Here is a 100,554-nt window from a genome sequence, read left to right on the forward strand (position 1 = left end):
ACTTCTTGTTTTGCTTTCTCTTCTTTTTCTTCAGGTGTCAAAGAGGTTATTTCAAGGTCAAGCTTTTGAAGTTCCTTGTCAAATTTTTCGTCAATTTTTGATTGTCTCTTAAACCATCTTACTAAACCAATTATTGTTGAAGTTAATCCGAGTAAAAAGAACGAAAGTGAAACCCAAGGGATAAAGATTTGAAACTTGATAACCTGATTTTGTTTCTCTGTTATCAATTCCTTTATTGGTTCTTGCATTTGGTCAATTTTGGATTGTTCGATATAAAGTCCAAAATCTTCTTTCAAATACAGATATGGAGTCAAGACAGCCAATGCAATCAAAACTAGTCCGATTGACACTAAAAACTTGTTTATATCTCCGTAATCTATTTTCTGCATTCAGTTTGTTTTAATGCTGCACAACATCCGAATAAACGAACATTCGTTTATCGGGGCTATACGTTATACTAAAAGTTCGTTTATTGGTCATCATATCTGAGTTATAGATACAAAGCAATCTTTGTGATTCGTCTTTCAGCGCCAGTTAGCATGACCTGTTTTTTTATCAGACGGCCACTAATGTGGCGTAGTTGGCGTATCTGACGCGTTTGACACTTTATGACGCATCTGACGCATTTGCCAATAAACCATCACCACAGCACCAGCCTGATGCCCACGCCCACTGAAAATTATATCCACCCAGCCAACCCGTGACATTAACCGCCTCGCCGATAAAGTACAGCGAAGGTTGTTTGTGGCACGCGAAGTTTTTGGATGACAATTCATGCGTTAGCACCCCGCCGAGGCTGACTTCGGCTTTTTTCATGCCTTCTGTACCTGCTGGATGCATTGGCCAATGATGCAGATGTTCAGCAATATGCGCAAGCTGCTTATGGCTAAGCTGCTGCAAGGTAATACCCGATGCCATCACTTCGGTCTGGGCTGTCGTGTCTGTGATTGCTGGCATGGGTTGTGGCATGGGTTGCGATATGAGCTGCGGCATGATTTTTGATATAAGTTGCTCGGTGAGTTGCTGGGTTAGTTTTTTAGAGAAAACACCCGTCAGGACTTGCACCAGTGTTTTGTTAGGTGATTGTTTTTTGGCGTCCAGCAACCTGGGTAACAAAGCGGTCTCGGGTGAAAAGTCAATCTCGATTGGATGGCCCTTTTGCCAATAGGACGAGATTTGTAAAATAGCAGGCCCGCTCAATCCTCGGTGGGTAAATAATAGATTTTCGTCAAATGCTTGTGTTGTGTTTTGTGCGGTCGTGCTTTGTGTGGTCGTTTGTACGCGCACAAACTGCGAAACACCAGCAAGCGCCGCATAGGTCTTGAGGTCGTTAGCCGATAGCGTCAACGGGACTAACGCGGGGGAAAACGGCTGATTGTCGATGTGAAACTGTTTGGCAATTCGCAGGGCGATATCTTCGCCACCAATTTTGGGGATAGAGGGACCACCAGTGGCAACCACCAGTTGTTTACCGTAAAACTGCCCGTAATCCGTGTCTAGGGTATAGCGATTATCGTAATTAATCTGGCTCACCGTAACACCATATCGACTCTCCACGCCGTGTTGCGACGCTTCGCTGACGAGCATATCAATAATGGCTTGGGATTTTTGGTCACAAAACAACTGCCCTAACGTTTTTTCGTGATACGTCAGCCCATAACGCGACATCAATTCGATAAAATGCCACGGCGTATAGCGTGCGAGTGCGGACTTGCTAAAATGTGGATTATCAGATAAATAGGCTAAATGACTGGTGTGTATATTCGTAAAATTACAACGCCCACCGCCTGAAATACGGATTTTATTGCCTGCTTGTTGTTTTTTTTCAATGAGCAATACCGCCAGACCGCGCTCAGCCGCACGAATGGCGCACATTAGCCCTGCTGCGCCAGCACCGAGTATTATGACATCGTAGCAGCGTTCTTTATTCACACCGATTTAGATTTGCCTAGCATGGGTTTTAAAAACTGGCCTGTGTAGCTGCGTTTGCTTTTGGCGACCTGTTCAGGCGTACCTGCAGCCACGATTTCACCCCCAGCACTCCCGCCCTCTGGCCCCAAATCAATCACCCAATCGGCCGTTTTGATGACATCCAAATTATGCTCGATGACGATCAAAGTATTGCCTTGGTCGCGTAGGCGATGCAATACAGACAACAGTTGTTTGACGTCATGAAAATGCAGCCCTGTTGTTGGCTCATCCAAAATATATAGCGTGCTACCCGTATCGCGTTTGGATAGCTCTTTGGCGAGTTTAACCCGTTGTGCCTCACCGCCCGATAGCGTAATGGCATTTTGCCCCAAGGTAATATAGGACAGACCAACATCCATCAGGGTTTGTAGTTTGCGCTTAATCACAGGAATAGCGTGGAAAAAATCCAGCGCGTCTTCTACCGTCATTTGTAAAATTTCGTAGATATTTTTGCCTTTGTATTGGACGCTTAGTGTTTCGCGGTTATATTTTTTGCCACGACAGACATCACAGGAAACATAAACATCAGGCAAAAAGTGCATTTCTACCTTGATAACGCCATCCCCTTGGCAAGCTTCGCAGCGCCCGCCTTTGACGTTAAAGCTAAAACGTCCGACCGTATAACCGCGTGAACGTGATTCTTCAGTCCCTGCGAATAATTCACGAATGGGGGTAAAAATCCCCGTGTAAGTCGCGGGGTTAGAGCGCGGTGTGCGCCCAATTGGGCTTTGGTCAATGTTGATGATTTTATCAAAATGCTCGTGTCCTGTTAGCGTCTCGAATGGTGCTGGCTCTTCGGTGACACGCTCTAGGGCTTCGTACATGGCTTTTGATAGCGTCTCATTAATCAGCGTGGATTTCCCCGACCCCGACACACCCGTGACGCAAGTCATCAACCCAACAGGCACACTGGCGGTCACTGATTTCAGATTATTACCGCGAGCATGCGTCACAGTCAACCATTTTTCTGTTGGTGTCACGCGTTTTACTGGTACCGCAATACTGGCTTTGCCACTTAAATATTGCCCCGTCAATGAGTGTTGTTGTGCCATCACGGTTGCTAAATCACCCGCCACGACAATCTCGCCACCATGCACACCTGCGCCAGGCCCGATATCGACAATATAATCTGCAGCGCGAATTGCATCCTCGTCGTGTTCCACGACAATAACCGTGTTACCCAAATCACGCAAATGAAACAGTGACGCCAATAGGCGATCGTTATCGCGTTGGTGCAAGCCAATCGACGGCTCGTCTAGCACATACATGACACCGACTAAGCCAGCGCCAATTTGTGACGCCAAGCGAATACGCTGGGCTTCACCGCCTGATAGCGTTTCGGCACTGCGTGATAAACTCAGATAATCCAACCCAACGTTAATTAAAAACAATAGCCGTTGGTTGATTTCTTTGAGGATTTTATCGGCAATCGTGGCTTTGGCACCCTGTAGTGTGAGCTGGTTAAAAAACGTATGGCAAGCGCCAATAGACATCCCCGTAATTTCTGGTAGGGTTTTATCGCCAATAAACACATGCCGCGCGGTTTCGTTAAGGCGTGTGCCATGACAGTGATGGCATACTTGATTGTGCTGATATTTGGCTAACTCTTCGCGGACAAAATTAGACTCCGTTTCACGATAGCGTCGTTCGATATTCGGGATAACGCCTTCAAATGGTTCGACGCTGTGAAATTCCCTACCCTTTTCGGTCACATAATGAAACTCAATATCCGTGTTACCCGAGCCAAATAAAATAATCTGTTGATGTGCCTCGGATAACGTTTCAAACGGTTCATCCAGCGAAAATTGATAATGCGCGGCTAGGGCTTGCATTTTTTTAAAATAAAACCGTGCGTTTTGATCCCAGCCGCGAATCGCGCCAGCCGCAATCGATAGATAAGCTTGTGCGACAATTTTTTTGGGGTCAAAACGAGCCTCAACGCCTAATCCATCGCACGTCGGACAAGCACCATTGGGACTATTAAACGAGAACATGCGTGGTGCAAGCTCTTCGACAGAGTAGCCACACTGATTACAAGCAAACTTAGACGAAAACTGCATCGGTTCAATTTTGCCATCACTGCTATCACTGTCATCCATCGGCTCAACACGCACAAGCGAATTAAACGTCAACGCCGTTTCAAACGACTCTGCTAAACGCTGGGCAATGTCATCGCGTACTTTAAACCGATCAACGACGACCTCAATCGTGTGTTTTTTGTTTTTATCTAGTGGTGGGGTTTCTTCGATATCAACGATTTGACCGTTGATTCGCAGGCGCACAAAGCCTTGGCGCTTAATGTCTTCGATTAATTTAACTTGCTCGCCTTTGCGGTTATCGACGACAGGCGCTAACAGCATGAGCTTTGATCCCTGCGGCCATGTCATCACCGTATCGACCATTTGCGAAATGGTTTGTGCATCTAGCACCGTATCGTGTTCTGGACATCTGGGCGTGCCAACCCGCGCAAAGAGCAAGCGCAAATAATCATAGATTTCGGTAATCGTGCCGACCGTAGAGCGCGGATTATGCGAGGTGGATTTTTGTTCGATAGAAATGGCAGGCGATAACCCCTCGATATGATCGACGTCTGGCTTATCCATCGTCGATAAAAACTGTCTGGCGTAAGCGGATAACGATTCGACGTATCGGCGCTGCCCCTCTGCATAAATGGTATCAAATGCGAGTGATGATTTGCCCGAGCCTGACAGCCCAGTAATGACAATGAGTTTGTCGCGCGGAAGCTCGATGTCAAACCCTTTTAAATTATGTGTTCTAGCGCCTTGGATACGTATCATGAATAGGTTTTATGTGTGGTTTATGTGGGTTTCTGGGAGTTTATAGGGGTTGATGAGGTTTAAATGGTTTTACATGTAGCGAAATGCGACGAAATGTCACGAAATGCGACGAAATACAACGAAACGTCACCTTGCAAACGATAAATCCAAGCAAGCTAATCGAAGTCAAGCTAAGCCAAGCTAATCTAAGCATTATACTCGACCAATCCGCAAGCAACAATCCGCAAGCAACAATCCGCAAGCAACAATCCGCAAGCAACAATCCGCAAGCAACAATCCGCAAGCAACAATCCACCTAGCTGAAAAGTCCTAACAGGGGATTGTATTTTGTTAGGCAGGCGCTAATTCAACCGTTTTATCAACGTGGGGAACTTTTGCGATTTGAGGGTGGCCTCTATGGTCTGGGCTTTTTGTTTGCCAGCAAAAGGCCCCGCTTGCGTAAGGTACTTAGTCCCACGCTTGACGACGCGGGCAGGCAACCCCAGCCTCTCGACTTGGGCTTTGACTTTATCGGCATCGCTTTGCTGATTAAATGCCCCTACTTGCACCACATAACGATACTTATCATCAGACTGACTCTCGCTGGTTTGATTGACAGGAGTAGTCTCTGATGCGGTATTTTCTTGGGCCTGTTGGGCACGCTCTAGTTCGACTTTGCGCGCTTTTAACGCTTGATAAAAGCTATATTTGGGTGGTTCATCGTCCGTACGGCGCTGATTGGTGTTATGTTGCGTCATCTCAACACGTGATTGGCCAATAAAATCTAGCTGCCCGGCAATCGATAACAAGACACCAGCCATTGTCAAGACCAGCGTAAACATGCCCAAAAATTTAATTCGTGCGTGTTTTTTCACATGACCTCTGGTGCATCCACACCGCATAATTGTAATCCATTAGATAGCACTTGACGGGTTGCATCGAGTAGCGCCAAACGTGACGCTTGCAATGGATCTGCCTGCAAAAATTTTATATTGCCGGCATCGTAATAGCTATGTAATGCCGTGGCGAGATCTTTTAAGTAATTGGTCAGGTAATGCGGGGCAAAGTCTTTTGCCGCTAACCCCAATACGCTGGCGTATTTTTCTAACTCACGTAGCAGATTTTGTTCGTATTCATTGGTTAATTGGTCGATTTGTTTCGTTGCCGTCTTAATCGATAGGTTTGGCTGCTCTGGGCGCGCTTTGTCCAGTACCCGACAAATACGGGCGTGCGCATATTGCACGTAGTAAAGCGGATTGTCTTTGTTGTTTTTAACCGCCAAATCCAAATCAAAATCCATATGCTGCTGAGGCTTACGGATAACATAAAAATAACGCGCTGCCGCACTGCCGATTAAATCTCGCAAATCACGCAGTGTGACATACTGCCCCGAACGCGTTGACATTTGCATTTTTTTGCCATCCTTGTAAAGCACGGCAAACTGGACCAAATCGACACGCAAGCGATCAGCATCATGCCCCAATGCCAACAAGGCGGCTCTGACCCTAGCGGTATAGCCGTGGTGATCAGCGCCTAAAATATCAATGGCCAAATCATAATTGCGCTGCATTTTTTCGTGGTGATAAGCAATATCTGCTGCAAAATAGGTATAAAGGCCATTTTCGCGTTGAATCACGCGGTCTTTGTCGTCACCAAATGCGGATGAGGCAAACCATAATGCGCCGTTTTGTTCGTATAGGTGCCCATTGGCTTGTAATTGATTGATTGCTTTTTCAATTTTACCTGAGGCGTGCAAGGTTTTTTCGGAATACCAATGGTCAAATGTCACCCCAAATTCGCGCAAGTCGGCTTCAATATCGTCACGAATGGCCGTGAGTGCGGCATCAAAAAAGTGCCCGTAGTTTTTCTCACCCAATTGCGTTTTTAGGCAGTGAATCAGGGCATCTAAATGCTGTTCGCTTTGCTGTTTTAATGCATCCAATGTCGATTTAAGCACAGGAATTTGTGCTTTGTCGTCTGCTGTTAAGCGTGCTTCGCATGCCGCTAGCGAGTATTTGGTGGTCTGCTGTTCGTCGACAAACGCGGTATAGTCGCTTATCGGCAATTGGTTAAATGCAATATCCACCACCAAGTCTTTGCCGTATTTGGTGTAAACCCCATCAGCGATATGATTAACGTAACTTGCCTGATAGGCATTAATAGGGAAATCAACCGCAATATCACAACGTTGTAGATAGCGCAGATAGACACTGGTCGCCAAAATATCCATTTGTCGGCCTGCATCGTTGACGTAGTACTCTTTGTCAACGCGATGCCCCGCTGCACGTAAAATATTAGCCAGCGTTGCGCCATAAGCAGCGCCACGACCATGCCCAACGTGCAAAGGCCCAGTCGGATTCGCTGATACAAACTCGAGTAATATTTTTTGGCTATGCGCATTTGACATTACCGTCCCAAACTGTTGCCCTGTCGCTAATACCTGTTGGATTAAGGTATTGTAGCGAGCCAACGATAAAGTAAAATTGATAAAGCCAGGCCCCGCAATCGTGACACTATCTAGCCACGGCGCTTGTGCCGACTGGGCTTGCTGCATGTTATCAACTAGCAAAGTCGCAATATCACGTGGCTTAAGCCGCAGTTTTCCCGCCAATTGCATAGCAATGTTGCAGGCAAAATCGCCATGTGTCGCATCTTTGGCGCGTTCAATCTGAACGGCACTGTCTTTGGCCTGCGCCTCGAGCTTGCCATCAACGACTAGGGTGTTAATCGCCGACTGAACGAATGCCTCAAGATTGGCTTGAATGTCTGAATGAGTATCTGAATGAGTATTTGATTGCATAAACAAAGGAATAAAATTAAGTTAACCCACGCAGCAAACGCAGGCGAAATACTTGCCCGTAACTTATCCGTAACTTGCCCGTACTATATAAAGCTGGTTATTATACGCCAAATAGTCATATTGCACCAAGCAATTGCAACGAATTACCCTAGGAATTAAGCCAAAATGACCAGTCAACAAGCAATCATGCCTACAACTGGTCATACGACTTAGCTCAAACAAACGTGCAATGATAGTTATATCGAGATGATGCTATATCGCAATAACACTATATCGCAATAATACCACGTAGCCCTGTCGTTTCAGGAAGCCCAAAGCAGAGATTCATACACTGAATTGCTTGTCCAGCGGCGCCTTTAACCAAATTATCAATCACAACCAATAGGGTCACATAGTCCGTGTTAGGTGGGTAAGCCACTGCAATTTGTACTTGATTCGTGCCCCGCACTGCTCGGGTCTCAGGGTGATGTCCGATTGGCAGCACACTGACAAACGGCTCATGCGCATAAGCCTGCGATAGCACATTATGAATGTCTTCGGGTGCTTTTTGATATTGTGCATACAGGGTGGCATGGATACCGCGGTGTATAGGCAGCAAATGCGGCGTAAAAATTACCGAGACAGGCTTATCAGGCTGCCCCGCCATGATACTTAGCTGCTGCTCAATCTCAGGTAAGTGGCGATGCCCATTGGCAGCGTAGGCTGAGAAATTTTCGCTGCGCTCAGCCATCAGCATCGCGGTATTGGCTGAGCGTCCTGCGCCGCTGACGCCTGATTTTGCGTCAATAATGATCGGGGTTTGCAACAGGCGATTGGTTTTGAGCAGTGGCATCAATCCAAGCTGTATGGCCGTTGGATAGCAACCCGGGCACGCAATTAATGTGGCGGTTTTGAGCGCCTCGCGGTTTAGCTCAGGCAAGCCATAGACGGCTTGGGCGATTAACTCAGGCGCTGTGTGTGTTTCTTTGTACCAATGCGCCCATTGCGATTGATTTTTTAGGCGAAAATCCGCCGACAAATCAATCACCTTAATGCCTTTATCCAATAATGTCTGGGCTTGACGCATGGCAACGCCGTGTGGTGTCGCAAAAAAACAAACATCAACACCCGCCCAATCAACCGCCTCCATCGCGGAAAAACACAGCGGCTGTCCATCATGGTCGATTAACTGGTCATAAAACTGCGGAAAAACTGCACTAATCGGTTTGCCTGCTTCGCGTCTTGATACAACAGAGACAATCTGTACCTGCGCATGTTGCGATAGTAATCGCAATAATTCGACCCCACCGTAGCCATTGGCACCGATAATAACAGCTCGTATAGGCTGCGTATTCGATGTGGTCGATTTCCTCGATGTCGTCGATGTGGTATTTAATGAATTCATGTTAAGCACCCTATTTGACGTGTCGTATTAATTGATCCCATTGCGTGATAAATGCTGTGATAAATGCTTAAATGCTACCTAGGGTAGCTAATCGCGAAGGTTGTCGGCAATCCGATTGGCGAGCGCTCGTAGTTCATCTTCGTCGGCAGGTTTTGTCGCATGACGGGCAAAGGGCTGCCCTGTATAGGCGGGGATAACATGCATATGATAATGAAACACCGTTTGCCCTGCGGCCTTGCCGTTATACTGCACAATCTTAATGCCATCCGCTGCCAAAGCCGCCTTGGCAGCAACTGCTAGGCGTTGGCTTAGCGCCATGACAGCCGTTAATAAAGCGCTGGGCATTGTCAACAAATCATCATAATGCGCCTTAGGAATGATGAGTAAATGCCCCTTTGACTCGGGGAAAATATCCATAATCACCATGACGTTATCGTCTTCATATACCTTAATTGGTGCAATGTCACCCTGCACCATTTTACAAAATAAACAATCCGCAACAGAGACTTGAACAGACACTTGGACACCTCGCTTTGATGGCAATTAATAAAGCCTCAGCGTACTGGATTTACACACCAGATGCAAGCCTTTGCATCCCAACAGTGCATAGAATGCGTATCTTGTGTAGAACCGTTTTGCGAATAAAGATGGCTACATTCGTGTTAGAATAGAAAAAACACAGACGACAGCGTCACCACATGACAAATCACGGACACACCAATTATCATCAGCAACCATTTGACCGTATTGAAAACGAAATACCGTCTTTTTTGCGACACCTAACCGCCGAGCGCCAGCTATCAGCGCTTACCGTCTCTAGCTATGCGCGCGATTTAAATCAATTTATTGGGTGGCTTAGTCGCGCGGAATTGCCGACAGTTGATGCGCGTACCATTCAGTATTATCTGGCCTATTTATCACGTAAAAATATGGCACCCAGCAGCATTGCGAGACAATTGTCATCGCTTAGACAATATTTTAACTATCTGGTGCAATTGAAATTTATCGCGGTAAACCCTGTCAGCGACATTCGCCCACCGAAACAAGTCAAAAAACTCCCCAATGCACTCAGCGTTGATAAACTCAGTCAATTGCTTGATACCGCCCATGCTTCGATAGACATGACTTCACCACTAAGTATCAGGGATATGGCGATGATTGAATTATTATACAGCTCAGGGATTCGTGTTGCCGAATTGGCTGGCTTAAACCTGAGCGATATTGACTTGACCGACAATCAGATGCGCGTACTCGGCAAAGGCAACAAACCGCGTATTGCATTAATTGGGCAGTTAGCGAAAATCGCGCTGACAAACTGGCTAGCGATTCGCAAGCAGTGGTTACAACAAGACTCAAAGCAGCCCACTGAGCCCACTCAATTAAGCGATGCCCTATTTATCTCTGATAAAGGGTCGCGCTTGAGTATACGTAGTATCCAGCTACGCATCAAAGCGTGGGGTAAAGCGCTAGACGCCAATCTGGATTTGCACCCGCATTTATTTCGCCATAGTTTTGCTAGCCATTTACTGCAATCTAGCGGCGACCTGCGTGCCGTCCAAGAACTCTTGGGGCATAGCGATATTAGCAGTACACAGGTCTACACGCACCTTGATTTTCAACACCTTGCCAGTGTCTATGACAAGGCACACCCACGCGCTAAGAAAAATATAGACAAGGCAGACAAAGCAGAAAAGGCAGACAGGGCAGACTGAAAAGCAATAGGTCAATAGGCTACGCTAAAAACTCGAATCAGGTTGTGTGAGGAATGCGTGTTCTTCTTGGGTGGTTTGTCGGCCAAGTATTGCATTACGGTGCGGATAACGCCCAAACCGATCAATAATCGCCTTGTGCTTTAGCTCAAAGGCTATATTCTCTGGGTTGCCCAGCGATTCGTATAGCTCAAGGGCTGTTGCATGAATAACCGATGATTCGCTGTGCATGAAGGGCAAATACATAAAACCGCGCTGATTTTGCGGTAGTGCTTGGTCAAAGCCTTTGGCAATCGCCTGTTGTGATAACGCCAATGCTAAGGCATCACTGGCAAACGCCAAAGCGGTATCGCGATACATATGACGAGAAAATTGATCCAGCACAATAATTTCAGCCAAACTACCCAACGCATTATCACGCCAAGCAAATAATTCATTGGCATTGGCTTTTTTATGTAGGTCGCCGAATCGCTTACGAATGACGGAATCAAACTGTACGTCCTTGATCCACCATTGCTTGGAATCTATTTCATGAAACCAAAAGGCAATTACGTCATGATACGTCATATTTTTTCAACCCGCTTGTGCAGCACACTCAGCTAGACGTTAAATTGCGTCTTAATCCCGATATAATGCAAAAATTCTTTGCGTGTGGTAGAGTCGGTTTTGAATCGTCCACCCAGCTCTGCGGTGACAGTTGAGCTTTCGATATCACGAATCCCCCGTGAATTAACACAAAGGTGTTTGGCATCAATAACACAGGCCACATCATCAGTGCCTAAGGCTTCTTGCATGGTTTTGACGATTTGCATAGTCAGGCGTTCTTGTACTTGTGGGCGTTTAGCAAAATAATCGACGATACGGTTCATTTTAGATAAGCCAATCACACGGCCGTTAGAGATATAACCAATATGCGCACGTCCAACAATCGGTAAGAAATGGTGTTCGCAAGTCGAATAGACCGTAATGTCTTTTTCTACTAGCATTTGATTGTATTTGTATTTGTTATCAAATGTCGACATTTTAGGGGCGCGTTCAGGGTGGAGACCACCAAACGTCTCGCTGACAAACATTTTCGCAACACGTTTTGGTGTGCCACGTAAACTGTCATCGGTCATATCTAAGCCTAAAATTTCCATAATATCGGAAAACTTAGCTTGGATTTGGGCGATTTTTTCATCGTCCGACAAATCAAACGCATCCGCGCGAAGTGGTGTATCCACTGAGCCAGGGATATGGTCTTCGCCCATCTCATCGATTAATTCATTTTGGTCAATATTACTCATAACGGCTTCTCGTCATCGAAAAAAATAAGTGCTCACTATAACGACTTCAACGGCATTTGTCATGCGAAAAATCGTCTTTAATTAAAGAAAAAATCCTGAATTTGCTGGGCAATGTGCGTTTCATCAAGACCAAATCCTGCCAATACTTCATCGCGCTTACCGTGCGGGACAAATTCGTCAGTAATCCCCAAACGCTTGACTCGTGTTGCGGCGTTGCATTGATGAACAAAGTCAGCGACTTCTGCGCCGACACCGCCGATGAGGCTTCCCTCCTCAAGAATGACAACATGCGTGTGCCCAAGAGTTGCGATGAGTTGCTCAATTCGTGCTTGGTCAAATGGTTTGGCAAACCGCATATCAATCAGTGTTGCATCGAGTGTCGCGGCAATGGTGTGGCACCGCGCGAGCAACGTGCCAAAGACCAAAATCGCCAATTTGTTTACCTGTGATGGTGCTAAGCTGCTTTGTCGCACTAATTTGGATTGACCAACGGCGATTTCTGCCTGTGGTGTTTGTGGCAACTGCTGCAAATCGCCTTTGCCCTTGGGATAGCGAACCAAGGCAGGCCCGTTATACGCATAACCCGTTTGTAATAACGCCAACATTTCTAATTCGTCTGACGGGGTCATCACGATCAAATTAGGGATCAAACAGCTATAGGCAATATCAAACACACCCGCATGCGTAGCGCCATCTTCACCGACAACGCCAGCACGGTCTAAGGCAAATAATACATCCAAATTTTGTAGCGCAACATCATGAATTAACTGATCATACGCACGCTGCAAAAAAGTCGAATAAATGGCGACCACGGGTTTTAAGCCTTTACAAGCCATACCTGCGGCAAGCGTGACCGCGTGTTGTTCAGCAATGGCAACATCGTAATAACGATTTGGAAATTGCTGACTAAATTCGACCAAGCCTGAGCCTTCACGCATTGCGGGTGTAATGGCGACTAAACGGCTGTCTTGTTGCGCCTGATGATTAATCCATGCTGAAAATACTTGGGTAAACGTTGGGGCATTTGAGGGCTGACTCGGCACCAAACCCTTATTAACATCAAAGCCCGAGACGCCATGATAGTCAATCGGTGCTGCCTCTGCTCGACAATAGCCTTTGCCCTTGACGGTTTTAACGTGTAATAATTTTGGCCCTGATTGCGTTTTGAGGCGTTTTAGCGTGGCAACTAACGCCAATACGTCATGACCATCCTGCGGCCCCGTATAATCAAAGCCTAAATCTTCAAACAGGTTATTGGCACTCGCAATATCTTTGGCGCGTTCTTCCACAAATTTAGCCAAACCATCCAGCGGAGGAATATGCTTTAAAACTGCTTTGCCCTTTTGCCGAACGTCTTGGTACAATTCGCTGCCAAGGACTTCGGATAAATACGACGACATCGCACCGACATTGGGCGAAATGGACATATCGTTGTCGTTTAAAATAACCAGTAAATCTGCCGACAAACTCGCGGCATGATGTAGCGCTTCAAACGCCATCCCAGCGGTCATCGCGCCATCGCCAATAACCGCAATGTGGCTATGTCGTTTGCCATTTAATTGATCGGCAATCGCCATCCCCAGCGCCGCCGAAATCGAAGTCGATGAGTGCCCAACACCAAAATCATCGTAACGGCTTTCATCGCGCTTTGGAAACCCTGACAACCCATGCTGTCGTTTAAGCGTTGGCATCTGCGCACGCCGTCCAGTTAGAATTTTGTGCGGATAAGCTTGGTGCCCAACATCCCACACCAAACTATCATGCGGTGTGTCAAAAACGTAATGAATGGCAACCGTCAACTCAACAACCCCTAATCCTGATGCCAAATGTCCGCCTGTTTGTGAGACAGTTTGCAACAGGCAAGCCCGTAACTCGCGGCAAAGCTGTGGCAATTGCCCTAGTGCCAAGTGGCGCAATTCATCTGGCGTGTTAACAGTATCGAGTAACGGGGTGTCAGTCATGGTTTATTCAAATAAAGACAAAAATAAAGACAAAAATAAAGACAAAGGATACTAAAGTGGATACGAAAAATGACGCCAACACTGACGCTAACACTGCCAATAACAGCGACAGCAAAGGCGACAGTAACAGCGATGCGATAGGCAACCGACGATAGATAATGGGGTAAATCAATATGATTCATCAACAAAACCCCGTACCATTATACGTGACTGACGGCATTTAGCCAGTCACGCAAGCAATTTTCATCAAAGGGATACGCGAGGGTTTCGCCGTGTTCATTCCTCACCACGGGCACTTTATCCCAATAAGTATCGCGTAGTATTTCATCGCTAAAAATATCAACTTCTTCAATGAACACCGTCTCACCTGCAACCTGTAACAGGTGTTGATATGCCGCTTGACACAGGTGGCAACCGATGGTCATGTATAGCACCCAGGTGCGGGGATTGCTAGAGTTGGAATTGCCAGAATTGAGATTATCATGGTTAGAATTATCATGATTAGCATTGGCGGCATCGTTTTGATGATCACTGTTTTGATGGCCATTGTTCTGATGGTTGATTTTATTGCTCATCATATGCTAATTGAATGCGGATTCTATTTCGTCAAGCGCTTGATAAAACGCGACTTCGTCCATCACAGCAATGCCGAGCGAGCTGGCTTTAGTCAGTTTGCTGCCCGCTTTTTCACCAGCGACCAAAATATCCGTCTGTGATGACACGCTAGACTGGACTTTAGCGCCCAGTGCTTTTAGTTTGGCTTTGGCTTGGTCTCGACTCATGCGCGCTAATGTCCCCGTGACGACCACTTTTTTGCCCATGAAATGGTTTCCTGCTTGGGTGATAGGTGTGCTAGGCTGGCTGTTTTTTGGGTTGACACCCAGCGCAATTAAGGCATCAATGACTTCTCGGTTATGGGGTTGCTGGAAAAAGGTGTGAATAAACGTCGCCATTTTAGGACCAATGCCATCAATCGTTTGTAATGCTTCGACATCAGCCGTGTATAATACAGCAAAATCCACAAATTCATTGGCCAGCGTTTCGGCCATGACCTCACCCACCTCACGAATGCCTAGGGCATATAGCAGCCTTGCAAACGTTGTTTGCTTGCTGTCTTCGATTGCCTGGATTAAATTAGCCGCCGATTTATCACCTAATCGCTCTAAATTGACCAGCGCATCATGCGTTAATCGATAAATATCAGCAGGGGTCCTAACTAATTCGTTTTCAATGAGTTGCGCAATCACTTTGTCACCCAAGCCTTCGATATCCATGGCTTTGCGCGAAACAAAATGAATCAACGATTGCGTCAATTGTGCGCGACAAAACAAGCCACCCATACACCGCGTCACGGCTTCTTCGTCGAGTTTTAGTGCCTCACTGCCACACACAGGGCATGCAGTCGGCATGCGATACGGCAATGCATTGGGTTGTCGATAGGTGGGGATATAGCGAACCACCTCTGGGATAACATCGCCAGCACGGCGGATAATCACCGTGTCTCCGACGCGAATATCCTTACGCGCAAGCTCATCGGCATTGTGTAACGTTGCATTGGTTACCATCACACCACCAACGGATACTGGTGCTAGCCGCGCAACGGGTGTTAATGCACCTGTGCGCCCGACTTGGATATCGATGGCTTGTACCGTGGTCGTCTTTTCCTCGGCTGGAAATTTATACGCAATCGCCCAGCGTGGCGCGCGGCTCACAAAACCCAGTTGCTGCTGAAGCGCCGTTTCATTGACTTTAAAAACGACACCATCGATATCATAGTCTAGCGATTGCCGTACGTTAAGTAACCGACGATGATAATCAATTAAGGCATCCACACCGCGACAGACCTCAAACAACGGGCACGTAGGTAGGCCCAGTGTATTTAGGCGGTCAATGGTTGCGTCATAAGAAGGTAAAACCACATCGGATGATTTCTCGCCTACGCCATAGGCATAAAATGCCAATGGTCGCTTGGCGGTAATGGCCGCGTTTAATTGGCGCAAGCTACCAGCTGCTGCATTTCTTGGGTTAGCGAAGGGTTTTTCACCCGCGGCTTGTTGCGCCTCGTTTAGTGCATTAAAACCCGATTTCGGCATAAATACTTCACCGCGCACTTCGATCAATTGTGGGTACGGCGCACGAAGCTTGAGAGGAATGGCGCGGATTGTTTTCACGTTTTCCAGCACATTTTCCCCAACACGACCGTCCCCACGGGTAAGGGCTTGGACTAGCTGTCCATTTTCATACCGCAACGCAATGGCTAAACCATCGATTTTGGGCTCTGCTGCATAAGTAATATTTTGTGGAGAATCTGGGCTAGACCACTCTAGGCGAGATAACACCCGCTGATTAAACTCCGTTAACGCTTGCGGCGTAAAAACATTATCCAACGATAGCATCGGAATAGCATGTGCAATGGCTTCGAATTGTGAGGCCAAACCGCCCCCAACACGTTGCGTGGGTGAATCCGCTGCTTGGATTGCTGGGTCGGCTTTTTCTAACTGCAGAATACGTTGGATAACGGCGTCGTAATCTTCATCCGAAATAATCGGGTCATCTAGTACATAGTAGTGATAATCATACTGATGAATTTGCGCCACAAGGGCTTGGTATTCAGTGATTATGTCGTTGTTGATAGTCATTCTGAAGCATCGCCGCACAGCTCATTTCAAAAGATTCAATCGCTTGCTGTATCTCGTGAAGTTTTTGATTTTTTAGCAAATTACGGTTTTCATCGCATAATTGCGCGCCTAGATTTTCGCGTAATTCATCCAATACAGAAAGCATTAAATAAAAATACTCAGACTGTCGATAACCATCTAAAATAGGTAGTTGCATCACCGCCTTAACCCCATCCGTTGGGCGCATTGCGGCGGGATTTTCATCAAACGTATAAGGGGGTTTTGTGTTAATAATGGTAAAAGCAATATGCTTGCCATCTGCTAAAAAGTACTCAAATACACCATGCTCTGAGTACACAAACCCTAGCTCATCGAGCAGGTTAATCAGCTGATGGTTATCAAAAAACCGTCCTGGCTTGGCCATCACCGTAATAACAACGTGTTTTTCGGGTAATTTAACGTCTTTGGGGGGCTCGTACGCTGGCGTAGGCGGCACATTAACCACCCGTTCGCGCCGCATAAAAGCCCACACGACATAGGCGATGACGCCTGACAGCAAAATAAATACCAGCCGTGTTATCCAAATTAACGTTGCTTGTTCAACATCCACAAAAGACTACCGAGTGAAAAATAGGTCAATATTCTAGCACGCAACGGTCAGTTGTCACGGCAAAACATATTAAAAACATTCCATCGCTTTACGCCAGCGATAAAAAACCGCCACGCTACTCGTTATTTTTTTAATAACCGCGTGGCATTTAATCGCAGAACAATTAGGCTAACTGGCGCAAGACATAGTGTAGTATGCCACCATTCTCATAATAATCCCATTCTTTGGGAGTGTCGATACGAACATCAACGGTCACCGTTTTTGACTGACCGGCTTTTTCTAAGATTAAGGTCACGGTTTTGGCACCTCTAACCAAGCCTGAAACGCTAATCTCTTCATCCCCTGTAATGCCTAATGATTCATGGCTGTCCCCTGCTTTGAACTGCAGCGGCAATACACCCATGCCAATTAAGTTGGAGCGATGAATGCGTTCATAACTTTCGGTGACAACGGCTTTGACCCCAAGCAAATTCGTGCCCTTGGCAGCCCAATCGCGCGAGGAACCAGCGCCGTATTCTTTACCCGCAAAGACCACAAGCGGTACTTTTTCATCTTGGTAACGCATGGCCGCATCAAAGACGGTCATGACTTCACCACTAGGATAATGCGTGGTCCAACCGCCCTCTGTGCCAGGCGCTAATTGATTACGCAAGCGAATATTGGCAAAAGTCCCACGCATCATTACTTGGTGGTTACCCCGCCGAGAGCCATACGAATTAAAGTCATTGTCGGCGACGCCATGTTCGCGTAAATATTTCGCAGCAGGTGAATCAGGCGCAATGCTGCCTGCTGGCGAGATATGGTCGGTGGTTACCATGTCGCCGAGTTTTAAAAGCACTTTGGCCTGTTGAATTTCGGGGATACCTGGGGCTTGTTTGGTCATCCCATCAAAATACGGCGGATTTTGAATATAGGTTGAGGCACTATCCCAATTAAATGTTTTAGATTCCGTGACTGCTACCGATTGCCAGCGGGCATCGCCTGCATAAACATTTTTATAGTTATCGATAAACATTTCGCGGGAAATGGTCTGCTTGACGGTATCGTTGATACTCTGTTGCGATGGCCAAATATCAGCCAAATAAACATCGTTTCCTGCTTGATCTTGTCCTAATGGCTCTGCTTTGAAATCAATTTTAGTAGTACCTGCCAGTGCATAAGCCACAACCAGCGGTGGCGATGCCAAGAAGTTCATCTTAACCTGCGCGTGGATACGTCCTTCAAAGTTGCGATTGCCAGATAGTACAGAGCTGACGTTCATGTCATTTGCCGAAATCGCCGACTCTACCGCAGGTGGGAGCGGCCCACTATTGCCGATACAAGTCGTGCAACCATAGCCGACCACATCAAATCCTAAGTCTTCGAGATAAGTCAGCAACCCTGCTGATCTGAGATAATCGGTAACCACCATCGAGCCTGGCGCCAATGATGTTTTGACCCAAGGCTTACTGACGAGTCCTTTTTCGGCGGCATTTTTAGCGAGCAACCCTGCCCCCATAATGACCGAAGGGTTTGAGGTGTTCGTACACGAGGTAATAGCCGCGACAACCACATCACCGTCGTTTAAGGTCACGTCCTGCCCGTTAATATGGATATCAACGGCCTTGTCGGCCTTTGCTTCGTCGAGTAATCGAGTGACTGTTTCTGGCACTTGGTCTAAGAACAAGTAATCTTGAGGGCGTTTGGGCCCAGCTAGTGCTGGCACTACCGTCGCTAAATCCAAGGTTAATTTATCCGAGTAATCCGCCGTCACACCGACATCACGGTACATTGTTTGCGCTTTGGCATAGGCTTCAATCAAGTCAATATGGGCTGCTTCACGCCCTGATAGACGCAGATATTCTAGTGTTTCTTGGTCGATTGGGAAAATACCACACGTCGCGCCATACTCGGGCGCCATATTGGCAATGGTCGCTCGATCTGCGAGTGGCAAATGGTCTAGCCCTTCCCCAAAAAATTCGACAAACTTGCCAACAACACCCAAATCTCTCAGCATTTTAACCACTTTTAACACGAGGTCTGTTGCAGTCGCCCCTGGCGCGAGTTTACCTGTTAGCTCAAAACCAACGACTTCTGGAATCAGCATGGTAATTGGCTGGCCTAGCATGGCCGCCTCGGCTTCGATGCCACCAACCCCCCAGCCCAATACGCCAATACCATTAATCATGGTGGTATGCGAGTCAGTACCAACGACCGTATCAGGGTAGGCAACTGGTTCGCCTTGGGCATTTTGATCAAAAATAACGCGGGCTAAATATTCTAAGTTGACCTGATGCACAATGCCTGTATTGGGTGGCACGACTTTGAAATTATCAAACGCTGACTGACCCCAACGCAAAAAACCGTAGCGTTCTTTATTGCGGTTAAATTCAAGCTTTGTATTTAAGTCTAACGCTTGGTCAGAGCCGAAGTGGTCAACCATAACCGAGTGGTCAATAACCAATTCAGCAGGTGATAGCGGGTTAATCTTATCAACATCGCCACCTAAATTGGCCATTGCATCGCGCATCGCAGCCAAGTCAACGACCGCAGGGACACCCGTAAAATCCTGCAACACCACGCGGCTGGGGGTAAACGCGATTTCTGTACTGGGGGCGGCGTTTGCATCCCAATTAACAACCGCATCAATATGCGATTGTGTGATATTTTCGCCGTCATAGTGGCGTATCAAATTTTCGAGTAAAATTTTTAAGCTAAACGGCAATCGTGCCAATTGCGCTGGACTAGCGACTGAAGTTAAATCATAATACTGAAATGTACTGTTATTAACCGTTAACTGCTTGCGGTGTGTTTCAAGTCCCATATCATCCCCTAGGTGAAATTAAATTACTTTTACTTATCTATTCTATGCTAAAATGGGCTAAATTTATAGGGGTTTGCGAACAATTAATACACATTCAACGGGACTACGTTGTGTGGGTTGTTTGAATAAATTTAATCGCGCTTATCATCGCCTTGTCATCGCGCTTAATCTAGCAAGGATAACGCCTCAATAAATCTGGCTAATAGTTTATAGTAGTCTAGGAAAACAAACGCTGGGGAAACAAACGCTAGCCAAACAAGGCAAACAAGGCAAACACACAACAAAACATAATAAAAATTATAAAACACAAGTATAACCACAAATATAAACTACCATGCGTTTGATGCCTCATAAACAATCCAGCCTATTAGTCGAGCATTACAGCGAGCATTACAGCAAAAATCACAGCAAAAATCACAGCAAAAATCACAGCAAAAATCACAGCAAAAATCACCGCATCAGCGTTACCGCAAAAGACGACGGCAAATCACCTGCTGTGCGTGATATTAGGAAGTTCCGATGCATCGTTTAGCCCTTCGCCTAATTCATTGGTTGCCGTTTTTTCTATGGTTATCCAAAGTCACACCCAAAACCGCTAAACTCGATTTAACTGCTGCAATAACCAGTGCGATATTTGCCCTACCACAGGGACTCGCTTTTGCCTTGATTGCAGGGTTGCCCCCCGAATTTGGTCTATATGCCGCGATGATTGCGCCGCTGGTAACCGCGCTATTTGGCTGTTCTTGGCATACCGTCTCGGGACCAACCGTCCCCACATCCATTGTCATTATCAGCATACTAAGTGGCTTTGCTGTGCCAGCCAGCCCGCAGTTTATCGGCTTGGCTTTATTGTTAACGTTGCTCGCGGGTATTATTCAGTTTACATTGGGCGTATTTCGCTTGGGGCACTTGGTTAATTTTATCTCACACACCGTGATACTCGGGTTTTCTTCTGGCGCAGCGATTTTGATTATCGTGAGCCAATTAGGGACTTTTTTTGGTATTGATATTGCACGTCAAGACAACATTGCCATGACATTGCAATTGTTATTTCAACGCTTTCACCAAATCGATTTAGCGACCACCAGTTTATCCGTTACCACACTCGTTGTTGCATTACTGTGCGCCAAATACTACAAAAAACTCCCCAATTTATTAATTGCCATGGCCGCTGGCACGATTTTAGCGTTCATTATGACGGTGTTGTTTAACGTCGAACAAATCACGATGGTTGGCGCCTTACCCAGCGGATTACCGCAGATTACTATCCCAAATTTATCGTGGTTTCAGGCCAGTGAATTATTTGCCTCAGCGATTGCCTTGGCAACGTTAGGGCTGATACAGTCAGTCTCTATTGCCAAAACAGTCTCAAATAAGACGGGACAACCAATCAATGCCAACCAAGAATTTGTCGCACAGGGGTTGAGTAATATGGCGTGCAGCTTTACCAGTGGTTTTTTCTCATCCTGCTCGTTTACTCGAACAGGCGTTAACTACGCAGCTGGCGCGGTGACGCCACTGTCTAGTATTTTTGCCTCAGGATTTATTTTGTTAGTCTTGATTTTTGCAGCAGGTATCACCGCCTATTTACCGCTGGCAAGCATGTCAGCAATCATTATTATTGCAGGTTATAAATTGATTGATTTTGCCCATATCAAAAAAATCATCCAAACCAGCCACGCAGAGACGGCTATTTATGTTTTGACGCTACTGGCGACGTTATTCCTCAGTCTTGAATTTGCGATATACAGCGGTATGTTTTTAGCACTTATTCTGTACCTACAAAAAACCTCTCAACCCAAAGTGGTCAGCTTGACGGTTGATCAATATGATCCCTATCATCGCTTGATTGAGCTTCCCAGCACAGGCAGCGAGCACCCTAAGCTCGCCATTATTCGCGTTGACGGTTCGCTGTTTTTTGGCTCGATTGACCATATCTACCAAGTCATCAACCAATCTCAAGCGCAACAAGCCAGCTACATCTTGTTAATCGGAGACGGCGTTAATTTAATTGATATCTCAGGGGCAGAATTACTGCTAAGGCTAAAGCAATACACGCGCCGTAAAGGGGGCGATTTGTATTTATCTGGATTAACACCTGCGGTGCGAAAGTATTTGAGCAACAGTCCTTACTGGGATAAATTGGGCGGTCGCAGCAATATCTATAACTATCAAGCAGAGGCGATTAACCAGATTAATCAATTGCTTGATGCAAGCAATGCAGATGATGCCGACCCCGCTTCGGATAATACCGATAACGCCCAACCTGCAGAAACTGCAGAAAACGCAGAGAATAAAGAAAATGCCGCGCCAAGGACAACCGACACGACAACCGACACGACAACCGACAGTGTAGCCTCAGATGAGCCACTCAATCAAACATTGCCGCGCACAAAAGACCCAAAAAAAATCCTAGAATAACGCAAAATCACCACAAAATAACGACAAAATAATCACAAAAACTTATCGGAAACAAAGCATGCGTCAATCAGCCATCATATTCAAAAACAACCTACCCAACTTTAAAATTCTCAAAATCGAAACGGCAGATATTGAGGCGATTCAATCGGCACTAAAAGATAAAACTCGCCAAGCCCCTATGATGTTTGTTGGCATGCAAGTCGTCATTGATATTAGTTTTTTTGACGACCAAGCTAGTCTGCCAATTGATTTAGCACCAATTAAAGACAGTTTAATGCGAGTCGGCATCAACCCTATTGCCGTGATGACTGATAATACGCAGCATCGTCAGACAGGGTTAGATGCCAAACTCGGTGCACTGCCGATTATTGCCGCAGCAACAGATAAAATAACGATAGACAAAGCACAAGCAAACATCGTCAATAGCACCAGTCATTCAGCAGTTAACCAATCAGCAACTAACCAAGCACCAACTAACCAAGCACCAACTAACCAAGCACCAACTAACCAAGCAATTGATGAGCCCAAAAAAACCCACGCCGATACCGCACCATCAAATGGAATCGCAGTAAATGAAGTCGCAGCAAATGCATCATCAGAGGCGCTACAAAGTGCAACCGCCAGCACAACCGCTAGCACAACCGATAACAGAGAAAATCAAGTCATTAAACATCCAATTCGTTCGGGCCAACGCATTTATGCCAAAGGCGATTTAACCATTGTTGGCGCAGTCAGCCATGGCGCAGAGGTCATTGCCGATGGTAACATCCATGTTTATGGTGTCCTTCGCGGTCGTGCGATTGCGGGTGCCAGCGGCGATACATCAGCGCAAATATTCTGCCAAAAGATGGCCGCCGAGTTAGTTGCCATTGCAGGTAACTACAAACAGCTAGAAGCCATTGATGAGCAATATCTCAACCAGCCATTACAAATTGGTTTCGATGGAGAGACTATTAGTTTTCAAGTCTTGTAAGGCAATAGATCACGCTACGAGTCAGTAAAAGGAATATACCTAAATCACTTCAGTAGCGTTTTGCAAGATTTAAGGTTTGTCTCAGTTAGATTGGCCGTTCTAACCATTGCCTCCGTTTCAAACGGAATACGTGAATAATTGACTATCGAGGCATCTATCAAGTATTTTCTCAGCATATCCTCTAGCCCGAAACGTTGGTATTGAGCAACATGAACCAATTCATGGATATATATTTCATACGATTCTGCAAAAAATGGATGCAAGTAAATAACATTATCAAACGTTAGTCCACCGACAAAGCCACTCTCTACACCGAGTACGGTATGGTAAAACTCATACAAAGGATGCCCTTCATCAGGTATCGGAATATTTTTCGTTATAATGATATCAATATTTTCAGGATTGACAACACCAACGAGTTTGGCTCTTGATAGCATACAATTACTGAGTTTATTTTTTTCATCCAAAGCAAATTGATTTTTATGAGACTGTAAAAATGTAATCACTTCATCTAAGTGATTATCAACGTATTCTGTTACCGGCTTAGGTGGGTTTAGGATTTCCTTTCTTTCCTCGTTTGTTAGGCCAACTTTGACAAACGTGCAGGCGGATAAAAAAATCAAACACCCCATTAAAAAACTTCTAAGTAATAGCACCATATATATTCCCTTGTATGTAAAAATCATCTAAAATCAAACTAAAATCGGCCTATTGTAAGACGTTGCAACTTTATCGCATATTGCACCATATTATATTACAGCTCCAGCATTTTCTTCATGTCTTCTTTGGTGAAGTCAAAGCCTTCTTTTTCATAAAAGCCAAAAATCGTTTCAACGACTTCGTCTGCATCATCGATGATATGGAATAAATCGAGGTCTTCGGCAGAAATGGTGCCTTCTTGCAATAGCGTATTTTTAAACCAATCAATCAGCGGCGCCCAAAATTCACTGACCATCAAAATCACAGGGAATCGGCGGCATTTACCTGTTTGAATCAAGGTCAACACCTCAGCTAATTCATCCAGCGTACCAAACCCACCGGGCATGACAACATATGCCGATGCGTATTTCACAAACATGACTTTGCGCGAGAAAAAGTGACGGTAGTTTAGGGAAATGTCTTGATAAGGATTACCGCTTTGTTCATGGGGCAAAATAATATTGAGTCCGATTGACTGAGATTTGCCGCGATAAGCGCCTTTGTTGGCGGCTTCCATAATGCCTGGACCACCACCTGAGACAACAGAAAACCCCGATTCGGAGAGTTTATAAGCCAAATCTTCGGTGAGCTGGTAATAGGGATGGTCTTCTGGTGTTCTGGCCGAGCCAAAGATAGAAACAGACGGGCTAATGGTTGCCAGTTGCTCAAATCCTTCAACAAACTCCGCCATAATTTGAAAAATTTTCCACGACTCGCGATTGAGTAAGGTTTGGATTTGTTCTGGGTTAATACTGAGTTGATTCGCTTTATTCACAGGGCCTCCAGTGGCTGAGTAGTGGTTTTTGAAATGGGTTGATTGGCTCAAATCAACCACATTGAAAAAATAGGGCTTTATCCGCCCGAGCATTTAGCATAATATACCATACTACGTTTACCAAACTCAAAACCGCTAATTAAAACACCGAAAATATTATTTATGTCAGATAATCACTTGCTTATACTTGTAGACGGCTCAAGCTATTTATTCCGCGCTTTTCATGGGTTGCCCAAACTCACCTCCCGCAATGGCGAACCAACAGGCGCTATCAAAGGCGTTATCAGTATGATTCAAAAGCTATATGACGAATACCAGCCCAGTCATATCGGGATTGTATTTGATGCCCCTGGCAAAACCTTTCGCCATGAGATGTATGAGGCCTACAAGTCTCACCGCCCACCGATTGACGAAGACCTGCGCTGCCAAATCAAACCACTACTTAGCTTAATCGAGTCTATGGGCTATCCATTAATCCAAATTACGGGTGTCGAAGCCGATGATGTCATTGGCACACTCGCCAAACAAGCGGTAGAGTCCAATATGCAAGTCTTAATCTCCACAGGAGACAAAGACTTAGCACAGCTTATCGATGGTAATACGCGCTTGATTGACACCATGAAAATGAAAATAACGGATTATCAAAACGTCGCCGAACGCTTCAAAGTCGATGCGCTGCGTGCTGATCAAGTGGTGGATTTTTTAGCCCTAGTCGGCGATAGCGCTGATAATATTCCTGGCATCCCCAAAGTCGGCCCCAAAACAGCCGCTAAATGGCTGAGCGAGTATCACGATATTGCAGGGGTTATCGCCAACCAAGACCGTATCACGGGCAAAATCGGGGAAAATCTACGCCAACATATTGACCAACTGGCGCTATCTAAATCACTCACACAAATCAAACTTGATGTCCCGTTGCCTGATGTCGATATCGAAAAGCTCTCCATGAATGCCATCGATACCGAGGCATTTAGTGCATTGTGCAAACGCTTTGATTTAACCCAATTGCTAACCAAAGTACTGGGTAGCGAAGCCAACAACCAATACATCGACAATAGTGGAGATACGGATGCCAAGCCCATCGAGACGCACTATGAATTAGTCACCACACAGGCCGCATTTCAGGCGCTATCAAACACACTGATGCAATCGTTGCGATTTACTTTTGAGGTGCTGTCGACCAGTACTGCTATTACAGAGACCGAATTGATTGGTGTGAGTTTTTCAACCGAACTCGGCAAAGCCTATTACTTGCCACTACGAAAACCGTTAGCACCCGATACGCAAGATACCAATACGCAAGATACCGAGGGAAATACAACCAAGATACCCAGTGATAACCCGCCCGCCCTCGACATTTTACCGCTGGTCGATGTCTTGCCAACCCTAAAGGCCATTTTCGGCAATGCTGCACAAAAACTAACGTTTGATAGCAAAATGGCACGCCACACCCTCGCCCGCTATGGCATCAGTATAGAAAACCTAACCGATGATATTATGATTGCTGGCTACGTATTTAACTCAACCGCAAATAAACACCTGTTAGCCGATGCGGTTGAAAAACACTTGCAGTATAAACTCACTGACAGCGAAACCCTGTTAGGCAAAGGGGTCAAGGCTGTGTTGCTATCGCATATTGACCTAGACAAAGCGCGATTGTATACGTGTGAACGCGTTGATTTTATTAATCGACTCGCCAATTACCTACTGATGCGCGTCAACGCCATGCCAGGGTTAAACCGTGTCTATCATGACATTGAAATGCCGTTTATTCAAGCACTGCAACGCACTGAAGCAAATGGTATTTTAATCGATACGGCGTTGCTGTCGCAGCAAAGCCAAGCAATGCAAATTAAAATTGATGCCTTAGAAAAACGCGCTTACGAACTCGCAGATGAGACGTTTAACATCAACTCACCAAAGCAATTACAACAAATTTTATTTGATAAGCTGGGATTACCCGTGGTGAAAAAAACACCCAAAGGACAGCCTTCAACTGACGAATCCGTCTTACACGAACTGGCCAAAAACCACGAATTACCGCAAATTATTTTAGAAAACCGTGGATTAACTAAATTAAAAACCACCTATACCGACAAACTTCCTGAGGTCATTCAACCGGCCACGGGGCGCATTCACACCACCTACCATCAGGCGGTCACCAGCACAGGTCGGTTATCATCCGCTGAACCGAATTTGCAAAACATTCCAATTCGTAGCGCTGAAGGTCGCAAAATTCGCCAAGCCTTTATTGCCCCGCCAGGGTATTGCATTATGGCCAGTGATTATTCACAGATTGAGCTTAGGATTATGGCGCATCTATCCCAAGATAGTCGCCTGCTGGCGGCTTTTTCTCAAAACAAAGACATCCATACACAAACGGCGGCTGAGATTTTTGAATTACCAGAGGACGAAGTCAGTGCTGACGAACGCCGCAAAGCCAAAGCCATTAACTTTGGACTGATTTATGGTATGTCGGCGTTTGGACTCGCCAAACAAATCGATGTCAGTCGTAGTGAAGCGGGTCAGTATATTGAAAATTATTTTGACAAATACCCAGGCGTCAAAACCTACATGACACAAATTGCCGACTTTGCCCAGCAGCTAGGTTATGTCGAGACGATTTTTGGCAGGCGCCTTTATATCCCTGATATTACTTCTAAAAATGTGATACGCCGCAATGCCGCAGAACGCTTATCAATCAACGCCCCTATGCAAGGCAGCGCTGCCGATATTATTAAAATCGCCATGACACAAGTGCATCAACAAATTGCCGATAACAAAGGGATTCGCCTGATTATGCAAGTACATGATGAGCTGGTTTTTGAGGTAGAAGAAAGCCAAATTGACGCGGCAAAATCTTTAATTACCCAAACAATGGAAAATGCAGTGGCATTGTCTGTACCATTAGTGGTCGATACGGGGCTTGGGGCGAACTGGGATGAGGCGCATTAGGTAAAGGCGATTAGGCGATGACACAGGTTAATTTTTACATTCTCCCGCAACACGATTCCAATAGCCGTGAGGCGTTTATTTATCTCTTGGTCAACAAGGCACTGACGCAAGCGGGACGCATTCTGATTATCGCCGCCGATGCCACGCAAAGCAAGCGCCTAAGTCAACAGCTTTGGTGCAATCAACCTGAGCGTTTCATCGCCCATGAGATTATCCAACAAGCCGATGACATTCAACCGCCCTATCCTGCTGTTTGGCTGATGAGCGGTTTTGACCAAGCAATTTATACGCGGCTTGCCAGCAATAGCGAGGTCATTATCGATTTATCACACGATGGTGTCACGCTAGCATCCAAAAAAATCCTGCTGGTGACCAACCAAGACCCTGAAATTTTAGCCAATTCAAGGATGAAATACCAAGCCTACGTGGATAGTGGGATTACCCCAGCCGTGCATAAAATCGGTCAAACCAGCGACTAACTGGCATCATCTCGCATCACATCGCATCACATCGCGTCACTTTTCGTCACTTCGCGCCATCGAAATCGGTTATCCTCAGGATGGCTGAGCGGTTTGTCGTTTAGCGCGCCGATATAAATCCCAAATATAAAATGCCGAGCCCGCCACAATCAGCGAAAAAGCCATAACATGCCACCGAGTAAAGTCCTCACCGAGAAAAATAGTCGCATTAAATGATTGAATCAATGGGTTCAGATAAGACAAAAATCCCACCATAAACAGGCTGATTAATTTGGTGGCTTGCGACATTGAAAGCAACGCAATCGCAGTCGCTGCCCCCACGAGTATCAAAGCGCCTGCATAATTGGCTCCGCTCCAAAACCCGATATCGGCGGTTGACACGAATAACAACCAAATCACGGCAAAGGGGGCAAGGACAATATTTTCAAGCGCAACCCCCATGGTCGCACCATAGCCTGCATTGGATTTTAAAAGCCCATAAAGTCCAAACGTAAACGCAAGAAAAATCGCTATCCAAGGCAGTTTCCCCAGACCATAAGCCAAAATCCCAACAGCCAAAAGCGCCGCTGTCACTGCGATGCTTTGGGCAACATTTAATCGCTCGCCTTTAAAAATCGCACCAAATGCAACCGTGACAAGCGGAAAAATAAAATAGCCAATTCCCGCTTCAAGTGCATGACCTGTTTGTGATGCATAGACAAAGCCGAGCCAATTGAGCGAAATCAATACTGCCGCGATACACACGAATTTCATCACACGCACGTCTCGCATGAGACGCCATAGCTCAAACAGTCGTCTTTTCCAGAATAACCAAAGCAAAAGCGCAACCATTCCCCAAATGACGCGGTGCGCAACAATATCAAACGCAGGCATGGGTTTAAGGCTTGCAAATACCACATTGAGCGACCCCCAAATCACGCAAGCCAAAACCATGGCATAAATGCCTTTGGTTTGATCATTCATCAATTTGAACATTCATCAATCCCCTGCTGTTAAAAATTTTCGCGAAATTCGTTTAGAATAACGTTAACACAAGCATTAAAAATCACCTATCGGTTTGCTGATATTTAACCAGGCAACGCTAACTAGCGTACGCCCTTGATTTCTGTTAAGCGCATTAGGGGGTGGTTCGGCTAAAATTTATCGCCATGTCTATAAAACATAAGCCATTGAATGTTCGCTCTAAGTTAGACGCTAATTACTTTACCTTTTTTCTACCGTGTTAAAAAACAATAATTCTGCATAGGATTCATCGTCTGCTAAACGATAAACGATTTGATAATCGCACTGAGAATCCATCCCAAGTATCTTTAAATATTTAATATGCTGAACCAATAAGCACATATTTAATAATTTATAAAATGGCACGTTACTGTATCCCTCATACAAATGTGGAAAAATATGTTTTTTAAGCTTTTTAATGTCTTTTTTTTGTTTAAAGATCAACTTATAAGACTCCCCATCAAGGGCATATTTACCTGCTGTGCGGATACTTTCACAGTCACGCATAGTGATTTTATATTCGATCTCTTTCATTAATTTGTCATCAGTATTAGTTAGTTGTTATTAGCGGTCACCCTTTGATTCAACAGCAACACAAAGGACGAAGGCGATAGCGTACAACCAGTCACACACCTAGCCGAAAAGACAAAGGCAAATTTTTACAGGCTATAAGCCATAAAACAAAGGCAGAATAAACTCTTTCAAAACAAAAGATGAAATCCATGTAATAATCCATGCGTATAGGATTAAAATAACACCAAGTATTATCATATTCTTTTTATTATAAGCTGTATCAGCCTTACAATTTTTATTTGTGCATACAAGATGAGAGACAAATCCAATAAGAGCATAACCCAAAAAAAGCATCAGCAGATTAGTGGTTAAAGTTTGTAATAATAAATTCAAACCCTTAAAACGAAAATAGACCTGCATTCCCATCATAGCAACATGTATTGGCACAATAAATAAAAAGGTCGCAAGTAAAAACTCTTTACTTTTTATTATGTTGATATTATTAGCGATCAATTTAACTGAGTTAAAATCTACTTTATACATTTCATTCACATATTCGTTATAGCTGGGATGCCGACATTAAAAAATTCGCTTTTTTTAAGCTTTTTAGTAGTCAGTTTTTGTAGGCTATCGTGCTATATCAACGCTGTTTTCGACGAATTTTATTTTCGGTGCCGTTCATCAAATTAATGATATTTTGCCGATGTCGGATAAACATTATCCCCGTCATAATAACAAAAAGTGTCAATACCGCATTAGTGTAGCCTAACCACCAAGCGCTTAACAATACCGCCAATGCACCAACGAGTGAGGCGACAGAGACATAGCCCAGCGTAAAGGTTAGTAGCAGCCAAGTCAATCCAAACACGACCAAAGACAACGGTTGCAGCAGCGTAATAATACCGACGTAGGTTGCCACGCCTTTGCCACCTTTAAAGCCAAAATACAGCGGGTACAAGTGCCCGATAAACGCACCCAAAGCTGCCGCCACAATAACCCATTGATTATCAGTTAGTAATCGTGCTAATAGAATAACAATAACGCCTTTTAAGCAATCGCCTGCAAAGGTTAATAGCCCTGCTTTTTTACCGCCTAGACGCATCACATTGGTTGCGCCTGGGTTTTTAGAGCCTTGTTGACGGGGGTCGGGTAGTTTTAGCAAACGGCAAACAACGATGGCACAAGAAATTGAGCCAAACAAATAGCCAGCAAAAAGTCCTGTCAGGATAAAGAATAAGAAAACCGCTAAATCAATCACACCGATTCAAAATGTTTCAAAGGTGTGTCATAATAACGCAATCTTAGCGTTTTTTGTAGAAAAACATGACCGACATTATTTTTATCGACAATATCCCCACCCAATCGGTGATTGGCATTCACGATTTTGAAAAGGCGGCACCACAAAAACTCATTATCAGCGTACAGCTAGAGACTTGCATCCGCGCCGCCGCCGCCAGCGATAGCATAAAAGACGCATTAGACTACGATGCCATTAGCCGCTTTATCGATACGTTTGCAAGACGCACTAACGTGCAACTACTCGAAAGCTTTGCCGAGCGCCTAGTGGCTGAATTATTCGCTAATTTCGCGCTGACAGGCGTCCATTTACGCATACAAAAGCCTGGCGCTATCACTTTGACTCAACAAGTCGGCGTCGCTATTTATCGCAAGGCCAATTAAGTGTAATTAAATCTATGCATTGCAAAACAAGTATCAGCTAACACCACAACCAAGTTTTAACGTATTGATGAAATTATCTCGTACTCTCATTACGCTACTGGCGTTAACGAGCCTACAAATAGGTTGCCAACGCTTATACCCTGCACAAAAAGGCTATAGCGAAGTGCATGAAACTCACGCAAACCAAACAGCTTGGCGTATCATGGGCGGTGACGCCTTATCGCAATTCAATGCAGCGCTGTCTAAATCAAAACAGCCCGCCACAGCAAAAGCTATCATGCAACTATACACCCCAACAGAGACAGAGGGGCAATCAGCTAATCAGATAACGGAAAAACGCATCGATGCAAACACGACTGCGATTGAATTATTCGAAAATGAATTATTAGATGATTCGCTCAAAGCACGAAAGGTAAAAATAACCCTATCTCAGCACGCAGGGCAACTACACGCGACAAGCATCCAAGAGACCTACCAATGCTATCGAAACAACACGCCTAATCGCTGGGTAAGTATTTTGTGCCCATAGCCTTAGACAACTAGGCAACTAAAATCAACTGAAGCCAACTGAAATCAGCAAAAATTCGTAGTCAAAGGCTTGTGATGCATACCCAGTCTATGGTTTTCCAGCGACTACGCTACCAATCCACGCCTGGTCGTGCCTTAATCCCTGCTCGAAAGGCATGTTTCACATCATCAATCACAGAGACCGTATCAGCGATTTCCTTTAATTCGGGTTTGGCGCCACGCCCAGTAATAATGACCGTTTGCATTTTTGGGCGCTGTCTTAACGCAGTTAAAAACGGCTCGATGGGCAAGTAGTCATACTTAAACATATAGGTGATTTCATCGAGCACGACCAAGTCGACTGATTCGTCTTGTAAAAATTTTTCGGTTTGGGCGTAGGCTTTTTTTGCCGTTGCAATGTCGCTATCGCGGTCTTGGGTATTCCAAGTAAACCCATCACCAATGGCATGGTATTCACAATTAGGCTGCTGCGAAAAAAACAAAAACTCGCCTGTCGTAAACTCCCCTTTCAAAAACTGCACGACACCAACTTTGTGTCCGTGCCCTAATGCTCTCGCTGCCGAACCAAACCCTGAACTGGATTTTCCTTTGCCATTACCTGTCATCAAAATAATAATGCCTTGCTCCTTATCAGCAGCGGCAATACTCGCATCAACCACGGATTTGAGTTTTTGCATTTTGGTTTTGTGCTTGTCGCTTTTTCCTGTCGTTTCGTTCGGTTGCGACGTCTCAATGGAATTTTCGTTATTTGTGCTCATTAAATTTCCTGTGGGTTTATCTGTGGGGTTATCAATGTTGAATCAAACTGCAGCACTGCCTTGTCATCAATTGCCATTTAGCTTATCGTTTCTGAGTTAACTGGGTTCTCGGCGACGGCGACGGCGACGATTGCCGCTGTCTCCACCGCGACTATCACTATCTCCTGCAGACGCTGAAGGTCGATCTTTATTTGCTACTGGTAAATCAACGATTTTGGCTAACGCAGGGAACGCATCGCTTTTATTCGGTAATGCCATTGCATCGATAAAATAAACTTGGAATTTTTCTTCGATGGCTGTTTCAATTTTATAGATTTTACGCACCGCCGTTTCAATATCCTCGCGCGCCTCTGTGCTAAGCAACGCCTTAATCGCGCCATCGCCAGCCGCATTACCGATGGATTTAACACGATCTAATTGGCAGTCGGGAATAATCCCTAGTACCATCGCGTGCTTGGTGTCAATGTGCGTACCAAAAGCGCCCGCCAAAAAGATATCGTCCAATTGCGTAATGCCCGCCTTGTCCATTAATAGCTTAATACCTGCATACAACGCGGCCTTTGCCAACTGAATTTGGCGTACATCGTTTTGACTTACGCTAATCACTCGTGTTTCATCCGCATACAGTTTGTAAGCGTACGTTCTGCCTTGGGCAAAAACGCGGTCAGTTTTTTCTGCGAGGTTTGCGTCAAAAACGCCATCTTCGTTAATAATTTCAGCCAAAAATAACGCACTCATGACCTCGATAATGCCCGATCCGCAAATGCCCGTAATTTGAATATCGGCGGTGGCGGCGGCAAACGCTGGGTCGTCTGACCATAAGTCACAGCCGATAATTTTAAATCGTGGGGCTAAGGTTGCTTTGTCAATGTCAACTCGCTCAATTGCGCCAACCGCTGCGCGCTGACCACAGCTAATTTGCGCCCCCTCAAAAGCAGGGCCTGTCGGCGATGAACACGCATAAACTCTGCTGTCATTCGCTAAAATAATCTCTGCGTTCGTCCCAATATCCACAATCAAGGTCCAACCCGCGTATTGCACGGGATTGACCGATAACAGCGCCGATGCCGCGTCGGCGCCAACATGGCCTGCGATACAGGGTAAAATATAGGCCATCGCATGGTCATTGACATCAATTCCTAATGCGTTGGTTGGCACATATAACGACTCGTTGGTTGCCAAATCAAAAGGCGACTGTCCGAGCGGCACGGGATCAATATTCAATAAAATATGGTGCATAATAGGATTGGCAACAAAGACACACTCTAATACGCGCGCGCGCTCAATACCCGCTTCATCAATTAGCGCTGTAATAATCTCGGTCACTGTCTGGGTGACGGCTTGGTTCATTGCACCCAGCCCTTCGGGGTTCATCATGACATACGAAACCCGTGCCATAACATCCTCTCCAAAACGAATTTGCGGATTCATTTTACCACTAGATGCAAGGACTTTCCCCGACTGTAAATCCAGTAGATGCGCGGCCACCGTTGTCGAACCGACATCAAAAGCAACCCCATATAGCGAATCATTATCGATGCGCCCATCAAAGACAGCAACGATTTCATTATCACGAACGGCGACAGCGATGTGTCGCTTTGACTGGGTTAGTTGTGCGTGTATTTTTTGCAGTACAGCAAAGCTGACCGTTAAATCCGTTAACCCATATTCAAACCACAGGGCTTTTTTGACCAATTGGATATCGCCATCTTGATCGTGCATATTTGGTTCGGCGACGTCGATTCGATACAGCTGGATTTTGGGAACAATGGCAAGCCCCGAAACATTAGTGGTTTTGCGGACCATTTGTTGTTGGGCTTGTGAAAAACTGGGGACATCAATCACCAAATCACCCCTGACTTTGGTGCAACACGCCAGTCGACAGTTAGGTCTGAGGTAGCCTGTCTGTTGGTGCGATTTCTCTGCCCGCGTAAAATGACTCACATGGTCAAGGGTTGAGTGGATACCATACTTGGAAAATTCGCCTTCTGAAATTTGAATTTGGCATTTTCCACATTGACCATTACCCCCACAAGTTGACTCAATCGCAACACCTAACTGACGTGCCGCTTCTAACAAGTCAGTGTCGGTTGCGATTTCACCTTTTAAACCCGATGGGCTGAATGCGACTTTATGTGCCATGAATGCTCTATAATTAATAAAATAATGGATAAATACAAGGGCTTTGGGATTATTTCAGATTATCTGTACGCCATCTATAGACAATCTGTTAACCAACTATCCTCGGCGGCGGCGGCGTTCGCCACGCCCGCCTCTAGCACCTGCATCGGCACCTTCTGGCGCTGGCTCACGGTAATTGCTAATCCAGCTACGACAATCTGGGTCAACTGCGTTCATTACGTCAGCGCCACGAACGGCAACCACGTCTTCGCTATGCAGCGGATTCATAATTGCAGATGTCATTCCATAGCTTGCCGCAGTCGTCAAAAATGCGGCATTAATGGCACGACGGTGTGGTAATCCAAATGAAATATTTGATGCACCGCAAGTGGTATTGACTTTGAAGTCTTCTTTGAGCACTTTGAGCATGGCAAAGACTTGTCTGCCTGCTGTCGCAATCGCAGAAATCGGCATGACAAGCGGGTCAACGACAATACGGTCATGCGAAATACCATGATCGGCCGCCCGTTCAATAATGCGTTTGGCAACTTTTAAACGCTCGTTAGGATCTTGTGAAATACCTGTCTCGTCATTTGAAATGGCCACCACCGACGCATCATATTTTTTCACTAGTGGCAAGACACGTTCCAATGACTCATCTTCACCTGTCACCGAGTTCACCAAAGCACGACCTTGGTAAACCGACAGCCCAGCCTCCAATGCATCGATAATCGACGAATCAATGGCAAGCGGCACATCTGTCACTGCTTGCACGCGACGAATGGCTTCGGCTAGAATTCTTGGTTCGTCGGCAAGCGGTATACCCGCGTTGACATCTAGCATATGCGCACCCGCAGCAACTTGCGCCAAAGCATCGGCTTCTACACGACTGTAATCCCCGTTTTTCATTTCTTCGGCTAACATTTTTCGTCCTGTTGGGTTGATACGTTCGCCAATGATACAAAAAGGCTTATCGAACCCAATAATGACTTCCTTTGAAGCCGAGGTAATGATGGTATGTGTCATGTTTACTCCTGCCGCCGACGCGGTAATGTCATATTAATGTAATAAATGCTAAATAATGCTAATAAAAAACTAAATCAAATTAACTTATATCCAGTAACTGTTTCGTACGCTGCGTCTGAGTACTACGTATAAATACGCTGTACAAACGCTACGTATGGGTGCTAAGTATGGGCGCCACGCTGGACCGCCACGTTGGAATTTTTACTATTCATTCGTTGTTGTAACCGCTATTTTGAATCATTGCGGATAAGATTTCTTGTGTGAATTCGCTTTCTAGTTGCTCAACTTTCGCAACAACCGCCGCCTGCATATCACCATCTGGGATATCGATGACTTCATTATGCCAATCGTTTAGATAAGCATCAGTATCCGCTGCACCGCCAACCATCGCTGCGGTATCCACCGCCTCCATAAAACGAGCAGACAGCATGGCTTTTTCGACTTCTTTTCGCGATTTTTTTATCATGACCTGTGTTGGTATATCACGCCACTTAATAATCGTTAGTTTCATTGGTTATCTCCTATTTCGTCGTTTTATCGTTTTACCTTGCTGTTATTGCGTTAACCTATCAAGCGCTAACCTATTAATCAAACACCACAACACAGGTTGACTGCGACTAAGTTAGACTTTATTTTTGCTTTATCATTTATTGTTTTATCATTTTTTAGGCTGTGCCACGTTTACGTTAACATGTGCTGGTTTGTTAATATGCCAATGCACTAACTGCGTATCAAGCTGCCCATAGCCGGTGATTTTTTCTTCGTACGCTAACCCGAGCTGTTGTGCGGCGTGTTTGGCTTGTTCACGGTAATGCTTGTTTGGATTTTGAATCAAGTACAAGACCCGATGATAATGCCCAAACAGCATGTCGCGTAATTCTGGGGTTTGAGCAATACCTAACTCTTGCATAACCAATCGATCAAAGTGACGTGCTAAAAAATCGGTCAAATAAAACGTCCCCAAATCAGACACGTCATCGCTAATACTTGCAAAGGTGTCTGGCGAAAAAAATTCGTAGCAGTGCGCGCCTGGCAAGCGCTCAATACCATACTTATCTAGCATCGCATCCAATCGTCCGCCTGTGCCGCAGTCTGCATAGGCGACATAAATCGACTGATAGTGCGTCAAATTCTCAACGATGAGTTTTTCTACGCTAGACGGAATGCGCTCAGGGTAATTGTGTAGATTGGCGTTTAGGCATTTGACGTCAAAATGGAGCGGTTGTTGGCGTTTGATTGCTTCAATTTCGTGCGCCAACGCCCCACAAGCAATAACCAGTGAATGATTGGCATATGGATTGGCATAGGGCAATGTGGCCGGCGGTTTAGTGATGTGTTCCATCAGTTTTCACCGCCTCAATAGCCAGTTTTCGTTACGATTTTTGGATGAGTTAGGCTGCTGCACGGCGCTTAAGCACCAAGTCTTTGGCGACATCAACCGCTACCGCCGCATCACGACAATACGCGCACGCGCCAATCGCCTCACCAAACTCTTCGTTTAGTGGCGCACCACCGACCAACACGATATAATCATCACGGATACCCTGCTCTTTCATCGTATCAATAACGACTTTCATATAAGGCATCGTTGTAGTCAACAAAGCAGACATACCCAAAATATCAGGCTTATGCGCTTCGATGGCTTCTAAGTATTTTTCAACGGGCACGTTAATACCAATATCAATCACCTCAAAACCAGCGCCCTCTAACATCATAGAGACGAGGTTTTTGCCGATATCATGAATATCCCCTTTGACCGTGCCAATGACGATTTTACCAATGGTTTCTGCACCAGTCTCAGCCAGTAGTGGACGTAAGATTTCCATGCCGCCTTTCATCGCGTTGGCGGCTTTTAGCACCTCAGGCACGAATAAAATCCCGTCACGAAAATCAATACCTACGATATTCATCCCGCCGACTAATGCTTCGTTTAGGACTTTATCAGGCGACCAGCCGCGCTTTAATAAAATTTCGGTTCCTTCAACGACTTCTTCGCGTAACCCGTCATAAAGGTCATCGAACATTTGCTCAACAAGCTCATCATCAGGTAGGTCGTCTAGGATAATATCTTCGTATTCTTCTGACATAATTTTATTCTCTCAGGTTATGTTGTTCATCTAATTGCTAAGGTTACCGAAATATGACAAAAACAATAGCATTTTTACGACTGCCATTAATGTGAATGCGACAATTTCGGTTTATTTACGCTATTGTGTTACTGTATTGTTGCTAACTTAGGTTTTTAATTTTTTATATTTAATCCGAACCGGCTGATTGGCGTCGATTCCTAGGCGTTTTTTCCTATCTTCTTCGTAGTCGGAATACCCGCCTTCAAACCAAACCGTTTTTGAATCACCCTCAAACGCCAAAATGTGTGTCGCAACACGATCTAAAAACCACCGATCGTGCGAGATGACCACAACACAGCCAGGATAGATTAGCAAGGCTTCTTCGAGTGCGCGCAAGGTTTCGACGTCTAAATCATTGGTTGGCTCATCAAGCAGCAATACATTACCGCCTGATTTTAACAACTGCGCCAGGTGTAGTCGATTGCGTTCACCGCCTGATAAATCTTTGACGCGTTTTTGCTGGTCGCTGCCTTTAAAGTTAAAGCGACTAATGTAGGCTCTTGAATTAATCTGCACATTGCCAACTTGAATATTATCTAGTCCATCGGAAATGCATTCCCACACGGTTTTTGTGTCGTCTAAGCTGTCTCTGGATTGGTTGACATAGGCAAACTGAACCGTCTCTCCAATATCCATCGTGCCAGCATCAGGCTGCGCTGCACCAACCATTAAATTAAATAACGTGGACTTACCCGCGCCATTTGGACCAATAATCCCAACAATTCCCCCTGGCGGCAAATTAAAGGACAAATCCTCATACAATATTTTATCGCCAAAGGCTTTTTGCAATCCGTCAGCCAAGACGACTTTGTTTCCTAAGCGCGGGCCGGGCGGAATGTAAAGATCCTGCGTTTCGTTACGCTTTTGAAAGGTTTGGCTCGATAATTCGTCAAATTTTGCCAGTCGCGCTTTGCTTTTGGCGCGTCGCCCTTTGGGGTTTTGTCTGACCCATTCTAGCTCTTGGGCGATGGTTTTTTGTAAATTGCTTTGTTGTTTTTCTTCGGTCGCCAAGCGTTTTTCTTTTTGCGCCAACCAAGAACTGTAATTACCTTCCCAAGGGATTCCTTGCCCACGGTCTAATTCTAAAATCCATCCGGCGACGTTATCCAAAAAATAACGATCGTGCGTGACCGCAACGACTGTGCCGCTGTAATCATGCAAAAACCGTTCTAACCAAGCCACTGACTCCGCATCCAAATGGTTCGTTGGCTCATCGAGCAGTAACATTTCAGGTTTAGATAACAACAGACGACAAAGCGCAACACGCCGTCTTTCTCCACCGGATAAATTGGCTGCTTTTGCATCCCATGCTGGTAAACGTAGGGCGTCCGCAGCAATATCAAGGTTGCGCTCTAGGTTATGCGAATCGGTGGCACTGAGTAAATTCTCTAATTCGGCTTGGCGTGCGGCGAGCGCATCAAAATCCGCATCTGGCTCAGCGTATGCCGCATAGACAGCATCAAGCTCAGCTTGGGCCGCTTTTAACTCTGCCACTGCTTCTTCGACGATTTCACGCACGGTTTTATCAGGGTCTAACTCGGGCTCCTGCGGCAAATAACCGATATTTAGCCCTGGTTGGGGTCGCGCTTCTCCAACAATATCGGTATCAATCCCTGCCATAATCCGCAATAAGGTCGATTTACCCGCCCCGTTAAGCCCTAGCACACCAATTTTCGCACCCGGGAAAAACGATAAATAAATGTCTTTTAAGATATGTTTGCCAGGCGGCACCACTTTACCAACGCCTTGCATGGTATAAACATATTGCGCCATAATCACCCCATCGTTAGTTGCTTTATTTTAATTGCTTTATTTGCATTGTTTCATGGTAATTCACCACGTACTTACGCATCCGTGATGTTTCATTTACGTGGTATTTTATTAACTCCACTGCGTTTTGCCTAGTCATTTCACACAGAAATCGTTATTTTTATGCTTTATGACAGACAACGGTCGTTGCCATGTGCTGTAACACTAACCAACCATTGCCTTTTTCTTGACCTTTATTCATTCTATCTAGTCGCGAAAGCTGTTGTAACAACGCACATACCGTGGCGCTTGAAAATCGCTGTAGCGCCTGTTGGTACAATTTTTGTCGCGTCGCCCAAATGCGGTAATGCTGACACGCCTTGGCAAAAGACAAATTCGTTCGTAATAATTGCTCTATCAGCTCAAATTCTCGGTATAGCGTCGCTACAATCAACACCAGCGAGACATTTTCTGTCTTTAATTTTTCAACGATGTTGATTGCAGTTGGCTGGCGCATAAAGAGCGCATAAACGAGGTCGTTAACATTAAAAATCGGATGCGCCGAAAATAAGTCGTCTATGATAGTTTCAGTCAGCGGATGGTTATATTCCCCGTGGCTTAGTTGGCTTAGCATTTGTGCGGTTAATAAAATATTGCCTTGTGAAAAATTCACGATTTTACGAACGGCATCACTGGTTAGTGTCAACCCAACGAGTTTTGCTCGGCGATTAATCCAATTGGGCAAATCAGTCGCATAAACCGCTTGACTAACTACCGTCTCACAACCCCCTGCGAGGGATTTGAACCAAGCCGTCTTGAGTGTATTGCTATCTATTTCACCCGCCTGAATGATTAGTATTTGGCGTTGCGGTGTATCTTGTAGGCGCTGTGCCAAGTCGATTAATCCCTCACCGATGGCTTTGGTCGGTTTGGTTGTTTCTAATCGAATTTCAATTATCTTTAAAGGGTCAAATAATCCTGGGCTTTGCAGACTATCGCGAATAGGCGCGAGTTTGCCACGCGCATCAATATAAAAAATCTCGCGATGGGTGTAGCCTTGGGATTTGGCATTATTCACAAGTAGCTGGGCGCTTTCGTCACTCAAAAACGCGGATTTCCCATAAAATAAATAACGGGGCTTTAGTTCATATTGCTTCGCGTGATTAACGCATTCGATTAATTGTGTATTAAAAACTTGGCTATCTGGCATCGCGTTTTAACCACCTAATCGTTACTAATGCCAAGCGGTGAGATTTTTTCGTCATTCGTGCCCTGCCCGCCTGCTATGGACTGTGTCTGATTGAGCTGCGCCTGATTGAGCGGCATCTGATTAAGCTGCGTTATCAATTGAGTTAACGCAATCGCGCGATGGCTATATTGATTTTTTTCGGCCGTCGTCAGTGTTGCCGCCGAGCGTTTGAGCGCTGGCAAATAAAACAAAGGGTCATACCCAAACCCATGATGACCGCTGGGGGCCGTCAAGATCTCGCCCTGCCACTGCCCACTCGCGATAAGCGGCAGCGGGTGTTCATGATGCCAGCACAATGCCAATACACAGACAAACTGCGCTCGCCGATTTGATTGGTGCTGCATGGCTTGTAATAGCTTTTCATTATTTTGACTGTCGCTTTTAGGCTCGCCTGCATAACGCGCGGAATGAACACCTGGTGCCCCGTGCAGCGCATCAACCACTAGCCCAGAGTCATCGGCCAGCGCGGGCAATCCTGTCAACGCGCTGGCATGTTTTGCCTTAATCAACGCATTTTCAATAAACGTTGTACCCGTTTCTTCGGCTGCGGCCACGCCTAAATCCGCTTGTGCAATGACCTGAATCGACAGCGGGCTAAGTAATGCGGTTAATTCATGTAGTTTGCCTGCGTTATCTGAGGCAAGGACTAATTGATTAAAGCTAGCCTGGGTAACTTGGGCAGCCTGAGTAGCCTGAGAAGTGTGGGTAGTTTGCATCAAGCCAATCCTAACACATTGCGTTGTGCGACCAAAATCTGACCAATACCACTTTCGGCTAACGCCAACATGGCATTGAGCTGCTCACGTGAAAAGTCTCGGTCTTCGGCTGTCCCTTGTATTTCGATGAATTTTTTGTGCTCGTTCATAATCACATTCATGTCGGTTTCGGCACAACTGTCTTCGGCATAATCTAAGTCTAGCACAGGTAACCCTTGATAAACCCCGACTGAGATAGCCGCCACCTGACCAAGCAATGGATTTTTTTCTATTTTTTTATTCGCGATTAATACTTTGATGCAATCAGCCAAGGCGACAAACCCACCGTTGATGGCGGCTGTTCGTGTTCCGCCATCGGCTTGGATGACATCACAGTCTATGGTGATACTTCGCTCGCCCAGTAGCGACAAGTCAACCACGGACCGCAAAGAACGGGCAATCAATCGTTGTATCTCCATGGTTCGTCCTGTTTGCTTGCCTTTGGCGGCTTCACGAATATTTCGGGTATTGGTGGCACGTGGTAGCATACCGTATTCAGCTGTCACCCAACCTTGTTTTTTCCCTTTTAAAAAAGGTGGAACGCGCTCTTCGACCGAGGCAGTACAAATCACCTTTGTCTGCCCAAACTCAACCAGCACAGAACCCTCAGCATGCATCGTGTACTGGCGGGTAAACTGAATGCGACGTAATTCATCCGCTTGTCTGTGGCTGGGGCGCTGCGTATTTTGCAGATTGCCCGTTACAGGTGCCGTTACAGATGCCCCTACAGAGGCTATACTCGCCGTATTATTTGGGGCATTTTCTAATAGACTATCAGTGGTGTTTTGACTGGTAGGTTGGTTTGATTGCATGGCACCTCCACGTGCTATCGTATACGATTATTCGCAGTACACATTGATTTATTTTTTGGCTTGTTTTTTGTGTTATCTATTGTATCAGAGATGAGGCGGCCTTGTCTTTTAGAATTAGCGCTGTCTGTGTACGAGGCAAAAACAAACCCCATCAAACGCGGCATTTTGTGGTATGCTTTAGCGCAAAATTAGGTGATTACATCAATCTATTATTCAACAAAATTAATCGCCAAAAATAACCAACTAAACTAACTAAAAGAGCCCAATTAAATAAGCCTAATTGAGCAAACCGAATTGAGCAAACCTACTTTTGACCACAAAACCGACGACAACATCATGAAAACTTACAGTATGACGGGATTTTCCCGTAGCCAACGTGACAACGACCAAGCCCAGTGTATCATTGAATTAAAGTCAGTTAACAGCCGATATATTGACCTTCATTTTCGTCTGCCCGATTGTATCAAATCTTTTGAGATGGATATTCGCAAGCAAATCACCCAAGCGCTCAACCGTGGTAAAATCGAGTGTTCCGTTCAGTGGATAACACAAAATCAAACCAACTTTACGGTTGACCAAACCGCCGTTAATCATATTATCGAAACAACACAGCCGTTAGTTAACCGCTACAATTTAGCCCCATTAAGCATGGCGGAATTACTCGGTCTACCCAATGTCTTGACACGGCAGCCGATTGACAACGAAATGATTGCTTCGTTGCTGATGCCCGCCTTATCAGAGGCTATCACGGCGCTAATGGCACAGCGCCAGCAAGAAGGCACACAACTCGTTCAACACATTGAATCTCGCCTTATTCGCATTGACCACCACATTGACGCATTGATTGAGAACGCCCACCTAGCCAGCACAGCGCGCAGTGAATTACTGCGCCAAAAACTAACTGAACTTATGCAAAAACAAGCCAACATTCCCCTTGACGAAAGTCGGTTTGAGCAAGAACTTATCTATTATTTACAGAAAATGGATATCACCGAAGAAATCGATCGCCTGCGTAGCCATATCCAATCAACCAAAACACTGCTTAACACCGCAGAACCCAAAGGGCGAAAACTGGATTTTCTTATCCAAGAGATGAATCGAGAAGCCAACACCATCGGCGCAAAATCTCAGCACGTCGAGTTAAGCACGCATGTTATCGAATTAAAAGTACTACTTGAACAAATTCGGGAACAGGTGCAAAATATCGAATAGAAATAGAAATGGAGATAGGAGCAAGCATCGCTAAACGGGCTAATTAACCTGTAAGTAGCCATTGACCTAAAGCCGCATCCATCCATATTAAAACCACAGTTAAAACCATATTAAAACCGCGACTATCAATATGAATATGCCAAATCACTCACGACCGCCAAAGCAACTCAATGCGCTATCGACGGGACAATTATGGGTCGTTGCTGCGCCCAGTGGCGGCGGAAAAACCTCACTAGTGGAGGCAGCGATAAACAAACTGCCCCATCTTGTCCGTTCCATCTCATTCACCACCCGCCCTCAACGCCCTGGCGAGTTAGATGGTGTTGATTATCGATTTGTTGACTTAATGACCTTTCAACACTTAATTGATAGTGGCGATATGCTCGAATATGAACAAGTCTTTGATAACTACTACGGCACCAGTTCAAGTTTCATCAATACACATTTAGATAACGGCAATGATGTCATACTGACTATTGATTGGCAAGGCGCACGCCAAATACGGCAAAAACGCCCGCACTCGAAAAGTATTTTTATTTTACCCCCCGATATTGCCGCACTAGAAAAGCGACTCAGTAACCGAGGGCAAGACAACCACCAAATCATCACAAAGCGCATGGCACAAGCACCCGAGCAAATCACCCATCATGTAGAATTCGATTACTTGGTGATTAATGACTACTTTGATAATGCACTGCAAGACATCATCACCATTATCCGTGCCAACCGCCTTAGCCAACCACGACAAGCCCAACAACATACCGAATTAATTGATAAACTACTGTCTATTTAACGACAAACCCTCTCAATTCATGGAGCAAAATTATTGTCGCAAATTAAAATCAAACGATTGGAAATACACAGCTAATGGTTATCGTAGTTACCAAGGTAATATTTATCGGGTGCTATTATTAGCAGAATGAATAATATAAAGAACTGGTGTACATAATGAAAAATTTTATTAAACTGTTGCTTATAGTCGCTATCTATATAAATCTGGTCATTTACTTTGATATAGTAATAAAGGGCATATTGATATTCTTTATCATTCTTTGCTTATTAGCCTTTTATTACTATGGAAGAAATATTTATTTTTTTTATTTCATTGAGAAATCCCTAGAAATAACAAAAGGAAAAGCATCAACTCTTTCTTGGGATACTAAGTTTGTTAACCTGCACAAGCATACGGGAAAAATTTTAATACCGACGCTTCAGTATACCTATTCTATTAACAACCATAGGTATACTAACGACAAATTTTCTCCTGAGAAAATAGGTATTGGTAAGTTAAACGACAGTATCATCTTCTTAGAGCCAATAATTTCTAATGACTTAATAGCACCTGCTGACCCAAATGACTATGAATTAGATCATATACACAGATTATTCGATGTTAACGAGATTGAATCACTAGCTGGTCAACAGATAGATGTCTATTATTACCCTAAAAACCCTAATATTGCCTATCTTTACCCTTGGCTATATAGGAAGTGGTATAAAATTCGTTGTTGGATTCTTGCGACTCTATCGCTATTTGCATTAATTTCTATGCTTGCCATGACATATATATTATGGGACTATCAGCTACCTTAATAACTAAACATAATGCAGCAAAGTATGACACTACACGATTTTGTTGGTCCAATTGGCTCTGATGGCTCAACGGTTACAGAGCGCCGTTACCAAGGAAATAACTTTGTTATAAGCTATAGGGTAGTTCAGAATTAGCATTTTCCCCCACCGTCAGGCTAGTTGCAGCATGTAAATTTACGGGGGCGGCAGAGGATTTAAACGATGCCAAAATTTTCACCTGAACGAAAAGAAGCGATTTTAGTAAAGTTATTAAGCCCTGATTTAATTTCAATCGCAGATTTAGCTAGAAAAGAAGGCATCAGCGATAAAACGTTGTATGCTTGGAGAGATCAAGCGAAAAAATCGGGAGCATTTATGCCAAATAAAAACCACTCAGCCCACTTCAATCGTCAAACTAAATTGACCGTTGTGCTTGAAACACAAGCCATGAATGCGCATGAATTATCCGCGTATTGTCGAGAAAAAGGGTTATATCCCAAACAAGTCAATGAGTGGCGAGACGCCTGTTTGCACGCGATGGAAAAAGACGTGGTTGACCCAAAGGTGGTACGCGCACAAGTGCGCGATTTACAGCAAAACAAAAAGGCGCTTGAACGAGAATTACGTCGTAAAAACAAGGACTTGGCGGAGGCGGCGGCTTTAAGGCGGTTGGACGTTGATCGACGAATACCGTCTTTGAATCAACGGGTTTCCAACGACGATAGGTCGTGCTGGCAATGCCCATCATTTGTAGTAGTCAACACTTAATCTGACAAAATGATACTGTCCGTCAAATTAAGTGTTGACTACTACACTAACTTGTCGATTGATTACGTCTGACACACAGGACAATAAAAGCTATTGCGTCCACCAAGCTGGCGTGACAAAATCAACGAATGACAAACGTGGCAGCGTTGATGATGTCGACCATAGACCAAAAGCTTTTGCTGGAAATATCCAGGATTCGCCTCTGCATTCACAAAATCCCGTAGTGTTGTGCCACCCTGCTCAATCGCCGCTAACAGCACGGCTTTAATCGTCTGCGCTAGGCGTTCGTAACGCACTAAGCTGATACGATTGGCGCCTCGGTGCGGTGCGATGCCAGCCATAAATAATGCTTCACACGCATAAATATTACCCACACCGACGACGATTGATTGATCCATAATGGTGTTTTTAATCGACTGTTTTTTCTGCCGCGTTTTGGCATACAAATACGCGCCATCAAACACATCATCTAGTGGCTCAACCCCCCAATGCGCAATATCGGCGTAAAAGGCGGCCGCGGTGTCATAGTATTTTAGGTAGCCAAATCGTCTAGGGTCGTGAAAGCGAATGACGGTTGATTGGTTTGGGTTTGAATCAGCGCTACGGCTAACGACTAACGCCACATGGTCGTGTTTTTTTTTCGGTGTAGTGCCATCTACTATCCTTAGGCTACCCGACATCCCTAAATGCCAAACTAAATAGCCTGCATTATCATCCGCATTATCATCCGCATTATCCTCTGCGTTATCACTTCCGTCACCCACGCCATTTTGAAGCTGCATAACAATCAGTTTTGCACGCCTATAGACCGAGACAATCGTTTTATCAGACACCTTATTTATCCAATTAGTGTCAAGAGGATAACGTAGATTTTCGCGGAAAAACGTCAATTCATGCACCGTCTGACCGACTAAATACGGGGCAATTCCTGAAACGGTGGTTTGTACTTCGGGTAACTCTGGCATCGTTAGCTAGTAGGTTGGTTAATGGACTGGCTTATAGACTGGTTAATCAATTGGTTAATTAGTTAGCGTATAGTACACTGGTTTCTGACAGATTGGTTTTTCGATAGGTTAGCTTTGACCAAATCAGTTTGTATTAATTACCGATAATCTGTTGCAGACTAGGGTGCGCCGCTATCACATAAATGATCGATTTTTCCTTGGCAAGCAACAATACATGCGCAGGATTGTCGCCTGCAATGACGGTATAATTTGCTTCGCCTTGGTCTGTCACAAAACGTAAATTAGCTAGTGCAAAGGCGTTTAACGCCGCTTCGCTGGCAGGCGCGATATCCAGCACCGATAAATCAATGCCATCCAGTGCTTCAATCGCGCCAAACGTGCCGACAATTTTTTGTAATTCGCCTTGATATAACTGCTTATCGATAAATTTAATCGCAGGCGCTAGCGCAATTGCTGCCAGCAATTGATCACAAAAATACCACTGCTGCCCCTGCGCAACATAGATTTTTTCATTGGCGCGGTTGAGTTCACCAATGCGGTAAGGCATAGTCTCATCACCTAGTGTGATATCGGCAAAAAACTCAACTGCTATCTCGTTATTTGGGTTGTTAGCATCGTTAGATATCGGCTCACAACCGGCGATTAGTTTCGTCAACAGTGCTTCTGCAACGGCATCAGATGCCTTATCCACCCTAGGCGAGGTCAGCTGCCATTGCCCATCTTGTTTTTTAAGCGTCACGGTATTTTGCTCACGCACAATGGTGATTTGGCTAGTTTGTGTAATGCGTTGTTGGCGCCCATCGATGGTGGTTATTTCAGCATAAAACAACCAACCCACCCAAAGCATTACCGCAAAAAACACCACAAATAAGGATTGATTCAATCGTCGGCGACGTGCCATGACTTGTGTTAAATTCATCGTAGCCACCTCCGAATAACAAAGCCCTTAATCAATACGATTAGCGGCGCTATCACAACCAAAATCAGCACCAATAGCGACCGTGTTTTTTCGGCGATAACCACTGGTTCAGGCAATGACTTTGCGATTTGGATAAAGCTCGCATCTGGGGCAACCAATCGCCGAATCAAGGACTCGGCAAAATCTCGGTTTTGCCCGATGCCCAAAAATTGATTGCTCATAAAATCTGCATCGCCAATCATCACCACCGATTGTTTATGCGTGGCTTGATTTTGCATGATGTACTCACGCTGTGACTCAACGCCAATAATCGGGGATGACTCAGCCTGTGTGATTTCGTTTTGCATTGATTGTAGCAAGAGATTATCCCCGTCTTTATCGATGACTAAAAATGGATACGTCTGCCAAGCGCCGTTGATATTATGGCTTGGTGCAGCAATCGGTGCAGCAGTCGGCGCAACAGTCGGCACAGCAATCGGTGCAACACTGGGCAGCAATAAAAACGTATCAATATCACTAAAGACAGGCGTGTTTTCTCGCATCGAAAGACTAGGCTCAATCGCGAGATAAGTCGGATGCGTATAGCCATACTTTTTGCCCGATTGAGAAAGTAGCGTCTGTGGCAATACATTGACACCCAATTCATTAGCCAGCCAATCGATGGGGATGCTATCAGGCTCAAATAACCACAAAAGCGGGCGCCCCGTAGCCAAATAATTTATCAAGTGCTGTTTGGCGTGGTCAGGATAAGGGCGCGTGGGCGCCGCGATAATGAGTAAATCAATATTTTGCGGTAGCGTATCTAACCCTTGTAAATCAATTTGTCCAAAGCGCAGGGTTGTATCGGATAGCTGCTCAACTAGTTGCGAATAACTTGATTTACGTTCATCCAGGCTACGTTTACCCAGGCTACGCTCACCTTGCCCTGTCACAAAAAACACATTAAATTGGCGCTGGGATAATAGCGTATAAATCGCCCGTGTAATCGTTGTCTCGCTCAAGTCTGATGCATAAGCCGTTTTGCCTTGGTACTGCAATACCAGCTCCCCATCACGACTAATTTGATACCGACGGACTAAATCAGGTGCCGCATCCGGATTTTTAAACGTCAAGTCAACCTCACCATGTTCGGCATAACGCGCAATCATTTCGCGGATTAAGGTTTGTGTTTGTGGGTTGCCGCGCACAAAAGCGATAATCTCTAATGGTGCGTCTAATTGCGCCATCATTTCAATGCTCATTTCTGACAAGCTATTACGTTGACTTTGCGTCAAATCATAGCGTTTATCGTAATAAATCGCCAATAGCCCAATCCCTATAAAAAGACCAAATAACAGCAAAACAAAAACCGTATTCTGTCGTCGCCAAGCACTCATCAATTAACTCCTGTTGGTTATTTTCATCAGCCAGCCTCGCCCACTAAACACAATTAGACTGAGATGCATAGTCAAATCTAGGCAGGAAGTCTTGGGCAATCCAGTCAGCAATAACTGTGGCGTTGTTTAAGTCTAACACGGGTAATTCCAATGGCAAATCACCTGACAAATCACTTGATAAATCACCTGACAAATCACCTAACAAATCACTGGGCAAGTCAGCCCGCAAAGTGCTTTCTGTCGTTTTTTGTAGGATTCGCTGCATCTCGTATGATTTTCGCTGCTCCTGCTGTTTTTGCTGTTCTCGCTGCTTTCGTTTTATTCCCAGCGCAAGTAACTCAGGGCAATCAGTTGCAAGGGCGATAACCCGTTGATCCGACGGCGCAAAAAGTGGCGCTTGACACGCGCGACGATGCAGTTCAATTTTGGGGAAATCCAACGATTTAAACCCCTCGACTAACAATAAATCAATTGAGCGTGCTTGCTGATAGGCAAGCTGCTGGTAATGGTTGATGGCTTGGTCAAACGCGCGCGCTGCATCGTCATAATGCCACTCCGCGAACGAAATACCCTCACCACAGCCCAATACATCCACCCCACTCGCAAAGGCGCGTTGGGTGGTCCCTGCATTGTCAAATTGAATACCGTGGTGCGTATGCTTGATGAGACCAATGCGTAGACCGTGTGCTTTTAGCTTTGGTATAATTTGCAACAATAGGGTCGTTTTCCCCGTGCCGCTTCTCGCCATTAGCCCCAGCAACGGGAAAGGCAAACGATTGCCTTTGTACTGTGGTATCATAACGCTCATGAGTGAATTAGCCAACCAACGATTGATTGAAGATTTTATATTGCATTTGCAGCGTGTCGAAAATTTATCAAAAAATACCTGCCAATCTTACCATAATGATTTAGGTATTTTTGTTAAATATTTGGATAATGCCCAGCAAACGGTTACTGGTGCCAGCCCTGATGATATCGCCAATTTTTTGCTCTCGCGCATCAATGAGGGTATTAAACACAGTAGCAACGCACGTATGCAAAGCACCATTAGACGATTTTATCACTATTTAGTCAAAGAAAATCACCTAAGCGAAAACCCAACTGCGCAGCTCGCCCACAGTAAACCACGCCGCACCATCCCCAAAACGCTCACCGAATCTGATGTCGAATTGTTACTAAACACCCCTGACTGCACTACGGCAATCGGGCTACGTGACCGCACGATGCTAGAAGTCCTGTATGCGACTGGGTTACGGGTGAGCGAACTGATTAATATTCGGCTGTATGATTTTGATTTGAATGCGGGCGTCTTAAAAGTGATGGGCAAAGGCAGCAAAGAACGTATTCTACCCCTAGGAGAACACGCCCACGACTGGGTGCTACAGTACCTTGATATCCGCGCCGCTTTGCTTAATCAAAAAGCATGCGATACGTTATTTTTGTCCAAACGTGGACAAACCATGACCAGACAAACGTTTTGGCACGCCATTAAACGCTATGCCAATCAAGCGGGTATTCATTCAGAGTTATCACCACACACACTACGACATGCGTTTGCCACGCATTTGCTCAATCATGGGGCGGATTTGCGTATTGTGCAACTCTTATTGGGGCATAGCAGTATCAGCACCACACAAATTTACACCCATGTTGCGACGGCACGGCTAAAAACCTTGCACGGCGAACACCACCCGCGCGGTTAGCTCATACTGCAATAATGTCATACTGCAATAATGTCATACTGCAATAATGGCATCAAACCCCAATGCCACACGCAGTGACGAACAATAGCAAAGGTTAATCTTTACATCGCCAAAAAACGCAGTATCCTGTGTCAATATCTATTTTCCATTTATTTAGCAAAGTCCAATGATAATACTCGGTATAGAAACCAGCTGTGACGAAACAGGCATCGCCGTTTATGACACCGAACGCGGCACACTCGCACAACAGTTATTTAGTCAGATTGACATTCACCGACAATACGGCGGTGTCGTGCCCGAACTGGCTTCACGCGATCATATCAACCGCACCATTCCACTGATTGATACGTGTTTACAAACGGCTGGCATTTCGCTTAGTGCGTTAGATGCTGTCGCTTATACCGCAGGGCCTGGGCTGTTAGGCGCACTGCTTTGCGGCAGTGCCGTTGCACAATCGCTTGCGTTTTCGTTATCAATTCCTAGTATCGCAATACACCACATGGAAGGACATTTGCTAACCCCATTACTAGATAATCCTAGCCCCCCTGCTTTGCCATTTTTGGCGTTATTGGTCTCTGGCGGTCACACCATGATGGTATTGGTCAACGCCATTGGTGACTATGATATTTTAGGCACTACCCTAGACGATGCCGTGGGCGAAGCCTTTGACAAAACCGCCAAACTCATGGGGCTGCCCTATCCTGGCGGTCCAGAACTAGCGGCACTGGCAGACACAGGCGATTCAACCCGCTATCAACTACCGCGCCCCATGACGCAACGGGCTGGGCTGGATTTTAGTTTTAGTGGGTTAAAAACGCAAGTGCGCCTACTGATTGAGCAAGCACCACCCAGCGCGCATCCTGATATTGCGGCGGCTTTTCAGGCGGCGGTTATTGATACGTTGACCATAAAATGTCGACGTGCCCTCAAACAAACCAACGCCAAAGATCTAGTCATTGCAGGCGGGGTTGGGGCAAACCGTGCCTTACGCCAACAGATTGAAGCTTACTGTCAATCCAATCAAGTTCGCCTGCACATTCCACCACAAAATTTATGTACTGATAACGGTTTGATGATTGCCCATGCGGGCGCTATGCGATTAGCCGAAGCCAACAAAGATTATCGCATTGATTGCCAAGCAAGATGGCCATTAACGGCACTTAAACCCTGCCCACCCAGCTGTAGCTAGTCTGCAAGTAATCTACCACTAGCCTGGCGCTTTGGCCGAATCAATTAGCGTTTTCATTATCTCACCTGCTAACATAACACCAATCATCGCGGGCATATAGGATATCGTGCCATTGGTTGCTTTTTCGTTGTAATTGGTGCTGGTGATATGATTAACAAAAGGCTTGGATCGCGTTTCATCCGTATAAACAACAGGATATTTCAAGCTTGCTCGCAACGCGCGAAGGCGGCGACGCATTTCACGTGCCAAAGGACAGCCTTGCGTTTTGTGTAATTTGGCGACGCGAACACGGGTAGCGTCATAGCAATTGCCTGCACCCATTGCCGATATAATCGGGATATTGGCTTGTTGCGCCGCATAAACCAACTGCGCTTTGCACGCAATCGTATCAATACAGTCTGCGATAAAATCAAACGCTGTCGAATTAACGATTGTCTCAGCATTGTCGGTATTCATAAATTCGTCAATCACGTGTACCCGAATGCTTGGATCAATATCCGCAATACGGGCTTTCATCACGTCGGTTTTTTTTTGCTCAAACGTTGATTCTAACGCGACAATCTGGCGATTAATATTAGACATTGCCACCACATCACGGTCTAGCAGCGTTATTTCTCCGATACCAGCCCGTGCAATATTTTCAGCAACATAACCACCAACACCACCAATACCAGCGACCAATATATGCTGCTGACGGAGATAAGGCAGTATGTCATTCCCAAGGAGGATTTCTGTTCTGGCATGGCGTGTTGGCATGGTGATTGATCTCATGAACAAATAATATCGACAATTCTACCGAATACGATGCAAATTATAAAGACAAATATACAGGCAAATCCCACAGAATGCCAAATCCCACAGAATTCAGTCACCGCGCAAGTCTAAGCCACTCAGCTTATCCCTGCCCATTGCGATTTACCTGTTATTTTTTGTTATGACCGATAAAAACGATGTTTTGTGACTAAAAAGCGCGTATTATAGACCTAATTAATGGTCAATCGTCAATCGTCAACCGCTACTTTCAATCAAGCGACAAAATTACATAATAAAAACATACCAATAGCTTATAAAAAACCTATAAACACATGATAACAACTAGACGACTACTCACGCTACTCCTATCGCTGATGGGCGTGGGTTTGTTTTACTGGTTGGCTTTACCCCTACCCTTTTTATTTGGCCCTATGTCTGCGTGTTTAATCGCCTCATTGCTTGGTGTCAAATTACAAGGCATGAAACCCTTTTCTATTGGTGCACGCACGGTTTTGGGCATTGCCGTTGGCACAGCCATTACACCCGCTATATTACAGCAAGCCAGTCAAATGGCATTTACATTATTGCTCATTCCGATTTATATCATACTCATCGGCGCGATTGGTGTGCCTTTTTATCAGCGTTTTTTTGGTTATGATCGTGTCACGAGCTTTTATGCTGCGATGCCAGGTGGCGCATCTGATATGATTATTTTTGGCCAAGCAGCAGGTGGGAATGCGCGCGCGCTATCATTAATTCACGCAACGCGAATGCTGATTATCATTACCATCGTCCCGTTTTTTCTCGCCTATTTTAACGACATTTCGCTTGATGCGCCGATTGGTCAATCTGCGTCGCAACTCCCTTGGCATGAGATGGCTATTATGGTTGTCGTTGCAATAATCGGCTGGAAAGGTGGAGAAAAAATCAGGCTTTTTGGCGCCGCCATTCTAGGGCCTTTGATTTTGTCGTTAGTGCTGTCATTGGGCGACATTTTGCATCATCGCCCGCCATCCGAAGCCATCCTGGTTGCTCAATTCTTTTTAGGCATGGGCATTGGCATGCATTATCAAGGCATTACGCTGAAAGAAATCAAAAAAGACATCACCGCTGGCGCGCTATTTGCGCTGATATTGACGACGATTGCGGCATTTTTTGCGCTACTTGCACACGCTATCGGTAACGTGCCTTGGCTAGAGGCTATCATGGCTTTTTCTCCTGGCGGACAAGCAGAGATGACCATTTTAGCCATCGTTGCAGGCGCTGATTTAGGGTTTATTGTATTGCATCATTTGCTGCGCATTTTACTGGTTATCTTAGGGGCACCGCTGTTAGCACGATTTTTGCTAAAAAAAACCAACCATAAGGTATAAAACCACCCAATACAGTCATTCAAATGGCGACAAAAATAACGGGAAAACAAAAAACCGCTTGACCCGCCTATCACAGGATGCTATAACAGATATACAAAAATTCGAGCACCATGATAAATTAATAATCTTTAAAAACAATGGAATAATAAAAACTCATGCAATCACCGCTGAAAAATATTCGCGTACTCGATTTGACTAATGTGTTGGCAGGGCCATTTTGTGGTCAACAGCTTGCGCACCTAGGCGCAGAAGTCATCAAAATCGAAACGCCAGGTATTGGTGATTTGGCCAGAAAACTGGGTGCCGATGAGGCATTAAATGCCGTCAATATGGGGGCTTCATTTTTAGCACAAAATATCGGCAAGCAATCGCTCACTATCAACCTCAAAACGCCAGACGGCAAAACGCTATTTAAAGAACTGGTCAGCAGCGCTGATGTCGTTGTTGAAAATTTCCGTCCAGGCGTTATGGAACGACTTGATTTATCCTACGATACCCTATCGCAAATCAACCCTAGCATTATTTATTGCGCTATCTCTGGTTTTGGCCAAGACGGTCCCATGCACGAATTACCTGCCTACGACCAAATTATCCAAGGCTTATCTGGCATAATGGATATCACTGGCGATGAAGACTCAGGGCCGTATCGGGTTGGCTATCCGATTGCTGATACGGTCGGGGGAATGACGGCCGCATTTGCCATCGCCGCCTGTCTTGCTGGTCGTGCCATGCACCACCACCCAAATAATAAACACGCAGTAGAAAAAACAGGCAGCTACATCGATGTCTCCATGCTAGATTCGACCCTTGCAACCATGGGATGGGTGGTGTCAAATTTTTTAACCACTGGCCAACCACCCAAGCGTATGGGCAATAATAACTTTACCAACAGCCCTTCGGGCACATTTAAAACAGGCGATGGGCTCCTTAATATTGCGGCGAATAAACAAGCACAATTCGAAGCCGTTTGTCACGTCATCGGTCGCCCAGAACTCATTCAACAACCTGAATTTGCCGACCGCTACCAACGAATACAACACCGTGAAACACTCACCACAGCGATTGAGTCGGCATTAGCCGAAAAGTCAGCCACCGAATGGCAACAGGCACTCAATAAAGTTGGCGTACCCGCAGGCTGCGTCTTATCACTGCCGCAAACACTGGCACTGGAACAAATACAGCACCGAGAATTTATCCGTACTTTTGCGCCTGTCGAACCGACTGGGCGAACCTTGCAATTGGCGGGCACTGGCTATCGTATCGATCGGCAAACCACAGGGGCAAACCAGCCACCACCACAATTAGGTCAGCATAATATGACCATTCTACAGTCATTGGGCTATACACCGCAGCAAATCGAAGCGCTCACTGCTCAGGGTGTGCTGTGAATATAGATAAATCAACGCAAAATAAGTCGATGCAACCTTGTGCAAACACAGACGTCAGTGATTGGTGGCGCTCTGCCATTATTGATATGTCACCTGGCATCATCCGATTCCGTGGCTACCCCATCGAACAATTGATTGGCAATGTGAGTTTTGTCGATATGATATGGTTGATGACCCGTGGCGAATTACCATCGCCTCAACAGGCTGAGTTACTTGAGGGCGCTTTAGTCGCCGCAGTCGATCACGGGCCACAAGCACCCAGTATTGGCATTGCCCGAATGGCCATCACTTGCGGCATTGATTTAAACAACGCACTTGGCTCTGCTGTCAATGTCTTGGGGGATATTCATGGCGGTGCTGGACAACAGGCCATGCTGCTTTACCAGCAAATTGATAGTGCAGTACAAGCAGGACAAGACCTCAATAATGCCGTCGAAAACACACTGGACGCGTATGCCAACGAAGGGCAAAAAATCATCCCAGGGTTTGGCCACCGTTTTCACCCGATAGACCCTCGCACACCGCGATTGCTTGCGTTAGTTCAGCACGCTGTTGACAACGCCATTGTCACGGGGCATTTCCGTGATATTGCACTCGCTGTTGAATCCCATCTGGCAAAACGCAAAGGCAAAGCCATCCCAATGAACATTGATGGGGTCACTGCGGTTATATACGCTGAGCTTGGGTTTAGCCCTGCGTTAGCAAGGGGACTATTTTGTTTATCGCGCTCCGTGGGCATCTTGGCGCATGCGTGGGAACAAAGTGAAAAAAACGAACGCCTAAAAGGCGCAACACCCCCCCATTACCGCTGGACTTACGATGGCCCCGAACCTAGAGACATAGCAAAACATCAAACCGACAAATAATACAATTAACCCATTAATTACGATATAAATCACGATATAAACCACAACAAACTAAAAGAGGACATGATGAAAAAAACCATGAATAATTATTTTAACAAACCACTACTTAAAGCCTCATTGCTCGCACTGGTGCTGGGTGCGAGTGTCAATGCGCAGGCAACCGATATTGACAAAATTCACTTTCTCGTGCCAGGCGGTGCAGGTGGTGGCTGGGATGGTACCGCACGCGGAACTGGCGAAGCGCTCACGAGAGCTGGTATCGTTGGTAATGCATCCTATGAAAACATGTCAGGCGGTGGTGGCGGTAAGGCCATCGCACACTTGATAGAATCCGCCAACGATGAGACATTGATGGTTAACTCAACACCCATCATCATTCGCTCGTTGCAAAAACAATTTCCACAAAATTTCCGTGACTTAACCCCTGTCGCAGGCATTATTGGTGACTATGCGGCAATGGTCGTACACAAAGACTCAGAAATCAATCAATTCGATGATTTGGTACAAGCCTACAAAGCCGACCCGACTAAAGTCGCTATCGGCGGTGGTTCGGTTGCTGGTGGTATGGATCACTTGGTCGCCGCGCTTGTCATGAAAGGCGTAGGCGCAAACCCAGTCGATGTCAAATACATCCCCTATGATGCGGGCGGAAAAGCAATGGCAGGATTACTGTCAGGTGAAATCAAAGCATTATCAACGGGCATGAGTGAAGCACTAGAGTTGGCCAGACAAGGTGAGGTTAAAATTTTATGCGTCACGGCCGCAGAGCGTGTTGCTGATGCGCCAGACTACCCAACGTGTAAAGAGTCGGGTTCTGATACCGAGTTTGTCAATTGGCGTGGTTATTTTGCCGCCCCCAACTTAGCCGAAGACAAAAAAGCGGCTTATATCGCGGCCTTTGAAAAAATGTACGAAACAGAGGCGTGGGAAACCGTTCGCTCGCGTAACGGCTGGATTAACATATGGCATCCAGGCGATGACTTTTCGGCTTTTTTAGAAGCCCAAGAAAAAGCCATTGCGGATTTGATGCGTGAGCTAGGGTTCTTATAAAACAATGGGTTGCCAGTGGTCTTATCGCCCTGAAGCAGGACGGTCACAAAGACTAACCCCAAGCGACAAGGCCACTGCCCCATAAATAAAATATAAAAAAACATAAACACCTATTGCAGTAGCATGAATAAAGATGCTATGGCATTGATGTACACCGACTATATTACAAAGGATAACCGTCATGACCAATGATCGTATCGGCGCCTTGTTGCTACTGGTTTTTTGTATCACCTACGGCATATTGGCGACACAAATCCCGTTGCTGCCCATACAAGCCAAAGCGGCGTTTACCGCCAAAACGATGCCCATGGCATTAACAGGGCTGGGGATTGTTTTATCCCTTATCTTACTTATAAAACCAGGCAGTAATGCACGCCCTGCGATAAAAGGCTTTGATTGGCAATCAGCCATACTGATTTGTGCACTCATGGTCGCCTACGGATTTTTAGTTAAGCCGCTCGGTTTTATTTTAGCCACTATTTTATTCCTTGCATCCATGATGCTTGTTTTAGGTGAGCGGCGCTGGTGGCTAATCGCAACCGTTGCTATTACCTTTTCTGTTTCGTTTTGGCTTTTAATGAATAAGGGGCTAGATGTTTACATCGAGGCCTTGCCAGCGTTTCTTACCTAACCATAGCGAGGATTACCATGTTAGAAGGCATTTTAATTGGACTCAGCACCGCCATCACCCCGACCAATCTGATGATGGTCGTGCTTGGTTGCTTTATTGGTACATTTATTGGCATGCTACCTGGGCTAGGCCCCATCTCAGCCATTGCGCTGATGATTCCAATCACCTATGGTTTTGAACCTGCAACGGGCATGATTCTAATGGCAGGGGTTTATTACGGCGCGATTTTTGGCGGGTCGACTTCCTCAATCTTAATTAACGCCCCAGGCGTTGCAGGCACGGTAGCGACTGCATTTGATGGCTACCCGATGGCGAAAAACGGGATGGCAGGAAAAGCCCTCGCCATCGCCGCCTATTCATCATTTAGCGGTGGCACCATCGCTGCGTTGTTTCTATTATTTGCAGCGCCTTCGTTGGCCAAAATTTCGCTTTCTTTTCAATCCAGTGATTATTTTGCCCTGATGGTACTGGGCTTGACTGCTGTGGCCGCTTTTGCCGGTAAAGGCAGCATGGTCAAAGCCCTCCTAATGACTGTATTTGGATTGATGCTTTCTACCGTAGGCACCGATGAAACACAGGGCATCCCTCGATTCACTTTAGGTATGCTGGATTTACTGGATGGTATTAGCTTTTTATTGCTAGCCATGGCAGCCTTTGCTTTATCAGAAGCCTTGATGACTATCTTAAAACGCCCGAATGAAGCCAATCGCCAGCAAGAACGCGAGGCCCAAAAAAACATCGGCTCGATTCGTCTCAGCAAAGCCGAAGTCAAAGAAATGGCGCCTACTGTCGCTCGCTCTTCGGTATTGGGATTTTTCGTCGGCGTACTGCCTGGTGCAGGCGCCACCATTGCCAGTTTTTTGGCCTATGGCATGGAACAACGCCTAGGCGGCGCCAAACGTGCCAAAGAATTTGGCAAAGGCTCTATCCGTGGCTTGGCCGCGCCCGAAACCGCCAATAATGCGGCTTGCTCAGGGTCATTTGTTCCGCTGCTGACGCTAGGTATTCCAGGCTCTGGCACTACCGCGATTATGTTAGGCGCGCTAATTTCTTATGGCGTACAACCTGGACCGCGGCTGTTTGTGGACAACCCCGAAGTATTTTGGTCTGTTATTATCTCTATGTATATCGGTTGTCTTGTCCTGTTAATTCTGAATTTGCCGTTGATTCCTTATATTTCTAAAATATTGACCATCCCGACAAATTTACTGTTACCCATGATTATTTTCTTTTCTCTCATCGGGGTTTATTTTGTCACATTCAATACATTTGACATCCATTTGATGGTCATTTTTGCCATTGCGGCGGTAATATTACGACTGCTAGACTTTCCGCTTGCCCCCATGCTGCTAGGCTTTATCCTAGGCGGCATGATGGAAGAAAACTTGCGTCGAGCCTTACTGATTAATGATGATAGCTGGTCATTTGTATGGGAGCGCCCATTGACGCTCAGTATTTTGGTTATTGCTGTTTTAATTTTGGTTGTTCCTATGCTAATGCCTACCTTAAGAAATCTATTGGGCAAACGCCAAGAACGTGCTGGTGAAGGTGGCTAAACATAGGCCATATCGCCATTCAAACTAAATTTAATCCGCAATTTAATCCCGATTTAACCGTAAGTTAACTGCGATTTCACTGCGATTTAACCCATTACGCCAAAACAAAACAATGCGCACCATATACAGGCACTAAATGCTCTGGGCATTTATCACGGTTTTTGCCGCACTCATGCAGGCACTTCGAAATGCAGGTCAAAAGACGCTCGGTACGCACCTACCTGTGTTAATTGTCACTTGGGTACGGTTTGCATTTGGTTTACCGATTGCTGCGGGTTTGGTACTGCTGCTTTTTGCTGACAAATCGCCTGCTAACCAATTACAAACAGCGTTTCTTAGTTATGCCGCCATTGCCGCGCTGGCGCAATTTTCAGGGGCATTATGCGCCGTTAAACTACTCAATCGACGAAATTTCGCGGTCGGCGCAACGCTGGTCAAAAGCGAAACGCTGTTTGCCGCCCTACTTAGCCTATTTCTATTAGGAGAGTCTTTATCGTTAGTGGCGTGGCTTTCAGTCGCCATCGGCGTCACGGGTGTTTTTATTATCTCCGTCCAGCAAGCCAATCTGGATGCCGCAACCTTAATCAAAAAATTAGACACGCCCTCTGCTGGGCTGGGTTTACTGTCTGGATTATTATTTGCCATTGCTGCTATTTATATCCGCAAAGCCAACCTATCACTGACAGATTCGACCAGCTACCAAGCCGCCAGCCTGACTTTGCTCACGGTTTTATTCGCACAAAGCCTATTGGGTGGTTGCTATATTGCTTTACTCAGCCCCACATTATTTAAAAGCATCCGACGGCATCTAAAGGCTTGTCTGTTTATCGGCACGGTTTCTGTACTCGGATCCTTTGGTTGGTTTTGGGCCTACGCCTTGCAAAATATCACACTAGTCAAAACGCTAGGACACCTTGAAATCCTCTTTGCAATGGCGATTACTTGGCGCTATTTCCGTGAAAAAATTCATTGGCTTGAATACCTCGCGATTCTCATGATTGTTGGTTCGAGTTTACTGGTGATTTGGCTATAAAAGACAAACCGCACAACAGAAAAATTAACACAAAAATAATCAGCTATTCATTGCTTCAGCACCGACTTAAATAACACGATATTAACCGCAGTAATAAGTGTGGTAATAAGCGTGGTAATAAGCGCGCATTTTACGCTAGTAACTTAGTTAAAAATTTGAGATAATGGCGATAAAATAATATACATTGGAGAAGTACGTTGAATAAATCCACACGAATCAGTACGTTTGCCAGTACATTTACCAATACCGTTGCCAGTACTGTCACCAGTGCTGTTGTCTTACTTGCTGCTTTCACGCAATCAGCGCATGCGGTACAAATCACCATGGCGACATCTGGTAGCCCAGGCGGTACTTATAACCGTATCGTTGGTGATATCTGCAAAGAAATCAACCAAAGCGATATTGGCAAATGCGTCACCCAACCATCCAAAGGCTCTGTTGAAAACATGCAGCGTGTCAATGATGGTCGAGTCAATATTGGCGTGGTCCAATCAGACGTACTCGCCAAAGAAATGGACAATCACCCTAACGTGATGCCACTCATGGGGCTCTACACCGAAACCGTATTGATTGTTGCGCGAAAAGATGCCAATATTCGCTCAATCACGGATTTCACAGGCAAAAGAATTAATCTAGGCCCTGAAGGCAGCGGTGTTTGGGATACGTCAAACTTCTTACTCAAAGAGAGTAACGTCATGTTACCCGACTTAGAATCAGTCTCTAACCTAAGCCCATACGGCGAAGATGGGAGAAACGGACTATGTAACGGAAGCTTTGACGCACTGATTTACATTGGTGGTACACCCGCCTTGGCGCTGCATAGCATTGTTTCTGCCTGCGAGGTTGATTTGATTGGTTTACCTGATGAATTAATCGAAAAGCTAACGACAGAACACAATTATTTTTACCGCGCCACAATCCCTGCAAACACCTATCATGGCTCACCACAACTTGAATCGATTGGCGTGAACGCCATTTTAATCGCCAATAAAAATACCGTGAGTAATGAGACTGCGGGCGCCATTGTTGGCAGAATTGTCGAAAAACTAAGCGACATTAAAAACAATGTCAAAGCGCTAGGCAATACAAATGCAGAACTAATTGTCTCTGCACAGTCGATTCTTGACTTTCATCCAGGTGCTAAAGCTTACTTTATAGCGCAAGGCTATTTAGAAAATGAAAATGAAGATGAAGATGAAGCGCCCAAAGCTGAATAACCAAGACTAACGGCAAACGCTAACGAAAAATACGCGAGAAAAACGCTAACGGCAAGGTTAAATACCGTCCGCGATTATTATTAGTCGCCACCTTGGCTAACCAAGATTAAACCACGATTAGCTCAGGTGGCGTTTGCCAATGTTGGATTAATGTAGGTGGCCTAACACCGCGAATTAACACAGTGCATTAGTGCCACGCACTTTTAACATGCACTTTTAACATGCACTTCTAACGCGCCCCGACAACATGCAAAGCCACTCCATCGACATTACTGATATTAGCCAGCTAGCACAAGTTGCAAAACAACTATCACATGATTCTCATGGTAGCTTGTGGATATATCTCATCGGTGATTTAGGCGCAGGCAAAACGACATTTAGCCAACTTTTCATTCAAGCCAAAGACTATTCAGGGATTGTCAACAGCCCAACTTATGCGATTATGAATGAGTATGACATTGATAACAATGCTAACAATAGCAATTCGACTAATATCGACAAACCCGTATCGATTATTCACTGTGATTTATATCGCCTTGGCTCACCTGAAGAATTATATGAAATTGGGCTGATTGACATGGTACTGGAAAAGCAAGCGACTTGCCTCGTTGAATGGCCAGAAAAGGGGCGCGGCGTTCTCCCACGACCAGACATCCAACTGCATTTTCAGTATACCGCTGATGGACGCCGTACATTAACTATAACGCGTTAATTAGCGCGCTAACCAGGCATTACCGTTAATTTATCATCAATCATCGTTTTTTTGATAAAACTTTCATCGAGTATGCTAGACTGAGCCAATGATTATCATAAGCGGACTTTCTGGCGCTGGTAAGACAGTCGCCCTGCACACATTAGAGGATTTAGGGTATTATTGCATTGACAATTTACCTATCACGCTGTTGCCTGCGTTGTATAAAGAACAACAAAATATCGATGTACCCATTGCGGTGGGTATTGATATCCGCAGCCAAACGAGTAACACCAAAACCATTCCGCAGCTCATTGCATCGTTTAAAAAGCAAGACCCCGCCAATCCAGCCCGTGTGTTATTTTTAACCGCTAAAAATAGCGTGCTCATCAAGCGGTTCAGCGAATCACGGCGCAAGCACCCATTAAGCATGCAAGGCATCACGCTCACCGACGCCATTGAAAAAGAAAAAAAAGTATTATCCCCGCTCCTGCTTAGTGCAGATTATCGCATTGATACTAGCGCACTGAATATTTACGAGCTTAAATCACGCATCACCGACTGGCTGTCGATTGCTAACGATACCATTCCTGTTATTACCCTAGAATCGTTTGGTTTTAAATATGGGGTTCCTATTGACGCGGATTTGGTCTATGACGTTCGTTTTTTACCCAATCCTTACTGGGACAGCTCGCTTCGTCACTTCAATGGCAAAGACGAAGCGATACAAACCTATTTATCGCAATTCGACGTGACACATGATTTTGCCAATGACACGCTTGCGTACCTGAAAAAATGGCTACCGACGTATTTACAGAGCAGCCGTTCGTATCTCACTATCGCCGTGGGCTGTACAGGCGGCAAGCACCGCAGTGTTTTTATGACAGAGACCTTGGCCAAAGCCCTGCGAATCGACTACCCAAAATTAAACCTACGCCATCGCGACTTGCCCGATCATTAATCCTGACACCTACTCTGCCTGACAGACCACAAAATAACAGATAAATGATACTTTTCAGCAGATTACGCAAATAGCTACATAATCATATGGCTGCGTAATTTCTTCATGGCTTGTGTCTCAATTTGTCGAATGCGCTCAGGTGAGACACCGTACTCATCGGCTAAATTTTGCAGGGTGGATTTGTTGTCTTCGTCTAGCCAGCGTTTCATGACAATTTCACGACTCCGCTCATCCAATGAATTGAGCGCGGCATGAATCGCCATTTGATTGTTTGCAGATGTTTCATTTTGTTCTGCAATTATTGCAGGGTCTTCGCTTTCTGAAGTGCTAAGCCAATGGCTAGGGACCAAGGCATTGCTACTCTCGCTATCCTCGTCTTGATCAGTAAAGTCAAAGGAAACATCCTGTCCAGCTAGGCGGGACTCCATTTCAAACACTTGTTCTTTGCTCACATGTAAATCATCGGCAATTTTTTGTGCCTCGTCTACCGTTAACCAATTAAATGTTTTCTTTTGACTACGCAAGTTAAAAAAGAGTTTGCGTTGCTCTTTGGTGGTGGCGACTTTGACCATTTTCCAATTTTTGATGACAAATTCATTGATTTCAGACTTTATCCAATGCACAGCAAACGAAGCCAACCGCACATTTTTATTGGGGTCAAAATTTTTCACCGCCTTCATGAGACCAACGTTGCCTTCTTGGATTAAATCTGGCAATGCCAAGCCATAACCACGATAGTTTTTAGCGATATAAACGACAAAGCGCAGGTGATGCAAAATGAGCGTTCGCGCCGCCTCAATGCTATTGTTATAGTATAACTCGTGCGTTAGCGCTTGTTCCTCTTCTTTTGTCAGAACAGGAATCTTGCTGATTTTACTGAAATAACTACCAATATCATCTTGGGCAGCAGGTAGTTGATTGACGGTACTGAGATATTTACTCATAATCACTCTTTTGCTATCGATACCATTATTATGAGGGTAATTGAATTAATTTCAAGACTTCATTGCCAATCTGTTGACGATAGCCAGCTTCCCTTGTTGATTTATCATCGTCACGGCATACATTGCAAGTACCCACATTGCAAATACCCACATTGCAAATACTCACGAGTCAATGGGAATGGTTCGGTTCGTAATACAATCTAAAATTAGCGATTCATCAATGCCTTCGCAAATAACCGCTTCGCCCAGTGCTTTTACTAAAATCAGTCGTAATCGCTCACCCAACACTTTTTTATCATGCTGCATGGCAGAGCGAATCGTATCCGCTGCGATGGGTATTTGTAGCGTTGTTGGGCAGCCTGCACGCACAAACAATGACTCAGCCAAATCACAGTCTGCTTGGTCAATCCACCCCAACGTTTTGGATAAATCCAGCGCCATCATCATGCCGATGGCAATTGCTTCGCCGTGCAAATACGTTTTGTACTGGGTGACTGATTCGATAGCATGACCAAAAGTATGTCCTAGGTTTAGTGTCGCCCGTTCGCCTTTTTCCTTTTCATCGTTGGCAACGACGGCTGCTTTGTGTCGACAGGCAGTTTCAATCACCTCGGTTATCGCTGATGGTGATAATGCGATAGTGCTTTCCAATATCGTGTCCAACCGCATCAAAAAAGCCTTATCACGAATCAAACCATACTTAATCACCTCGGCCATGCCGGCTGCAATTTCTCGCTGCGGCAAGGTTGACAGCACATCTGTGTCTATAATGACGGCATTAGGCTGCTTAAATGCACCAATCATATTTTTACCTAGCCGATGATTAATACCGGTTTTGCCACCGACCGAAGAATCGACTTGCGCCAATAACGTCGTTGGTATTTGTATAAAATCAACGCCACGCTGATAAGACGCAGCCGCAAACCCTGCCACATCACCAACAATACCACCACCTAACGCAATAATCACGCAATCACGAGCAAATCGTTTTGTCAGCAAGGACTCATAAATTTGGTCAATTGCTGCTTGGTTTTTGTGTGTTTCACCCTCTGGCAAAATCACCGTTTCAATGCGGCTGTTTGTTTTGTTTTCCTGCTCTGATTGGCTAACTGGCTGAGTAACTGGTTGAGTGAGTGGCTGACTCATTGATTGATTGAGTAAGTCATTGAGCGTTCGTTTGAACCCATCCAAATAATGCGTTGCAATCACGGCATTGGTTATGATACAAATTTGTCTGCCATGAATATGTTTTGCCAGCAGACTCGCTTGCGTCAATAGGCCGCTACCGATATAAATCGGGTAACGAAATTGATCGAGCTCAACATAAACCGTTTTCATAGAATACCTTTTGATCTTATTAACGTAATAATTAACGCCCTAGCGCAACTAGGCTACGCCTAGAAAGCCGAAGCACGCTCAGAGAGCAGTTAGGGGTAAACTGACCCCAATTCCAAACAACTCAAAAAGGTATTTTAAGGCACCCAATGTTAATTACAAGGGTTATTTGATTAGTTAATGATTAGTTATTCATTAACAGCGGAGTTGACGGCGGGATTAACAACCGCACCCACCTGCTGCCCAACCAACGTCAGCAATAATAAAATAAAAGTCAAATAACGAAACATACGGTTATTTTAATCGCCAAAGGCGATTGTGGCAACTGGGAATAGCCATATGAAATCCACTTTTAATTTTATCCCACCTAAAAAAATACCGTTTTTTGTTGAGCAAATTAATGCATTTTATATCTCATCTTTGAAACGGTTAATTAGTAAACTTAAAAAAACAATTCCCTGCCAAAGGTATTATTTTCACTCCTTCGTCATACAAAGCTTTTGCACCCTCTGTATAGCGATGGGTGCGAGCGTTCGCCTCAGCACCATTGATTGGATCTACTGCTATTGCTCCGGCTTTGGTTATCTTTTTCAATCTTAAAGCAACCTTATTGGCAATTGCAATTTCTTCCTTGTTATCGGACATAAACGACAAAGCTGACTCTTTTAATCCTTGCTCTGTCAATCTTCCAATGAGTAAACCAATAGCACCTTGGTTCAAGTCGAAAAAATTATTTTGTGAAGTAGCGTCCATAGAGGGTTTTTGAGTGGTGAAAATGATACGAATGTAGCCATCAAAATTCAGTGCCTCAACTGACAATTCCCCAGCTATTTCCTTTAAAGAAAAGGGCTTTAGAACCATCACCGTTACAAACAACTCAAACTCGGAACTAACTGAGTTTACATACCCAACTAACTCCTCTAACGTAGCGTGAAACTGAATCATTATTTTTTTCATAGTTACGTCCTAATCATACCGCTCAAATTTTGTGGGGAGGCCAGCACCGTTCAAGTCATCAAGTGCTTCTTGTTCACGTTTAATCGGTGAGCCATCTACTTTGGTTTTCCCTACGTTTACCCCACACAAGTTACCTTTACAGTCTTGGTAAAGAACGTCTGGTCTGCGACCACCTTTGTTTCCGTTAGGAGTCTTGACTAACTGCTCAGGGAATCTACCGCCTCCGGCTATAACCGTACCACCATCTGCTTCGATTTGATCGCCAATTTCGCGAATTTTTTTATTGTGCGGAGCATTTGGGTCTGTTTTAGGACCTCTCTTCTTCCCAGCATCCCCAACCTCATCTGCCGATTTAGCGGCGACCTTGGTGGCATCTGCTGCGGCGTCGCTAGCATCGGCGATGTTCTCCACTATTTTACCGACTTTAAATACTTTGGCAACGGGGAATATCATCGCGACTTCGCCAGCGCAACCCCAAGATACCGATGAACAAGCCGTATAGTCAAAAACAAGCAGTTGAATAGCTGGACGCCAATCATTGTTGTCGCCCGACGGACCATACAGCGCCGCATTACTCATCCCGACCATCCCCGTCGGGTCCGTGTACTTATACGGGTTATTCGCGCCGTAAGCATAGCGGTTAAAGCTCGTTAAATCACTCGCCCTAAACGCAATCGGATCAGGGGCGTAAAAACGACCAATCACGGGGTGATAATAACGCGCCTTGGCGTAGATGAGGTTGCCCTCAATGTCTTCTTGATGCCCCGTATAGCCTAGCGTAAAGACACTGTTATCGCGTGGTGTTGATGCCGCGGTATTGATCGTCCCGTACGCACGGCGCTCCTCTTGCCATAACGTCATCCCCAGCGCGTCACTGGCAGCCACTGGCGTGCCTAACGTGTCGTGATGCAAATACGTGATTGGCAGGCTTGCATCACCCAGTCTGGCGACGGCTTGCTCACCCAAATAAACGTATTCCTTAACCCGTGAGCCAGTGAGACTATCGTAAACCCCGACTAAGCGTTGGTTGGCATCGTAAACAAACGCACGACCGTCTTTTTCAACACGGTGATTGTTCGTATCATAACTACGCAACGCCCCACTACTAACCTGTACTAAAGTATTGTCTGCTAGGTAAGTATACTGCGCAATGCCATCATCAATGACATTGCCGTAATCATCGTAGGTAAACGTATAGTCTTGGTTATTTTGGTTACGACCTACCCATAACAAACGGTTAACCGAACCATCATAGCTGATTTGGTGGGATAAAGTGTTAGCCGAAGCGGCAACCGCACCCACCTGCTGCCCAACCAACGTCAGCAATAATAAAATAAAAGTCAAATAACGAAACATACGGTTATTTTAATCGCCAAAGGCGATTGTGGCAAATTGGAAGTAGCCATATGAAATCCACTTTTAATTTTATCCCACCTAAAAAAATACCGTTTTTGTGGGCAGATCAAGCATCCCACTCAAACGCTTGCCCTTTCGTCCGAGATGGCCCACGAACCCACTCATTACCAAAGCGATCAATAAAGCCATTATTTGGTCCTCGTGCCAACGGGTTGATGGGTTATACCCCTTTTGAGGTACAAAGCGAATTTTTCCTGTGGTGGGTAACCGTGCAGTTTTAAGTCGACCTTTGATGGAAGTGAAAGCTTTTGCCGCTCCTGCTGTGCCACGCGGGTCGACAGCTGATTCCGCGGGTGTCCTCTTTGTAACATTAGACTACAGCAGTTAAATCCAACCCAGTCGTACTTACAGACTCTAGCCTTTGTTTGACTCGTTCACTGACGATTACAGCAACTTCAAACTTCATTAATCTAAAAATATCTATGCCTACGATTTTACTCGCATCCAAACGTAATTTCATGAATGCCCTATATTCTCCAGCTTTGTCCGGTCTGACAGGATCATTTTCCTCAAACTTTTGAAACTCTGAATTTGCCTCATCAACACATTCAACTATTTCATTAGTTACCAAAACAAAGTATTTAGTAGAGCACTGCCTCCCCAGAACCTGCAAAGGAATAAAATTTATACCCTGTATACCATCAAGTGCTTCCTTTACTTTCAGACTAACAACTGGCACACCGTAAGCTTCAGTGAAAGTGAAATCCATTTCTTCACCATTACGAACAATCTCTATATTTAAACTAACGGTGCCTTCTGGGATCGAAGTTGACAACTCCCAATTGTCAACTTCGGAAATATCACCCAAATACCACCTGTTAGGAAAATTAATATCATCGTTTAGTTCGAAGTATTTCATTGCTTCGTCAACCACCTATTAACTTGACTGCCCACCGTAGTCGCTTCGGTTTTAATACGATCCAAAGTTCCAGTAACCGCGTTTCGATACGCATCTGAATTCGCTTTCAAACCACGGGTTGCTGACAAAAGCTCTTTATGCACGTAGGAGTGATATGCTTCTGGATGGGGACCTTTATGGCCAGGTATAGCCACCTTGTTTACAGCATCATCTAAATCCAGACCGGCTTTCTTAAATATTTCATCAAATCGTGGAGTCCAAGGCCCCCCACGTGCTGTAGAGACACAGTTTTTGTTAGTACATATGTGGTGGACTGGTGCTTTCTTTGTAACCTCCCCAACCTCATCAGCCGATTTAGCGGCGACCTTGGTGGCATCTGCTGCGGCATCTGCTGCGGCGTCGCTAGCATCGGCGATGTTCTCCACTATTTTACCGACTTTAAATACTTTGGCAACGGGGAATATCATCGCGACTTCGCCAGCGCAACCCCAAGATACCGATGAACAAGCCGTATAGTCAAAAACAAGCAGTTGAATGGCTGGACGCCAATCATTGTTATCGCCCGACGGACCATACAGCGCCGCATTACTCATCCCGACCATCCCCGTCGGATCCGTGTACTTATACGGGTTATTCGCGCCGTAAGCATAGCGGTTAAAGCTCGTTAAATCGCTCGCCCTAAACGCAATCGGATCAGGTGCGTAAAATCGACCTATCTCAGGGTGATAATAACGCGCCTTAGCGTAGATAAGGTTGCTATTGATGTCCTCTTGATGCCCGGTGTAGCCTACGGTGAATAATTGCTTATTACGATTGCTGGCAATGGTACTATTTGTAGTACTATTTGTAGCACTATCTGTGGCATAGGCTTGCACAGCGGGATTAACGGCGGAATTAACAACCGCACCCACCTGCTGCCCGACCAACGTCAGCAATAATAAAATAAAAGTCAAATAACGAAACATACGGTCATTCTAATCGTCAAAGGCGATTGTGGCAATTGGAAATATAAGTGTAATTTGTTAGTAAAGCATTAATCCGCAATGCCTCAACAAACAGCAAATCAAAAAAGCCCGCGGACGCGGGCTTTTTTGATTAACCGAACAAGCAAGAGAAAAAATAACGGCTAAGCAACTTGTCAAAAATGAAGCCAGCCTCACCCCTATACCCTGCAAATACGCTACTGCATTGGTATATTTACCGTGTCATCCGTTGCGTTTAACACACGCGCGGAGCGGTCTTTGATATTGGCGCGCTCGGTTATCGCGTTAGCAAAGCTGCTTAGCTGTGACGCGCCTAGCTGTTGGGCTAAATTGGCCTTTAGTGTTTCGCGTTGCTGGTCGTCTGCGGTCTCGTCAAAGCGTACCTCCTCGTTAACATAGACATAGAAATCGCCTGTCGGTGAGTCAACCAGCTCAGCATATTCATTACCCAACAAAGGCGGCTGTTGTGCAATCAAAAATTTAGCAATGACATCGACAAAATCATCTTCACTCATTTGCGCATCAAAGTTTTCTATCAATTTAACGGGGTAGTCACTTGCCTTAGCTGCCGTTTCTAGTCCGTCGGTTTTAGCTGATTCGACTAACGCCTCTGCCATCGATTGTAGCTCGGCTTTGTTTTTGTCGGCGATGATTTGCTGCTCAATCTGGTCACGGACTTCGTCAAGTGCTAGCTGTTCTGGTGCAATCACGTCAGTGAGTTGATAGACAATCACGCGATCACCGATGACGACGGGTTCTTGTAATTCGTTGGTATTGCGATTGCTGTCTTGGATTGACTGCACCAATTCAGGGGTTGCCAAAATCCCTTGGTTGCTCGTCAGCGCAGTCAAGCTTTGGGTTTGCTGTGCCAATCCTGTCGCCTCAGCAATCGCAGCCACCGTCGGTGTGGCGGCTTCAAAAACGGCTGTATTTAGTTTGTCGTTTATTTCACGAATTTTTGGCTCGGCTTTGGCTGCACGGAGTGTCGCAATTAGCTCGTCACGCACCGCATCCAATGGTTGGCTATCCGACATGTCGGTTAATTCGACCAAATAAACACCCAGTTCGGTGACGACCGGTGCTGAAAATTGCCCTGTTGCGTTGATGGCATAGAGTGCATCGGCAATCGCCTGCGGGACAATATCATCCGCGCCGACTTCAGGATTAATCGCGCCCAAATCACCGCTGTCTTCTAGCGTAGCGCCTGCGGCTTGTTTCACGGCATCAATAGGTTCGCCTGCGACCAATTTGTCATAGGCGGATTGTGCCGATGCTTCATCGCTAAATAGATAATAATTTGCGCTTCGAATTGGGGCGTTTGCGGTGGCAATTTCTTCGTCTGTCACGGTAATCGTGCTTTCAATATCAGCAGGGTTTAGCTCAACATAGGTGAATGCGACTTGCTCATCGCTCAAAAAGTCACCTTTGTTTTCCTCATAATAGGCAGCAATTTCATCCGTGCTGGCAGTATTGCTGACCGTGCTAGCGGCAATTTTAGCAATACGCACATCGCGTGAAACGTTATTTAGCAGCAAAAACGGCGCAACTTCAACGTCACTCACGATACTGCTATTAATGATTGTGCGCTGAATGATATCTAACCCCATTTCTTTGGCTAAACTCTGGCGGTATTCGCTGAGCTGCATGCGAAACTGTCCTTGAACAACGCGATTCATGGCTTCTTGGTTAAATTCGCCGCCTAGCTGAAAACTGGGATTATTCACAATGGCGTTATCAATCGTTGCTGCATCTGGCAGCACGGGATATTGATTAATAAAATCTTCGAGCGCAACTTGGCGTCTCAGGCTATCCAACACCAATTGCTGTGTTTGCGCTAGCGGCATATCAGGATTGCTTGCTTGCACACGTGACAAACGATTACGGTATTCGGCTTCGGTGATTTTGGCTTTACCGGCTTCAAAAATCTCTGTTTGGCGGGTTTCACGATTGAGGCCGAACTCACTCGTACCAAACCCAATCATCCCTAACAGTAATAATCCGATGACAACATAAACGCCTTTGCCACTTTTGTTTTGTCTGATTTCCTCTAATGCCATTTGTAACCTCTGTAAACTATGTGTCCGTGTGGATTAATAAATCCCATGATTAACTATAATAAATGAATAATGATAATACACTATGATAAAACTTCTTTTCACAACCATGACCATCGCTGCGTTATTCAATAAAGCCCCCTCGCTACCGAAAGTCCTCGCTACCGAAAGCCCTCGTTATCGAAAATGAAGGCGTTGCGTCGGGTTGACTATATTATCCATGCTTTTCTCAACAATGCCAGTTGCTTCTACACCAAAATCTTCTAACACCTTTTCAAAGGGTGATTTACGCATGTAGTCATAGACGGGGTAATTGCCTATTTTTTGCGCGACTTCGTTTGGGGTTGCAATACCATCGATCAAGCCCAGTGTCTGCGCCTGCTGTCCCGTCCAAAAGAGACCGCTAAAAATGGTCTCGTCTTGTTGTAGGCGCTCGCCACGACCTAATTTAACCGCATCAATAAATTGCTGGTGTAATTCGTCTAACAATCCCTTTAAAAAATCGATTTCTTCTGGCTTAATGGGGCGCGAGGGATCCATAAAGTCTTTGTTTTCACCTGCGGTGAAGGTTCTTGGGTCAAGCCCTAGTTTTTTGAGTGTTTCGCCATAGCCAAAGCTTTGCGCAATCACGCCAATCGAGCCAACAATACTAGACGCATCTGCGTAAATTTCGTCGCTTGCCGAGGCAATATAATAACACCCTGAAGCACAAACATCGTTGACCACCGTTAAAATCGGTTTATCAGGATAGTCTTGTTTTGCCGCTTGGATTGCCTGATAGACGATGGACGATTGCACGGGCGACCCACCACCGCTATTGGCATCAATCACAATGCCCTTGACCGTTGGTTTGGCAATTGCACGGCGAATAGTGGCTGATAATTGCTCAGCGTTTGCGTCTGTGTCGGTTGCAATAGTGCCATGTATCCTAAGCAACGCCACGTGATCCGATTGTGCATTGGTCACGGCATTACCGAATTGATCGGTGGCAGGCGTACGTTCGCTTTGGCTAAAAATACCAAATACGATTAGCGTTAAATACAAGACAAATAAAATCTTAAAGAAAATACCCCAACGCCGTGCACGACGCTGTTCCTTGATACCTTCTAGGGCAATTTTCTCTAGAATTTGTCGCTCCCATCCGGGTTTGTTGGTCGCAGAATTTGTGTTTTTTTCTGAGATGATAGATTCTGTCATCAGTTGTATTGTCCTAATCAATGATTGAGGCGATATTGTAAATGACTACCGCCTCGCTGTATAGTCTATTGTTATCTATTTCTTACCTAAATGGTCTTTGTATTTCGCTTGAATACTGTTTATACTTATGTCTGTACCCATGCCTGTACCCGTGTCTATACGCACATCTGTCAGCGTGTTAGCATCACTCAGCGCTGTTGGTCGATGTAGCGTTGTAAATCCTCAGGCAATGGGGCTGAGACGTGAATCGTCTCATCTTCACTGCGAAACTGAATCACGTGCGCGTGTAAAAACAACCGTGAAATGCCATATTTTTCTAAGGTACGATTCCATCTGAAATTACCATATTTATCATCCATTGCCACGGGGTGTTCTTGGCGAGCAGCGTGGATACGGATTTGGTGTGTACGGCCTGTTTTAATGACAACTTGCATTAAACTGGTGCTTTTATAAGTCTCTAGTGTCGTAAAAATACTCACTGCGGTTTTTTCGTCTCCAGTGAAGGTCTCTAACGCATCAACGGTGTCGATTTTTTCAATCGGTGAGTCAACGATTAAATGATTGACCTCCCAACGTCCCTTGACCAATGCCAGATAAGACTTAGTCATCCCATCTGACTGCGACAGCATTTGAAAGTGCCGAAGCGCATCACGATTACTGGCAAAAACTAAACACCCCGAGGTTGGCTTATCCAGTCGGTGGCAAAGCTCCCACGGCGTATCTGGGTAGGCAGCGCGAACCATATCAATCACACCAAACTCAGTTTTCGTGCCTGCATGGACCGCAAAGCCAGCAGGTTTATTGATCACCAAATACGTGCCGTTGTTAAATAAAACGCTTTGTTGAATTTTGTCGATTAAAGCGCGGGGGATATGGTGCTTGGCTTTTTCGTCAATGGTGGTTGGCGGCAATCGTAACACGTCACCTGCTGTGAGCCGATCATCGGCACTGATGCGTTTTTTATTGAGACGAACCTCGCCTTTTCTGAGCATTTGATAGCGCCGTGATTTGGGTACATTGGGGAGTATTTTTCGTAAATAATTATCAACGCGCTGGCCATCGTCTGATGCGCTGATGACGAGATGGCGGACGCCAAAGCTTTGACGGGTATCCTCATCGGTTTTGGGTGAGATTGCACGGGCTGGTGCTGTAACTTTTGCTGTGCTGATTTTTGCTGTGCGAGTTTTAGATGTTGTTTTTTGGGTCGCTTTTGGGGTCGTTTTTGCTGTCGTTTTTTGGGCCACTTTTGGTGTAGATTTCGGATTACGCCGCGTTTGATTCTCGGCACGAGGATTGCCGCCAGCTTTTACCGCCGCTGGGCGCTTGCGCGCAGGATTTTTAGTCGGTGGCTGTTTGCTGGATTTTTTAGTATTCGACCGTTTTTTGACGGAGGCACTGGTTTTTGGCGCGTGATGTCGGTGAGTTGGCATAATAGGATGGCTAAGTGAGGGTTAAAAGCCTTTGTACTGTTTAATCGTATGATAGGCTTGGTTAATGGCGATGACATTGTCTGCCGCCGCGCGTTTGTCTTGTATGCTTGCTTGATATAATTTATCAGGGTGGCATTGACTAATCTTTTTTTTACGTGCATTTTCAATCATTTTTGGTGTTGCATCAAGCGTCACTCCTAGTAGTTCACAGGCTTGCGCCAGCGACTGGCTCACTGTTTGATTAGCCGCTTGATTAGCTGCTTTATTAGCCGCTTGATTAGACGATTCATTGGTCATTTCATCCATTCGGTGGCGACCGGTATTCTGTGCGGGAGGACGCGATTGGCCTAAAAAAAACCAATAATAAATCAGCAGCAATCCCAGCGCGCCGAGATAGCGCCCACTATAAAAACCAATCACAACGAGTAGCAGTACCACAACCCATTGGGTATTAGATAGCCTTTTACAGCGAAAAAGCCTGGTCAGTTTCAGCCACTGTTTTATCATTTGTATTGCCGCATTGTAGTAATAAAGTGGGGTCGCGTAGCGGGTTGCGTGGCTGGCTGCGTAGCTGGTTGCGTAAGGGGTCGCATCAAACCAATAACGCACTTAGCGTAAGGGTTTAGGCAGTACAAAATGGATGGTCTCTTCGATACCTGATATTTCTGACACGGTGGTTTTCCCCGCGCGGCGCAAATGCGCAATCACATCTTGTACCAATACCTCAGGCGCAGAAGCACCCGCAGTCACACCAATGCGTTGACTATTTAACAACCAATCTTCGTGAATTTCAGACGCATTATCAATCAAATACGCCAGCGCACCATTGTCTTCGGCAAGTTCGCGTAGGCGATTAGAATTGGATGAATTTACCGACCCCACCACCAGCACCAAATCGCATTGTTTGGCAAGCTCACGTACGGCGTCTTGACGGTTTTGCGTGGCATAACAAATATCGTCTTGCCTGGGCCCACAAATGGCGGGAAACTTGGCTTTGAGCGCATCAATAATACTGCGGGTTTCATCAACCGACAACGTGGTCTGGGTCACATGGTAGAGCTTTGTCGGGTCTTTGACTTGAAGGGTTTCGACATCGTCAGTGCTTTCAACCAAATAAATCCCTGCGTCGGCATTGCTGTATTGCCCCATTGTGCCGATGACCTCAGGATGTCCCGCATGTCCGATTAGGACAACTTCGTAGCCAAGTTTGCTATAGCGACTGACTTCGATATGGACTTTGGTGACCAGTGGGCACGTTGCATCAAATACCTGCAAATCGCGTTGCTTTGCTTCGTTTTGTACCGATTTGGAGACCCCGTGCGCCGAAAAAATCACGGTCGCGCCATCAGGGACTTCGTCTAATTCTTTGACGAAAATTGCCCCTTTTTCTTTTAAGTCATTGACTACAAATTTATTATGCACCACCTCATGACGAACATAAATCGGCGCACCAAGGCGCTCGATAGCGCGTTCAACAATTAAAATCGCGCGGTCAACGCCTGCGCAAAATCCGCGCGGGTTCGCCAACAGAATATGGCTATTAGGGGTTGTGTCGTTTAGTTGATTCATTGAACTATTCGTTGTTAAGTGAAATAGAATTAGCGTTAAATTTTTAAATTTGTCGGCTTTTAAATTTGTCGGCAATTTGTCGAGACTCTTACCCTATTTTAGCATACTCAAGCTACGTTAGAATGAAGCGCTCGTGATTAAAGCCAAATACTACCGACGTCGCTCCAATAACCAACTAAGCAGCATCGCGCCAACACCAATAGAAATCGCCATGTCTGCCACATTAAAAATAGCAAAGTAAAAATTAATCGGCTCGTAATAAACACTAATCATATCGCGCACATACCCCAAAGTATAGCGGTCATAGATATTGCCGACCGCCCCCCCTAAAATCGAGGCATAGGCAAATAAAGTTAAGTATTCTTTTTTAGGCGTTTTGACAATCAGCACCAACAACATGACCGTGGCAACAACACCAATCAATAGCAACAACCACCGCTGGCCCGACAGCAAGCTAAATGCTGCCCCATGATTTTCGGCATAAAGCCAGCGCAATACAGGTAATACATCAATATTGCCCAGCCCAGTTTCTTTGAGTGTATCGACAGCCCACTGCTTGGACCATAAATCAACCACCAACCAAACCAATGCAACAGCAAACCAAAACCCTTTACTAACCACTTGATTTAACATCCTATCCACCAAAATCTTATCGCTTATCGTTTATCGCTTATCGCTTATCGTTTATCAGTCACTACATTACACAAACTGGCGGACTTCACCACGCCCCGAGACATTATCAACACACCGACCGCAAAGCGCAGGATGTTCGGCATGTGTGCCCACATCCTCGCGATAGTGCCAACAGCGTGCGCATTTTTTGGCCTGGCTTTTTTGCGCGATAATAGCGAATTGCTGACCATCTATATGACTGATAAGGGGGGTTCTCGCATCAGTATCAAGGTTAGTCAAGGGTAATAACGTGACTTTAGAGGTAATTAGGACAAAGCGTAGTGCATCACCTAACTGGCTTAATTGATTAAGCAATTCAGACGCAGCATAAATACTGACCTCGGCGTCTAATGATGCGCCAATTTCCCCTGCCGCGCGGCATTTTTCTAATTCGGTGGCTACAGCTTCGCGCACTTGGCTAATCGTTTGCCAATAGGCATGATCAAAACGATTTGACGGTGCCAACGTAAATAATTGATTAGAAAACGTGGTTAAAAATACCGACTCAACGCCTTGGTCGGCCGCAACACGGGGCGTAAACGACCAAATTTCATCCGCGGTAAACGGCAAAATGGGCGCAATCCAACGCGTCAATGCATCCAAAACAAGGTACATCGCGGTTTGTGCCGAACGGCGCGCGATATTATCGGCATTAATCGTATACTGCCTATCTTTGATGACATCGAGATAAAATCCGCCCAAATCCAAACTGCAAAAATGGTGTATGGATTGATACACCATATGAAATTGGTAATGATTGTAAGCCTGTTCTATCTCTGTTTGGACATGCGCGGCACGAGAGACAATATACTGATCAAACTCCAGCATATCATCACGGCTAACCCAGTGTACTTGTGGGTCAAAGTCGTGCAAGTTTGACAACAAAAACCGAGCGGTATTACGAATGCGGCGGTACGCATCGGCTGATTGCTTTAAAATATTATCTGATAATCTGATTTCACGCGTATAATCCGTCGACGCGACCCATAGCCGCAGAATATCAGCACCTAATGTCCCCACAATCTTTTGTGGCTCGACAATATTGCCCAGCGATTTAGACATTTTATGGCCATTTTCATCGACCACAAAGCCATGTGTGAGCAACGCTTTGTAAGGCGGCACACCATTAATCGCAGACGAGGTTAATAATGACGAGTGAAACCAACCACGGTGCTGATCAGACCCTTCTAAATATAAATCCGCAGGGAATTGCAAATGCGGTTCGGCGCGAAGCACGGCTTCATGGGTCGAGCCAGAATCAAACCAAACATCTAAAATATCTTGGGTTTTTTCATAATCGGCAGCGTCTGCACCAATCAAATCCTCTACCGACAAATCAAACCAAGCATCAACCCCTGATTGTGCCACCCTATCGGCTACTTGGCGCATAATGCTGACGGTATCAGGATGCAGCTCACCTGTCTCTTTGTGCACCAGTAAACAAAGCGGAACGCCCCAATAACGTTGGCGAGAAATACACCAATCAGGACGGTTTTCAATCATGTCATAAAGCCGTGCTTTGCCCCACTCAGGGATAAATTTAACGGTATTAATTCCGTCCAATGCGGTTTGTCGCAAACCCGCTTTGTCCATACCCACAAACCACTGCGAAGTCGCGCGAAAAATCGTCGGTGTTTTGTGTCGCCAACAATGTGGATAGCTGTGATTAAATTTTGACTGCGCACAGAGTCGTTGGTTTTCAATGAGCTTTTCAACAATGGCAGGGTTGGCATCAAATACTTTTGTCCCTGCAAAAAATGGCGTACTCTCGGTAAATCGCCCTGTGCCATCGACAAAACTATCAAAGCTTAATCCATAATCGAGTACAGCGACCTGATAATCATCCACACCATGCGCGGGGGCGGTATGCACACAACCTGTTCCTTGCTCGGTGGTGACGTGCGTGCCTAGCATCATTAATATATCGCGGTCTAAAAAAGGATGGCGTAGTACCGCACGGTCTAACGCTTGTCCATCAATGGTTGCCAACCTGTGATAGGTGCCAAAATCACATGCACTGACGACCGACTCAACTAACTCATCGGCTACCACAAAAGCACTACCATCTTGGCGCTGATATAATCCGTAGCTTAATTCAGGGTGTACACTCATACCAATGGATGATGGCAATGTCCATGGCGTGGTTGTCCACATAATAACGTCTAACGTTGTCTCTGCCGCAGTCTTGAATACATCAGTCGTGAGACCAAATCGCGCCAATAAATCAACGCTGTCTTTTGCAGCGTATGCCACATAAATTGAATAAGATTGTTTGTTTTGGTACTCGACCTCGGCTTCAGCCAATGCCGAGCCACAGTCCATACACCAATTGACTGGCTTCGAACCCCGTACGACGTGGTTTTTCTCAACGATTTTAGCCAGCGTACGAATAATATTGGCCTCAGTGGCGTAATTCATCGTTTTATAGGGTGTGTCCCATTCACCAAATACGCCTAAACGAATGAAATCTTGACGTTGCTGATCGATTTGCTTTTCCGCATATTCACGGCAAGCGGCACGAAACTCACGCGCCGTCAGCTTGTTACCCACTTTACCGTGTTTTTTCTCAACTTGGAGCTCAATCGGCAAACCATGACAGTCCCAGCCAGGCAAATACGGGGCATCTTTACCCAACATCTGCTGTGATTTGATAATCATGTCTTTTAGCGTCTTATTTAAGGCATGCCCCATGTGCAGCTGACCATTTGCATACGGTGGCCCGTCATGTAAGATGAATTTTTCACGTCCTTGGCTAATCTGACGTTGTTTGTTGTACAGGTCAATGGCTTGCCAATGCGCCAGTCTATCGGGTTCACGTTGTGCCAAATTACCCCGCATTGGAAAATCCGTATGCGGTAAATTTAATGTGGACTTATAATCAGCGTTGTTGTCGCTCATACCTTCACCAAACCAATTGATTAAATAAGGTCGCTATCATAACAAAAAACCAGTCATTTGTATGCGCTTTGTATACGCTTTGTCCTCGCTTTGTCCTCGCTTTGTCCTCTCTTTATCCTTTCATGGTAAGAGAAACACCACAATAAATACCATGACAAATATGCCAGAATTGCTACAATGCGATGCGTAACCTTTGATAAAGCAACGCCATCACGTTATGTCACCCTTTGGTAATACCGCCGGCAATATCACCATCTAGCCATATCATTTGATATTCGCGTTTTATGGTGTGTAATGATGTGTGATGACGTGTGATGGGGCTTTATCGTCTCTATTCTTTTTTTTGGCATCGACATGGAATATACACTAATTGAAGCCGTTATTTTGATGGGGCTTGGTTTAGTTGCTGGCGTCATTAACGTTTTGGCGGGGGGTGGCTCAAACTTAACCGTGCCTGCATTAATGGTGCTGGGCATGCCTGCTGACATTGCGAACGCGACCAACCGCGTTGGTATTTTTTTACAAGGCATTATCGGTGTCACTGGATTTAAACGACATAAAAAATTACCAACAGGCGATTTTAAGGCCATTCTAGTCCCCACATTGATGGGTGGATTAGCGGGGAGTTTGATGGCGGCTTATACACCACCTGTTTTACTCAAATATATTTTACTCGGTGCGATGTTATCAGTGGCGTTAATCGTCCTCGTTCGTCCCAACATCATTATCCCGCCAGCGGGAACCATACCATTTATGGTGTCTGAACGCCCACAAGCGTGGTGGTTGCTGCTATTGGCAGGATTTTATGGCGGACTAGTACAAGCTGGTGTTGGCTTTATCCTGATTGCCGCCTTTGCAGGTGCGCTGCGTTACGATTTGGTCGCAAGTAATGCGTTAAAACTACTCACTACCCTCTTTTTTACGGGTATCGCGTTGATTATTTTTATTGCCAATGACCAAGTACGCTGGATTCCTGGCCTCATACTCGCTGTTGGCACTATGCTCGGCGCCCATATTGGCGTCAAACTGGCATTAAAAGTCAGTCAAAATACGCTCAAATGGTTTTTATTTTTGATGACACTCGCGGCCAGTGCTGCGGCAATTTTCTTTTAGCCAGCAACCAACGACTACGTGATCAGTCATCAAAGATTAACTTGCTGTTAGGACGTCATTTTTGTACACTAAAATACGGCATAAAATACGGGTTAGGATACCGAACAAAAATCCACTAAATATTCGATGACTCATCAGGAAATAACCCATGCACCAAGCAACGAAGCAAACAATGCAAAAAGCAATACACCAAGCAACCCACAAAATCATCAAAATAACACAAACCACAAGGGTACAAATAAAATCTTGCATGGGAATTGGCTTATGGTTTCTGATACCCTATTTTTATCTCTCCCCTGTCCAAGCTGAGACCATTGTTAACATCAGCGACTTTGCGAATGAGCCGCTATCTGCTTGGGAAAGCAAATCCTTTGACGGCGAGACATCCTATGACATTATGACCGACGCTGACGCACCAGTAGATAGTCCATCAGGCGCAACCCGACACATTCTCGTCGCGCGTAGTAACAGCAGCGCATCGGGGCTTTTTAAACGCCAGCGAATTGATCTGCAAGAAACCCCATACCTTAACTGGCGTTGGCGCATTGATAAAGGAATAACCAATGCTAATGGCAGCATAGATGAAACACAAAAATCAGGCGATGATTACGCGGCGCGTATTTATGTTATTGTCGATGGTAAACTGATTCGTATCAATAGCAAAGCCGTCAACTATGTGTGGTCCAGCCATCAAGCGGCAGGCAGTCGCTGGGATAACGCATTTGCCCCCAATAACGCCAAAATGCTCGCGGTGCGTGGAAAAGACGATACCACGGGTCAGTGGCGACAAGAAAAACGCCACGTTGCTAACGACTTTAAACTGTTGTTTAACCGCGATGTGCGCTATATCGATGCGGTTGCGATTATGACCGACACCGACAATACCCAGCAACAAGCCCAAGCGGCTTATGCGGATATTTACTTTTCGGCAGACTAACGCGATGAGATCGCACGATACTCTCTGGCTAGATAGCGACCAGTTATCTGGCAATCATCCGTTTAAATTTTTGTGTTTTTCAGCGCCAGACGGATTATCATCCGCCACATTACCATTCTTATTATCGTAAGCAGTAGTATCTAGCGTGGCATCTAGCGTGTTCATCGTTTTATTTTGTGGCGCGTGTTGGTGCGCTTCTCCTTTTTGCTGTGGTTCTTGCTGTGGTTCTTGCTGTGCTTGTTGCTGACTTTTATAATCCTCATACTCATTAATGCGGGTTTTTTTCCAAAGTGGTACGCGGTCGTTATAGGCCGCACGGCCAATGATATGCGCGGCTATTGGTGAGGTAATTAACAGGAAAACGACGATAATCAGTGCTTTAAATGCCACACCAACATCATCGGCATGAATCGCCACACCAATGACAATACAGGCAACTCCTGCCGTTGCCGCTTTGGTGATGGCGGAAACGCGGATATAAAAATCCGGTAGGCGTAAAAGCCCAATGGCGCCGATAAAGACAAATATCACACCCAAAATCACCATGATTGCGCTTAGGATTTCTATCATTATTTATGATCCTTTTTCATATAATAGGCAAACGCCACCGAACCGAGGAACAGTACCAGTGATAGAATTATGGCCGCATCCATATAGGCGTGCACGCCGGTGGACATTGAATATATGGCAATCATGCCAATCATAATTGTGCCAATTAAATCAAATGAAATCACGCGATCTGGCAAACTCGGCCCTATTACAATGCGCACAAATACCAAAATAATTGAAAAACTAAGTACGATCAAAGCACTTAATAAAACTATATCAAACCAACTCATCGTGTAACCCTCAATAATCGTTGTTCAAATCCTTGTTTTAATTCTTGCTTAATGGCCTCTGGATCCATGGTGGAAAATGTAATTGCATGGACAAATAATAAGGAGCGATCTTCTGATAAACCCAGACTTAACGTACCGGGCGTTAATGAAATCATGCATGCCAATATGGTAATTTCGATATCGGTTTTGGCATCAAGTGGCACCGCCACCACACAAGGGCGCATATAGGTTGTCGGCGTCACTACGTCATAGGCGACGCGTAAATTTGCCATGAACAATTCCTTAATAAAAAACACAATTAAATTTACCAAGCGCGGCAATTTTACAAAATAGGTTTTTGCAAATAGATAACTAAGCGGCCAGGTTAAGGTGAATATGCCCCACATTAACAGCAAATAGCCGTTACCTCCGATGTCAAACGGCAAATAGCCTTGTGCGATATAGGCTAATGCAAAAGCGAGGATAAAATGTGGAATGAGTAATTTCATAAGGTAATTATAGCCTAATCAATTTCATCTAGTTTCCAAGCACAGCGCGAATATAGTCTGTCGGATTTAATAATTGTGTTGCGGTTTTTTGTGCCAATACAAAAACCGGCTCCGCGAACACACCAATACACAATGTCATGGTTGATAACAGCACAATCGGCAGCATCATAAACCATCTGGTTTTTTTCGCAGCAATGCTTTGTACCGAATTGTCATTTTCAGGCATCGGTTTCCAAAAGGCTTCATTCCATATTTTCGTCATCGAGTACAGCGTCAGTAAACCGACCACAAGCGCCACGATAACAATGAAATACTGCTTGGCTTCGATGCCGCCTTTTATGACAACAAATTTTGCCCAAAAGCCCGAAAGCGGCGGAAAACCCGCAAGTGAGAATGCCGAAACCACAAAAAGTATACTTAAAAATGGGTATGCGCTATAAACACCACCAATTTTCTTTAAATGAAAACTGCCTTGAAAGCGGCGCACGACACCACTAATCAGAAATAAATTTGATTTTACAATGATGTGGTGCATGATATAAAACACACTGCCAGCTAACGCCATTTTTGTGCCAATGGCCAAACCCATAATCATATAGCCGATTTGGCTAATGATATGGAACGACAGAACTTTTCTAAAATCCATCTGTGCGGCGGCGCCAAGTACACCAAAAAACATGGTGGTTGCCGCAACAAATAACAACAAATTCTCGATGAACACACTTTCATGGTTAAAAATGAGTGTGAAAAAGCGAATAAATGCATACACCCCCACTTTTGTCAGCATGCCGGCAAAAAACGCCGAGACACTGATAGGTGGCGTATGGTACGAGGCGGGCAACCAATTATAAAGTGGGAACACCGCCGCCTTAACGCCAAAGGCAATAAAAAAGAATACCGCGGCTAAATCAAGCAAGGCTGGGTTATTCACAGCCGGCAAACGAAGCGCAATATCGGCCATATTTAAGGTACCTGTTAGCCCATAAATCACTCCGATACCGGCTAAAAAGAATGCTGATGCAACCATATTGATGGTGACATATTTAATGCTGGCTTCTAATTGTGCTTTGCTGTTACCAAGGGCCATTAACACAAATGAACTAATCAGCATTAATTCAAACCACACGAACAGGTTAAATATATCGCCGGTTAAAAAGGCTCCGCAGACACTGAACACCAAAAAGTTCATTAACGGATAAAAGCCAAATTTTATGCGATGTTCGTCTATTTCACTAAGTGCATATAAGCTGGTCATAAAAGCAATGATGGCGGTCAACATAACCATAATGGCGCTGAATAAATCGGCGACCAAAGTAATGCCAAATGGCGCTTGCCAGCTCGCCGATTGAATCACCAAAAAATCATTAAGATTCACAGCATAGAGCAAATAGATGGCAGCCAATACCAGCGCCGACATCGCGGCGATAAAAAGCGCTTTTTGGATGCGTGCATGTCCCCACGCAAACAAACTGAATATGCCCGTCAGCAAAGGAATCAGCAATACAAATAAAATAGCGTTATGCATCACTTGAATCCAGCTTATCTGATGTGGTTAATTCGTCGATATTGTCCGTTTTCAATCGTCGATAGGCGACTTTAATAAGCACAATGGCAAAGGTTTGTATTCCAAAGCCAATAACAATGGCGGTCAAGATTAAGGCTTGTGGTAAGGGGTCGGCAAATGGCTCGATTAATCGCGTGGCATTGTCCGCAATTAAAGGTGGCTGGCCAAGCGTGACGCGACCAATGGCGAATAATAATAAATTGGAGGCATAGCCTAAAATTAACAAGCCGATAATCAATTTCACAAAACTACGATGTAAAATCATATACACCGCCGCGGTATACAGGCCACCAATTAAAAATGGCAAGATTTGCTCCATTACTCGGCCTCCCACAAAGTGAAAATTAATGCAAGAATTGTCCCCGCAACAGTCAGATATACTCCAATATCAAACAAAATCGGCGTGCCGGGCTTGCCTAAAACGGGCAAACTAATTGCCTCATACCAAAGTCCCGTAAAAAACGGCTGCCCAACAAATACGGGCAACGTTGCACTAATTGTTGCGATAAGTAGCCCAAATGCAATCATTTTCACGGGTTGAATTTTATATTTTTGTTTGGTTTTGGTAACCCCTGCACTTAATGTATGCAGTGAAAATGCAATGGCAAACACCAAACCGCCAACAAAACCGCCACCAGGGGCATTATGCCCACGAAGCAATAAGAACAATGAAAAAATCACGAACAACGGTACAAATAATTTCACACCGGTTGCTAAAATCGTCGAACTCATATCTGTGCCTTATTCGTTGTTTTACTAAATTTCACCAATGCATACACGCCAATGGCCGCGATACCCAGTACCACAATTTCTCCTAAAGTATCCAGTGACCGAAAATCTACCAAAATCACATTCACCACATTCTTCCCTTTTGCCAGTAAATAACTATTCTCAGCAAAATAGGCTTTTAAATGTGAATCTAATGGGTATTGCGTGACAATCATTGTAACCCACGCCATAATGGCACCGAATAAAATTGAAACCACTAAATAACGAAACGGTATTGCGCCTTGATTAAACACCAAATATTTTGGCAATTTCCATAACACCAAGACGAAAATCACCACCGTTAACGTCTCAATCAAAAATTGCGTAATCGCCAAATCAGGCGCACCGAACATAATAAAAATAAACGCCAAACCATATCCAACCACGCCAAGTAGCGCGATTGCTAACAACCTCGACTGCGCAACGACAGTATAAAAACACGCGGTTAACATAATTAGCCCCACCACAATGTCATAGACGCGAAACTCTTGCCAAGAAATATTGATGGCTGGGATAGACAAGTCTTTTAATATCCAAAGGGCAAGCAAACAAAACGTCACGAATATCGTAAACAGGTACATCCGTACATATCCGTGCTGAATTCGGCGAGTTATTTTTATCGCTACATCAATGATGCTTTGCATGATTTCATCATAGGCATGCGAGATGCGTACGTTCTCGGAAATGGTAATTGCTTTCATGTGTTTTGGTTTCAAATAGATGAACAGAAACACACAAAAACCAACCACAATCGTCACGACACTTAATAATAGTGCAATATTAAAGCCGTGCCAAAGTGACAGTTTTAATGCATTGCTGGTCGGCAAAATCGCCACGGCCGCTTGATTCAGTAACGGCGCAATTAAGCCACCAAACAAACCAAATACCAACGATAGCCCCGTCATAATTAACGGCCCAATCCATAAACCAATAGATGCCTCATTTACGACCGCAAGTGTATGTCTCTTTTTTCCAAAGAATATAAAATAGCTAATCATTAACGCCGCCGCCATAAACATGACGCTCGCGATAAAAAATGCGGTTGTGGTAAGCGGCGCATTGCTTTGCATATCAAGCATCGCTGCATAACTGGTTTCTTTACTAATAAACCCAAAAAGCGGCGCAATGCCGGCCATAGATAAACAGGCAAATAGCGTAATCGTGCCAGTAATTGGCATGTCGCGAAATAATTGCCCTAGTTGACGAATTTGCCGCGTACCGGTTTGTTTATCGATAATGCCGGTAATTAAAAAAAGCGAACCTTTATAAAGTGCATGCGCGAATATAAAAATTACCGCAGCATGCAGGGCATATTCAGTCCCAATCCCAATTAGCATCGTAATCAAGCCAAGCGCGCTCACAGTGGTATTAGCTAAAAGCGTTTTTAGATCACTTTGAATGACCGCAACTGTTGCACCAATGAGCATAGTTATCGCACCAAAAATTACCAAACTTGCATTCCAGCCGTCTTCGCCATTAAACAATGGACTCATACGCGCGAGTAAATAAATACCCGCTTTAACCATTGTCGCAGAATGTAAATAGGCACTCACGGGCGTTGGCGCGGCCATCGCTGCGGGCAACCAAAATTGAAATGGAAATTGCGCGGATTTACTAAAACAACCAATAATAATCAGCGCCATGGCCGCTGGCAGTAAAGCGTGCTCTTGTAGTACTTGGGCACTTGCTAAAATGCGCGATAAATCATAACTTTGTGCGCTGCTGCCTAAAATAATAAAGCCCGCTAACAATGCCAAGCCGCCACCGGCCGTTATGATTAAGGCTTTTAGTGCCGCTTCTCGTGACTGCGAGTTTTCATGCGTAAAGCCAATTAAAAAATAGGAGGTTAAACTGGTTAACTCCCAAAAGACAAATAAACTGATGATATTATCGCTAAGCACAACACCCAGCATAGAGGCCATAAATAACAGCAAAACCACGTAAAAGCGGCTGACTCGTGCATAGCTTTTCATATAGCCGTTTGAATACACCAGCACTAACACACCAATGCCCGTAATTAACAGCGCAAAAAGTAGTGACAAGCCATCTAATTTAAACGAAAGCTCAACCCCTAAACTTGGCAACCAGTCAAAACGGTGAATAATGCTTTGCTTTGCAATGACTTCGTTATATTGCGTTATAAACCAGATAAAGGCAGCACCTGGATATAGTGCGAGAAACAACCCAGTGTAAGCGCGAAACACCCGATAAAGCCAAGGGGTTAACAACGCGACAAAAAAACCCAATAAAACTAACGCTAGCATCATAAAGCATCGTTACCTAGAAAGCGACCTAAATAGGATACACCGCCAATTAAAATAAGCAACTATTCTATCATTAATTCGACAAACCTACGTCAAACGCATGGTGAAATTCAGTTAATTTTCAGTTAATTTGAAATTTCATTAACCGCATGCACCGCGTTGCTCAATATTACTCAATATTACCCAATATTACTATTGTTCAACAAAGGCACGTTCAATCGCATAGTGCCCCTGCTCTTTTTTAGTGCCTTCGCGAAAGCCCATCGCATTTAAGATGGCACAGGTGTCTTTTAGCATACTGGGGCTACCGCAGACCATAAATCGATCGACTTCAGGATTCATCGGTGGCAACCCTAAATCTAGATTAATTTTACCGTATTTGATCAAATCGGTTATGCGGCCTTGGTGTTGGTAAGGCTCACGCGTTACCGTTGGATAATAGAGGAGTTTATCCTTGACCCACTCACCAAAAAATTCATTATTGGGGAGCGCTTCAGTAATATATTTATTATAAGCCAATTCAGATACATAGCGCACGCCATGCGTTAAAATGACTTTGTCAAATTGCTCATAAATTTCGGGGTCTTTGATAATACTCATAAACGGCGCAAGCCCTGTGCCCGTGCTAATCAACCACAGATTTTTGCCTGGCAATATATAGTCAGTGACTAGTGTGCCTGTTGATTTATCCGACATGAGCAGTTCATCACCGACTTGGATTTTTTGCAACCGTGACGTCAGTGGTCCGTCGGGGACTTTGATACTTAAAAATTCTAACTCATCTTCGTAGTTGGCGCTGGCAATCGAATATGCGCGCATGAGTGGTTTGCCTTCGACTTCTAAACCAATCATAATAAAGTGCCCGTTTTTAAATCGAAAAGTCGGTTGACGGGTGGTTTTAAAACTAAACAATGTTTCATTCCAATGGTGAACTGCGGTGACTTTTTCGGTTAAATATCCCATGTAATGACAATCCTCTAATAATTTAATGTCTATTTACTTTTTACTTTAACAAACAAATCACGCAATGCCTACAAGCAATCACAGACCGCGCCATTCCATTTGTTGATAAGGTGTTGCCAAAGATTATACCAAAGTCACTGCACAGTACAACCAAGGTTGTATTCATTGGCTAATTTGACCAATTGAAATGCCACTTGACCATCCTTGCCATCTAATGTCATTGTTGCTCGATTGCAGCCATGAAACTGTAGCGTCATCGTGCCCCAAACTTCGATTCCTGGTGGACTAGATGGCGCGGTTGAAAAGTCCGCACCATTACCCAAAAAGCCCTGATATACAGTGAATGTATAAACCGCGTCTTTGACGATACGTGCATCGCTTAATTGACCATTTAGTTCTGCCATCAACCATTGCGCCTGCCCATCTCCTGTGCCTTTGTAACCATAATAGTACGCTAGCAAACGATTGGCATCGGGGCGAATAATATTAATCCCGAGGCCACTATAAACAGGATCATACCACGCGCCAGATACAGCGGACAACGCTGCTACACTCGTGTTGGTAACAAACTGCGCACCTGATGCGTGCTGCAAAATAAACGATTCATACGATGCAACGTCTGTGTACCCACTAGGATTACCCGATGCACAGCCACCCACGAGAAAACTCGCAATCCCTGCTTGCACATTGATACCGTTTTGTTTGATGTACAAAGGCGCGCCCGTATCGCCATAGCAAATATCTTTCGCCTGTGTATCACCAGCGCACAGGGTTGGCGGTGAATCATAGCCAAAAAGCGTTTGGCATTGCGCGTAATCGACTATCGGCAAATCCACCATCTGCAATGTGCGCGGATTCGTAATCGATAAAGGTGATACCGACGTACTTCCCATTCCTGCGACAGTGGCGATACGACTCGCCAATACATCGCCTGACCCATTAAGTACGGCATTAGGATAATTATGCGGCGTGGCAAGTTTTAGTAGTGCGATATCGTTAAATGTTGAACTCGATGTTGTGCGGTTGTAGTTTGGATGCACAACAATCTGTGAGACCGCCATTCGGTCATCGGCCACCAGCCGATTTGCCACAAAGCCTTGTGGATTTGGATTAACGTTCACGCGACTGGCATCCACTGGTGTATGGCTTGGATTGTTACTGACGCAGTGCGCTGAAGTCATCACCCACTCCTTATCTATAAACGCACCACCGCAAATACCGGTCGATGTGGGGCCTTGTGCCACAGATATCACAACAAACGATGGGTAGGCCGCGGCAAGGCTATCTTCGCCGCCGACAATTGCATGGGCAGTATTGACCACCAAGCTTAAACCAACGCTCAAAACCAGCCTAAAGCCAGAGTAAAAATCCAAGTTAAAACAATTAATTAAATACTTACCTAAACCCTTATCTAAACGAGCGATCCCTAATAAAATTGACTGGTTGTTCATCTTTGCCATAACGTCTCCTTGATTGTTAGTTAGTTGCACATTCATCGCCAGATTGCTTGCGGCAGCAGAATTGCAATGTAAATGCTCATACTTTTATGTTGCCCTTATGTTGCCCTTATGTTGCCCTTATGTTGCCCTTATGTTGCCCTTATGCTGCCCTTATGCTGCGCTTGTATTATCCACTCTATCACAATGGCGCGCTTGATGCATCGTTTTGATAGCACTTTACACCGTTAAAACCGCTATGGCGACTTTGGTTTTGCAGGTTGAACATTGATTTTGCGTTGCTTGTGAATATTTTTGTGAATATAAATAATGCTTTAAAATACCCAGCAAGTTGTCCTAAAGTTGGGGTGTAAGCTCACTATTCAACAGATGATTCAAACCATGCTGATGCTGAGGGTTTGTTCAGCGAATAATAAGCAAGCAAAAAACAACCCGCTTCACCCACACCAAAATAGATAGAATAACAGCCCATCGGAAAGACAATTGCGCCAGCGAAAACGACAAATGCTAATAACAAAAATGTATACTTGGGATTTCCTCGACGCTTAGAAATAGAAAGCATTACCCAGAATAAAATCCCTCCCCAAATGATAATAAATAGATAGTTCATGGGATTACGCCAACCAGCATCTAAAACAGTCGAACAAGTTAAACTGTCAAGCGCGAAAAAAATAAAACTCAATCCGACAAGGCAATACACCTTGGCTATTATTGACGGTGTTCCCAAATTTGTCGGCTTTGTGTTGGATTGGGGCGGTTTGTATGGGTTCATAAATTTTCTCTTGTCTTTTTTTACAAAAGGAGTTAGCTACCATTGGCGATAGGACGGCTCAACCAACGTTCAAATTTTAGTGCGTGTAATCCGCTTTAAACTTAACCCGTCATCACCCAATGTGCTGTGTCACGGACTGACAACGTCACGGTACAGCTCGGTGGTAAGAAATCCATCTGCCACCATGCCTTTTGATTGCTGAAATTGCTGCAAAGCACGGCGCGTTTTATTCCCAAACAGTCCATCGACAGCGCCTGCGTCAAACCCTTTGGAATTAAGGGATTGCTGGATGAGTTTAATATCATTACTGCTAACTGGTTTGGCGTTATTCGGCCAAGCAACTGACAACGGTGCGCGCCCAGCAATTTGGTCGCTCAGCAGCCCCACCGCCAGCGCATAAGCATCCGAGTTATTATAACGCTTAATAACATCAAAATTACGGTATAGCAAAAACTTAGGCCCAAAACGACCCGCAGGTACAAATAACTGCGCCTCAATGTCTACCGCTGGCAAAGGCGCCCCGTCAACCGCACGTACACCATGGCTTTGCCATTGAGATAACGATAGCCAATCACTACGATTATTAGCAAGCCAATAATCAAAATCGGTAGGTAAGCTAACTTCACGCCCCCAAGTATAGCCACTTTGCCAGCCCATCTCCGCTAAATAAAACCCTGCTGACGCGAGTGCATCATTTGCTTCCCACAAGTCTCGGCGTCCATCTTGGTTAAAATCGATGGCATACTGCAAATAAGTGGATGGAATAAACTGCGTATGCCCCATGCCACCTGCCCAAGAACCTGTGATATCCAGCGATGATAAATCACCGCGGCTGATGAGCTTGAGCGCAGCGAGGAGTTCTTGCTCAAAAAACGCGCGTCGCCGACCATCGTACGCCAGCGTTGCCATCGCCGAAATAATCGGGACATTGCCCATAAAACCGCCGTAGTTACTTTCCATACCCCATATTGCCGTAACAATATGGCCTGGCACGCCCGTCTGCTGACTTATCTTATCAAACAGCCCTGTATACTGTTGATATTGCGCTTTACCCGTAATAACGCGCTGCGCTGATACCGCTGATGACAGGTAATCCCACAGGAATTTTTTAAATTCAGACTGATTGTTATCGTGGGTTATCGCCCGTTCATACGGTTGCGTTTTTTGCACAAATTCGGTTATTAACGGCTCAGCAATCCCTGCTGCCAATGCTTTGCCTGCAAAGTCGCGCTTCCAGTCTGAAAACGACATCATCTGCACATCCGATTGCGCGTCCGATTGTACGCTGGCTGGCGTATCAGCAAACACAGGGGTAATCAGCCCGTACCCACCAAGCATCGCGCCTATTGCGCCTATTAAGCTAACGAATCGTATTTTTCTCATCATACTTAAATCACAACCCAAAAAAATAAATCATACCTAACTGTATTATAAGCCCTAGCCACGCCACGGGTCTATGTAATTATCTGCGTTTTTCAAATATTTAAAAGACCCGTTACATCAATGCCAGTTACCTCAACACCCATTACCTCGATAAAAAAACATCCTCTACCCTATCATTACGCAATCATTACTGGCCAGAACGGACAGACACGGATAAGCACGGACAAGAATAACATAATCACCTGCAACAAACCCAAAAAATGACCAAATTGGTATATAATAAAGCGCTATTCAACACACGTTATGTAACCCATGAATCAACCGCCAAATCAGCCCATAAACCAGCCACCAAATCAGCCCGTGAAGTATGCCAGTTTTATACAACGCTTTGCCGCGTTTGTCATCGATAACATTTTATTGTTGGTTGTTTTTACCCCGTTAATTCCGCTACTAACCGGCCCTGAATTTGAGATTGCGCAGCAAGCACTAGAGTCAGCATTAACGACACTAGAACAAGCCACAACACCCGAAGCCATTAACCAAGCCAATGCCCAATTTTGGCAAGCTTCTGTCGATTTTTTCAAAGCACAAAATGCACCACTCATTCAATTTATCACGCTATTAATCACCTTGTTTTTTTGGGTGCGTTTTGCAGGCACGCCTGGCAAGCGTTTGCTCGGGTTAAAAGTGGTCAATGCTGACACGCTCGCACCACTGAATATACTGCCTGCGACATTGCGTTATCTCGGTTATTTTGTCTCTTTTTTCTTTTTTGGGATGGGGTTTTTATGGATACTAATTGACCCAAAAAAACAAGGCTGGCATGACAAAATGGGGCGTTCTGTGGTGATTGTTGAATCGAAGCAAACGACCTTCAATCGCAAGCCAACACAGTCACCCGAATCAAAAACGACGTCAGGCGCCGCAACGAACCCAACGAATCACGATGATATTTTTAAGGCTTAACCAAACTCAATCAAGTTTAGTCAGGTTACTCAGGTTTGGTTAGATTTAGCCAAACCCATCAACATCAAAAAACCAGAGACATCAATCATATCATGGAAAACCCATACGCCGCCCCCAAAAGCATTCTGCCTAAGCACGCCACCGGGAAGCTGGCGAACCCTCGTCCATTCAAAACAGCGAACCTTTACAAACGCGTCGGCGCCACCATTTTGGATGCCGGGTTGGTGTATGTTTTCATTTCATTTCTAGGGAATTTTGTCCCTATTGCTAACCAACAAGCGTTGCTTTATTTCGTGACGTTACTTTGCTATTTATACCTTATGCTGGCGATAAAACAAAAGACGATAGGGCAAATGATTGTCCGCACAAAGCTTATCAGCGAATCAACCGCTGATGCCTTTCCCGCTGATACCTTTCCCGCTGATACCTTTCCCGCTGATACCTTTCCCGCTGATACCTTTCCCGCTGATACCTTTCCCGCTGATACCTTTCCCGCTGATACCTTTCCCGCTGATACCTTTCCCACCGGCACACCGCCAGACGGTGTGTCAACGACAAAAGACCGTCACCTAGCAGCCATAAACCGACCATCATTGGCACAGGTTTTTATGCGCATTTCCCCAACGGTTGTTTTAACGTTCGCGTCTGTATTTTTCGGTGCGGCAATGACTTGGTTATCCGCTACGATGATTATCGGTTACCTATTGCTTAATCGACAGCATAGACATAAACAGACCACCACCACGCTATTTGATCGGTTTGTCGGCACTCGAGTGATTATACCGCCCGAAAACGACGGCAATTATTTATTCACCGATGTGCCGTAATTGCCGCTGTAATCACCGCTGTAATCGACACTAAAGCTAACACCCAAAGCATCATGTAGACTTATACACATAAACTGATGTGTATTAAGTCTGCGTATCATTTGAAGCGTATAAGTTGATGTGTATAAATTATTGACGGTGTGTTAACACAGGGAATTGCGCGCGCAAGCGTGTCAGTGCTGGCAAATCAATTGTCGCACAAATCACGCCTTCGCCGTCAGCAAGGACTGCCAATACTTCACCCCAGGGGTTGATAATCATACTGTGTCCCCACGTTTGGCGACCACTAGGATGCGTTCCTGTTTGCGCACTGGCTAAGACGTAGCACTGATTCTCAATGGCACGCGCACGCATTAATACCTCCCAATGCGCGGCGCCTGTCGCATGAGTAAAGGCGGCAGGAATAGAAAATAAGGCACAACCCTGCTCGGTCAACGCACGATATTGTTCTGGAAATCGCAGATCGTAACAAATCGTCAAACCAATCCGACCGATGGGTGTATCAACATACTGGTTGTATTGACCACGGAGAAAGGCATCTGATTCTCGATAAGACTCTGCCTTAGGCTGGCTACTATGGTTATTATGGCTATTATGTTGGCTGCTATCCGAGCCACCACTAGGTAGCGTTACATCGAACAAATGCCGCTTATGGTAATGCGCAACTAGCTTCCCACTCTCGTTATAAACCAAACTGGTTTGAAAGGCTTTGTGGCTATCTTTGGGGCTACCCTTGGTGCTATCTTTAACGCTGCCTGCTGCCGCATCCCATGTCGGAAATGCACCAACGATAAGCCATAGCTTATTTTCCTTAGCAATGCCAGCAAGCTCAGATTGCACATGCCCCGCACCTAACGCTTCGGCAATCAATTTTGCCTGACCCTGTACTTTGGGCATATAAATACAGTTTTCAGGTAGGACGGCAAGTGCTGCCCCTTGTTCCTTTGCTCTTTTTACCCAATAGGCAATGCGTTTGATGTTTTCAGCGACATCATCTTGCGTATTGAGCTGAATAACGGCAGCGATTGGAGCTTGCTGCTTATTTTGCTTAATATTTTGTGGGGGTATAGATTTATTCATTTATTTAACAACACATTGCAATTTCATTTCTCTAGAAAAACAGACAACTTAACGGTAGCTTAATGGCGGCTTAATGGCGGCCCACCAAAAGCACGATGATAAGCCGACAGCAAATTAAGCCGACAATGAACTAAGACGAGAATGAACTAAGATGCACAGGCCTGAGAGGCGCCTGCATACAATTGCTGCAGCCCGTTTACGTCATTCGCGTGATAGAGTTCTAAGGCACGTGCAAAATCCGTGTGCTCAACAATGCACAAACAGGCAGAATACATCTGCTCCCTAACATCAGGTGGCGAGGCTAATGCTTTTAACTCACATTGCTTTAACGCCTCCTCTTTGCTACCAATAATCACATTGCCTTGCTGTGCTAAAACAACATTTGTCAACGTCATGCAAAGCCCTATGCTAAGCCCCATGCAGACGACAAATAATCGATTTTTCATTTAGTAACCAGCCCTTTTTGTTAAATATGTGTTAAAGCAATATTAACAGAAATATACGATTGGTCTATAATAGCGCATCACTCTTAATTATTAGGTTACAGATACTCATGCCAATCACAATCGCCAGCTGGAATATTAACTCAATCAACATTCGCCTGCCCCAAATCATTAATCTAATTGATACAGAAAACATCGATATTTTGGGTGTACAAGAGACCAAAGTACCTGACGCTAATTTTCCCATAGATGCACTGAACAACAAAGGATTTCATGTGTTTTTTAATGGCCAAAAGAGTTTTAACGGCACCGCATTTATCAGCAAGCAACCGCTGACAAATTGCCGTCACCATTTGCCTGGCATGGAAATGGATTATCAGCGACGGTTTTTGCAGGCACAATGCAACGACACCTTGTTAATCAACTGTTACGTTCCTAATGGCAAAGCCGTTGGTGACGAAAAGTACGATTATAAATTACGTTGGCTAGATGCGCTGATTGCGCACCTTGAGGCACAACTCAAACAAGGCTGGTCAATTATTCTCATGGGTGATTTCAATATTGCGCCGACCGACGATGATGTCTACGATGCCCAGTTATGGCGCGATAAAATTCTCTGCTCAGCACCCGAGCGGCAACGTTTTCAGGCCTTAATTGACTTAGGCTTTTGCGATACATTCCGACAGTTTAACCAGCAAGCCGCGCAGTTTAGCTGGTGGGACTATCGCGATGGTGGTTTTGAAAAAAACCAAGGTCACCGCATTGACTTCATCCTTAGCTCAGCAAAATCAACCCGCTATTGCGTTGATTGTGTAATAGAAAAAAAAACCCGCAGCTGGGAACGTCCATCCGATCATGCCCCCGTAATTGCGACATTCGACAGCTTAGGCTAACTGATACGCGTTATTTGTACAGATTTGGCTTGACACTAAAAGCGAAAAACTGGATAATTCAGCCTTCTCAGACGCGCTGGTAGCTCAGTTGGATAGAGTACCTGGCTACGAACCAGGCGGTCGGGGGTTCGAATCCCTCCCAGCGCGCCATTTAATTGCTTCACACTTAATTGCTTCACACTTAATTGCTTCACACTTAATTGCTTCAACCATAAAAAATCCACGCCCTGATTCACTTGACTGCAGTTAGGTAACTCAACGTACTGACTAAGATCACATAACGTACAGCGTTACTCAACCTTTTATACGATCGTGGATACCCCCCCCTTTAATTTACTACCGCCTTAATTTAATTTAATATTATAAGCGACTTCTAGTTATTGACCCGTTTAGACAAATTTGCTATATTCATTTTGCTGCTAGATTGCAGTATTAATAAATCAAATTTAGGAGAATTAACATGAAGAAATTTCTTTTAACTTTACTTTTATCTGCCTATTCTGCAGCCACATTTGCCCAAGTCAATATCAATACTGCGACGGTTGAGGAATTATCGGCACTATCTGGCATTGGACAAAGCAAAGCCGAAGCAATCATTGAATACCGCGAAGCAAATGGTCAGTTTCAAAACGCAGATGCACTGACTAACGTCAAAGGCATTGGCGAAAAAACAGTAGACAAAATTCGTAATAACCTGACGGTCGAAGGGAAAACAGACCTCACTAAACTTAAATAAAAACAATTAATTAATTTAATCAATAGCAACCCGCCACATAAGCATCAGCGTGGCGGGTTTTTCATTTAATTACAGTCACATGGAATGGCCACCTGATAATTATTACGGCATTCAGAAACTGGCTGGTATTGCCGTTGGTGTCGTATTCGGTAACGTATTAGAGGTTTTTAAGCGGCGTGTTAATCAGCTGGTCACGGGCGTTGTAGTTCCACTGCCCTGCATTCGTATTAGTACCCGCATTATTGCCCAGCAATTCACTCAAGCGATTACCCACCCTGTCATACGAATCCGACCCCTTTGATTTTGCTCGGTACTTAAAATTAAATGCCTCTTCATTATATTGAGGTATCAACATAACTACTATACTTGAAAATGTGCCGTTAAGAATTCGCTCAAAATGTTCATTTATAAAGATAAAATGCGATTTTTCACTCATTTTCGCCTTGTCTATTCTGTGTTCGCTGCGTTATTCTGAGGCCTCATATTATTTGTTTTTTTGATTTCAAAAAATGACTTTTTATTTTCATTGTCAAAAAAATAAAGAGCATACTTACAACAAACATGATTAACGAAGTTAATACAGGGTGATGTAATTCAAAGATTCGAATACGATTCAAAAAATGGTAATAGCCCAAATTAGTCAGTAATTCTTTCTTTTCATTATATAGTGAAACGCTGGACACTGAATTGCAACAATTTGAATTACGATGACTTAACTCAAATATTTCAATTGCATAAAATACCATGTCGCGTCCAAATTTTGATTCAAACAATATCAGCGCACTCTTTAAAAAGTTTACATCTTTGCTCACCGCTAATACTAAAGAATGGTCTCTACTGGGTTACCTGCTTTCGTAACATACGTCTCTAATTGTGCTATATCACTGGTTACTATAATTTTTGCCAAATGCTGGCTAGACTCATCGGCAATCGCTGATTTCACAATAGTATGCATTAGAATTAAAAACAAGAGAAGCCGCGAAACCGTTACAACAGAAGCCGCGAAACATACGGCTCCACAAGCAAAGCCAGCAATAGGCGTGAAGACGAATCCAATTCCAGCACAAACCACAGCACAAACTACGCCTGATGGCATAGGGTTAGCGCATAAACCAAACTTTCTATGGCATTCATTTTGTTTTTGCATACAAACTAATTCTTTTCTTGCATCATCAAAAGCTTCATTAATACTTTTTCGTTGCAATCCATCATAATCAGAAAAATTTACTGGTTGATTATTGGTGTAGCTATATGTGTTAACGCCCGCAAATAAACCAATCGGGTCGGTTTGCAAGTAACGACCTAGGTTAGGATTATAATCCCTGTGGTAGTTTTGGTAAAGGTTAATTTCTTCGTCGTGAAACTATAAAACCCATCCGTGGGTTTTATCCTTGTACTGACGCACTGCGGACTCGCGTTGGCTTACGCCGTAATCCGCCCCGATTCAAAACGTGCTCCTGCCGTTTTGTGCCCTGGGAAACGCAACGGGTTTTCCACCGTCTCGGTGGTGATTTGCACTTTTCCAAATGCCTGATAAAAGCCTTGATAGATAACATTTACGGGGCGACATTCGCGGATTTGTCGGTGAGCATCTGCGGTGTAAAATTGTTTATTGCTGGGGATGATCATTTTGGTAATAGCTGTAGCTTAAGCTATCCTCCTGCTTTGTCGATTTTGACCAACGGATTGGTGGTGTAGGGGCTGTTTGGCTCGTACAAATACCCCTGAATAAACTCACCCCGCTCGTCAAACTCAGCCGTCAGTCCGTTGTGCGTGTAGAAGTAGTAGCTTGCTTAACTGTTGCACTTGCAAGTAGAATTTTCCAGTAATTTCAAAAAAACAATTTCATATTATCACATCACCTCATTGGCAATTAATTTCAAGTAGCTTAGATACGCTAATAAATTCATTCCTACTACTCAAGATATTATTTCTAAAAAATACACGGAAATAAGCTTCTGTGTCTTTTTTTGACATGCCATAAGTTGTCATACTATATGTTTTTTCGTTATAAAAAATTTTTACGGTGTGTGTTTTTTTTATCGGCTCGCCATCTTCCGTAGTCATATAAGAAATTGGAGCATTTAAACTCTCGCCATAACATGATTTATAGCCTTTTTCATCCATGTATATTATGATTTTTTCATATTTCTTCAAATATTCTTCCATCAATGTTTCTGTTAAAGAAAAAGAAACTTCGCAACCATTCTCAGCATTAACGACATTTTTTAACACGGCAGATTCAGGAATAAAACTATCTAAAAAACAATCATTTGCTTTTCCTTCAGATAGCAAGGCAACCATGAAAAATAAAAACCGTTTCATATCAATTTGACCTCATTTTTTAATCGTCACAACAAGGAATTTCTGGACCAGGCTTGATACATTTACATCTGCCTTGCAGCACACCCCAGGTAACTGTCCCTCCATGATTAAATTCATTTACGTCATTATAATAAGGACCTATAAAATCATCATCGCAAAAAATACACTGCCAAAAGCAACGACAAGTTGTACCAGCGACATACGCGCCTCCTTCACCATCAGTTACACGCTGGATGCTATCGCCTATTTGAATCCACTTTCCTTCACACGAAGAAAGTCCCAACGCATCAGTAAACACCAACGGACTCTGCCCTGCATACCCATACCTATTCATACCACCTGCTAGTCCAATCGGGTCAGTTTGCAGGTAGCGACCTAGGTTAGGATTATAATCCCTGTGGTAGTTTTGGTAAAGGTTAATTTCTTCATCGTGTACCTATAAAATCTATCTGTGGATGTTTGATGAAGGTTTTTCAACCATAATAGACAAGGGATAGATATTGGCATACATATTGTCGTAGATATTAGCATAAAAAAAGCCCCGCACATTGTACGGGGCTTGTTATTAAGCGCTGGCATTGACCTACTTTCACATGGGGAGGCCCCACACTATCATCGGCGATGACGCGTTTCACTTCTGAGTTCGGGATGGGATC

Annotated in this window: 98 protein-coding genes, 1 tRNA gene and 1 rRNA gene (1 of these 100 cut by a window edge); 31 read left to right on the forward strand and 69 right to left on the reverse strand. The window is 45.0% G+C overall.

What is annotated here, in order from left to right; genetic code table 11:
- The 3 genes from GCU85_RS06790 to uvrA form a co-directional block, all read right to left on the reverse strand.
- Window positions 1-389, reverse strand: the beginning of a protein-coding gene (locus GCU85_RS06790) for a hypothetical protein (protein WP_152810430.1). It extends 520 nt beyond the left edge of the window; only the first 389 of its 909 coding nucleotides appear in the window; its start codon is at window positions 387-389; its stop codon lies off the left edge, out of view.
- Window positions 390-606: 217 nt separating this feature from the next.
- On the reverse strand, window positions 607-1,932 hold the full coding sequence (locus GCU85_RS06795; protein ID WP_328592806.1) for a BaiN/RdsA family NAD(P)/FAD-dependent oxidoreductase: 1,326 nt from the start codon (window positions 1,930-1,932) through the stop codon (window positions 607-609).
- A complete protein-coding gene (gene uvrA, locus GCU85_RS06800; protein WP_152810431.1) occupies window positions 1,929-4,769 on the reverse strand; it encodes an excinuclease ABC subunit UvrA in 2,841 nt (946 codons plus the stop codon). The genes GCU85_RS06795 and uvrA overlap by 4 nt, the downstream gene beginning before the upstream one ends.
- A gap of 83 nt (window positions 4,770-4,852) precedes the next feature.
- Here uvrA and GCU85_RS09990 point away from each other — a divergent pair, with 83 nt between their 5' ends.
- A complete protein-coding gene (locus tag GCU85_RS09990; protein ID WP_218110587.1) occupies window positions 4,853-5,068 on the forward strand; it encodes a hypothetical protein in 216 nt (71 codons plus the stop codon).
- Window positions 5,069-5,110: 42 nt separating this feature from the next.
- Here GCU85_RS09990 and GCU85_RS06810 read toward each other — a convergent pair whose 3' ends face one another.
- The 4 genes from GCU85_RS06810 to GCU85_RS06825 form a co-directional block, all read right to left on the reverse strand.
- Window positions 5,111-5,623, reverse strand: coding sequence for an SPOR domain-containing protein (locus GCU85_RS06810; RefSeq protein ID WP_218110588.1), 513 nt, complete (start codon window positions 5,621-5,623; stop codon window positions 5,111-5,113).
- Window positions 5,620-7,548, reverse strand: coding sequence for an arginine--tRNA ligase (gene argS / locus GCU85_RS06815; RefSeq protein WP_152810434.1), 1,929 nt, complete (start codon window positions 7,546-7,548; stop codon window positions 5,620-5,622). The genes GCU85_RS06810 and argS overlap by 4 nt, the downstream gene beginning before the upstream one ends.
- A 268-nt stretch (window positions 7,549-7,816) precedes the next feature.
- Window positions 7,817-8,932: an N-acetyl-gamma-glutamyl-phosphate reductase gene (gene argC, locus GCU85_RS06820; protein WP_152810435.1), complete on the reverse strand. Its 1,116-nt coding sequence runs from the start codon at window positions 8,930-8,932 to the stop codon at window positions 7,817-7,819.
- 87 nt (window positions 8,933-9,019) lie between these two features.
- Window positions 9,020-9,451 carry an HIT family protein gene (locus GCU85_RS06825; protein WP_328592807.1) on the reverse strand — a complete coding sequence of 144 codons (432 nt, stop codon included), beginning with the start codon at window positions 9,449-9,451 and terminating at the stop codon, window positions 9,020-9,022.
- Window positions 9,452-9,630: 179 nt separating this feature from the next.
- On the opposite strand from GCU85_RS06825, the gene xerC reads away from it, so the two are divergent.
- Window positions 9,631-10,644 (forward strand): tyrosine recombinase XerC, encoded by a 1,014-nt coding sequence (gene xerC, locus GCU85_RS06830; protein WP_152810436.1) that lies wholly within the window; start codon window positions 9,631-9,633, stop codon window positions 10,642-10,644.
- Window positions 10,645-10,668: 24 nt separating this feature from the next.
- Here the strand turns inward: xerC and GCU85_RS06835 are convergent, their stop codons facing one another.
- From GCU85_RS06835 to acnA, 8 genes are all read right to left on the reverse strand, one after another.
- Window positions 10,669-11,208 carry a DUF924 family protein gene (locus tag GCU85_RS06835; protein WP_152810437.1) on the reverse strand — a complete coding sequence of 180 codons (540 nt, stop codon included), beginning with the start codon at window positions 11,206-11,208 and terminating at the stop codon, window positions 10,669-10,671.
- Window positions 11,209-11,240: 32 nt separating this feature from the next.
- Window positions 11,241-11,927, reverse strand: a complete 687-nt coding sequence (folE, locus tag GCU85_RS06840) for a GTP cyclohydrolase I FolE (protein WP_152810438.1) — start codon at window positions 11,925-11,927, stop codon at window positions 11,241-11,243.
- Window positions 11,928-12,004: 77 nt separating this feature from the next.
- Complete coding sequence (dxs, locus tag GCU85_RS06845; protein ID WP_152810439.1) at window positions 12,005-13,888, reverse strand: 1-deoxy-D-xylulose-5-phosphate synthase; 1,884 nt, start codon at window positions 13,886-13,888, stop codon at window positions 12,005-12,007.
- Window positions 13,885-14,070 (reverse strand): hypothetical protein, encoded by a 186-nt coding sequence (locus GCU85_RS06850; RefSeq protein WP_152810440.1) that lies wholly within the window; start codon window positions 14,068-14,070, stop codon window positions 13,885-13,887. The genes dxs and GCU85_RS06850 overlap by 4 nt, the downstream gene beginning before the upstream one ends.
- 18 nt (window positions 14,071-14,088) lie before the next feature.
- Entirely contained in the window at window positions 14,089-14,466 is a 378-nt protein-coding gene (locus GCU85_RS09995; RefSeq protein ID WP_218110589.1) for a glutaredoxin family protein, read from the reverse strand.
- A gap of 3 nt (window positions 14,467-14,469) precedes the next feature.
- Entirely contained in the window at window positions 14,470-16,527 is a 2,058-nt protein-coding gene (gene ligA, locus GCU85_RS06860) for an NAD-dependent DNA ligase LigA (RefSeq protein ID WP_152810441.1), read from the reverse strand.
- Window positions 16,499-17,116, reverse strand: coding sequence for a cell division protein ZipA C-terminal FtsZ-binding domain-containing protein (locus GCU85_RS06865; RefSeq protein WP_152810442.1), 618 nt, complete (start codon window positions 17,114-17,116; stop codon window positions 16,499-16,501). The genes ligA and GCU85_RS06865 overlap by 29 nt, the downstream gene beginning before the upstream one ends.
- A 163-nt stretch (window positions 17,117-17,279) precedes the next feature.
- On the reverse strand, window positions 17,280-19,919 hold the full coding sequence (acnA, locus tag GCU85_RS06870; protein WP_152810443.1) for an aconitate hydratase AcnA: 2,640 nt from the start codon (window positions 19,917-19,919) through the stop codon (window positions 17,280-17,282).
- Between the two features lie 519 nt (window positions 19,920-20,438).
- Between acnA and GCU85_RS06875 the strand changes: the two genes are divergently transcribed.
- A complete protein-coding gene (locus GCU85_RS06875; protein WP_152810444.1) occupies window positions 20,439-22,340 on the forward strand; it encodes a SulP family inorganic anion transporter in 1,902 nt (633 codons plus the stop codon).
- Between the two features lie 58 nt (window positions 22,341-22,398).
- A complete protein-coding gene (minC, locus tag GCU85_RS06880; RefSeq protein ID WP_152810445.1) occupies window positions 22,399-23,313 on the forward strand; it encodes a septum site-determining protein MinC in 915 nt (304 codons plus the stop codon).
- Between the two features lie 44 nt (window positions 23,314-23,357).
- On the opposite strand, the gene GCU85_RS06885 is transcribed toward minC, so the two are convergent.
- Both GCU85_RS06885 and GCU85_RS06890 read right to left on the reverse strand, forming a co-directional pair.
- Complete coding sequence (locus GCU85_RS06885; protein WP_152810446.1) at window positions 23,358-23,945, reverse strand: hypothetical protein; 588 nt, start codon at window positions 23,943-23,945, stop codon at window positions 23,358-23,360.
- A 122-nt stretch (window positions 23,946-24,067) separates the two neighbouring features.
- Window positions 24,068-24,787, reverse strand: a complete 720-nt coding sequence (locus GCU85_RS06890) for an LOG family protein (protein ID WP_328592808.1) — start codon at window positions 24,785-24,787, stop codon at window positions 24,068-24,070.
- Window positions 24,788-24,949: 162 nt separating this feature from the next.
- On the opposite strand from GCU85_RS06890, the gene polA reads away from it, so the two are divergent.
- Both polA and GCU85_RS06900 read left to right on the forward strand, forming a co-directional pair.
- Window positions 24,950-27,742 carry a DNA polymerase I gene (gene polA, locus GCU85_RS06895; RefSeq protein ID WP_152810448.1) on the forward strand — a complete coding sequence of 931 codons (2,793 nt, stop codon included), beginning with the start codon at window positions 24,950-24,952 and terminating at the stop codon, window positions 27,740-27,742.
- Between the two features lie 17 nt (window positions 27,743-27,759).
- Window positions 27,760-28,221, forward strand: coding sequence for a DNA polymerase III subunit chi (locus tag GCU85_RS06900; protein ID WP_152810449.1), 462 nt, complete (start codon window positions 27,760-27,762; stop codon window positions 28,219-28,221).
- A gap of 75 nt (window positions 28,222-28,296) precedes the next feature.
- Here GCU85_RS06900 and rarD read toward each other — a convergent pair whose 3' ends face one another.
- The 4 genes from rarD to plsY form a co-directional block, all read right to left on the reverse strand.
- Window positions 28,297-29,184, reverse strand: coding sequence for an EamA family transporter RarD (gene rarD, locus GCU85_RS06905; protein ID WP_218110590.1), 888 nt, complete (start codon window positions 29,182-29,184; stop codon window positions 28,297-28,299).
- A gap of 240 nt (window positions 29,185-29,424) precedes the next feature.
- Window positions 29,425-29,757, reverse strand: a complete 333-nt coding sequence (locus GCU85_RS06910; RefSeq protein ID WP_152810451.1) for a hypothetical protein — start codon at window positions 29,755-29,757, stop codon at window positions 29,425-29,427.
- A 132-nt stretch (window positions 29,758-29,889) separates the two neighbouring features.
- Window positions 29,890-30,288 (reverse strand): hypothetical protein, encoded by a 399-nt coding sequence (locus GCU85_RS06915; RefSeq protein WP_218110591.1) that lies wholly within the window; start codon window positions 30,286-30,288, stop codon window positions 29,890-29,892.
- Window positions 30,289-30,376: 88 nt separating this feature from the next.
- The gene (gene plsY, locus GCU85_RS06920) at window positions 30,377-30,994 is read right to left on the reverse strand and encodes a glycerol-3-phosphate 1-O-acyltransferase PlsY (protein ID WP_152810453.1); all 618 of its coding nucleotides are present in this window, start codon (window positions 30,992-30,994) and stop codon (window positions 30,377-30,379) included.
- 65 nt (window positions 30,995-31,059) lie between these two features.
- On the opposite strand from plsY, the gene GCU85_RS06925 reads away from it, so the two are divergent.
- The gene (locus tag GCU85_RS06925) at window positions 31,060-31,416 is read left to right on the forward strand and encodes a dihydroneopterin aldolase (protein ID WP_152810454.1); all 357 of its coding nucleotides are present in this window, start codon (window positions 31,060-31,062) and stop codon (window positions 31,414-31,416) included.
- A 67-nt stretch (window positions 31,417-31,483) separates the two neighbouring features.
- Window positions 31,484-31,945: a hypothetical protein gene (locus tag GCU85_RS06930; protein WP_152810455.1), complete on the forward strand. Its 462-nt coding sequence runs from the start codon at window positions 31,484-31,486 to the stop codon at window positions 31,943-31,945.
- 109 nt (window positions 31,946-32,054) lie between these two features.
- On the opposite strand, the gene cobO is transcribed toward GCU85_RS06930, so the two are convergent.
- The 10 genes from cobO to rph form a co-directional block, all read right to left on the reverse strand.
- A complete protein-coding gene (cobO, locus tag GCU85_RS06935) occupies window positions 32,055-32,702 on the reverse strand; it encodes a cob(I)yrinic acid a,c-diamide adenosyltransferase (RefSeq protein ID WP_152810456.1) in 648 nt (215 codons plus the stop codon).
- A gap of 96 nt (window positions 32,703-32,798) precedes the next feature.
- Window positions 32,799-34,844, reverse strand: coding sequence for an ASKHA domain-containing protein (locus tag GCU85_RS06940; protein ID WP_152810457.1), 2,046 nt, complete (start codon window positions 34,842-34,844; stop codon window positions 32,799-32,801).
- A gap of 96 nt (window positions 34,845-34,940) precedes the next feature.
- Complete coding sequence (locus GCU85_RS06945; protein ID WP_152810458.1) at window positions 34,941-35,849, reverse strand: dihydropteroate synthase; 909 nt, start codon at window positions 35,847-35,849, stop codon at window positions 34,941-34,943.
- Window positions 35,850-36,057: 208 nt separating this feature from the next.
- Window positions 36,058-36,360, reverse strand: a complete 303-nt coding sequence (locus GCU85_RS06950; protein ID WP_152810459.1) for a virulence factor — start codon at window positions 36,358-36,360, stop codon at window positions 36,058-36,060.
- A 147-nt stretch (window positions 36,361-36,507) separates the two neighbouring features.
- Window positions 36,508-37,191 (reverse strand): DUF1638 domain-containing protein, encoded by a 684-nt coding sequence (locus tag GCU85_RS06955; protein WP_152810460.1) that lies wholly within the window; start codon window positions 37,189-37,191, stop codon window positions 36,508-36,510.
- Between the two features lie 49 nt (window positions 37,192-37,240).
- Window positions 37,241-37,936, reverse strand: coding sequence for a corrinoid protein (locus GCU85_RS06960; protein WP_152810461.1), 696 nt, complete (start codon window positions 37,934-37,936; stop codon window positions 37,241-37,243).
- Window positions 37,937-38,083: 147 nt separating this feature from the next.
- Window positions 38,084-39,751, reverse strand: coding sequence for an energy-dependent translational throttle protein EttA (ettA, locus tag GCU85_RS06965; protein WP_152810462.1), 1,668 nt, complete (start codon window positions 39,749-39,751; stop codon window positions 38,084-38,086).
- 157 nt (window positions 39,752-39,908) lie between these two features.
- Window positions 39,909-40,937: a DNA polymerase III subunit delta gene (gene holA, locus GCU85_RS06970; protein WP_152810463.1), complete on the reverse strand. Its 1,029-nt coding sequence runs from the start codon at window positions 40,935-40,937 to the stop codon at window positions 39,909-39,911.
- Window positions 40,938-40,951: 14 nt separating this feature from the next.
- Window positions 40,952-41,692 carry an RdgB/HAM1 family non-canonical purine NTP pyrophosphatase gene (gene rdgB, locus GCU85_RS06975; RefSeq protein ID WP_152810464.1) on the reverse strand — a complete coding sequence of 247 codons (741 nt, stop codon included), beginning with the start codon at window positions 41,690-41,692 and terminating at the stop codon, window positions 40,952-40,954.
- Window positions 41,692-42,543: a ribonuclease PH gene (rph, locus tag GCU85_RS06980; protein ID WP_152810465.1), complete on the reverse strand. Its 852-nt coding sequence runs from the start codon at window positions 42,541-42,543 to the stop codon at window positions 41,692-41,694. Before rph ends, rdgB begins: the two co-directional genes overlap by 1 nt.
- A 336-nt stretch (window positions 42,544-42,879) precedes the next feature.
- On the opposite strand from rph, the gene GCU85_RS06985 reads away from it, so the two are divergent.
- The 4 genes from GCU85_RS06985 to GCU85_RS07000 all read left to right on the forward strand — a co-directional run bounded on the left by GCU85_RS06985 (window position 42,880) and on the right by GCU85_RS07000 (window position 46,095).
- Window positions 42,880-43,755: a YicC/YloC family endoribonuclease gene (locus tag GCU85_RS06985; protein WP_152810466.1), complete on the forward strand. Its 876-nt coding sequence runs from the start codon at window positions 42,880-42,882 to the stop codon at window positions 43,753-43,755.
- 136 nt (window positions 43,756-43,891) lie between these two features.
- Window positions 43,892-44,548, forward strand: coding sequence for a guanylate kinase (gmk, locus tag GCU85_RS06990; protein WP_152810525.1), 657 nt, complete (start codon window positions 43,892-43,894; stop codon window positions 44,546-44,548).
- Window positions 44,549-44,703: 155 nt separating this feature from the next.
- Window positions 44,704-45,348, forward strand: a complete 645-nt coding sequence (locus tag GCU85_RS06995) for a hypothetical protein (RefSeq protein ID WP_152810467.1) — start codon at window positions 44,704-44,706, stop codon at window positions 45,346-45,348.
- Window positions 45,349-45,549: 201 nt separating this feature from the next.
- Window positions 45,550-46,095, forward strand: coding sequence for a transposase (locus GCU85_RS07000; RefSeq protein WP_152810468.1), 546 nt, complete (start codon window positions 45,550-45,552; stop codon window positions 46,093-46,095).
- A 62-nt stretch (window positions 46,096-46,157) separates the two neighbouring features.
- Here GCU85_RS07000 and mutM read toward each other — a convergent pair whose 3' ends face one another.
- The 4 genes from mutM to mobB all read right to left on the reverse strand — a co-directional run bounded on the left by mutM (window position 46,158) and on the right by mobB (window position 50,163).
- Window positions 46,158-47,060 carry a bifunctional DNA-formamidopyrimidine glycosylase/DNA-(apurinic or apyrimidinic site) lyase gene (gene mutM, locus GCU85_RS07005; protein ID WP_152810469.1) on the reverse strand — a complete coding sequence of 301 codons (903 nt, stop codon included), beginning with the start codon at window positions 47,058-47,060 and terminating at the stop codon, window positions 46,158-46,160.
- A 133-nt stretch (window positions 47,061-47,193) separates the two neighbouring features.
- Window positions 47,194-47,979 (reverse strand): hypothetical protein, encoded by a 786-nt coding sequence (locus GCU85_RS07010; protein ID WP_152810470.1) that lies wholly within the window; start codon window positions 47,977-47,979, stop codon window positions 47,194-47,196.
- Complete coding sequence (locus GCU85_RS07015; RefSeq protein WP_152810471.1) at window positions 47,976-49,355, reverse strand: GldG family protein; 1,380 nt, start codon at window positions 49,353-49,355, stop codon at window positions 47,976-47,978. The genes GCU85_RS07010 and GCU85_RS07015 overlap by 4 nt, the downstream gene beginning before the upstream one ends.
- Window positions 49,356-49,398: 43 nt before the next feature.
- Window positions 49,399-50,163 carry a molybdopterin-guanine dinucleotide biosynthesis protein B gene (mobB, locus tag GCU85_RS07020; protein WP_152810472.1) on the reverse strand — a complete coding sequence of 255 codons (765 nt, stop codon included), beginning with the start codon at window positions 50,161-50,163 and terminating at the stop codon, window positions 49,399-49,401.
- On the opposite strand from mobB, the gene xerD reads away from it, so the two are divergent.
- Together xerD and tsaD are read left to right on the forward strand one after the other, a co-directional pair.
- Window positions 50,162-51,058 (forward strand): site-specific tyrosine recombinase XerD, encoded by an 897-nt coding sequence (xerD, locus tag GCU85_RS07025; protein WP_152810473.1) that lies wholly within the window; start codon window positions 50,162-50,164, stop codon window positions 51,056-51,058. The genes mobB and xerD overlap by 2 nt on opposite strands.
- Window positions 51,059-51,224: 166 nt before the next feature.
- The gene (tsaD, locus tag GCU85_RS07030) at window positions 51,225-52,247 is read left to right on the forward strand and encodes a tRNA (adenosine(37)-N6)-threonylcarbamoyltransferase complex transferase subunit TsaD (RefSeq protein ID WP_152810474.1); all 1,023 of its coding nucleotides are present in this window, start codon (window positions 51,225-51,227) and stop codon (window positions 52,245-52,247) included.
- Between the two features lie 18 nt (window positions 52,248-52,265).
- Here tsaD and GCU85_RS07035 read toward each other — a convergent pair whose 3' ends face one another.
- Entirely contained in the window at window positions 52,266-53,018 is a 753-nt protein-coding gene (locus GCU85_RS07035) for a tRNA threonylcarbamoyladenosine dehydratase (protein ID WP_235896247.1), read from the reverse strand.
- Window positions 53,019-53,332: 314 nt separating this feature from the next.
- Here GCU85_RS07035 and GCU85_RS07040 point away from each other — a divergent pair, with 314 nt between their 5' ends.
- The 10 genes from GCU85_RS07040 to rapZ all read left to right on the forward strand — a co-directional run bounded on the left by GCU85_RS07040 (window position 53,333) and on the right by rapZ (window position 63,766).
- Window positions 53,333-54,373: an AbrB family transcriptional regulator gene (locus tag GCU85_RS07040; protein ID WP_152810475.1), complete on the forward strand. Its 1,041-nt coding sequence runs from the start codon at window positions 53,333-53,335 to the stop codon at window positions 54,371-54,373.
- Between the two features lie 155 nt (window positions 54,374-54,528).
- A complete protein-coding gene (locus tag GCU85_RS07045; protein ID WP_152810476.1) occupies window positions 54,529-55,761 on the forward strand; it encodes a CaiB/BaiF CoA transferase family protein in 1,233 nt (410 codons plus the stop codon).
- A gap of 29 nt (window positions 55,762-55,790) precedes the next feature.
- Window positions 55,791-56,627, forward strand: a complete 837-nt coding sequence (locus GCU85_RS07050) for a citryl-CoA lyase (protein WP_152810527.1) — start codon at window positions 55,791-55,793, stop codon at window positions 56,625-56,627.
- A gap of 78 nt (window positions 56,628-56,705) precedes the next feature.
- Complete coding sequence (locus tag GCU85_RS07055) at window positions 56,706-57,677, forward strand: Bug family tripartite tricarboxylate transporter substrate binding protein (protein WP_152810477.1); 972 nt, start codon at window positions 56,706-56,708, stop codon at window positions 57,675-57,677.
- A 181-nt stretch (window positions 57,678-57,858) separates the two neighbouring features.
- On the forward strand, window positions 57,859-58,308 hold the full coding sequence (locus GCU85_RS07060; protein ID WP_152810478.1) for a tripartite tricarboxylate transporter TctB family protein: 450 nt from the start codon (window positions 57,859-57,861) through the stop codon (window positions 58,306-58,308).
- 17 nt (window positions 58,309-58,325) lie between these two features.
- Window positions 58,326-59,864 (forward strand): tripartite tricarboxylate transporter permease, encoded by a 1,539-nt coding sequence (locus GCU85_RS07065; RefSeq protein WP_152810479.1) that lies wholly within the window; start codon window positions 58,326-58,328, stop codon window positions 59,862-59,864.
- Between the two features lie 136 nt (window positions 59,865-60,000).
- On the forward strand, window positions 60,001-60,897 hold the full coding sequence (locus GCU85_RS07070) for a DMT family transporter (protein WP_152810480.1): 897 nt from the start codon (window positions 60,001-60,003) through the stop codon (window positions 60,895-60,897).
- Window positions 60,898-61,094: 197 nt separating this feature from the next.
- Window positions 61,095-62,114 carry a TAXI family TRAP transporter solute-binding subunit gene (locus tag GCU85_RS07075; protein WP_152810481.1) on the forward strand — a complete coding sequence of 340 codons (1,020 nt, stop codon included), beginning with the start codon at window positions 61,095-61,097 and terminating at the stop codon, window positions 62,112-62,114.
- A 247-nt stretch (window positions 62,115-62,361) separates the two neighbouring features.
- Window positions 62,362-62,826: a tRNA (adenosine(37)-N6)-threonylcarbamoyltransferase complex ATPase subunit type 1 TsaE gene (tsaE, locus tag GCU85_RS07080; RefSeq protein WP_152810482.1), complete on the forward strand. Its 465-nt coding sequence runs from the start codon at window positions 62,362-62,364 to the stop codon at window positions 62,824-62,826.
- 88 nt (window positions 62,827-62,914) lie between these two features.
- Entirely contained in the window at window positions 62,915-63,766 is an 852-nt protein-coding gene (gene rapZ, locus GCU85_RS07085) for an RNase adapter RapZ (protein ID WP_152810483.1), read from the forward strand.
- 74 nt (window positions 63,767-63,840) lie between these two features.
- Here the strand turns inward: rapZ and rpoH are convergent, their stop codons facing one another.
- From rpoH to ileS, 14 genes are all read right to left on the reverse strand, one after another.
- Window positions 63,841-64,710 (reverse strand): RNA polymerase sigma factor RpoH, encoded by an 870-nt coding sequence (rpoH, locus tag GCU85_RS07090; RefSeq protein ID WP_152810484.1) that lies wholly within the window; start codon window positions 64,708-64,710, stop codon window positions 63,841-63,843.
- 162 nt (window positions 64,711-64,872) lie between these two features.
- Window positions 64,873-66,048: a 3-dehydroquinate synthase gene (gene aroB / locus GCU85_RS07095; protein ID WP_152810485.1), complete on the reverse strand. Its 1,176-nt coding sequence runs from the start codon at window positions 66,046-66,048 to the stop codon at window positions 64,873-64,875.
- Between the two features lie 426 nt (window positions 66,049-66,474).
- On the reverse strand, window positions 66,475-67,002 hold the full coding sequence (locus GCU85_RS07100) for a hypothetical protein (protein WP_152810486.1): 528 nt from the start codon (window positions 67,000-67,002) through the stop codon (window positions 66,475-66,477).
- A gap of 9 nt (window positions 67,003-67,011) precedes the next feature.
- Window positions 67,012-68,358, reverse strand: coding sequence for an RHS repeat domain-containing protein (locus GCU85_RS07105; RefSeq protein WP_152810487.1), 1,347 nt, complete (start codon window positions 68,356-68,358; stop codon window positions 67,012-67,014).
- Between the two features lie 106 nt (window positions 68,359-68,464).
- The gene (locus GCU85_RS10405) at window positions 68,465-68,566 is read right to left on the reverse strand and encodes a polymorphic toxin type 17 domain-containing protein (protein WP_152810488.1); all 102 of its coding nucleotides are present in this window, start codon (window positions 68,564-68,566) and stop codon (window positions 68,465-68,467) included.
- Between the two features lie 162 nt (window positions 68,567-68,728).
- A complete protein-coding gene (locus GCU85_RS07115; protein ID WP_152810489.1) occupies window positions 68,729-69,277 on the reverse strand; it encodes an imm11 family protein in 549 nt (182 codons plus the stop codon).
- Complete coding sequence (locus GCU85_RS10000; RefSeq protein ID WP_218110593.1) at window positions 69,274-70,242, reverse strand: RHS repeat-associated core domain-containing protein; 969 nt, start codon at window positions 70,240-70,242, stop codon at window positions 69,274-69,276. The genes GCU85_RS07115 and GCU85_RS10000 overlap by 4 nt, the downstream gene beginning before the upstream one ends.
- A gap of 215 nt (window positions 70,243-70,457) precedes the next feature.
- On the reverse strand, window positions 70,458-72,317 hold the full coding sequence (locus tag GCU85_RS07125; protein ID WP_152810490.1) for a SurA N-terminal domain-containing protein: 1,860 nt from the start codon (window positions 72,315-72,317) through the stop codon (window positions 70,458-70,460).
- A 174-nt stretch (window positions 72,318-72,491) separates the two neighbouring features.
- On the reverse strand, window positions 72,492-73,511 hold the full coding sequence (gene sppA, locus GCU85_RS07130; RefSeq protein ID WP_152810491.1) for a signal peptide peptidase SppA: 1,020 nt from the start codon (window positions 73,509-73,511) through the stop codon (window positions 72,492-72,494).
- A gap of 188 nt (window positions 73,512-73,699) precedes the next feature.
- On the reverse strand, window positions 73,700-74,941 hold the full coding sequence (locus GCU85_RS07135; protein ID WP_152810492.1) for an RluA family pseudouridine synthase: 1,242 nt from the start codon (window positions 74,939-74,941) through the stop codon (window positions 73,700-73,702).
- 21 nt (window positions 74,942-74,962) lie between these two features.
- Complete coding sequence (locus GCU85_RS07140; protein WP_152810493.1) at window positions 74,963-75,448, reverse strand: J domain-containing protein; 486 nt, start codon at window positions 75,446-75,448, stop codon at window positions 74,963-74,965.
- Between the two features lie 102 nt (window positions 75,449-75,550).
- The gene (gene ispH / locus GCU85_RS07145; RefSeq protein ID WP_152810494.1) at window positions 75,551-76,510 is read right to left on the reverse strand and encodes a 4-hydroxy-3-methylbut-2-enyl diphosphate reductase; all 960 of its coding nucleotides are present in this window, start codon (window positions 76,508-76,510) and stop codon (window positions 75,551-75,553) included.
- Between the two features lie 150 nt (window positions 76,511-76,660).
- Window positions 76,661-77,143, reverse strand: a complete 483-nt coding sequence (gene lspA / locus GCU85_RS07150; RefSeq protein WP_152810495.1) for a signal peptidase II — start codon at window positions 77,141-77,143, stop codon at window positions 76,661-76,663.
- Between the two features lie 66 nt (window positions 77,144-77,209).
- Window positions 77,210-80,080, reverse strand: a complete 2,871-nt coding sequence (gene ileS, locus GCU85_RS07155) for an isoleucine--tRNA ligase (RefSeq protein WP_152810496.1) — start codon at window positions 80,078-80,080, stop codon at window positions 77,210-77,212.
- 354 nt (window positions 80,081-80,434) lie between these two features.
- Between ileS and GCU85_RS07160 the strand changes: the two genes are divergently transcribed.
- Complete coding sequence (locus tag GCU85_RS07160) at window positions 80,435-81,193, forward strand: sulfite exporter TauE/SafE family protein (protein WP_152810497.1); 759 nt, start codon at window positions 80,435-80,437, stop codon at window positions 81,191-81,193.
- Window positions 81,194-81,341: 148 nt separating this feature from the next.
- Entirely contained in the window at window positions 81,342-82,130 is a 789-nt protein-coding gene (locus GCU85_RS07165; RefSeq protein WP_218110594.1) for a DUF3047 domain-containing protein, read from the forward strand.
- A 54-nt stretch (window positions 82,131-82,184) separates the two neighbouring features.
- Here the strand turns inward: GCU85_RS07165 and mnhG are convergent, their stop codons facing one another.
- The 11 genes from mnhG to GCU85_RS07220 all read right to left on the reverse strand — a co-directional run bounded on the left by mnhG (window position 82,185) and on the right by GCU85_RS07220 (window position 92,631).
- A complete protein-coding gene (gene mnhG, locus GCU85_RS07170; RefSeq protein ID WP_152810498.1) occupies window positions 82,185-82,700 on the reverse strand; it encodes a monovalent cation/H(+) antiporter subunit G in 516 nt (171 codons plus the stop codon).
- Complete coding sequence (locus GCU85_RS07175) at window positions 82,700-82,969, reverse strand: monovalent cation/H+ antiporter complex subunit F (protein WP_152810499.1); 270 nt, start codon at window positions 82,967-82,969, stop codon at window positions 82,700-82,702. The genes mnhG and GCU85_RS07175 overlap by 1 nt, the downstream gene beginning before the upstream one ends.
- Window positions 82,966-83,457: a Na+/H+ antiporter subunit E gene (locus tag GCU85_RS07180; protein WP_152810500.1), complete on the reverse strand. Its 492-nt coding sequence runs from the start codon at window positions 83,455-83,457 to the stop codon at window positions 82,966-82,968. Before GCU85_RS07180 ends, GCU85_RS07175 begins: the two co-directional genes overlap by 4 nt.
- A gap of 28 nt (window positions 83,458-83,485) precedes the next feature.
- Window positions 83,486-84,982 carry a Na+/H+ antiporter subunit D gene (locus GCU85_RS07185; RefSeq protein WP_152810501.1) on the reverse strand — a complete coding sequence of 499 codons (1,497 nt, stop codon included), beginning with the start codon at window positions 84,980-84,982 and terminating at the stop codon, window positions 83,486-83,488.
- On the reverse strand, window positions 84,975-85,340 hold the full coding sequence (locus tag GCU85_RS07190; protein ID WP_152810502.1) for a Na+/H+ antiporter subunit C: 366 nt from the start codon (window positions 85,338-85,340) through the stop codon (window positions 84,975-84,977). Before GCU85_RS07190 ends, GCU85_RS07185 begins: the two co-directional genes overlap by 8 nt.
- Window positions 85,340-85,753, reverse strand: a complete 414-nt coding sequence (locus GCU85_RS07195; RefSeq protein ID WP_152810503.1) for a Na+/H+ antiporter subunit B — start codon at window positions 85,751-85,753, stop codon at window positions 85,340-85,342. Before GCU85_RS07195 ends, GCU85_RS07190 begins: the two co-directional genes overlap by 1 nt.
- The gene (mbhE, locus tag GCU85_RS07200) at window positions 85,750-88,056 is read right to left on the reverse strand and encodes a hydrogen gas-evolving membrane-bound hydrogenase subunit E (RefSeq protein WP_152810504.1); all 2,307 of its coding nucleotides are present in this window, start codon (window positions 88,054-88,056) and stop codon (window positions 85,750-85,752) included. Before mbhE ends, GCU85_RS07195 begins: the two co-directional genes overlap by 4 nt.
- Before the next feature lie 189 nt (window positions 88,057-88,245).
- Complete coding sequence (locus tag GCU85_RS07205) at window positions 88,246-89,016, reverse strand: ferredoxin--NADP reductase (protein WP_152810505.1); 771 nt, start codon at window positions 89,014-89,016, stop codon at window positions 88,246-88,248.
- Window positions 89,017-89,150: 134 nt separating this feature from the next.
- Entirely contained in the window at window positions 89,151-90,476 is a 1,326-nt protein-coding gene (locus tag GCU85_RS07210) for a S1 family peptidase (RefSeq protein ID WP_218110595.1), read from the reverse strand.
- Window positions 90,477-90,831: 355 nt separating this feature from the next.
- The gene (locus GCU85_RS07215; RefSeq protein WP_152810507.1) at window positions 90,832-91,245 is read right to left on the reverse strand and encodes a hypothetical protein; all 414 of its coding nucleotides are present in this window, start codon (window positions 91,243-91,245) and stop codon (window positions 90,832-90,834) included.
- Between the two features lie 129 nt (window positions 91,246-91,374).
- Window positions 91,375-92,631: a lytic murein transglycosylase gene (locus GCU85_RS07220; protein ID WP_152810508.1), complete on the reverse strand. Its 1,257-nt coding sequence runs from the start codon at window positions 92,629-92,631 to the stop codon at window positions 91,375-91,377.
- A 309-nt stretch (window positions 92,632-92,940) separates the two neighbouring features.
- Between GCU85_RS07220 and GCU85_RS07225 the strand changes: the two genes are divergently transcribed.
- Complete coding sequence (locus tag GCU85_RS07225; RefSeq protein WP_152810509.1) at window positions 92,941-93,594, forward strand: RDD family protein; 654 nt, start codon at window positions 92,941-92,943, stop codon at window positions 93,592-93,594.
- A gap of 92 nt (window positions 93,595-93,686) precedes the next feature.
- Window positions 93,687-94,421, forward strand: a complete 735-nt coding sequence (locus GCU85_RS10005) for an RDD family protein (RefSeq protein ID WP_218110596.1) — start codon at window positions 93,687-93,689, stop codon at window positions 94,419-94,421.
- 129 nt (window positions 94,422-94,550) lie between these two features.
- On the opposite strand, the gene GCU85_RS07235 is transcribed toward GCU85_RS10005, so the two are convergent.
- Window positions 94,551-95,501 carry a carbon-nitrogen hydrolase family protein gene (locus GCU85_RS07235; RefSeq protein WP_152810510.1) on the reverse strand — a complete coding sequence of 317 codons (951 nt, stop codon included), beginning with the start codon at window positions 95,499-95,501 and terminating at the stop codon, window positions 94,551-94,553.
- Window positions 95,502-95,647: 146 nt separating this feature from the next.
- Window positions 95,648-95,947: a hypothetical protein gene (locus tag GCU85_RS07240; protein ID WP_152810511.1), complete on the reverse strand. Its 300-nt coding sequence runs from the start codon at window positions 95,945-95,947 to the stop codon at window positions 95,648-95,650.
- Window positions 95,948-96,054: 107 nt separating this feature from the next.
- On the opposite strand from GCU85_RS07240, the gene xth reads away from it, so the two are divergent.
- The 3 genes from xth (at window position 96,055) to GCU85_RS07255 (ending at window position 97,573) form a co-directional block, all read left to right on the forward strand.
- Window positions 96,055-96,837: an exodeoxyribonuclease III gene (xth, locus tag GCU85_RS07245; protein WP_152810512.1), complete on the forward strand. Its 783-nt coding sequence runs from the start codon at window positions 96,055-96,057 to the stop codon at window positions 96,835-96,837.
- A gap of 73 nt (window positions 96,838-96,910) precedes the next feature.
- Window positions 96,911-96,987: transfer RNA gene (locus GCU85_RS07250), tRNA-Arg, on the forward strand.
- A 310-nt stretch (window positions 96,988-97,297) separates the two neighbouring features.
- Window positions 97,298-97,573: a ComEA family DNA-binding protein gene (locus GCU85_RS07255; protein ID WP_152810513.1), complete on the forward strand. Its 276-nt coding sequence runs from the start codon at window positions 97,298-97,300 to the stop codon at window positions 97,571-97,573.
- Between the two features lie 157 nt (window positions 97,574-97,730).
- Here the strand turns inward: GCU85_RS07255 and GCU85_RS07260 are convergent, their stop codons facing one another.
- The 6 genes from GCU85_RS07260 to rrf all read right to left on the reverse strand — a co-directional run.
- The gene (locus GCU85_RS07260) at window positions 97,731-97,928 is read right to left on the reverse strand and encodes a hypothetical protein (RefSeq protein WP_152810514.1); all 198 of its coding nucleotides are present in this window, start codon (window positions 97,926-97,928) and stop codon (window positions 97,731-97,733) included.
- A gap of 465 nt (window positions 97,929-98,393) precedes the next feature.
- On the reverse strand, window positions 98,394-98,921 hold the full coding sequence (locus GCU85_RS07265) for an RHS repeat-associated core domain-containing protein (RefSeq protein ID WP_328592809.1): 528 nt from the start codon (window positions 98,919-98,921) through the stop codon (window positions 98,394-98,396).
- 74 nt (window positions 98,922-98,995) lie between these two features.
- Window positions 98,996-99,202 (reverse strand): hypothetical protein, encoded by a 207-nt coding sequence (locus tag GCU85_RS07270; protein WP_152810515.1) that lies wholly within the window; start codon window positions 99,200-99,202, stop codon window positions 98,996-98,998.
- Window positions 99,203-99,436: 234 nt separating this feature from the next.
- Window positions 99,437-99,898, reverse strand: a complete 462-nt coding sequence (locus GCU85_RS07275) for a hypothetical protein (RefSeq protein WP_152810516.1) — start codon at window positions 99,896-99,898, stop codon at window positions 99,437-99,439.
- A 19-nt stretch (window positions 99,899-99,917) separates the two neighbouring features.
- Window positions 99,918-100,319: an RHS repeat-associated core domain-containing protein gene (locus GCU85_RS07280; RefSeq protein WP_328592810.1), complete on the reverse strand. Its 402-nt coding sequence runs from the start codon at window positions 100,317-100,319 to the stop codon at window positions 99,918-99,920.
- Window positions 100,320-100,468: 149 nt separating this feature from the next.
- A 5S ribosomal RNA gene (rrf, locus tag GCU85_RS07285) occupies window positions 100,469-100,554 on the reverse strand; the annotation flags it as partial.

The sequence above is a fragment of the Ostreibacterium oceani genome, from assembly GCF_009362845.1.
GTDB classification, from domain to species: Bacteria; Pseudomonadota; Gammaproteobacteria; order Cardiobacteriales; family Ostreibacteriaceae; genus Ostreibacterium; species Ostreibacterium oceani.

What these genes read in the sequence shown, in the direction of transcription:
- uvrA (WP_152810431.1), bottom strand. Translation starts at nt 4,769, where the DNA reads ATGATACGTATCCAAGGCGCTAGAACACATAATTTAAAAGGGTTTGAC.
- GCU85_RS09990 (WP_218110587.1), top strand. Translation starts at nt 4,853, where the DNA reads ATGCGACGAAATGTCACGAAATGCGACGAAATACAACGAAACGTCACC.
- argS (WP_152810434.1), bottom strand. Translation starts at nt 7,548, where the DNA reads ATGCAATCAAATACTCATTCAGATACTCATTCAGACATTCAAGCCAAT.
- argC (WP_152810435.1), bottom strand. Translation starts at nt 8,932, where the DNA reads ATGAATTCATTAAATACCACATCGACGACATCGAGGAAATCGACCACA.
- xerC (WP_152810436.1), top strand. Translation starts at nt 9,631, where the DNA reads ATGACAAATCACGGACACACCAATTATCATCAGCAACCATTTGACCGT.
- GCU85_RS06835 (WP_152810437.1), bottom strand. Translation starts at nt 11,208, where the DNA reads ATGACGTATCATGACGTAATTGCCTTTTGGTTTCATGAAATAGATTCC.
- folE (WP_152810438.1), bottom strand. Translation starts at nt 11,927, where the DNA reads ATGAGTAATATTGACCAAAATGAATTAATCGATGAGATGGGCGAAGAC.
- dxs (WP_152810439.1), bottom strand. Translation starts at nt 13,888, where the DNA reads ATGACTGACACCCCGTTACTCGATACTGTTAACACGCCAGATGAATTG.
- GCU85_RS06850 (WP_152810440.1), bottom strand. Translation starts at nt 14,070, where the DNA reads ATGAATCATATTGATTTACCCCATTATCTATCGTCGGTTGCCTATCGC.
- GCU85_RS09995 (WP_218110589.1), bottom strand. Translation starts at nt 14,466, where the DNA reads ATGATGAGCAATAAAATCAACCATCAGAACAATGGCCATCAAAACAGT.
- ligA (WP_152810441.1), bottom strand. Translation starts at nt 16,527, where the DNA reads ATGACTATCAACAACGACATAATCACTGAATACCAAGCCCTTGTGGCG.
- acnA (WP_152810443.1), bottom strand. Translation starts at nt 19,919, where the DNA reads ATGGGACTTGAAACACACCGCAAGCAGTTAACGGTTAATAACAGTACA.
- GCU85_RS06875 (WP_152810444.1), top strand. Translation starts at nt 20,439, where the DNA reads ATGCATCGTTTAGCCCTTCGCCTAATTCATTGGTTGCCGTTTTTTCTA.
- minC (WP_152810445.1), top strand. Translation starts at nt 22,399, where the DNA reads ATGCGTCAATCAGCCATCATATTCAAAAACAACCTACCCAACTTTAAA.
- GCU85_RS06885 (WP_152810446.1), bottom strand. Translation starts at nt 23,945, where the DNA reads ATGGGGTGTTTGATTTTTTTATCCGCCTGCACGTTTGTCAAAGTTGGC.
- polA (WP_152810448.1), top strand. Translation starts at nt 24,950, where the DNA reads ATGTCAGATAATCACTTGCTTATACTTGTAGACGGCTCAAGCTATTTA.
- GCU85_RS06900 (WP_152810449.1), top strand. Translation starts at nt 27,760, where the DNA reads ATGACACAGGTTAATTTTTACATTCTCCCGCAACACGATTCCAATAGC.
- rarD (WP_218110590.1), bottom strand. Translation starts at nt 29,184, where the DNA reads ATGAATGATCAAACCAAAGGCATTTATGCCATGGTTTTGGCTTGCGTG.
- GCU85_RS06910 (WP_152810451.1), bottom strand. Translation starts at nt 29,757, where the DNA reads ATGAAAGAGATCGAATATAAAATCACTATGCGTGACTGTGAAAGTATC.
- GCU85_RS06925 (WP_152810454.1), top strand. Translation starts at nt 31,060, where the DNA reads ATGACCGACATTATTTTTATCGACAATATCCCCACCCAATCGGTGATT.
- GCU85_RS06930 (WP_152810455.1), top strand. Translation starts at nt 31,484, where the DNA reads ATGAAATTATCTCGTACTCTCATTACGCTACTGGCGTTAACGAGCCTA.
- cobO (WP_152810456.1), bottom strand. Translation starts at nt 32,702, where the DNA reads ATGAGCACAAATAACGAAAATTCCATTGAGACGTCGCAACCGAACGAA.
- GCU85_RS06940 (WP_152810457.1), bottom strand. Translation starts at nt 34,844, where the DNA reads ATGGCACATAAAGTCGCATTCAGCCCATCGGGTTTAAAAGGTGAAATC.
- GCU85_RS06945 (WP_152810458.1), bottom strand. Translation starts at nt 35,849, where the DNA reads ATGACACATACCATCATTACCTCGGCTTCAAAGGAAGTCATTATTGGG.
- GCU85_RS06950 (WP_152810459.1), bottom strand. Translation starts at nt 36,360, where the DNA reads ATGAAACTAACGATTATTAAGTGGCGTGATATACCAACACAGGTCATG.
- GCU85_RS06955 (WP_152810460.1), bottom strand. Translation starts at nt 37,191, where the DNA reads ATGGAACACATCACTAAACCGCCGGCCACATTGCCCTATGCCAATCCA.
- GCU85_RS06960 (WP_152810461.1), bottom strand. Translation starts at nt 37,936, where the DNA reads ATGTCAGAAGAATACGAAGATATTATCCTAGACGACCTACCTGATGAT.
- ettA (WP_152810462.1), bottom strand. Translation starts at nt 39,751, where the DNA reads ATGGCGCAATATGTTTATACCATGCAAGGCGTTGGTAAAGTGGTGCCG.
- holA (WP_152810463.1), bottom strand. Translation starts at nt 40,937, where the DNA reads ATGCCAGATAGCCAAGTTTTTAATACACAATTAATCGAATGCGTTAAT.
- rdgB (WP_152810464.1), bottom strand. Translation starts at nt 41,692, where the DNA reads ATGCAAACTACCCACACTTCTCAGGCTACTCAGGCTGCCCAAGTTACC.
- rph (WP_152810465.1), bottom strand. Translation starts at nt 42,543, where the DNA reads ATGCAATCAAACCAACCTACCAGTCAAAACACCACTGATAGTCTATTA.
- GCU85_RS06985 (WP_152810466.1), top strand. Translation starts at nt 42,880, where the DNA reads ATGAAAACTTACAGTATGACGGGATTTTCCCGTAGCCAACGTGACAAC.
- gmk (WP_152810525.1), top strand. Translation starts at nt 43,892, where the DNA reads ATGCCAAATCACTCACGACCGCCAAAGCAACTCAATGCGCTATCGACG.
- GCU85_RS06995 (WP_152810467.1), top strand. Translation starts at nt 44,704, where the DNA reads ATGAAAAATTTTATTAAACTGTTGCTTATAGTCGCTATCTATATAAAT.
- GCU85_RS07000 (WP_152810468.1), top strand. Translation starts at nt 45,550, where the DNA reads ATGCCAAAATTTTCACCTGAACGAAAAGAAGCGATTTTAGTAAAGTTA.
- mutM (WP_152810469.1), bottom strand. Translation starts at nt 47,060, where the DNA reads ATGCCAGAGTTACCCGAAGTACAAACCACCGTTTCAGGAATTGCCCCG.
- GCU85_RS07010 (WP_152810470.1), bottom strand. Translation starts at nt 47,979, where the DNA reads ATGAATTTAACACAAGTCATGGCACGTCGCCGACGATTGAATCAATCC.
- GCU85_RS07015 (WP_152810471.1), bottom strand. Translation starts at nt 49,355, where the DNA reads ATGAGTGCTTGGCGACGACAGAATACGGTTTTTGTTTTGCTGTTATTT.
- xerD (WP_152810473.1), top strand. Translation starts at nt 50,162, where the DNA reads ATGAGTGAATTAGCCAACCAACGATTGATTGAAGATTTTATATTGCAT.
- mobB (WP_152810472.1), bottom strand. Translation starts at nt 50,163, where the DNA reads ATGAGCGTTATGATACCACAGTACAAAGGCAATCGTTTGCCTTTCCCG.
- tsaD (WP_152810474.1), top strand. Translation starts at nt 51,225, where the DNA reads ATGATAATACTCGGTATAGAAACCAGCTGTGACGAAACAGGCATCGCC.
- GCU85_RS07035 (WP_235896247.1), bottom strand. Translation starts at nt 53,018, where the DNA reads ATGAGATCAATCACCATGCCAACACGCCATGCCAGAACAGAAATCCTC.
- GCU85_RS07040 (WP_152810475.1), top strand. Translation starts at nt 53,333, where the DNA reads ATGATAACAACTAGACGACTACTCACGCTACTCCTATCGCTGATGGGC.
- GCU85_RS07045 (WP_152810476.1), top strand. Translation starts at nt 54,529, where the DNA reads ATGCAATCACCGCTGAAAAATATTCGCGTACTCGATTTGACTAATGTG.
- GCU85_RS07050 (WP_152810527.1), top strand. Translation starts at nt 55,791, where the DNA reads ATGCAACCTTGTGCAAACACAGACGTCAGTGATTGGTGGCGCTCTGCC.
- GCU85_RS07055 (WP_152810477.1), top strand. Translation starts at nt 56,706, where the DNA reads ATGAATAATTATTTTAACAAACCACTACTTAAAGCCTCATTGCTCGCA.
- GCU85_RS07060 (WP_152810478.1), top strand. Translation starts at nt 57,859, where the DNA reads ATGACCAATGATCGTATCGGCGCCTTGTTGCTACTGGTTTTTTGTATC.
- GCU85_RS07065 (WP_152810479.1), top strand. Translation starts at nt 58,326, where the DNA reads ATGTTAGAAGGCATTTTAATTGGACTCAGCACCGCCATCACCCCGACC.
- GCU85_RS07070 (WP_152810480.1), top strand. Translation starts at nt 60,001, where the DNA reads ATGCTCTGGGCATTTATCACGGTTTTTGCCGCACTCATGCAGGCACTT.
- tsaE (WP_152810482.1), top strand. Translation starts at nt 62,362, where the DNA reads ATGCAAAGCCACTCCATCGACATTACTGATATTAGCCAGCTAGCACAA.
- rapZ (WP_152810483.1), top strand. Translation starts at nt 62,915, where the DNA reads ATGATTATCATAAGCGGACTTTCTGGCGCTGGTAAGACAGTCGCCCTG.
- rpoH (WP_152810484.1), bottom strand. Translation starts at nt 64,710, where the DNA reads ATGAGTAAATATCTCAGTACCGTCAATCAACTACCTGCTGCCCAAGAT.
- aroB (WP_152810485.1), bottom strand. Translation starts at nt 66,048, where the DNA reads ATGAAAACGGTTTATGTTGAGCTCGATCAATTTCGTTACCCGATTTAT.
- GCU85_RS07100 (WP_152810486.1), bottom strand. Translation starts at nt 67,002, where the DNA reads ATGAAAAAAATAATGATTCAGTTTCACGCTACGTTAGAGGAGTTAGTT.
- GCU85_RS07105 (WP_152810487.1), bottom strand. Translation starts at nt 68,358, where the DNA reads ATGTTTCGTTATTTGACTTTTATTTTATTATTGCTGACGTTGGTTGGG.
- GCU85_RS07115 (WP_152810489.1), bottom strand. Translation starts at nt 69,277, where the DNA reads ATGAAATACTTCGAACTAAACGATGATATTAATTTTCCTAACAGGTGG.
- GCU85_RS10000 (WP_218110593.1), bottom strand. Translation starts at nt 70,242, where the DNA reads ATGTTTCGTTATTTGACTTTTATTTTATTATTGCTGACGTTGGTCGGG.
- GCU85_RS07125 (WP_152810490.1), bottom strand. Translation starts at nt 72,317, where the DNA reads ATGGCATTAGAGGAAATCAGACAAAACAAAAGTGGCAAAGGCGTTTAT.
- sppA (WP_152810491.1), bottom strand. Translation starts at nt 73,511, where the DNA reads ATGACAGAATCTATCATCTCAGAAAAAAACACAAATTCTGCGACCAAC.
- GCU85_RS07135 (WP_152810492.1), bottom strand. Translation starts at nt 74,941, where the DNA reads ATGCCAACTCACCGACATCACGCGCCAAAAACCAGTGCCTCCGTCAAA.
- GCU85_RS07140 (WP_152810493.1), bottom strand. Translation starts at nt 75,448, where the DNA reads ATGATAAAACAGTGGCTGAAACTGACCAGGCTTTTTCGCTGTAAAAGG.
- ispH (WP_152810494.1), bottom strand. Translation starts at nt 76,510, where the DNA reads ATGAATCAACTAAACGACACAACCCCTAATAGCCATATTCTGTTGGCG.
- lspA (WP_152810495.1), bottom strand. Translation starts at nt 77,143, where the DNA reads ATGTTAAATCAAGTGGTTAGTAAAGGGTTTTGGTTTGCTGTTGCATTG.
- ileS (WP_152810496.1), bottom strand. Translation starts at nt 80,080, where the DNA reads ATGAGCGACAACAACGCTGATTATAAGTCCACATTAAATTTACCGCAT.
- GCU85_RS07160 (WP_152810497.1), top strand. Translation starts at nt 80,435, where the DNA reads ATGGAATATACACTAATTGAAGCCGTTATTTTGATGGGGCTTGGTTTA.
- GCU85_RS07165 (WP_218110594.1), top strand. Translation starts at nt 81,342, where the DNA reads ATGCACCAAGCAACGAAGCAAACAATGCAAAAAGCAATACACCAAGCA.
- mnhG (WP_152810498.1), bottom strand. Translation starts at nt 82,700, where the DNA reads ATGATAGAAATCCTAAGCGCAATCATGGTGATTTTGGGTGTGATATTT.
- GCU85_RS07175 (WP_152810499.1), bottom strand. Translation starts at nt 82,969, where the DNA reads ATGAGTTGGTTTGATATAGTTTTATTAAGTGCTTTGATCGTACTTAGT.
- GCU85_RS07180 (WP_152810500.1), bottom strand. Translation starts at nt 83,457, where the DNA reads ATGAAATTACTCATTCCACATTTTATCCTCGCTTTTGCATTAGCCTAT.
- GCU85_RS07185 (WP_152810501.1), bottom strand. Translation starts at nt 84,982, where the DNA reads ATGCATAACGCTATTTTATTTGTATTGCTGATTCCTTTGCTGACGGGC.
- GCU85_RS07190 (WP_152810502.1), bottom strand. Translation starts at nt 85,340, where the DNA reads ATGGAGCAAATCTTGCCATTTTTAATTGGTGGCCTGTATACCGCGGCG.
- GCU85_RS07195 (WP_152810503.1), bottom strand. Translation starts at nt 85,753, where the DNA reads ATGAGTTCGACGATTTTAGCAACCGGTGTGAAATTATTTGTACCGTTG.
- mbhE (WP_152810504.1), bottom strand. Translation starts at nt 88,056, where the DNA reads ATGATGCTAGCGTTAGTTTTATTGGGTTTTTTTGTCGCGTTGTTAACC.
- GCU85_RS07205 (WP_152810505.1), bottom strand. Translation starts at nt 89,016, where the DNA reads ATGGGATATTTAACCGAAAAAGTCACCGCAGTTCACCATTGGAATGAA.
- GCU85_RS07210 (WP_218110595.1), bottom strand. Translation starts at nt 90,476, where the DNA reads ATGGCAAAGATGAACAACCAGTCAATTTTATTAGGGATCGCTCGTTTA.
- GCU85_RS07215 (WP_152810507.1), bottom strand. Translation starts at nt 91,245, where the DNA reads ATGAACCCATACAAACCGCCCCAATCCAACACAAAGCCGACAAATTTG.
- GCU85_RS07220 (WP_152810508.1), bottom strand. Translation starts at nt 92,631, where the DNA reads ATGATGAGAAAAATACGATTCGTTAGCTTAATAGGCGCAATAGGCGCG.
- GCU85_RS07225 (WP_152810509.1), top strand. Translation starts at nt 92,941, where the DNA reads ATGAATCAACCGCCAAATCAGCCCATAAACCAGCCACCAAATCAGCCC.
- GCU85_RS10005 (WP_218110596.1), top strand. Translation starts at nt 93,687, where the DNA reads ATGGAAAACCCATACGCCGCCCCCAAAAGCATTCTGCCTAAGCACGCC.
- GCU85_RS07235 (WP_152810510.1), bottom strand. Translation starts at nt 95,501, where the DNA reads ATGAATAAATCTATACCCCCACAAAATATTAAGCAAAATAAGCAGCAA.
- GCU85_RS07240 (WP_152810511.1), bottom strand. Translation starts at nt 95,947, where the DNA reads ATGAAAAATCGATTATTTGTCGTCTGCATGGGGCTTAGCATAGGGCTT.
- xth (WP_152810512.1), top strand. Translation starts at nt 96,055, where the DNA reads ATGCCAATCACAATCGCCAGCTGGAATATTAACTCAATCAACATTCGC.
- GCU85_RS07255 (WP_152810513.1), top strand. Translation starts at nt 97,298, where the DNA reads ATGAAGAAATTTCTTTTAACTTTACTTTTATCTGCCTATTCTGCAGCC.
- GCU85_RS07260 (WP_152810514.1), bottom strand. Translation starts at nt 97,928, where the DNA reads ATGTTGATACCTCAATATAATGAAGAGGCATTTAATTTTAAGTACCGA.
- GCU85_RS07270 (WP_152810515.1), bottom strand. Translation starts at nt 99,202, where the DNA reads ATGATCATCCCCAGCAATAAACAATTTTACACCGCAGATGCTCACCGA.
- GCU85_RS07275 (WP_152810516.1), bottom strand. Translation starts at nt 99,898, where the DNA reads ATGAAACGGTTTTTATTTTTCATGGTTGCCTTGCTATCTGAAGGAAAA.